We start from the raw sequence: 115,343 nt of genomic DNA on the forward strand, positions 1-115,343 counted from the left end.
GGACGGTGATTGTTTTCATAGGCGTCGGCAATGTCGTTGGCCGTTTGCAGGTCGGTATTGTAGCGGACGATGTCCGTATACTGCCAGGCCACATCCTGAAATACGCTCGTAAACTGGTTCACGTAGCCGAGCAGCGTGACCAGTCCACCCACGTAAAAAGCCTGTGACGGATCGCTGTTCTGATAAATGTAGCCTAACGTAATGACACCGTAAATTAGGCTGATCATCATTTCGGCCGTAAACCATTTCCATTCGTTGATGACTACGTTCTTCCGAAACGCCGGGAATAGCTTCGAAACCTTCTGCATCAGTCCGGTTTCCATACTATTTTCCAGCCGTAAGGTAATCACGGTAAGGATGTTGGAAAGGCTATCGAAAAGCGTGGCGGATACTTCGTGTTCGCCTTCGTTGACTTCATTCAGCGTCCGAACGAAAGGCTTATCGAACATAAAAATGATGCGTAGAGTCACGATACCAATGCCTACCCCGATCATGCCAAATAGCGGAGAAAAGTACAGCATGGCTCCCAATGACAAGGCAAACTTCATCAGGGCGTGCAAGTACGTAAAGCCATTCTGGAAAAAGAGACGCAGGGCTTCGTAGGCCTTCCGAATCCGGTTGATTGTAGCTCCCGAGTGGTGATCTTTATGCCATTTGACGGGCAAATGCAGGGCCTGGTGGTACCGTTCCTGCAAAAAGTTACGGCTCAGGTTAAAAGCTAGTTCCCGTTCCACCACGCGGGCCGGACCGTGAAATGCCCAGAAAACCAGCCGCAGACCGATATACCCCAGGATGTACCACAGGGAATACCGCAAGGCATGAACACCGTCTTTTTGAAGCTGATTGACCAGCCAGCCCAGCATCAGGGGCAAACTGGCATTGACTAAATTGGAAAGAATAAACAGCGTATACACGCCGACATACCGACCTCTTTCATGTCGGGCATACTGCCACGCGGTACGCAGCAGCGAAACATAAGGATTACGCATGGGGGAAAAAAGGATACCTTAAAAACTGAACTTCCGCGTATTAGCTCTGCACGCGAATCGTTCGGGAATCGTCGGGGTTAGGGATGATGGACACCAATAAAGCATCGGGGGGCCACAGGTTCGGAATCAACGAGGGCCATTCTACAAAACAGTACGCACCTGAATCAAAATACTCTTCTACGCCCAAATCCAAGGCTTCAATTTCTGACTTAATCCGATAGAAATCAAAGTGGTACACCGTTTCACCCGCTTGGGTGACATATTCATTTACTAAGGCGAAGGTCGGGCTCTGTACGGTCTGGCTTACGCCCAGTACCCCGCACAACGCTTTGATAAAGGTGGTTTTGCCCGCTCCCATCTCGCCCTCAAATAGCCACACGGTACGCTCCTTCCCATACGCCAGCACCTGACGGGCCGTTTCTGAAAGTTCTGAAAGCGAAGGACAATGAAATTCCTGGGTTTGCATGATGGGTAAAAGGGCCTCAGGCCGGTACTAGGTGCTGTAAACGATCAACGATGGTGGCTACGGCCGGACAAATCGTAGTATTTGCTAACGTCAGATCCAGAATCTGAACCATTCGCCGTCGGTCGGTATGGGGGTATTCCCGACAGGCTTTGGGGCGTACTTCGTAAATTGAACAGTAGTTATCGCTGCCTAGAAAGGTACAGGGCGAACTATTGAGTACGTAATGCCGATCTTCATCCAGGTGTAAATACCGGTCAATCAAATCCGATGGGCGGATCCGCAGGTGTTTGGCGATGCGTTCAATATCCGTATCCGTAAAAATGGGACTGGTCGTCTTGCAGCAATTGGCACAGGCCAGACAATCGACTTCCTCAAAAACTTCTTCGTGCAATTGCTCAAAAGCTTCGTCTAATTTTTTAGGTTTACGGGCCTTGAGCCGATTTAAATACCGCTTATGTTCCGCGTAACGCTCATTCATTGTACAAAAATAATAGATTAGTTTTCAGTTTATTGTTTTCGGTTTACAGTTATTCTTTGAAAATCAGTGGCTCCTTTTCCCCAGGCCCGGGGGTATGCTTTTACTAACTGAACACTGTAGACCGAAAACTGACCACTTACTGCCATGATTCGTACTGCTCTTGCTGGTTTCGGAGATTCTGCTCATTATCTCCATGCCCCCTTTATTCTGGCCAATCCCGCCTTTCAACTCACGCACGTCTTCGAACGTTCCAAAAACCGGGCAGCGGAGGTCTATCCTTTTTTGCAGACGGTACGTACGTTTGAAGCTCTGCTGGAAAATCCGGAGATCGATCTGATCATCATCAATACGCCCAACGATACTCACGCGGATTATACCCGAAAAGCGTTGCAGGCGGGCAAACACGTCGTCGTAGAAAAGCCCTTCACCCCTACGGTAGAAGAAGCCGAGGAACTGATTGAGCTGGCTCAGCAGCAAAACCGGGTCTTGAGCGTATACCATAACCGTCGCTGGGACAGTGATTTCCGTACGGTCCAACAAGTACTGGAATCCGGCGAACTGGGCGAAGTGCATACTTACGAGGCTCACTTCGACCGGTACAAGCCCGTTTTAAATCCAAAAGCCTGGAAAGAAACCGCTTCGGCTGGTAGTGGAACCTTGTATGACTTGGGCTCGCACATTCTCGATCAGGTTCTGCTACTGTTCGGTCGTCCGCAATCGGTATGGGCCAACATCTGGACCCAGCGGGAAGGCTCCCAAATTGATGATGCTTTTGATTTACACTTGAATTACGGTCGGTTACGGGTACGCTTACGTTCGAGTCTGCTCGTTCGCGAACCTGCCCCCCGCTATACCGTGCACGGCACCCTGGGTAGCTTTCTTAAACCCGGTATTGATATTCAGGAAGATCAATTGAAGGCGGGTGAAATCATGCCCGGCCATCCTAATTTTGGCGTAGAACCCGAATCGCTCTGGGGCGTGCTGCATACGGATGTGGATGGACAGAGTATTTCCCGTAAAATGGAAAGCTTACCCGGCGACTGGGGCATTTTCTACCAGAACGTAGCGGACGCCATTACCGATGATGCCGAATTATTTGTGAAACCCCAGCAAATGGTTACGCAGTTGAAAGTCATCGAAGCGGCTTTTCAAAGTACGCAAACGGGCCAGACGATACACTTATCCTAAATTTTATTCCCTTCCCGAAAGTGCTGACTTTCGGGAAGTTACTTTTCTTTAGCGTAATCTTTACGCAGATTCATACATCAATTAATGACTTTTTAAGGAATTCCCAGCACCATTTCGCACTGCGAATAGTTATACTTATATCGTGAAATGGAGTTATGGAAACAGTTCATACTGAGAATATTTCAATTCGTACCCACTCATTATCCAATCTTTGGCGTACGGCTGAGCGTGGCGGTTATCCGGCAGCCTTGTGGCGATTACCGCGAGCTTCAGAAAAACAGCTGATTATTGATTTATCGAGCGAAGACCGTCGTCTGAAAGCCGATCTGGAAGAATTGCCTGCTGGTTTTGCCATCAGTCCTTTTCTAAATCCGGAAGGCGAGCAGACGCGTTTTTTGCGGGCTGATCTTTACTTTTCGTTTGATGCGGAAGAAACCCTGATTGCCGAAGAAATCACTGCATCGGCGGATTTCTGGCGTATTCAGGCGTTTGAAGATGATGCCGACGATGATTCCGAAGACGTACCCGAGTATCACCTGAAACCCATTCCAATGGACGGAAATGCGGGTTCGGAACGGGAGAAATTTGAGGAAGCCGTTCGGCAGGCTGTTACGGAAATGAAGCTCGGAGCTTTTCAGAAGGTCGTCCTTTCCCGGCGTAAATGGGTGGAATTACCCGCCCGTTTTGATCACGTAGCTGCCTTTCATCGGCTTTGCGAAACCTATCCTAATGCGTTTATTTCGCTCGTTTCCTTACCGGAGTCGGGTTGCGTCTGGTTGGGAGCAACGCCCGAGGTACTCGTCAGTCAGGATCATCAAGGTATGTTTCGAACGATGTCGCTGGCGGGTACACAATCCGCAACGGATGCTCAGCAACAGCCTGTTTCCCTGGAACATGCCCGATGGTCGGACAAGGAGATTGAAGAACACGCGTTGGTGAGTCGGTATATCATCGAGTGTTTCAAGAAAATTCGCTTGCGGGAATACCAGGAAAGTGGCCCCAAAACGGTCAAAGCCGGAAACCTCCTGCACCTGCGTACGGATTTTCAGGTAGATACCCAGGCTGTTAATTTTCCGCAGCTGGGCACGGTCATGCTGGATCTGCTGCATCCCACTTCAGCGGTTTGTGGTACGCCGAAATCCTCGGCCCTTCGCTTCATCGAACATTACGAGAACTACGACCGAAGCTATTACAGTGGCTTCCTCGGTCCGATTAATATTCACAACGAATCCCATTTGTTCGTCAACTTACGAACCATGCAGATGGAAGGAGATCAGGCCGTTTTGTACGCCGGAGCCGGTATTACGGAAAACTCAATTCCGGAACAGGAATGGCACGAAACCGAAATGAAATGCCAGACCTTACTCGCCGCCCTGGCCTTGTAAGTACCTTACGATTTTAACGCAAAGCGGCCCGAACCAAAGTTCGGGCCGCTTTGCGTTTCAGGGCTTATAGGCTTCCGTCGTACGGGCGGGTTGCCGAGTAGTATCGGGTCGGGTCGTATCCGTTGGAGTAACGGCGGACGGTGTTACTTTTTTCTTCGGGAAGAAATAGTTGAAGCTTTTCGTATACAATACACTTCCCCCTACCGTCGGCGTATTCTGGTTGATGGTGCTTTGCAGGAATGTGTTTTGCGGGAAACGGCTAAAGGCTTTCAGTCGCCAGCGGGCGTCGGGCGTTACGGTCCATTCGGCGGCCCAGTCACCAATCAGGTTCGCATTTTGTGTACTGTACACCGATGAAAAGCCCCCGTCCCGACTAATCGTCAATCCATTCCCGAAATTATACGATACGCGAGCCCGAAGCTGATCGGCCAGGTTTTGATTCGAGCCAATCACGTTCACGGTATTGATATCCACTTCCACGCCATTAGCCACTTTGGAAAGGATGTCACTCAGCACGCTGGTACCCGTTTCCGCCAGCAAATTCAGTACATTAATATCGCGGAAGGCCTGCGAGTTTTGCGGGATCAGTCGCCCCGAAAACAGGATACTACTCACCTGATTGTTTAGCTCCTGCTCATCATTGGCAATGCGGGCTTCAAAAGCCTGTACTGAACCGGAGAACTGCGGTTCTAGGGGATACTCTTTAATTTTCAACCCAAAGCCTACATTTGGCTTCATGAGCCGATCTTTCAAACTAATCGTCACCTCCACCGGATATGCCCGCCGGGCCTGAGCCGAAGCGGTCTGATCATTGCTCAGGTTCATGATGGGCGTTAGTGAGGTGAGCTTCGTATACGAAGCTTTGACGTCCACGTATGCTTCATAGGGATCGCCGTACCAGCTAATGCGACTGTTGGGCTGAATGGCAAATTCCTTGGAAACCAAGGCTTCGTATTTGTAATAGTACTTGCCTTTTTCCAGCTCATACGTCCCCCGCATGGCGAATTCGCCTTTCGTATCCACTTCCAGATTCAGGTTACTGTGTCCGTAAGCCTCCAGCCGGTCCCCCGTTCTACGATCAAGTAGCAGAATACATTTGGCATCGGGTGTAATGTTGAAATTGAAGTCCATTCGAATGCCCGAACGCATCCGACGCTTCAGGCTCAGATCCTCTTCGACTTTTTTCTTGATGGCCAGATTCACAAACTGAATGTAATCCGTATTGCTCACCTCCGAAGCATTATCAATCGGAATCGTAATTTCGGTACCGGGCCGGGTGGTTGCGTTAGATTTAACAATCAAATTATCCAGTGAACCCACACTTTCCACGCTCACATCACCCGTTACGTAGGCTTTGCCGTAGAAGAGTTTATTATCCTTGCTGGTCGTATTGAGTACCTTGAAGTTTTTCAGGCTTGCTTTCAAATCCAGGGCATAACTACCATTACCACCCGAATACATGCCCAGCCGGATCTTACCCGTATTGCCTTCTTCATCGCTTACGCCCATCTGGGCCTGAATTTCACCCCCCCGGAAACGAATCGTATCGGAGAACGCCAGTCGTACACCCAGATAATCAAAGCGAAGTTGCCCGCGTTTTACGTCTACCAGGCCCCCTAGCTTCGGATCACGGGGCGTACCGCGAATCAGTAATTTACCGCTGGCCTGCCCTTTGATTTCTGAGAAAAGGTCTTCCGTAAACGGTTCAAAAATCTGTAAATCGGTCCGGTTCAACGTTGCAACAAGGTCAAGCGAATTTTCATCCTCTTCGGGAGCGTACGTTCCTTTTACGTTCAGAATCGGGTTATTCATCCGATCAACGCCCATGTTGATATTCACCCGCTGATTGGTACGGTCCCACTGCGACGAAGCCGTTACGTTGCCAATCAGAAAACCTTTGTAGACGAGTTCATCTACGTTCAGGTTACCGTCCAGATTAATGTTTTCGTAGGCATCCCGCATGGATAATTCTCCATTGAGCGTCCCTTTCACGTTTACCTGTAAAATCGGTTGGAGCGTAGCCAGGTTAAAGTCCTGGGCCTTGAGGGAAAGGGTTTGTAGTGGATCCTTGGAAACCAGGCCGTTAATGGCAATTGACTGCTCCACATTGCGGAAGGTCAGATCATTGACCTGAATAGTTGAACCCGTCAGCCGAATCCGGTTCTCTGTATTCACGTTCCAGTCCTGATCCAGAATCCGGACCCGGGAGCGGCGAAAATGCAGGTCGGTCCCTTCCGGACGGAAAAAAATATCCCCGTTCAGGTTAAGCCGGTTGGTACTTTGCTGCTGCCGAAGGCGGCTGGTGAAGGCAATGTGATCTTTTTCCCAGGAAGCTTCGACCTGTAAATCTTCCGTTGGAGCCGCCGAGTAGATTTGCTGCTGTTGGGACGTAATGACCGCCGAAGCCAGTACGTCGTTCTGAGTGGCGTATTTGGACGTGTTGAGGTCTACTTCGGAGTGGTAGAACTTATATCTCTCCACGAGTAAGGTATCAACTTTGGCATTGAATGAGAATACCGACGTCGCTCCCATCGTAAAGGCTCCTTCTACCCGCGTATTTGGCGAAAGATAGCCGCCGGGATACAGAAAAGCCATCAGCGGCCGAGCGTCTTTAAAGTCAACGGAGTAATCCAGACTGTAGCGGTCGATGATGGACGACTTTTTGGCTTTGCGGCGGTAATAGTCCTGCCGGGTGGAGTCCAGTTCTGTGAAGTAAATTTTGTACTCTTCGACTAGATTGGGTAAGTCTTTCAGGGCTTGCGACAGGGCAAAGGGGCCTTCGACGGTGGCATTCAGAATATCCGTTTGCAGGGAGATATACCGACTGCTTACGGGCTTGGGTACGAATAGATACAGCGTATCAATGAGCAGGTTGCGATCGCCTTCTTCGAGCATCCGAGTCAGATACGTATTTTTCAGGCGGGCGACGCCGTACATCTGATCCAGCTCAAGCCCCGTCCAGACCACGTGTACTTCCGATTGTAACCGCATATCTTCTTCGGATACCCCCAGCGGATGCAACATGGCCCGGCTGATGGTTCCGTCAATATCGAAGTAGTTGCGTTTCTGACGCAGGTCGGCTTTCCCTTCCAGATCGAATACTAGATTAGTATCCTTCATGGCTACTTTTCCCTCAAACAACCCAAGTTGCAAGGCTCCGTCCACGCGGATATTTCGGTAGTTATACCCTTGAAATCCGAACTGTTTTACGTCCGTATTAAGCTTGACCGTGGCCGTTTCTTTGTCGAATCCGGCCCCTTCAATCTGTCCCTTTAAATCAATTGTTTGTAGCAGTTTGGGATCTTTGATCAGATCTCCCAGAGCAAAATCAACGAGTTCGATATTTCCTTTGTACGTTGAATTTTCGATGGCATCGGCAATCTTCATACTCAGATCCGGCACGACCGTACCGAGCCCGGTTTTCAGGGTTCCCTTCGCCCGAAAATCATTGTAGCGGCCCGCAAAAAGTCCCTGATAATCCAGCGTACCAAACTCTCTAATGGTTTCTTCGGCGGTTTTCCCCGTATACTGGGCCAAATCCTGAGCGTTCGTTACAAACTGACTCAGGCGAAAATCCATATCTGACGTCTCAAAGTCGGGTAAGCCTTTAAAGGCAAACGTACCCGCCGCCCGACTTTGCTTGCCGTAACGCAGGTCAGTAGCGTTGAAAACAAAATCTCGAACGGTTCCATCGAAGTGTCCCGACGCCTGCCAACGGTCGTTAAACTGGTATAAGGAGGAGGCAAAGCGGGCCAGGTCATTGGCATAAACGACGCTTTGATTGAGATCGGCAATGATGCGTACCTTCTCGTTAAAGTCGCCTAAATCCCGGCTTCTTTTGTACCGGAATTCGATATGTTTACGCAGCGTCGAACGATTGACGTGTACGAGCAGATTTTCAAACCGCATCTGCTGAGCGGAGAAAAAGAACTTCGTATCAAACTGGTGAATCCGCAACTGAGCGACGCGGTCAATCCCCCGTAAGTGCGTAATGTCGGCAGCAATGGTATCCGCAAAAACCAGAAAGTTTTTAACGTTACCGTTGAGTTCATGAATGACAAAGTGATTGTAATCAAAGGTGCCTTTTCGTTTAAAAGGCTCTTTGCGAGGGTCATCGTAGTGAAACTCCCCTGCTTCCACCAAACCTTCCCCAATGGTGAACGGAATCACTTTGGGAGGGCCTTTCCGGGGCGTTTTAGGAGCCGTAAGCCGGTCAATGGCATTGATGAAGCCGTCGATATTCAAATCTCCGTTGGGTTGTACAACCAATCGTACGTCGGGGCCAACCAGTTTGACCTGATCGAGGTGGATGTTGGTGCTAGCCGAATCAATGAGTTTAAATAAGGCCAGATTCACTTCCAACCGCTTGACGTTAATCATGGGTTTACGAAGCGTATCTGGAATGGAAACCTGTTCCAGAATGAGATTATCGGGAAAACGATAATTCACGCGACCAATCCGAACCGGATAATGCGTTTGCTCGTAAAACCAATCGGTAACGTATCGCGTCAGCTTGGTTTGAATGACCGGAATGCGTAAAAACGCCATCAGGCTAATCGTAAACCCAAACATCAAGGTGATTAAAATGGTCGCGTTACGAACGATAAGCGGGGATTCCCGGGCGATATGAAACAAAACCCAGTCGCGTATCCGGGGAAAGAAGATCAGTACGAGTACCCCAATGACCAATAAGGGTAAGCCAAACAGGAGTAGTTTTTCTTCCAGACTTTCCTGCTGGGCATCCGTGAACGTCACCCAGGAAAATCGAACCGCTATCGCTAACCCGATGAAAGCTACCAACGCCAGGGTTAGCAGGGTTCGAAGGGTGAAACGTAGGAGCGATCGCATCATGAGAGAACGGTACAAAAAACTATGGTTATTCAGGGATCACGTGACAAAACCTGTCATTTGAACGTTTCTCCCGTACTTTTGTTGACTAAATACTCATTTAAAATTACAAACCAGCCCGCTCGTTTGGGTTGTTTCGCTAGCTATGGTCTTACTCGCCATTGAATCTTCCTGCGATGAAAGTTCAGCTGCCGTACTGATTGATGGTCAGATTCGTTCGAACGTCGTTGCTACGCAATTAATTCATCAGCAATACGGCGGTGTAGTACCGGAGTTGGCTTCACGGGCTCACCAGCAACACATTGTCTCAGTCGTAGCCGAAGCCCTAACGCGGGCCGAAGTTACAAAAAATGACCTGAACGTCATTGCTTTTACCCGTGGTCCGGGATTACTGGGTGCCCTTTTAGTAGGCACCTCCTTTGCCAAATCACTGGCTCTGGGGTTGAACATTCCGCTGGTCGACGTGCATCACATGCAGGCCCACGTACTGGCTCATTTCCTGCAGGACCCGCACCCTTCGTTCCCCTTTTTGTGTCTAACCGTATCAGGTGGACATACGCAGATTGTACTGGTTCGGGACTACCTGGACATGGAAGTCATCGGCGAAACTCAGGATGATGCCGTTGGTGAAGCCTTCGACAAAACGGCAAAATTGCTGAATCTGCCCTACCCCGGCGGCCCTTTGATTGACAAATACGCTCAAACGGGTAATCCTGACCGCTTTGCTTTACCCGACGTAGATACACCCGGCCTGAATTATTCTTTCTCGGGTATCAAAACGGCCATCCTGTATTTTCTTAGGAAAGAAACAGCTCAGAATCCGAACTTCATCGAAGAAAACCTGCCTGACATTTGTGCCTCCGTTCAAGCCACACTCATTCGAATCTTACTGACCAAACTGAAACGGGCCGCCCGCGAAACCGGCATTAAGGAAATTGCCATTGCCGGTGGCGTTTCGGCGAACTCGGGTTTACGCAGGGAATTGCAGCAAACGGGAGAGAAACTCGGCTGGAACGTGTACATTCCTAATTTCGAGTACTGCACCGATAATGCGGCCATGATTGGAATGGCTGGGCATTATAAGGCATTACGGGGCGAGTTCTGCCCGCAGACCGTCTCACCGCTTCCCCGGATGGAATGGTAAACTTACGGGAAGGTAGTTTCGTAAAGGTCCGATTTGAAACCTAAAGCAACGATTTTCCCTTCGGCTTCAATCAAGGGGCGACGAATCACGGATGGTTTTTCCAGCATCAGCGCAATCGCCGATTCCTGATCAGCTGGCTTTTCGGCGAGTTGTTTCCACGTGGTTCCGGCTTTATTGACCAGCTCCTCCCAGGACTTTTGCGTGAGCCAGCGTTCAATCGTTTCTCGCGTAATGCCCTGTTTCTTGTAATCGTGGAATTGATAGGCAATGGCATGATCGGCCAACCATACGCGGGCCTTTTTCACGGTATCACAATTGGGAATAGCGTATAAAGTATACATGGTATATTGAGTAGCAAGTTCGTGTTATACAGAAAAGAGCGGCTTTAGGGGCCGCTCTTTTTCTAAGGTTTGGTATTCCTATTTGCGAGGTTCCCGCTTCTCCAGGTATGCTCCAATGTAGAAAGACGTGGCCATCAACAATACAAAAAACGCGATGGGTACAAAAGTGGGCAGAGGAATATTCAGTAACATATGCGTATGTGTTATCTAGTGTTTCGAAAGCAATGATCACAAAAGTAAGCCACAAAGCTTAAACTCTAAAGTTTACAGGACGCCTTTTGTACTGGGCAGATTATTAAGCTCCCGGATTTCCCGCCGTACGGCCATCTTGATCGCTTTGGCCCAGGCCTTGAAAATAGCCTCAATTTTATGGTGCTCGTTGTCGCCTTCAACCTTGATATTCAGATTAGTAAGTGAAGTATCGGTAAAGGACTTGAAGAAGTGATGGAAGAGTTCCGTGGGCATATCGCCAATTTTCTCCCGTTTGAAAGTAGCATCCCATACCAGCCAAGGGCGACCCGAAAAATCAATCGCTACCTGAGCCAGTGCTTCGTCCATGGGTAACAGGAAACCGTAACGGGCAATGCCCCGTTTATCACCCAAGGCTTTGCGGAACGCTTCGCCCAGGGCCAGAGCCGTATCTTCGATGGTATGGTGTTCATCAATGTGCAGGTCGCCGTTGACTTTAATGGTCAGATCCAGACCGCCGTGTTTGGCCAGTTGATCGAGCATGTGATCAAAAAAGCCGAGTCCCGTCTGAATATTGGCCTTACCCGTACCATCCAGGTTGAGTTCAACAAAAATCTGGGTTTCTTTCGTATCCCGCTGTACCTGTCCGATGCGGTCGGCCAGCCGTACTTTGCGGTAAATTTCATCCCAGTCGGGCGTAATCAGAGCGACGTAGGGCTCCAATTCCGGCGTAAGCAAGCCGCGTTCCGATTCTTTGTTAGCGGGTTCTACCAAAATGGCTTTCGCGTTCAGGTTTTTCGCCAGCCGTACGTCCGTGAGTCGGTCGCCAATCACGAAACTATGGGCCAGATCGTAACTCCCGTCCAGGTACTGCGTAAGCAGGCCAGTACCCGGCTTACGCGTCGGCAGGTTTTGCTCCGGAAACGAGCGGTCAATGTGTACGGCGGAAAAGACGATCCCTTCGTTTTCGAGCGTTTGCAGCATCTTATTCTGCGTCGGCCAGAACGTATCTTCGGGAAAGGAATCCGTACCTAATCCGTCCTGGTTGGTTACCATGACCAGTTCGTAATCGGTTTCTTCGGCTATTTTACGTAACGCAGAGATGGCTTTGGGCAAAAACTCCAGCTTTTCGAGGGAATCAATCTGAAAATCGGTCTGGGGTTCTACGATCAACGTCCCGTCCCGATCAATGAATAAGGCTTTTTTCATGCACGCGATTTTGCCACAAATTTGTAGCCGAATCAGCTAATTACCCACACGTTCCCGCTAGTATTTCATTACTGGGCCTTGCAAGGCCTTTAGAATCCTCTGGGAGGAAGCCTAGATTTTGATCTAAATCATGGAAAAAGTAAAATGAATAGTATATTTCTTTGATTATACTGAACATTTCCCCTACATAGTACAATTTACTTGCAGACCTGAACTCTTTCTGCGTATTTTGCATTGTATTTCTAGCGGCAGGGAAACATCTGCTTGCTGAAAAGGCCTCCCGTCTGCCTTGCTCTGATTTGGTTCGCGTGCCGAACCCTCCTTTGTAGCTCACACTTTGGTCATCAGAAGCCCGACGGATGTGTAGGCATCGTTGTGGTTTATTTTACATCATTTAAAACCGACTGTACCGCAAACTTCTGTTTGTGAGGTCTTCGGAAACAGGCCCTGCCTGTGGATGACCGGAGCACAAGGAACTCTTGTGGTATCATTAATTCATGGAGAATCAAATTTTATTTGCTGACCTCGGTCTTTCTGACGAGGTGATGCAAGCCGTCACGGAAATGGGTTTCGTGGCACCCTCGCCTATTCAGGCCGAGTCTATTCCTCATCTGCTGGAAGGCCGTGACGTCATTGGCCAAGCTCAAACCGGTACCGGTAAAACAGCTGCTTTCGGTATTCCTTTAATCGACATTATTGATCCGAACGAGAAAGTCGTTCAATCCCTGATTCTGTGCCCTACGCGTGAATTAGCCGTACAAGTTTCTGAAGAACTTCGTCGCTTGGCTAAATTCAAAAGAGGCGTTTGGATTACTGCCATTTACGGTGGCGATAGCTACGAGCGTCAGAACCGCGATTTACGCAAAGGCTGCCAGATCGTAGTAGGTACGCCGGGTCGGGTAATGGACCACATCGAACGTGGTTCCCTGCGTCTGGATCATGTGAAATACATGGTACTGGATGAGGCTGACGAAATGCTGGACATGGGCTTCCGGGAAGACATTGAAAGTGTACTGGCCGACTGCCCCGAAGATCGCCAAACGGTATTCTTCTCGGCTACGATGCCGAAACCAATTATGGATCTGACCAAACGGTATCAGAAAAACCCACAATTGGTAAAAGTTACGAAAAACGAAGTTACCAATGCCAATATCGAACAAAGCTGGTACGCGGTGCGTCCCGATGCGAAGTTCGAAGCCATGTGCCGTCTGATCGACTTCCACCAGATCAAATTAATGCTGGTGTTTAGTAATCAGAAAGCTCGGGTCGATGAAATCGTTGAGCAATTCCAGATGCGTGGTTACGCAGCGGAAGGTCTGCACGGCGATATGCGTCAGGCCGCTCGTACGCAGGTAATGAGTAAATTCCGCGGAGGTACTACGCAAATTCTGGTTGCTACGGATGTAGCGGCTCGTGGTATCGACGTAGACGACGTAGAAGCCGTTTTCAACTACGATGTACCGATGGATTCGGAATACTACGTACACCGGATTGGTCGTACGGGTCGTGCTGGTAAATCAGGTAAAGCATTTACACTGGCTGCTGGAGCGGAAAAATACCGTATTCGTGACATTCAGAACTATACGAAAGTAGAAATTACCCGGGGTAAGCTACCTACGTTTGCGGATGTTTTCGCGATCAAGAAAACTCGCTTCATTGAACGCGTACAGCAAACCATCGAAGAAGGTACGTCTGAATTTTACGCTGATGTACTGAGCACGCTGGAAGAAGCTGGCTACGAACCAAATGCTATCGTTTCTGCCTTAGCTCAACTCAACCTGGGTGGTGTAAAAACAACCGAGGATAACTTGGAAGAACAACCCCGTAACAAATTCGAAGGCCGTGATGCTCGCGGTGGAGACCGGAATGGTCGCTTTGGAGATCGTCGCGGTAATGAACGTTTCGGAGATCGTAAAGGAAGCTTCGGCGAACGTAATGGAAACACCCGTGACCGTGTGGATCGTGAAGGCAAACCCTTCCGCCGTGGTGCTGATGCCGGAATGGTTCGTCTGTTCATTAACATTGGTAAGAATTTCAAAATTACGCCTAGCCACATTGTAGGAGCCATTACGGGCGAAACGGGTCTGCCGGGTAAAGTCATCGGTCAGATCGACTTGTTCGATAGCTACTCTTTTGTGGACGTTCCTAAAGAACACCAACAAACGATCCTGAGTGCACTCGATGGTAACACCATCAAAGGCAAGCGGGTGAATGTGGAAGTGGCAAAAGGATAAATTTAGTGGTCAGTTTCTAGTGTACTGTTTTCAGTTTTAACTTGACAACTTGAAATAAAAAAAGCCTCTGTGACGAATCGTTGCAGAGGCTTTTTTCATGTTTAAAAATTTCTTGCTTCTCGCTTAATTAGTCAATAAATATGATTTACAAAATATTAAAACACTGATTTTCAATACTATATAAGCTTAAAGGTTTATAAAAACTATAAATAGCAAACCGAAAGCTTTACACTCCCCTGTTAAAGAAAGTTAAGGCTTTAAACGTGCGTTAAGGTTTCTGTTCTTAGTCTTGAATTTGAACAAAAAACGAAAAAACGCCATGAAAACCTCCTTTTTCTCCAAAGCCCTTTTTGTCGCCGCTACGCTGATGATTGGTACTGCTGCCTGCACGCAGGCTCAGCCCTACGGACGGTACGATGATCGATATGATCGTCGGGATCGGTACGAAGATCGCCGCTATAACAACCGAGGCCGCTTTAATCCTGAATTTCGGCAACAGCAACAAAATAGAAGAATCGAACAGGGTATCCGATCGGGTCAGTTATCTCGTCGGGAAGTACGGGACCTGAAACGGTTACAATCGCAAACCGATCGGGCCATTTATGCAGCTCGCTCCAATGGTTATACTTCACCCCGCGAACGAGCCCTCATTAGTGACTTACAAGATCGAATCGACCGGGCCATTACCTGGGAAAGACGCGATGGACAGGGATACCCTAACCGCTGGTAAAGTACTGGAAGCCCTAGGTACGTGTGATGGGGAAGAGCAATAGGGCTTCCTTTTAAATCGAGTGATTGGTTTGACAGGTGAGCGGAGTGGTCGGTGAATTTTCGCCGACCACTTTTTTTGTAACCGATAGCCAAAATTCTGAGGTTATGCCTTGCCCCACCAGTGCTTCATTTGTTGATAAAACCCCAAACTGTAGATTTTCCTACCCGCCTTGTCAAAATCTACTAAGCCTACTAGGGGGCTTGGCACTTTTTTTTAGTAGTAGTAGCCGGATTAATTACCTAAACAACATTATCTCCATGAAAGCAATTCGTTTATATGCAAGTTTGGCTCTGGTAGCTGTACTGGCTTCCTTCAGCTTTAATTCATTCGCTCAAGTAGGTTTCACGTTACACGGTACGGCCGCAGCCCCCAATTTAGACAATGCTCAAGTTAAACCGGGTGTAGGTGCTGGCTTGAAAGTATTCTTAGGCCCCAACGTTGCTGTAGGTGCAGCCGCTAAATACATCGCTATTGCTTATGACTATAATCAGTCTGCCGGAGACAACCTGGAAAACAAAGGCTCGTTGGTTCCATTGACGGGTACCTTGGACATCTTCCTGACGAGTGGTGTCGTTCGTCCTTACATTGGAGCTGAAGCAGGGGTGTATCTGCGTACGACGAAAGTAAATCTGGCCGGTGCTGAAATTTACAAGTCTACGGATACGCGATTTGGAGCCGCTCCTAAAGTAGGTTTGGCTTTTGCTCTGGGTGGCGTAGGTCTGTTTGCTGAAGGTAGCTATAACTTCATTTTTGGCAACAAAGATGGCAGTACGACTGCGGGTAATGTAAACAACATTCGTTGGGAAAACCCCAGCAAACTATGGGCAGTTAACGTAGGTGTGACGTTCGGATTTCCCCGTACGAACAACTAAGGAAACCTCCTAAACCCTTTAAAAACGAAGGACAAAATGCTGGGTTGGTTGTTTCTTTCGAAAGAATACTAGACCCACAAAAAATAAGTCGATCGTAACGGTGACACTTGGATGAGCCTGGATTTCGGTCCAGGCTTTTTCCATTTCCTTGGACCAGTGAATATCATCGAAGACAAAAACGCTATCGGCATGAGCCTTACGCAGGCAGGTTTCAAAGTATCGAACGGTGGGCTCATACCGATGATTGGCGTCGAAGAAAGCAAAATCAATTTGGGAAACTTGTTCGACCTGAGCCTTCAGCGTTTCATCCAGATTACCCGTTACAATACTTACCTGCGGAGCAGAATGTAAATTACTAGCAGCTACCCGGGCGGTTTCTGGGCAACCCTCAAAACTATAAATCTTGCTTTTCGGGGCGGCTTTAGCCTCGTATAAAGTCGTAATGCCCAATGACGTTCCCAGATCAAAAATGATTTTGGGTTGAAAGTGAGCAATGAGGCGATACAGTAACTGAGAAAATTTGGGCGTTTTCTGAGCATTCTTGGCAATGGTCGAGATTTTACGCCTTGGAGCATTCGTGCGGCGGGAGCCAGCACCGTAGTCTACAATTTCAATTTCATCCGTACAAGCTTTCATGGCCGCACGAATGCGTTCAATCTCTTCAAAGACCGGCTGCTTTTCCCGGGAACGAATGACTTGGGTATATAAATCGAAAACGAACGGGGAATGTAATCCATGTTCGTTTCCGGCGGTAAACAGGTACCGAAGGTAAGAAGCAATCAAAATGGTTCTTGCTTATCGCATCCAGATTTCCCTTCGCTCAAAGCTTCAATTAAAAGTGGATATAATCGTAAAACGAACTATTCGTAAAGATTAGTTGAGCTTGTAGGGTACAATCAGCAAGAACTCTGGAATCTGAACCAGAAACTCGCGACCATCGTACATTCGTTCCATCAAGTAACTACCCGCCATTTTGCCCATGGTGGTTTGCAGGTTACTACCGGATACGTACTCGTGCACCTGGCCGGGTTCGAGTATAGGTTGCTGGCCAATAACGCCCTCCCCTTCTACTTCGCGGGTTACGCCATTGGAGTCGTAAATGAACCAATGGCGGCGACGCAACCGAATCGTATGATCCGACTGGTTTTCGATACGCACGCGATACGTAAATACAAAATGCTGCAGGGAAGCATTGGAATGATCGGAAATGAATTCCGTAATCACACTAACTTTGATGCCTTCCGTGATGGCCGTTACCATAATCGTGTCCTTGTTTGACGAAACTGCTAAAAGCTAATCAAATCGAAATTAACCGTCAGCAAGATACGGGGCAAATCCTGGAATTGATTTTTATATTTTTTAATCCCGGGGTATTCTTGCTCATGCGTGGAATATCCTGGCTTCGACTTCTCTAATTAACTGCCGTATGAACGTTCAAATTGCCGAATCGTGGAAACCGTATTTACAACCGGAATTCGAAAAACCGTATTTCGGTGACTTAGTATCCTTTATCAAAAATGAGTATGCCACCCAACGGGTTTATCCACCGGGCAAGCTGATGTTTAACGCGTTTAATCATTGTTCGTTCGAGGATACTAAAGTGGTCATTTTGGGTCAGGACCCTTACCACGGCCCTAATCAGGCGAATGGGATGGCGTTTTCCGTTAATGAAGGAATTCGGACTCCGCCTTCGCTAGTTAATATATTCAAGGAAATCAAAGACGATTTAGGCAAGCCCATACCCAAGTCCGGTGATCTCACCCGCTGGGCCGATCAGGGCGTATTGCTGCTCAACTCGACCCTCACCGTACGTGAAGGACAGGCAGGTTCGCACCAGGGCAAAGGCTGGGAAACTTTCACCGATGCGGTTATCCGGATTTTATCCGAAGAAAAAGAAAATCTGGTATTTCTACTTTGGGGAGCTTATGCTCAGAAAAAAGGAGCCGTTATTTCGCCCGATAAACATTTAATTCTGAAAGCGAAACACCCTTCGCCGATGTCGGCCAACTATGGAGGCTGGTTTGGCTGCAAACATTTCAGCCAAACCAATACCTACCTTCATAGTAAGGGATTACCGGAAATTGATTGGTAAGGTGGGGATTAATACGTTGCTTTCTTAGGCTTTTACTGGGCCCGCTGGTACGCTGGTACGAGCGGGCTTTATTCATGTGGGTATCCGCTTATCACGCCTATCAACCGATACGTTTTTTAGGCTGTATCAACGTTTGGTGTGAAGGGTTTGGATCGATTTAACGCTACCTATCTTTACTGTGCGGGACGCCGCTCCTTCTTTCGCAAAGCTTTTTATTCATAGCTCTTCTGTAGTAAATCCATCTGATCGCATAGCTTGATCATGAAGTAGCGACGGGCCATCCGATGTTCCTCCATAAAGTGCTCGATTTCCTGTTTGTCAAACACCAGCAAAATGGATTCGTCATTCACCTTTACGGAAGCCTGATGCTCCACATTCAGCAAAGCTTCGTGTAATCCTAAAAAACAGCGGCTCTGGAGGCGATGGTTTTCTTTCCCATTTTCGGGTAAAATTTCGACCGATCCGTCCTTGAGATAAAAAACAAACTCAGCAAGCTGTTCTTTCCGGTACAGATATTCGCCTTTGTGGGCGTACAACTCCGTACCCCGAGCCAGTAATAATTTCTCCGTATCTAGTAGCATGGTTCTTCGTCTGGCTTTTCCCAACCGGGAAGTTAAGCTCAATGGTAAGGCGAAGTTGCTGGAAATCAGCCTCGTTTGAAATGATAAAAATCAGTGGTTTCAGTGATGTGATTTAGTGGCTTTCGCACTCCTAATCGTACAACTGACTGATTTTCAACAGACGATCGGGCTTTAAAATCGTAATGGTACTACCGTGTGAACTTACGATTCCTTCCTCCTTGAATTCAGACAAAAAGCGGATCACCGTTTCCTTGGCCGTACCCACAATCGCCGCCAGATCCTCCCGGGAAATGGCAATACTGAATAGATCCGCTAGCTCGGTTTTATGATACGTCGCTTTGAGTAGTAAGAGTGCTTCGGCCAGACGTTCGCGTACGGGCTTCATCGCCATGTGAATCATCCGTTCCTGCGACTCCCCCAGGGCTTTCGCCAGCATTTTCATCAGATCATTGGCCACTTTCACATTCGAATCGATCAGAGAATTAAAGTCCGTAGCGGGCAAAAAACAGGCCTGCGTATCGTCCAGAGCTACCGCCGAGGCCGTGTACTTGGTGTTTTCGATCAATGAACGGTAGCCCAGTGTATCACCCGACTTGGCCAGGCGAATGATCTGCTCCTTACCCTCCGAATTCAGTCGGCTGATTTTTACTTTTCCGTCGAATACACAAAACAGACCGAACGGGCGATTGCCTTCGTGAAAAATAACCTGCCCTTTCTTATAGGTGTGAAAGCACTTATTCTCATTCATCTCCAGCAATTCGTCATGCTGACAATTTTTGAACAGCGAATGTTCACGAAAAGCACAACGTTGGCACTCAGGAGCAGCTTGCGATTTCATCAGGATCTTGTTTAAATGCCAAAACATATAGGGTATCACTACCGGTTGGCTTGACAAAGTTGCAAGGTCACATCAGTTAGAAAAATGATAAAAATCAGTTTCCGGACTTAATTCCAATCATGGAAAAAGGAAATGGAAAAGCGGACTTTTGGGGCTGCAACGAGCGTAACATCCGCCGTTGTCATCCGGCTTTCCCATGTCTTGCCTGATTTACTTGCCATGAACAGCTCCACTGCTTCCCTATCCATTGCGGCCCCTACGCATTGCTACCATTGTGGCAATGACTGTGCAGAAGACGCCCTCCACCTAGACGATAAAACGTTTTGCTGTGAAGGCTGCAAGACCGTTTACGAACTACTAGCCGATCATGAATTATGCGGATACTATTCGCTGGGAAAAAGTGGGATCGGCACCTCGCCCAGCCTGGCTCGATTCGAATTTCTGGATCACGCCGAAATCAGTGATTCCTTACTTGATTTCCAGAATGATACGCAGGCAAAAGTAACGTTTTACCTACCGGCCATTCACTGTTCTTCCTGCCTGTATCTACTCGAACACCTGCCACGTCTGCATCCGGCGGTACTAACCAGCCGGGTCGATTTTATGAAAAAACAGGTTAGCATTCTGTACCGAAAAACGGGCGAAAGTCCGATTTCACTGCGGGAGCTAGCCGAACTGCTGGCCTCGGTAGGTTACGAACCACTGATTAGTTTACAGGATGTTGTCAAAGAGCAGCAGAATCCTACGTATCGTAATCTGCTCACGCGTATTGGTGTTGCAGGATTTTGTGCGGGGAACATTATGCTCTTTAGTTTTCCGGAGTACCTAGGGCTGGAAGATGATTCATATAAAGTACTTTTTGGCTGGCTTAGCCTGATTCTGTCGTTACCAGTCGTCTTTTATTCCGGTGGTGGGTACTTTGAATCGGTCTACAAAAGTCTGCGGGCCGGGCGGCTCAACCTGGATTTCCCAATTCTGCTGGGTATTCTCGTCGCCTGGGGACGGAGTGTCTACGAAGTGCTTTTTCTGCAACAGAACGGCTACTTCGATTCGCTAACGGGCCTGACGTTCTTTTTATTGGCCGGACAATGGTTCCAACAGAAAAGTTACGCCTTCCTTTCCTTCGAACGGGATTACAAATCGTACTTCCCGTTGGCCGTTACGCGGATTAAAAATTTTCTGACGGCTGAGACGGAAAGCATTCCCGTTCAGCAACTTCGTCGGGGCGATCGCATCCGGATTCGGCACGGCGAGCTTATTCCTGCCGATAGTTTGCTGTACCGGGGAACGGGCCTGATTGATTACAGTTTTGTGACGGGAGAAGCCGCTCCCGAATCCAGAACGGTGGGGGAACTAATCTACGCGGGTGGACGACAACTGGGCGATTCCGTGGAGCTGGAAGTACTGAAAGACGTTTCCCAAAGTTATCTAACCCAGCTTTGGAATCACACGGCTTTTGCCAAAGGTCAGGAAAGTCGGCTGAAATCCTTTGCGGATCAGGTCGGTAAATACTTCACCATTAGCGTACTCACGCTGGCTACGCTGACGGCCCTGTACTGGTACGTGTACGATCCTTCCAAAATCCTCAACGCTTTTACGGCGGTACTCATCATTGCCTGTCCCTGTGCCCTGGCTCTTTCGTACCCCTTTGCGCTGGGTCACGGTATGCGGATGCTCGGCCAGAAAAAGCTGTATCTGAAAAACGCCGAAGTCATTGAGCACATCGCTCAGTGCGATACGCTGGTTTTTGACAAAACGGGTACGCTGAGTACGACCGAAGTCAGTCCGATCCAGTATCAGGGCGAACCGCTCACAGCAGCAGAACGCGTGGCTCTGGCTTCGCTGGTTGAGCATTCCACGCACCCGATTAGTGTAAAACTGCTGGAATATCTCCAGCAATCAACACGAAAACCCGTTACAGGATTCGAAGCCGTAACCGGAATGGGGCTTTCCGGCGTCGTCGATACGCACGTATTGAAATTTGGCTCCGCGGCCTGGGTAGGTGCTTTAGACCGGGAAGGTTCCGCTAGCTTTTTCAGTATTGATGGGCAGATGAAAGGGGCTTTCCAACTCGTGCACCAGTACCGCGATGGTCTTGATGAAACGCTAACGCAGCTGGCTCATTCCTACGAACTGTACGTTCTTTCCGGCGATTCTGATACGGAGAAGCGTACGCTCAGTCGCTGGTTTCCCAGTGATCACATGGCCTTCCGGATGAAACCCGAAGACAAACTAGCGTTCATCCAAACACTTCAGCAACAGGGTAAAAAGGTCATGATGTTGGGCGACGGGCTCAACGATGCCGGAGCTCTGAAACAGGCTGATGTGGGGATTGCCCTGACGGATAATACGCTGCATTTCAGTCCGGCCAGCGATGCCATTTTGGAGGCGTCTCAATTGAAAAACGTAGGACACTTCCTCAAATTCAGTCGTACGGGCCTGAAAGTCATCCAGTTCAGCTTCCTGATTTCACTGGTCTATAATTTCATCGGCTTAAGCTACGGACTCACGGGTAATCTGGCTCCAATTGTAGCAGCCATTCTCATGCCCGTCAGCTCAGCCTCCATGCTTTTCATTGCCATTACGGGCATGCACTGGGCAAGGCGGCGGGAATTAGCGAGGGTTTGAGATTGGATCGTGGTTTTGAAGTTGGATAAAGGTTTAACGTAGGTTGACTGTCTCTGGAAGCATTTGACAGGCTAAATCGATAAGGCTTAGGAGTTTCTACGTCTTCAAAGCTTCAGGAGATGGCTTTTCAAGGATTCTAACCCCAAACTAACTTAAACCTTAAACCCGCTCAAACTTAACACTCCTTCAAACCTCCTGAAACCCGCTCAAACCCAACCCTACCCCATTAAATACTTTCACACTACAACACCTTTCCATGTACATTCTGATTTTCTTTCTGGCTCACTGGTATCTTTCCCTGTTTTCACAAACGTTTTTCTTGCATCGTTACGCGGCTCACCAGATGTTTACGATGTCGAAGGGTTGGGAGCGATTTTTCTACTTTTTCACCTGGGTTACGCAGGGTTCGAGTTTCCTGAGTCCGTACGCGTACGGGGTCATGCACCGACTCCACCACGCTTTTGCCGATACCGAGAATGATCCGCATTCGCCCAGCTTTTCGGACAACGCCTTCGATATGATGTGGAAGACCAAGAATATCTACAACCGCATTTTGAAGCATAAAGAAAACGTAGATCCGAAGTACTTCAAGAACGTTCCGTACTGGGGCTTTATGGAGAAGATTGGCGATAACTGGCTCTCGCGTATCGGCTGGGGTACGGCGTATACGCTATTTTACATACATTACGCGACTAGCCCCTGGATGTATTTACTGTTACCAATCCACTATCTGATGGGACCGGTACACGGCGTAATTATCAACTGGTTTGCTCACAAATACGGGTATACAAATTTCAAAGTGAATGATACGGCGAAGAACCTATTGCCTTTTGACTTTCTGATGATGGGCGAATCGTACCACAACAATCACCACAAGCTGGGTGGACGGGCGAATTTTGGTGTACGCTGGTTTGAATTCGATCCGACGTATCCGTTTATTCTGCTGTTCAATAGCTTAGGAATTCTGAAGCTGAAGAAGAACAATGATTTGAATTATATGTAGACCCAGGATTTGACTTGCAGGCTGTTAAAAAACAAATCGAGTTTACGAATCTTTCTGACAAGATTCGTAAACTCGATTCTGGGTCGGAACTCATAGCAATTGATTCGATCCGATTAATACGGCTTCGACTCGTGACTTTCTTCTTGAGCCTGTTTGACAGCATCTTTTGAAGAAGTACTGCCAATCGGACCTTTCTGAATATTCATACTAGCGGCAGCTTTCAGACCGTCGGCTACGCGTTGACCGTACTCCGAATCGCATTGCGTGAACAGATCAATCATCCGGTCCTGGATTTCCTTCTTGGCCGGAGCCAGCGTATTAACCAGATTGGTGATCAGATCGTCGCGTTCCCAGTCCTCAAAGGTCCGGTAGCGTTCGCCCGCCTGAGCGAAGTTGTTCTGACGGTCAATTTTCTGCCGTACCAGTTTCGCAGCGTAATAAGGTTCGTAATCCTTACCGGCTTTAGGAGCTTCCTGTAGACCATTCATCACCGAAGGCTCATAGTTTACGTGCGGATTTCCACCTTCGGGTACGTCCACGTGATAGGCCATTTGTCCATCCCGCTGATTCGTAGCCACGTGTGTTTTAGGAGCATTGATGGGCAGTTGCAGGTAGTTGCTACCGATGCGGTACCGTTGCGTATCCGAGTACGAGAAGGTACGGCCTTGAAGCATCTTGTCATCGGAAAAGTCGAGGCCGTCTACCAGTACTCCGGTACCAAAGGCCGACTGTTCTACTTCGGCGAAGTAATTTTCCGGGTTACGGTTCAGCGTCATTTTACCGACGGGCAACCAGGGAAACTGATCCTGCGGCCAGATTTTAGTATCATCCAGCGGGTCGAAATCAAGTTCCGGATGATCATCGTCACTCATGATTTGCACGAGCAATTCCCATTCGGGATAATTCCCGTCCTCAATGGCGTCGAACAAATCCTGGGTCGCGTGATTAAAGTTTTTACCCTGAACTTCTTCCGCTTGAGTTTGCGTAAGGTTTTTAATTCCCTGCAGGGGTTCCCAGTGGTATTTGACGAGTACGGCTTCGCCTTCGGCATTCACCCACTTGTAGGTATTCACGCCCGACCCCTGCATTTGCCGGTAATTAGCCGGAATGCCGTAGGGCGAGAATAGGAATGTAATCATATGCATCGCCTCGGGCGTACCGCTGATGAAATCAAAAATGCGTTCGCCGTCCTGACGGTTTGTTACGGGATCGGGTTTGAAAGCATGTACGAGGTCGGGAAATTTCATGGCATCCCGAATGAAGAACACTTTCAGGTTATTTCCGACCAGGTCCCAGTTACCATCTTCGGTATAAAACTTGACGGCAAAACCGCGGGGATCCCGCAGCGTTTCAGGCGAATGACCACCGTGAATGACCGAAGAGAATCGGACGAATACGGGGGTTTGTTTTCCTTTTTGTTGAAATAGCTTCGCTCGGGTATACTTGGAAATGGGCTCGTCCCCTACTCTACCATACGCTTCGAATACGCCATGGGCTCCGGCTCCGCGCGCGTGCACCACGCGTTCGGGAATGCGTTCGCGGTCAAAGTGGGAGATTTTTTCCAGGAAGTGGTAGTTTTCCATCGTGGCCGGTCCACGATTTCCTACCGTACGGATACTCTGATTGTTGGTGACAGGATGACCCTGACGAGTCGTTAGCGTTTTGTCTGAATCAGTGCCATGACTATGGCCATTCTGATTCGTACCGTTTTCATTGCTCATAGGTAACTGATATTTGGTTATGAATTAGAGGATTTCTGGGCTTGTAAGGCAGCCACCAGGATTTCGTAGCTTTCAGCATTTTCCTGGACCATGGCATAATCAATCGGGTTTTTCCCGAAACGGTCTTTTCGTAAGGGATCGGCCCCGTGTTGTAACAGTAATTCGACTAATGGTTTATGATTGAATGTTGCCGCAAACGTCAGAGCCGTAGCTCCATTCCCATTAGTGGTATCTACCGCTGCTCCGTGCTCAAGCAGTAATTGGGCTATTTCAGTGTACCCTTTAAAACAAGCTCCCATCAAGGGCGTATTGCCCATGGCATCCTGAGCATCCGGATTCGCCTGCGCTTCGAGTAAGAGCCGGACCGCTTCCGGATGGTTGTAATACCCCGCAATAATCAATGGCGTACTGCCGCGGGCATCGACTACGTCAGGGTGCAACGTTTCCAGTTCTTGCTCCAGGGCTTCGAGGTTGTTTTGCCGGGCGGCTTCAAAAATGTCCATAGCTTACTCGTCGGGATCGGTTAAATAGAGGGTAATCTAATCGTTTAGATCCTGCCAAGATAGAAATTTGAGAACAAAAATGGCCCTGTAACCCGCAAAGCTTTAAGCTACAAGTATTGCCTAGGCAAACGACCTTTTATTCCTCTTTTCATTCTTGAAAGGAGTAGAGAGTAAATCAATAATCGTGCCATTCATAAAACTTGATCAGCTTTGTTTATCAGTTAATTAGTTAGGTTTATAATCTTCGTAAAATTGCTCATCAAAGGTATGACCGCTCGGAACGCCGTATTTTAAAATTCGGTACGCCATCCAGCCCACGACTACGGGAGACAGCAACCAGAGCGTGGCGACTACGGGCGTGGAAAGCCAACCCATGTTAGCCCCGACCGTATAAACCAGTAAGTACAGGGTTGCAAAAAATATTGGGAAACGAACGTTTTTCATGGCTAAGTTGATTTAACAGTGTTGATTTGATGCTCATCTCTTTTAAGCACCCTTCGATGGACTCCCCCACAAAAAAGATATTCCTTGATAGCCCCGAAGCCGTTCGGCATCTAGTGGATTCATTCTACGAGAAAGTACAGCAGGATTCTCTGCTAGCTCCTATTTTCACAGAGGTTGCCCAGGTAGACTGGTCGAAGCATATGCCGAAGATGTACGCGTTCTGGGAAAATTTGCTGCTGGGCAATAACACCTACCACGGCCATCCGTTCCGTCCACATTTGATTGTCAATCAGAAACATACGCTAACGATTGAGCACTTCGAACGCTGGTTACAACTGTTTACGCAAACACTTTCGGAAAACTTTGAAGGCCCCATGGCCGAGCAGGCCCGCGAGCGGGCGACGCAGATTGCTCTGGTCTGGAACTCCAAATTGGAGTACCTCAATAACGACTCGTATATGGAACGCTAAGCCCGGCGATTTCCCTTCCTCCTTCGAAAATCACCCCAAAGGGTGATTTTTGTCATTTCTATCCCTTCCCATTATTCAGACCTTTGGAACTGAAAATCAAAGGTTTATGAATATCATTTTCATTCTCATCGGCATTAGCCTCTTGCTAGCTCTGGGTTTTCTAGGAGCCTTCTTCTGGGCGATGAAGTCCGGACAAAATGATGACATGTACACGCCGGGCATGCGAGTGCTGCTCGACGACGAGAAATGAATTCCCCTAACATCCCTTATCACCCATGATTTCCCACGCTGCTTCCCCTGCCCCTCCGACGACGCTCGAACGCTTTGCGTACGACAACCGGGTGGTTAAGGCCTTTTCGATTGCGACTATTGTGTGGGGACTGATCGGTATGCTGGTAGGCGTAATTGCCGCCACGCAACTGTTTCATCCCGGCATGAACCTGGACAATCAGTACACTACCTTCGGACGAATCCGGCCCCTGCACACGAATGCCGTCATCTTCGCTTTTGTGGGTAATGCCATTTTTATGGGGGTATACTATTCGCTTCAGCGACTGCTCAAGGCCCGTATGTTTTCCGATACCCTGAGCTGGATTCACTTCTGGGGCTGGCAACTCATCATCGTATCCGCCGTACTGACCCTTCCCCTGGGTTTTACGACTTCCAAGGAATACGCCGAGCTGGAATGGCCCATCGATATTGCCATTACGCTTATTTGGGTGGTATTCGGTATCAACATGTTTGGTACGATCATCAAACGCCGCGAACGTCACCTCTACGTAGGGATCTGGTTTTACATCGCCACGTTCGTTACGGTAGCCGTTCTGCACATTATCAACTCGTTTGAAATGCCCGTTAGCTTTCTCAAAAGCTACTCCATGTACGCGGGGGTTCAGGATGCACTGGTACAATGGTGGTACGGACACAATGCCGTAGCATTCTTCCTAACGACGCCGTATCTGGGCATGATGTACTACTTTCTGCCGAAGATGGCGAATCGTCCGGTTTACAGTTATAAGCTTTCCATTCTTCACTTCTGGTCGCTGATTTTCATCTATATCTGGGCCGGCCCGCACCACTTGCTGTATACGAGTTTGCCTGACTGGGCTCAGTCGCTGGGTACGGCGTTCTCCATTATGCTGATTGCTCCGTCCTGGGGTGGGATGATCAACGGTTTGCTTACCCTACGTGGAGCCTGGGATCAGGTTCGGGAAGATGCCCGTCTGAAATTCATGGTGGTCGGTATTACGGCCTACGGGATGGCGACCTTCGAAGGTCCGCTGCTTTCACTCAAAAACGTAAACGCCATTGGTCACTTCACCGACTGGATCGTGGCTCACGTACACGTGGGGGCTCTGGGCTGGAACGGCTTCCTGACGTTTGCCATTCTGTACTACATTGTTCCTAAACTCTGGAAAACGGAATTGTATTCGAAACGCATGGTGAATATTCACTTCTGGCTGGGTACGCTCGGCATCCTGTTCTACGCCGTACCGATGTACATTTCCGGCTTTACGCAGGGCATGATGTGGAAAGAGTTTACACCCGAAGGCACGCTGAAATATCCCGCTTTCTTGGAAACGACGCTTCAACTGTTGCCTATGCACATGATGCGGGCCGCGGGTGGTGTGATTTACCTGGGCGGTGCCATCCTGATGGCGTTCAACCTCTTCAAAACGATGGCCCAAGGTAGCTTCCAGGCCAATGAAGCGGCTGAAGCTCCGGCTCTTACCCCTGAGTACGTAGCTACGGGTGGTGACACCTACTGGCACCGCGTCCTCGAACGTCGCCCCATGCAACTGCTGGCCGGCTCGCTGATCGTGATTCTGATTGGTACGGTACTGGAAATCATCCCAACATTTACGGTTGAATCGAACGTAGAAACCATTGCTGCGGTACAACCCTATACACCGCTGGAATTGCAGGGTCGGGATTTGTACATCCGTGAAGGCTGTAATAACTGCCACAGTCAGATGGTACGGCCCTTCCGCTCGGAAACGGAGCGATACGGAGAATACTCGAAAGCGGGTGAGTTCGTATATGACCACCCGTTCTTATGGGGATCGAAGCGTACGGGTCCGGATTTACACCGCGAAGGATTCAAGTATCCCGACTCCTGGCACTATCACCACATGAATGATCCGACGACTATGTCTCCCGGTTCCATCATGCCGCCGTACCCCTGGTTACTGACCCAGAAGCTGGATAACAGTCAGCTGGAAGCGAAGCTGAAAACGATGCAATCGCTGGGCGTTCCCTACGATGATTACGCCATCAGCGACGCTCAGGCGAATGCCCAACAACAGGCCGAAGCCATTACCACCCGCCTGAAAGCCGAGGGAATCAAGATTCAGTCCGACAAAGAAATTATTGCCCTGATTGCGTACCTGCAACGACTCGGTACGGATATTAAAAACGCTCAGGCCGCTAAATAGACCTTGGTTGGAGGTTGTTTGTTGCTGGTTCGTAGTTCAACACTTCATCAACAAACCATTACCGGGGACCGCCATCCCTACCAACAACGAACAACCTCCAACTAAAACTAACAATCAAACCAACCATGTTTCGCAACCTTGTTACCCAACTTCAGGGAGCCGATTTCTACATGATTTCCTCGCTTCTGATTTTCGTTGCCTTCTTTGTCACGGTGAGTTTGTTCGCGTTACTGACGGATAAAAATCACCTTCAGGAAATGAGCAAAATGCCTTTGGAGAAATAAGCTTCTCAGTTTACAGTTGTCGGTTTACCGTTTTCAGTTTCGTAAACCTAGGGCTGGTTTCGTCGTACCCGTTTGAACTAACCTCATCAACTGAAAACGGTGAACTGTAAACTGTCTTTTAATCCCTACTTTCATGAACTTTGAGATAAAAACCGGCGAGGATCTTTTCCTGATTGTGGTTCTCTGCTGCCTGATCTTAGGAGCGTTGGCTCTGATGGTCACGACGCTTCATTTGTATTTGACCGTTAAACAGGCTTTCCCTGATTCGTCTAAAAAAGAAGTCGACGAGCCCTATCAATACAGCAGTCTCTGGCACCGGATCATGGGGCTTCGTCCTACGGCCATGAATGACCAGCTAATGCTCGAACACGCTCCCGACGGCATTCAGGAATTGGATAACCCAACGCCGGGATGGTTTATGGCTCTGTTCTACGGTACCATCGTTTGTGCCATCGGCTACATGCTCTACTACCACGTGCTTGGCCCCGGTGATGTGATGAATCAGGAGTATACCGCCGAGATGGCCGTTGCCGAGAAAGCCCACGAAGAATACCTGAAAAAATTTGCCAATTCGGTTAACGAGTCGAACGTGACGATCCTACGCGATGAAAAAGCAATCGAAGCGGGTAAGAAAATCTTCGATCAGAATTGTACGGCCTGTCACGGAGCGGCGGGAGAAGGAAAGGTAGGTCCGAACCTGACGGATAACTACTGGTTGCACGGTGGTACGATCAACGCCGTATTCAAAACTATTGCCGAAGGTGTTCCCGACAAGGGTATGCTTTCCTGGAAAAAACAGTTGAACCCCATTCAGATTCAACAGGTATCCAGCTATATTTTTTCCTTACAGGGTACTAAACCGGCCGGAGCCAAAGAGCCTCAGGGAGAGGAAGTAAAGACGGCTCCTGACGTTGCCAAACGCTAAAGTTTATGTTTACCATACAAGAGGATAGGGAATTGCTTGCCCACGGGGCGGTCTCGGGTCAGCGAAAGTATCCCCGCTGGCCCGAAGGCGGCCGCCTGTTGCGGTGGCGGGAAATCGTAGCGGGCCTCCTGCTACTGATTCTTTTTGGCCTCCCCTGGCTGGAGATTGAGGGGCATCCGCTGTTTCTGTTCAATGTACTCGAACGTCAGTTTATCTTCTTTGGGGTCCCTTTCTGGCCGCAGGATTTTCACCTGGTAGCCCTGGGTCTACTGGCGTTCATTGTTTTCATTATCGTGTTTACGGTGGCCTTCGGACGCCTCTGGTGCGGCTGGGCCTGTCCGCAAACGATTTTTATGGAAATGGTTTTCCGGCGAATCGAACAGTGGATTGAAGGCGACTTTAAAGCTCAACAACGTTTAACGGCCGCTCCCTGGACCGCCGAAAAAATCCGGAAACGCGTACTCAAACACGGTCTATTTTTCCTTATCGCTTTTGCCATTTCGAATACTTTTCTGGCGTATGTTATTGGCAAGGATGAATTAATTCAGATTCAAACCGATAACCCGGCTAATCATTTAGGCGGACTGGCGGCTCTGCTGATCTTCACGCTGATTTTTTATTTCGTATTTGCCCGGTTACGGGAAATTGTTTGCGTGGTCATCTGCCCCTACGGACGGTTACAAGGCGTTTTACTCGATAAAAAATCCATCGTCGTCGCCTATGATTACGTACGGGGCGAGCCCCGTGGAAAACTGCGAAAGCAGTCTGCAGAAGTCAAAGGCGATTGCGTGGATTGCTCCCTCTGCGTACAGGTTTGTCCGACGGGCATTGACATTCGCAAGGGTACGCAACTGGAATGCATCAACTGTACCGCCTGTATTGACGCCTGCGACGGCGTGATGGATAAAATCAATAAGCCGCAGGGGCTGATTCGATACGCTTCGCAGGAAGGTATCGAGCAAGGAAAGAAATTCCAGTTTACGGGTCGACTTAAAGCCTATACGCTGGTTCTGATTCTTTTACTGGGCGGCTTGGGCTATCTGCTCCTGACCCGGAAAGCCATCGAAACAACGGTACTGCGAGCTTCGGGACTTACCTTTCAGAAGCAGGCTGACGGTCAGATTTCTAATCTGTATACGGTGGAAGTACTCAACAAAACATTCAAGCCGGTTGCGTTAGAATTTAAAGTCAAAAATCCGGGCTTCTCGTTACAGTACGTAGGCCAGCCCCTACAAACGGCACAGCCGGGTACGTTTACCAAAAGCTCTTTCTTTTTACTGACGCCCGCGAAAGGCATTCAGGAAAATAAAACACCGCTGACGATTGAGGTACGGGCGAACGGTCAGCTGATGCAGGAAGTAAAAACGAATTTCATGGGTCCGGTTTTGTAGTTTTTAGGAAAGAACATCCTTTTCCTGAAAACAGAAAACCACTAACCGCAGCGGCGTACCGCTGAACACTAAGTTATGAACTGGGGCAAATCCATTATTCTGGCCTTTATACTCTTCGGTAGTTTCATTGGTTTTCTGGTCTATCGAATGATGCGTACGCAGGTAGATCTGGTACGACCTGATTACTATCAAACGGAAATGGCCTACCAACAGCAAATAGACCGCGTAGCTCATACTAAGACTGCCAAAGAGCTAGTCACCATGCAGTACCGTCCGCAAAAGCAGCAGGTACAATTTTCCGTACCGAATACGGTACAGGAAGGCAAGATTCAGTTCTTCCGCCCTTCTGATGCGAAGCTGGACTTCACCGTAGCCGTGCGACCCGGTGCCGCTGCCCAGACCATTTCCACCGAAACCCTAAAAACGGGTTACTGGCGAGTAAAAGTCACCTGGTCGGACGGTAACCAGGAGTATTACACCGAAGAAGAAATCATTATTTGAGCGAATAGCTGATAACGTTTAGAGGATAACTGAAAATGTCTTTAGCCAGTCCTCTAGCATCGCTATTTTTTACCCATTCCCATGGTTCTTGCCTTTCTCACCGGACTTCTTTCCAGCATTCACTGCGTCGGCATGTGTGGCCCAATTGCGCTGGCCTTGCCCGTGGGTGGCTTGTCGGAAGGACGGATGCTACTGGCTCGACTGAGTTACAACCTGGCCCGAACGCTGAGTTACGGGTTATTGGGTTTACTGGTGGGATTTGTGGGCGAACGCGTATCCATTCTCGGCTGGCAACAATACCTTTCGCTGCTGGCGGGAGTACTGATGGCAGGCTTCGTCCTAGCTGATCGCTGGATTGGCTTTAGTCCCTTCGTTCGACTGAAATCAACCTTTAGTAAGCTACTACAGCAGAAAACTTGGGTGGCGTATGTGGGCGTTGGGTTTATCAACGGCTGGTTGCCCTGCGGGATGGTCTACGTAGCCTTAGCCGGAGCCTTGGCGACTGCTACTCCCGTTCAAGGTATGCTCTGGATGTTGGCGTATGGGGCAGGCACCATTCCGGCGATGCTGGCCGTGGGCTGGATTTGGCAGTGGGTGAGTTTACCCGTACGCCGAACCTTGAATCGCTGGGTCCCCGTACTGACGCTGGCGATTGCCTTGCTGTTTGTCTGGCGGGGGTTGGGACTGAATTTGCCGTCTCGTCCGGGATTGCCTTCGGCGGCGGGGGTTCCGGTTTGTCATGAAAAGTAGGCACAACCTACTAATTTGAACATCCGTAGCGGATGCTGCGGATAACGGGGTTTGCTAAGCCTCGCTTCAACCAACAAAAATTAAATTACCTGCATCAGAATCCGGTAGTGGCCGGGTGGGTCGATACCCCTGAACATTTCCTCTACAGCAGTGCCCGGGATTATACCGGATTTGGAAAAGGATTACTGGACATTCTATTTCTTTTCTGATCACTTCGCTAAATGAGCCTAGGCCATCCTGAAGGCTCACGATTAAGCAGAGCAGAACCGTTCTTTCAGTACTCCCTTCAAAGTATTGAAAACAGCGGATAACTTTGTCCTGATGCTTCCGCCTATTAGCTCTCATTGCCATGCCTGACTCCCTACTCAGCCGTCCGTTACCAGCCCTGACGTATCCTACGACTATCCTCCTTGAAAAGCTACGCAAGCTTGATCAACTTTTGCTGGACCTCCTGGAATCACTCACTCCTCAGGAATGGCAGGCCCAGACCGTAGCCAGACGCTGGAAAGTAAAAGATGTCGCCGCTCACTTACTGGATGGTAACATTCGCATCCTGTCTTCGTTGCGGGATGAGTATCAGGGCGAAAGTCCTGATATTCGCTCCTACCAGGATTTGCTGAATTTTCTGAATGGACTCAATGCGGATTGGGTAAAGGCTATGAAACGGGTTAGTCCGCAGGTACTGATCCTGCTCCACCGGATCACGGGACCAATGTACTGCGACTATTACGCCTCCCTCGATCCGCAGGCAAAAGCCACTTTTTCCGTAGCCTGGGCCGGTGAAGAAGAAAGTCAGAACTGGATGCACATCGCTCGGGAATACACCGAAAAATGGCTGCATCAACAGCAAATACGAGCCGCCCTACAGAAACCGGGCTTACTGACGCAGGAATTTTTTCACCCTTTTATCGATGTCTTTATGTATGGCCTGCCCCATACGTACCGAAATGTACAAGCATCCGAAGCAACAACCCTTAAAGTCACCATCACGACCGAGATCGGCGGTAGCTGGTATCTGATTCGGCGGAAGGACTACTGGCAACTCGAACGTAACCCGCAACCGCACTGGGATACCGAAGTGACCCTAACCCCGGAAGTAGCCTGGCCTCTGTTTTCAAAAAGTATACGCCCACCTGAGCTCAGTAGTGGCGTGACCATTACTGGCGATGCGACTTTGGGAAAGGTGGCTCTGGAGATGGTTTCGGTGATGGCGTAAACGCCTCGTTTACTTTCGCTTAAAGGTGCGAGCAATGCGTTTAAAGATGACCAAGTTCGCTTCCGGTTGTTCAGTGGTCATGCCGACCAGGATATAATACCCGCCCTCCTCTGGAAAAAGCATCGCTTGGTACACCAATTGTGGTTTGCCTTCGTGGCTTTTGCCACTGGCTCGTATTTCATAGCCATCCAATCCATCAATCTGAATGGGCTGCACCTCTTTTACTTGGCTAGCCTGACCGCCGGGTAAACTTTTCAGCCGTTGAATGGCGTACGCTTTTCGGTCCGCTATTGGTTCTACCCTATTCATCGCCGTTCCAACCATCAGCATTGGTTTGACTGAAGGAAGTTTCCCATCCGTTGTATAAACGAGACTTCCTACCATGTACTTCGCTATTTTGAATTCACTTTTGCTTACGTCTACCGTAAAGGGAGCCGCAGCCAGAGGATCGTCCTCTTGATTAACATTATAGGTAGTCGTGAGTAGAGCCTGACGGATGTCTTTCTCAATGTTTTTATGAGCCTCCGGATAAATTCCATTGACTAATACGGTAACCTCCGAATTGCCGAAAATTAGCATCTGCTTCAGGTATTGGGTGGTGCCTAAGGACTGACTCACGGTGATGTAAGCAGCAGGTGCCTGCTGGAACGTCATTTCTTTTTTTTCCAGTAAGGTCATTCCGCGGGTGCGTAACGCATCTGCCGTAAACCCATCGATGAGGGTCTGAGCCGCGGTGCTTAGCTCCGTAACCATAATGGAAGCCTGTATCTCTGCCTTTTGAAAGCCACTAAAATTTGTAGCGACGTCAAATCCGGCGGGTGGAATCATACTGCATTTGGTTCCCGGAATAGCTTGTCGTTCGGGATTTTGCCCTGAAACAACACGGATAACTGTAAAAAAAGTAAGCAGAAAAAAATAAAACGCCCTTCTTTTCATTAGACCTAATTGGATTAATACAGATAACCGTAAATCACGTATGCCTTTCAGCTAAACACACGGGCTACTTCATTTTTCCAGTACATTCTGAAACGAAACCTCTCCCATCCCATTTTTTTCGTATTTCGCCAAGGGCTGGAACGTATCATCAAAAGGCGTTTCTCCCGGTTGTAATACTGTGGGTACAGCACTTCCGGTTTTGAAGAAATAAACCGTCGTCATACCGTATTTGGTATGCGGCATAAAATCGCCGTATTGCTTCATTTCGCTCCACAACGTATCGTCTACCGTTACGGCATACATGCGTTTGATGGGACCCGTGTTATTCTCATTCCGGTACAACGCGACTTCCTTAAAATTTCCTTTCAAATCCTGTACGCCGGGTTGCGAGATGGCGTTATACACCATGTAAGCCATCAAGATAAGAATGGCTCCTATGAACAGATATTTTAGTTGCTTACTCATCTGATTTTCAATTAGTCAATTCCTTAGGCTTTCGGCTCCACCATCACCACTTCTTCTTTTTCTACGATCACTTGGCCTTCCTGTAAATCGCGGGTTTTCCGGACGAATTTCTTCGGCGTTACAATCACCGGACACAGCGTATCGTTGCGTCGTTTGGAGTAGTACGCCGCCAGTTGAGCCGCCCGCTCAATCACCGGATTTGGAAAGCGTTTACCCGCCTGATGCCGAATGATAACGTGCGAACCCGTTACATCACGGGCGTGCAGCCACAGGTCCTCTTTGCGGGTATATCGCTGGGTAAGCAGGTCGTTGTTCTTCGCGTTTTTACCCACGAAAATTTCGAATCCCTGGTATTCGTAGCGTTTAAAGAGCGTCGCCGCTGAGACATCGGGCTTTTCGATTTTGTCGAGGCCACTCGTTTTCAGATATTTCCGCAGCTCCTTCAGCGTTTCGATGGATTCCACTTTTGCGATCTGAGCGTCATATTCGGCCATTTCCCGCTCCCGCACGTCCAGGGCTTCCATGAGGTGTTCGACTTCGATCTTCTCGTTTTTCGACTTTCGATAGTACGATTCCGCGTTTCTTTGCGGCGACAAATCGGGCTTGAGTCGAATCGTTACGGGCTGATCGCGGTAGAAATCGTGCAGCTCTATGGACTCGGCCCGCTCGGGAATCTGGTGCAGATTCGCCATCAGGATGTGGCCGACTTCCTCGTGCTTGATGGCCTTTTCCATCTCGTCGAGCTTTTCGTACACCGAGTCTACGTACTGCTGCGTTTTCTGTTTCCGCTTCTGTAAAGCCCGGACAATCTGCCCCTTTTCCCGGTCAAATACATTGATTCGCGAATAGGCATAGTAAAAGCCATTGGCCGCCTCAATGGGATCGGTAAAGGATTTCTCGGCGTCGTCGGGTAGCAGCGTCAGTACGGGCTGGTACTCCACCGTTTTGATGTAATACGTCGGATTTTCCAGATAGCCGCGTACCTGCTCCACCAGAGCCCATTTCTCATCAATGGTTTTTGAACGGTACCCCTGCCGGTCCAGCCAGGCGGTGACATCTTTGCCAAACGTGGGAAAGAGCTTTCGCCAGTCACCATTGGCCTGATCAAAGGCTTCGCGGCTCTGATCCAGCGGTCGATCCAGCGTGGTGATGTCCAGCTTTTCGTCCGTTACGAGCTTGTTGTGGAAGAGATCCACCACCGACGTTCCTTGGACCAATACCAGATTGGAGCGATTGCCAAAGAGCTTGAAGACTAAATGAAAATCATCCGCAAAATCAATGGAAAAGGCCCGCTCGTTCAGGTATTGCCGAACGCCCAGAATGGGTTTGTCGAGTAATTCAGAGAATAAATCAACCGTATTTTTTCCCGCCCGTCGAAAGTCCTCGGGAAAGTTTAAGGCCACAAAATCAGGCCGGATGGTGGCTCGTATGTAAAAATCCCGTCGCTTTCGCCACTGCTTCTCCGCCGGACAAAACCCCAGCACCAATTCATCTTTTTCCTGCGAAAAACACTCCGCCAGAACCAAGCCTTCGAGCTGGGCTTCGATCTCCCGGGAGAGCTGACGAAGAAAGTAGTAGTTGCTTTGCATACCCCAAAAGTACGAACGGCCCGCCCGGAATACTGAAAGGTTTGGCAAGGGATTCGCAAAAGCTTTCTTTTGCAGGTATGCTACAGGTCAAAAATTATCGGAAAGCGTACCACGGAAGGACGATTCTGCAAGTGCCCGACTGGCAGTTATTGCCGGGTATCCACTGGATTCGGGGTTCGAACGGCTCCGGGAAAAGTACATTTTTCCGGTCCATTGCGGGTATGCTTCCCTGCCAGGGAGAAATCTGGCTGAACAATCAGTATGAAGTCAGTCGGCATTCGGTCCCGTATCGCATGCGGGTGAACTACGCCGAAGCGGAGCCGCTGTATCCGGAATATCTTTCGGCCTTTGATTTGATTTCTTTCGTGGGAAAAGCCAAGCAGTCGCCCGCCGGGCAGGTGGATTCGTTGATTGACACGCTGGAAATCCGGGAGTTCTGGAAACAGCCCGTTGGTACCTATTCCTCGGGTATGCTCAAGAAAACGTCGCTGGTGCTGGGCTTTTTGGGGCAACCCGAACTCATCATGCTGGATGAACCCCTCATTACCATCGACGACCGGGCCGTGGCCAACGTCTGTAGCCTCATTGCGACGTACCACCAGCGGGGCGTGAGTTTTCTACTGTCTTCGCACCAGGATTTTCGCCTGACCGAATTAGCCCTGGATTCTTCGTATCGGATCCAGAACCATACGCTGGTGGAAACGCCTGCCTAATCTTACTCGCCACCGCTCTTGAACGCTGTCTTTTTTCGTACGCTGGTTACCGAATTTTACCGACAAAATTCGGGCTTCTTCCTACTGATCTTACTGATCGGTTTTAGTATCATCCGCAGCGATGACCACGTAGCCCTGTTTCGGTACGCGATGGCGTCGCCTTCTACGCTGGTGTATTACTTTATCCCCTGGATACTGTACGGATTAAAAACGCTAAGTTTCGTTCGTAGTCAGTTCCGGCATCCGGCGTATGGGTTTTTGGACCTTTGGCGGCTGGTTCCGTTTGGCACGCGTCTGAGCGGCTGGGTTACCATGCAGGCCGGACTGTTACTGCCCGTTTTTCTGTACGCGGGCTGGATGAGCGTGTACGCTTTTCCCGGTCGCCAGTGGTCGGCTTTGGTTCTTATAGGTCTGGTTCTGCTGGGGCTCGTCATTCTACCGCTTCCACTACTGGAGCGAATGCTCCACCATACGAGTCGGGAAGTCCGCGTGCGTACGTTCATTCGGCACTGGCCCTTACCCTACCCGCTGTATTTCATTCAGCATTTGTTCCGGCGGCAACCGCTGCTGTTACTACTAACCAAAATTTTCTCTGGATTACTGATCATGGGGGTTTGTTTGCTGTACCCCACCGACGATTACGATGAACGGCTGTTGACCATCGGTATGCTCATCGGTGGATTGACGCAACTGGGACTGGCTCAGGAACAGTATATCTTCGAGCATGAGTATCTGCTTTTGCTGCGAAACCTGCCCCTTTCGTTCGGCAAACGGATGGGCTATCTGTTCGTACAGGGTTTGCTGCTGTTTATTCCAGAAGCCCTACTCCTGTTCCGCTACCTGCCCGCAACGGTATCGTGGCTGTACGTCGGCAAAGCCCTCTTTTTTGGAATTGGCCTTTGGTTGGCGGGTTTACACCGCCTCTACCAGAATGATAAAAGTCTGGAGAACCTTGGATCGTATGGGTTGTGGGGCTTCCCGATGGGTCTGTTGCTGATTATGTTTCAGGTGGATACGGCTCTACTGGGGCTGCTGCTGTGGGTGTACGCGGCCTGGATCAATGCCTACCGCTACTACCGATCGGAATTTCATTTACCGCAGTAGTTGCTTTCCTTTTGGCTGGCCAATCGTAACTTGGGGTTTGTAAGCTCTTCCCAATTTCTATGAAAAACGTAATTCTACTGCTCTTGATGAGTACTTCTCTCCTTCACGCCCAAACCCGCTTTCGCGAGCATACGCAGCAAACCATTGGCATTCTGAAAACGGGTACGCACAACGCCATCACCGATGTAGCCGGATTGAAAGTAGGACACGTTACCCTGATTGAAGGTCAGCAGATCCGGACGGGCGTAACGGCCATTATTCCTACGGAAGGGAATCTGTTTCAGCAAAAAATCCCGGCGGCCGTCTTTGTCGCGAATGGGTTCGGGAAAATGGCGGGAATCAGTCAGATCAATGAATTAGGCAATCTCGAAACGCCCGTCGTGCTGACCAATACGCTTTCGGTAGCAGCGGGGATGCAGGGGCTTATTTCGTATACGCTGGCCCAGCCGGGTAATGCCTCCGTTCGTTCGGTCAATGCGGTCGTGGGTGAAACCAATGACAGTTTCCTCAACGACATTACGGGCTTTCACGTCAAACCCGAACACGTTACCGAGGCCCTTGAGAAAGCCCAAAGTGGTCCGGTTGCCGAAGGAAACGTCGGAGCTGGAACGGGTACCATCTGCTTTGGATGGAAGGGCGGGATTGGCACCAGTTCGCGGGTACTACCGAAAAAGTCTGGTGCGTATACGGTGGGCGTGCTCGTACAAACCAACTTCGGGGGCGTACTCGAAATCAAAGGAAAACCCATTGGTAAAACACTGGGCAAGTACTTTCTAAGTGATCAGTTGAATGATCCGGCGGATGGTTCCTGTATGATCATCGTTGCGACGGATGCTCCGCTCACCCACCGCAACCTCGAACGGCTGGCGAAACGGGCCTGGTCGGCTCTGGCGAAAGTGGGCGGTATTGCCTCGAACGGCTCGGGGGAATACGTATTAGCTTTTTCTACCAGTGAAAAAGTCCGTATTCCACACACCAGCAAAAAGTTGACGCAAATCGTTGAGGAAGTGGATAATGAAGCAATGTCACCTCTGTTTCTGGCTGCCATCGAAGCGACGGAAGAAGCCATCCTGAATTCTCTGTGGGCGGCTCGTACCATGCAGGGCAAGAACGGTACCATTAACGAATTACCGAGGGATCAGGTAAGGACTTTGCTTAAGTGAGGATAGGGTTTGAGCTTCGATGAGGTTGAAGGTTTGATTGTGTTTGACAACATTACTCATCAATCCTAAAAGGGTTCCATGAACTGAAGCCAGGGGTAAAATCCCTGGCTTCAGTTCATGGCTTACTAGTCTCACCGCCTTTTCTACTTCAAAAAGTTAGTCTTGATAGTTTCCACCACGTCGCTCAGATCGCCCCGCAAGGTTTCTTTCATCATGTACATGCTAAAGCCCCAGGCCTGCTGAAACTGAATTTTCGGCGGCATGGACAATTCCGTTGGATTCACTACCACATCCACGAGTACGGGCCCAGCGTGACGTAGAGCTTCATCAATGGCTTCCGGTACATCAGCCGGGTTTTCCACCCGAATGCCGCGAATGCCCATAGCTTCAGCCATACGGGCAAAGTTGGGATTCTTCATATCCGTACCGAAGGGTGGTATGCCCGCTACCTTCATTTCCATTGCCACAAACCCTAAGGAATAGTTATTGTAAATCACCAGTTTAACGGGAAGATTGTACTGATAAATGGTGAGCAGATCGCCCATGAGCATCGAAAATCCACCGTCGCCCGCTAGTGCAATCACCTGCCGATCCGGGAATGCCAACTGGGCACCAATGGCCTGCGGCATGGCACTCGCCATCGAACCGTGCGTAAACGAGCCAATTAATCGCCGTTGCCGCGTCATTTTTAAATAACGGGCCGCCCAAACCGTTGGGGTTCCGACATCGCAGGTAAAAATGGCGTCCGGGTGGGCCTGTTCACTCAGGACGGCCGTGAGGTATTCCGGCCGAATAACGCCGTCGTTTTCGTCGCCTTTGGCGTGAGAGTCCAGCTCTTTTCTCGACTCCTGATACGCTTCCAGCGAACGTTCGAGGTGACTACGATCCGTTTTGGGTAACAACATGGGGAGTAAGGCCTGAATCGTTGGCCCAACGCTACCGACCACGCCCATATCCAGCCGCGTACGGCGACCCAGATGTTCCGGTCGAATATCTACCTGAATGATTTTGGCGTGTGCAGGGTACCAGTCTTTGTAGGGGAAATCGGTACCTAACATTAAGAGTACCTCCGCCCGGCTGATGGCTTTCGCTCCCGAGGAAAACCCGATCAAGCCCGTCAAACCAACCCCATACGGATTATCGTACTCCAGATATTCTTTGCCGCGTAGGGCGTAAACCACTGGAGCTTTCACATGCTCGCATAACTGCAACACTTCGGCATGGGCTCCCGCACAGCCACTGCCACCCAACACCGTAATACGATCGGCCTGATTAATGAGTTGAGCGATTTGCTGTAACTCCTCGTCAGCGGGACGAATGACGGGCTTCGGCAGAAACAAGGGATGAATTAAATGCGTTTCGTCCACCGTTTCCGAAGAGACATCGCCCGACAGCGTAATGACCGCTACGCCCTGCTTGCCCAGGGCATTTTGCAGGGCGATCTGAAATACCCGGGGCATTTGTTTAGCCGAGGAGATCGTTTCGCAGTAATGACTACATTGTTGAAACAGGTACTCCGGCTTGGTTTCCTGAAAATAGCCCGTACCAATTTCCATACTTGGAATCTGGGCTGCAATAGCCAGTACGGGAGCCATACTTCGGTGGCAATCGTATAGCCCATTGATGAGGTGCAGGTTTCCCGGCCCGCAGCTGCCCGCACAAACGGCCAGTTGACCTGTCGCCTGAGCTTCGGCCCCGGCAGCAAAAGCAGCCGATTCTTCGTGTCGGTAATGAATCCATTCTATTTTTCCGGAACGGCGAATTTCATCGACCAGTCCATTGAGCGAATCCCCTACAACACCGTGAATGCGACGCACCCCGGCCTGTACCAGCATTTCGACCATTACGGCCGCAATTGTCTTAGCCATATTCTAAAGATAGGTTTTGTATCAGACTTCCTACGCCACAAAAGCCTTGCCAGATAGGGCTAATTGCGAAGCCGTTAATGATCTTTTAATACCCAAATGGGTTCAGATGAAAGCGGTACTCTTGGGCGGAAGCGGTAGGTTAGGCGGAGTCTAACAAGTAGGAGTGGATAGTACGGACAACTAGCAGCCCGGAGGGGGGGGGGGCCAGCCTACTCTAAGTCAGTAAGGACAACGCATAGACCACTATTAAAACTTTAAATCCCTTAAACTTCAAACCATTCCCACTTGAAACTTCCCATCAAAAAAGCAGCCCAAACGTACGAACACGTCCAGGCTGCTTTTGAAATCTCAAACCATAATCAAACCTTACTGACCTTAGAACGAGTAGCCTACCATCAGCATAAACCGTCGTCCGCTGCCTCGGGTGTAGTTTTCATTACTACCATAGAACTGGGCAATATTGGTGTAATAACTCGTGTTGAGCAGGTTTTCAACCCCCAGATTGAGTCGTACCTGCGTGCTTACCTTGTACCCAACATTCAGATTCCAGAGGTTGTATGACCGAATCCGTCCTTCGTAAATCGCATACGTCCCGTTGGCCCGGGGCATGAAGCGATTCCGGTCGCCCAATCGCCACCAGTTGAGGTCAACACTCAGGTTTTTAATACCCGTATAACGAGCATAAAGGGTGGTTTTATCGGGTGAGATACGGCTGGCGTTCAGGTAGGTATCATAGTCTCCATCCGAATTTTTATCCACTTTCCCTTCCGTAAAGGCATAGTTTCCTCCGACAGAAAACGTCGATACCGGAGACCAGTCGAGCTGTACTTCGTAGCCCCATACACGTTCGGGAGCCCGCTCGGTCGTGTACACGCCTTCGCCCAAATCCACGAAATTAGCCCCCAGTTTGGACGTACTAATGTATGTAGACGCCGCTAAGGAAAAGGTTCCGATCTGACTACTGAACCCAGCTTCGTAGTTATTAACAATGATGGGTTGCGTTTGTAGTTTTTCGATGGTATTCTCCTGAGCCGAACGCAGAATCCGACCTAAATCATAAATCGAAAAGGCTTGTGAATAACTGACGAAAGGATTAAATTCTTTATTTTTAGAGTAACGGAGTCCGGCATTGAATACCAGGGCTTCGTAATCCAGATTTCCGCCTTTTACGAAAATACTGCCCTGCCCGTTAGGGCCGGTCGCGAGCGTATTGAAGTCAGCGATTTTAGTCTTGATATTTTCTGCCCGGACGCCCGCCTTCAGGGTTAACCCTTCCACTAAACCAGCACTCAACTGAGCGTAGGGAGCCAAATTCCGCATGTTGATGTTGGGCACCCAGGTCCGACCGTCTACTAACGACTGAGAAGTCTGGTCGTTGAGCAAGTCAAAGCCGTAGGTAACGTCCCCGCGAATCCGACTGGCAATTACAAAAGGGCTGTTCAGATTGACCCGAAGTCCTTTTTTCTGGGAAGGAATCTGCGATTGGCCGGCACCGTAAAACGAAGCCGAGTTGGAATACACCGTTAGGAAATCCTGAAAGTATACACTAGCGTTGATACTCGTTCCACCGATAATGTTCCGACCAATATACTGAAGGTTGGCGTTGTGGTTATGCCGGGTTCCTTCATCCACGCCTACGCGTTTGCCAATTACGCCGATCGCAGGACTGACGCCGTACTTACCCGGCTTGAGTACGTAATTGGAATGCTGATTAGAACCGTAGAAGTTGTACATCCCTTCAATCCGATGCTTGCTGGATATATCATACCCAACTTTTACGAATGCGTTGTAGATACGCGTTTCGCCCAGACCGTATTCGGGTGAGATGACCTGACCTTCGCCATCCCGAAACACGCCCGTTTTCTCGTGCATACCACTCACTACGTAGTCTACTTTTCCGGTACGTCCGAAAAATTGCTGGGAAAAGCGGTAGCCGAAGGTGCTGTCCCCCTGCGTATTACCCGTCATGGCTAATTGCGTAGAACCGCCTGTATGATCTTCTGGACGTACTTTCTTGGTAATATAGTTGATCAACCCGCCGTCGGCTCCGTTACCGTAAATGGAGGTGGCTCCTTTGATGACTTCAATGCGTTCAATCACGGAAGGGTCAATGGTACGAATATCGCGACCACCGGCCCGCAGGGGCGTTGATTGCGGAATGCCATCGATCAGTACCAGCACGTTTCGGCCCCGTAAGGTTTGGCCGCTATTGCCGGTTTGGTTGGTGGAAGGAGCCAGTCCGGGTACCGTGTTCGAGAGAATATTAGCTACGTTGGGACTGATGCCCGCCTGCGTTTCCAGTTCCTTCCCGGCAATTACCGTAACGGAAGAAGGCGTTTCTGCCAGTGTCTCCACCCGACGTCCCGCCGAAACGATCACTTCGGAAAGCTGTTTATTGGCCTCTGTTGTTTGCAGCATCACTTCATTTTTCTCACCCGCTATCAGGGTAATGGCTTGGCGTACGGTTTCGTAGCCTACCCCGCTGGCAATAATCGTATAAGAGCCGGCGGTGGCTTTCATCGAGAAATTCCCGGCTTCATCGGCGGTTGTGATGGCCCGAACGCGTCCTTCCTGCTCCAGCGAAATATTGATGAAGGCAGCGATTCCTTTTTCGGTACGGACCGTTCCCTGAAGGGTGATACGATCGGATTGAGCTTGGGCAGTAGTGAAGAAAAAGAAAGTTAAAAGAAACAGATAGGGAAGTTTTAAATGGGGGTACATGAGAATCAGGTCATAGTTACGCCCCCAAATTTATTTATATTTAGATTTATTCCAGATAATAATTTTCAAATTCATAGCTCCTATTCGGATTAGTCCTACTTTTTGATCTATACGTTTAACGGGTTGGTCCTTAGGACAAACGAAGTTTCTTACTCCCACAACGAAGTTTGTGCAATGGCTCCTTCCAGTCGTAACAGACGGTTTTTATGTATTAATCCACCCGCAAAACCTACGAGTTTACCCGATGCCCCCACGACCCGGTGACAGGGGGCCACAATCGAAATCGGATTACGGTTAGCTGCACCACCCACCGCTCGTACCGCCTGCGGATTTCCCAGTTGTTGGGCAATCTCGCCATACGTCCGGGTCTGACCGTAAGGAATGGTTAGCAAGGCCTGCCAGACTTGTTTCTGAAAATCGGTTCCGATGAAGTCCAGGGGCAAGGTGAAGGTCTTTCGTTTTCCAGCAAAATATTCCTTTAACTGTTGTTGCGTTTCCAGCAAGACGGGATGTTGCTCGTCCGGCGAACCTAGGACGATTGAAACGCGTTCGGGGCGATCATTTTGCCAGAGGATCGCAGCCAGCCCCTTTTGACTGGCCACCAGTGTTAGCAAGCCGACGGGCGAGGGTATCGTTTTGTAAGAAGTAGTCATCGTGTGTTAGACAGGCTCTGAAAAATCAGGAACCAAGGTTTTCCAGTACGTAGGCCCTGACGCCATCGTAATCTTCCGCATCGAACCATTGAAAATGATCCTGATGGCGGAACCAGGTGAGCTGGCGTTTGGCGTAGCGGCGACTATTCTGCTGGATTTTCTCAATCATTGTTTCGTAAGAATACGTACCGTCGAAATAGTCAAATACTTCCTGATAACCCACCGTTTTCAAGGCATAATGGTTTCGGTACTCGGCCACGCTCCGCACTTCCTCGACGAGCCCCTGCTGGATCATGAGTTCCACTCGCTGATTGATCCGGTCATAGAGAATGGCCCGGTCGCGGGTCAGGCATATTTTCAGTATTCGGAAGGGCCGCTCGACTTTGTGTCCAGTACGGAAACTGGAATACGGCTTACCCGTCGCCAGACAAACTTCCAGAGCCCGTACAATGCGTTGGGTATTGTTGCGATCCACGTAGTCGAAATAGGCGGGATCGAGCTGGCGGAGTTCATCGACCAGCGGGGTGATTCCCTCCTGCTCAAATCGTTCCATCAATTTTTTCCGAATGTCCAGATTCACTTCGGGCATTTCGTCCATTCCGTCGGTAATTACCTTGAGAAACAGGCCGGATCCACCCGTCAGGATGGCTACGTCGGTACGGGTAAATATTTCCTGAATGGTTTGCAGGGCTTCGCCTTCAAAATCGCCTACGCTGAAATACTCGGCAATGGAATGCGAATCGACGAAATGGTGCCGTATGCCCTGCCGCTCGGCTAGGCTGGGTTTGGCCGTACCGATACTGAGTTCGCGGTAAAACTGCCGGGAATCCGCCGAAACGATTTCCGTACCGAGTTCCTGGGCCAGTCGTACGCACAATTCCGTTTTTCCAACGGCCGTCGGACCGGCGATTATTACTAAAGTAGGAAGACGCATAGCGAAATAAACGCGGCCCGAAACTGAGTCCAGACCGCGTTTTTGGGTATTAATTACTGTTTTTCTGTTGATTTTTCCACCGCCACATGGCCCGGCTGGCCGTGGTTCGGTAGGGTCGCCAGTTTTCGGCGATTTCGATCATCCGTTTGCGAAGGTTCCGGTCTTTTTCCAGCCCATACACCAGCATCATACCCTGCTGTACCCCCAGATCATCCACGGGAAATACATCCGGACGCTGTAACGTGAAGATCAGAATCATTTCCACGGTCCAGCGACCCACGCCTTTAATCTGGCTGAGGTAATCGACGAGGGCGTCGTCATCGTATTCGTCCCAGTTCTTATTTTCCAGGTTTTCCTTCAGCCAGAATTCCGCTACATTCTGCATGTAATGGGCTTTCGACTTGGACAAGCCCACCGAACGCAACGTCTCAATATCCAGAGCCAAAAGTTGCTGCGGATGCGGGTACTCGCCGGGAAACAGGGTTAGAAATCGCTGAAAAATAACGGCAGCGGCTTTCGTCGACAACTGTTGGGAGACGATAGAATCAAGTAAGTCGTAGTATAAATCGCCCGTCGGCTCCGGGGCGGGTAAGGTTACCGCCGCCAGAACTTGAGCCAGTTTGGCGTCGCGATGAACCAGATGAACGAGTACTTCCTGCATACATTTAATCCTGAGTTGGGGAATTAGTGGTGCGGTCTAACCTGCTTAGTAGCAGACCCAGCCCTACCACAGCCACGCAGCCAATGACGTTGAGCCAGAGAAAAGCCGTCAGATTCAGTACCCAGAACACGACTACCAAAATCTCGGCTCCAACCGCTGCCCAGAACGTAGCCTGGGCTCCAATTGACTTAAAGTAAAAGGCAACAACAAATACGCCCAGAACCGTTCCGTAAAACAACGATCCGAGAATATTAACGGCTTCGATCAGACTACCGACGCGGCTGGCGTACATGGCAACCGCAATACTAAGCATGCCCCAAACCGCGGTACTGATTTTCGATACGCGGATGTAGTGGGCTTCCGTACCGTTTTTGACCCACATGCGTCGGTAAATATCGACCACGAAGCTTGACGTCAGCGAACTGATGGCCGAAGCGATAGACCCCATCGAAGCAATAAAAATAATGGCAATCAGCAGGCCCACCACGCCCGGCGGCAGGTATTTCACCACGAACGACAAAAATACGTAGTTGGTATCGTTGGCGTCGCCCCCTTCGGCCTGTACCAGTGTTTTGGTTTGATTGCGAAGCTCGGTAGTTTGGTGGTCGAGGGTTTGGACGCGTTGTTGCAGAGAAGCAATCCCGCCTTCGTCTCCACGTTCCAGAGCCGATTGCAATTGCGTTACGACCTGCTTTTTTTCCTCGAATCGTTGCGTATGCTCCCGCTGAAGCGTCTGGTAGGCGGCGGTATGTTCGACTTTCTTTAAAGCCGTTTCATTAAAGAGCAAGGGGGGCTGATGAAATTGGTAGAAGACAAACACCAATGCTCCCACCAGCAGAATCAAAAACTGCATGGGAATTTTGACAATACCGTTCATAAGCAGGCCCAGTCGACTTTGTCCGATGGTTTCGCCCCCGAGGTACCGTCCGACCTGCGACTGGTCGGTACCGAAATAACTTAGCTGTAGGAAAAATCCGCCAATCAGTCCGGACCAGATGTTGTAGCGATCATTCCAGTCGAATTGCCAGTTGATGGTTTGTAGCTTCCCCATTTTCCCGGCCACTTCCAATGTATCGACCAAACCCATGTTTTCGGGCAGGAGCCGTACGACCAGATAACCCGCCAGAAACATTCCACCGAGGACGATAAACATCTGCTGCACGTGCGTATAACTCACCGCCCGGCTCCCGCCCAGCACGGTGTAGATCAGCAGAATCCCACCCATGGCCAGATTCGTCCAGACAATATCCCAACCGAAAATGGTGGAAAGAATAATACTCGGAGCGTAGATACTAATACCCGTGGAAAGCCAGCGGGGCAGCAAAAACAGCAGGGCTGTGAGGGTACGAGTTTTCAGATCGAACCGCGTTTCGAGAAATTCATACGCGGTATAGACGTTTAGTCGGTGAAAAATCGGAATGAAGGTAATGGAAATGACGACCATGGCCAGGGGTAGTCCGAAGTAGAACTGCACGAATCGCATGCCGTCGGTATAAGCCTGTCCCGGTCCCGACAGAAAGGTAACCGCCGAGGCCTGGGTAGCCATCACGCTCAAGCAGACGTGCCACCAGGTCAGCGTATGGCCGCCCGTCAGGTAGGTTTCCAGGTTTTGTTGCTGTCGACTGCGGTAGATGCCGTAACCTACAATGAAGGTTAGGGTAACGCTCAGTACGATCCAATCGAGTAAAGACATATACTCAAGGGTAAAGAGGTGTTTTTAGGTTAGTTTTGAATGATTCGATAGGTTATTACTGGGGTTGGGTACATATAGACCGGGTTTGGTCCCGTTACCACGGCTGGCTAGTAGCCCATGAGCCTTCCAGGCTGGACCCCTCCAGGTCTAACCATTCTATGGGGGCCCCCATGGAATGGTTTCATCCGCAATGCGGTGGCCTAGTGCAGGATGAAAAGAGCGGCGGGCGTGCCCGCATGGGATGCCCCGCATGGGATGCCCCGCATGGAATGCATACGGACTAAAAAACCAGCCGTGCCTGCGGGACGAAAAACGCAGCCACTCATCCACTTAAAAACCCGTTAGGAAAACGCTTCTGTAAACCACCAGAACAAACCAATCATTAGGATAAGATTAGCGATGACTAAGGCATAGAGCTGCTGCCAGGACCGGATAAAGGGTGGCAGGCTTTCACGATCTTCATTCTTTATCATATTCGTATGCAATCAATCCATAAAGGATGCAAACTGCCCAATTTTGAGCACTTGACCAACTTTTACCCGTAATCCCTTCCGTAAAGGGAACGAAGAAGCTGGGCAGTTTTTGTCCCTCCCGCCGATAACTTTTACGCCCGACTATCGACTCTCTACTCTTTCGTCTATTTTTGCGGCTATGGTACAGATCGCCCCAATTACCGAAAGCCTGCCCGCTTTCCTTGCCTCGCACTCCTTTTCTCAGGTAGCCGTTCTGGTGGACGAGCAAACCCTTCAGCACTGCTATCCTCGCATTCAGGCCTTACTGCCCCCGCATACGCTGATTCAGATTCGTTCGGGTGAAAGTGAAAAGCACTTGGAAACGGCCACACAAATCTGGGAAGGGCTTACGAAAGCGGCTTTCGACCGCCACGGCCTGCTGATCAATCTCGGCGGTGGCGTTATTGGTGATATGGGCGGCTTCTGTGCGGCGACCTACAAACGGGGTATTGCCTTCATTCAAATCCCCTCGACCTTACTTTCGCAGGTTGATGCCAGCGTAGGCGGCAAACTGGGCATTGATTTCCAAGGCTTAAAAAATCATATTGGCGTTTTCCAGATTCCCGACGCCGTTCTGATTGATGCCGATTTTCTGGCTACGCTCCCGCCCCGCGAGCTTCGGTCAGGTTTTGCCGAGGTTATCAAACATTGCCTTATCGCCGATGCGGCTAAATGGGAGGAGCTCCGTCAACAAAGCTGGGAAACGCAGAACTGGACGGACCTGATCGCTCATTCCGTCGCCATTAAAGAACGGGTGACGCAGGCCGATCCTACGGAAAAAGGATTACGAAAGATTCTCAATTTCGGTCATACGCTCGGTCACGCCATCGAAACGTATTTTCTGGAAGAGCCCGAAAAGCGGCTGCTGCACGGGGAAGCCATTGCGGCGGGCATGCTGACAGAGGCGTTTCTGAGTCGGCAACGGGGCTGGCTGACGGAAGAACAATTCGCCACGATTCAATCGTACCTGCTTCAAACCTACGGCAAAGCCCAGATTCCTACCGATGCCTTCGAGGCAATCGTCGAATTAACGGCTCAGGACAAGAAAAACCGGGGTAAGGAAGTTCGGTTCTCCCTACTCGAGGGCATTGGTAGCTGTCGCTTCGACATTCCCGTATCCAACTCCGAAATGCAGGAAGCTCTGACGTACTACGCGGGCCTGTAAGGGCGTCGTTTCAAATCGGTTCCCTATGCATATTATTACCTTCCTTCAACAGCACTTACCCTTATCTGCGGAAGTCGTCGAAGAGCTTCAGAAAATTATTGTTCGGGAACACCTTCCGAAAAACCACGTGCTGGTCCGGCCGGGCCAGCACTGTCGACGGCTCTTTTTCATTGAAGAAGGTCTCATTCGGGAACATTATCAAAGCCTCTCGGGGAAAGAAACGACGTACCGCTTTCATACGGAAGACAATTTCGTAACGGCAGACGAAAGTTTCATTGACGGTCAACCCAGTCAGTATTACCTGGAAACCCTGGAGGAGACAACGCTGTGTTCCATCTCGCACGAAGACTTTGAGCAGTTGCTCAAACGGCATCCCCTTTTCGAACAATTGCACGTTCTGGTCATGCACCAGGTCATGCGGGAAATGAAGGAACGCATCACGGCCCTGCAATTTCAAACGGCCACCGAACGCTACGAGTCGTTACTCCAAAATCAACCCTCTATTTTTCAGCGGGTCAGCCTGGGCCATATTGCTTCGTACCTCGGCATCTCGCAGGAGACGTTGAGTCGAATTCGGAGTAAAAAGTAGGCATAGCCTAGAAATTTGAAGATCCGTAGCGGATGCGACGGATAACGAAGACTACCGTTCTTAATACCAGTCTTCCAAAGAAATATACTTTAGAAGCAGCAACAGAATCTACTCCTCTATAAAAATCACTTGATCTCCCCTTTCCAAGGAGCGAGTTGCCCGTAGCATCCGCTACGGACACCCAAATTAGTAGGTTCCGCCTACCCCCTTCGCTTTTTGACTTTTATCAAAGAGCCTGGCGTAATTCTTTCCGAGCTTTGCATGCACAACCCGAAAGCAGCGTTATGAATGCCCTGAATTTCACGCAGCAAAGCAGCCCTATACTGGATCGACACTGGATCTTTTTATCATCGTCGTACTCCCTGCATTCGCTGATTGATCTGATAAAAACTCTACTGAATCGTCACCAGCCGTGTACCGTCATTCATGGCCTGACTCAGTTGAATTCTCCGTTTTTTCCCGACGAGCTTACCCGTCTTGAATCGGCGTTTAGTGGCCTTTTGAAAACGTATTACGTATTCGGCAGTCCTACACCCGCTTATCCGGCGTTAGACCTGCTCGAATCCCTCACCAATACATTCCCGATATCGAAACTAAGTTTTCTTCTGACGGATACCGAAGAATGGGTGGATGCTGTCATTGAACACTTACTGTTTTTAGAAATCCCCAAATCACAAATTCACCTACTGGAAACGATTAATTAATGAAGTTATGAAACCCAAGCCTTATTTTTCCATCAGTGTAGCAGCCTTCGTACTCGCCAGCTGCCAGAGCAAACCCGCTCCTGAAACCGCCACCGCCGATCCGGCCGTACCGGTCATTACGCAAACGGTTAGTCGTTCTTCTTCAGAAAACCAGATTTCGATCAGCGGAAACGTCGAAGGCAACCGGACCGTCAAACTCGGTTTTCTCGTGGCGGGAAAAATCAACTATATCGCCGCTACGGAAGGCCAGCCCGTAGCCGCCGGAAAAGTACTCGCCAGTCTGGACCCTACCAGTTACCGGCTCGGCGTGGACGCGGCTACCGCCAGCGTCAATCAGGTGCAGGATGAGTATAACCGGCTCAAGCTTATGCACGATCGTAACAGCCTGAGCGATGCCGATTTCGCCAAAGTCTCCAACGGACTCAAACAGGCTCAAGCCCAGGCCGGACTCCAGAAAAAGAATCTTTCGGATACGAAGCTCTACGCTCCTTTCTCGGGTGTATTGCTCAAAAAGAATACGGAGATTGGTGAAATCGTAGGTTCGGGAATGCCCCTATTTATCGTCTCGGATATCCAGAAAGTAAAAGTCAACGCGGCTATTCCGGAATCGGAATTACAGCGGGTGAAAATCGGTCAGTCAGCTCAGGTGTACATCTCAGCCCTCGACAGCACCTTTACCGGAAAAGTGACCGAAGTAGGTTCCGCCGCCGATGCGACGACGCGTTCGTTTTCGGTGAAAATCGAATTACGCAATCCCAAGCTCCTGATTCGTCCCGGTATGGTGGCCGAAGTGAAGCTGCCTTCGACGCAGAAAACGGAATCACTGACCTTACCCGCCGAAGCCGTCTTGCACGATACTGATAATTCTTCCTACGTTTTTGTAGCTGACTCGCAGAAAAAGCAGGCCTTTAAACGTCGCGTATCCATCGGTCGCCTGCTGGATTCTACCATTGAAATTACTTCGGGTTTACAGCCGGGCGAGCTGGTCATTACGGGTGGACAGCAAAAAATCCACGACGGTTCTGCCGTTCAGCTTACCAATACGCAACTTTAACGTATACAAAAAGACGTTCAATTTTATTTAACGGACGTATACGCTTACTACTCTACAGGCCTTATCCAGTGTAGATCATGAATTTTGTCAAATCATCCCTAAAATATTCGCAGGTTACGCTGACGGTACTGCTGATGGTTTTTGCCGTTGGTGTACATTCCCTGCTGACCATGCCCCGCCGGGAAGACCCCAAGATTACCATTCGTACGGGTCTGGTACTGGCGTATTTCCCCGGAGCGAATTCCGCTCAGGTGGAAGATCAGGTTACCAAAAAGCTGGAACAATACCTGTTTCAGTTTGAAGAAGTGAAGAAATCAAAAACCTTCTCCACAACCCGCGACGGAGCTGTCGTGATTAATGTGGAGCTGGAGGATAAGGTGAAAGATCCGGACGTGTTCTGGAGTAAACTGCGGCACGAATTACTCGTCGCCAAAACGCTGGCTCTGCCCGAAGGTGTACGTGGCCCGATCGTCAACTCCGATTTCGGTGATACGGAAGCTTTGGTTATCGGGATCGAATCCGATCAGGCTTCGTACAACGAGTTGAAAGATTATCTGCAAAAAGTAGAAGATCAGCTCCGAACGTTGCCCGCCGTGTCGAAAATCAAACGCATTGGCGAGCAGAAAGAACAGATCGTCATTACGAGCAATTCCGAAAAACTGGCTCAGTACGGCATCAAGTTCACGCAGGTGATGAACGTACTGAAATCCCAGAATGCCATTAGTCCGACGGGAAATGTGAAAACCGGAACGGCGGAGGTACCGCTCTACGCCAACGGTGGTTACAGCACCGAAAGCCAGATTGCCAGTCAGATCATCGGTACTTCCAAAACCGGAGACGTGATTCGACTCGGCGACGTAGCCCGCATCACCCGTCAGTACCAGGACCCCACGAGTACGACAACCGTAAACGGACACCGGGCCCTGATGCTAGCCGTGGAAATGCACGAAGGAAACAACATTGTGTCATTCGGCAAGGACGTTGATGCTCAGCTGGAAGCCGTGCAGAAATTATTACCGAGTACGGTGAAACTGACTACGATTGTCAATCAGCCGCATCTGGTGGATGAGAACGTTGGTCACTTCATCCGGGAATTTTTCCTGGCCATTGTTTCAGTGGTGATTGTCGTGATTTTGCTCCTGCCCTTCCGCATTGCGGCGGTGGCAGCCATGGCGATTCCGATGACGGTTGCCGTCACTTTTGCCCTGCTGCACGCCTTCGGTATCGAGCTGCATCAGGTGTCGCTGGCGGCCTTGATTGTGGTACTGGGCATGGTAGTCGATGATGCCATTGTCATTGCCGATAACTACGTGGAACTGCTCGATGAAGGACTGGACCGCTGGACGGCCGCCTGGCGGAGTGCCAGTGACCTGGTGGTTCCCGTACTCGCGGCAACGATTACGATCATTGCTTCCTTTATGCCGATGGTTATTCTGTCGGGCTCGGTGGGTGAATTCATTTTTGCTCTGCCTATTACAGTAGCCATTGCCTTGTCGGCTTCGTTCATCGTAGCCATGATTTTGACGCCACTGCTGTGTTACACCTTCATCAAAAAAGGCTTACACGATCCTTCCGAAGCCAACAAGAAGAAACGTACGTCCCTGCTGGACCGGATGCAGAATGGCTACAACGCGGCCATCGACTGGTGCATGCGTCATTCCGGCGTAACGATTCTGGGCAGTTTGCTGACGGTTGCCCTGGCGGGTTTACTCTTCACCACGATTCGTCAGAAGTTTTTCCCAGCGGCGGAGCGAAATCAGTTCGTCGTGGAATTGTGGATGCCAACGGGTACGAAACTTGATAAAACCCGGGCGGCCATCAGTAAAATTGAAAACGTTGTCAAGAAAGATCAGCGGGTAACGAGTTACGCCACCTTTGCCGGAACAAGTGCTCCCCGATTCTATTACAACTTTTCGCCCGAAGTACCCGTCACCAACTACGCCCAGATTCTGATCAATACCACGGACATTGCCAGTACACAGGCGATGGCGGAAGAACTGACGCGTCAGGTCGATGCTCTGGTGCCCGAAGGACGTCCGCAGGTCAAACTCATGCAACAGGGTACGGTTACCAAAGCTCCGGTGGAAGTACGCATCGTGGGCGACGATCTGCCGACGCTCAAGCAAATCGGCGTACAGGTAGATAGTGTTCTGCGAAATACCCCCGGCAGTGCCATGGTGCGTACCGATTTTATGGAAGATTATTACGGGGTGAATATCAACCTCAAGGGTGAAGCCAACCGACTGGGTTTTACCACCTCCAGTATAGGGCAAACGATTTACGCCGGTTTCAACGGGGCTCCTGTGACCACCTTGTACGAAGGCACAACACCCGTGGATCTGGTGGTACGGCTGGACGAAACCAACCGCCGCAACTTCGATGATTTGCTCAACACGTACCTCTCCTCGCCCGTCACAGGAGCTTCGGTACCCTTGCGGCAAATCGCTGACCTGCAACCCGCCTGGCAAACGGGCCGCATCATGCACCGCAACGGCGTTCGCACCCTAACAGTACAAAGCGAAACGCAGGCCAATCTGCTACCCTCGGAACTGCTCAAGGCGGTTCAACCCAAAATTGAGTCGCTGAAATTGCCCGCTGGTTACCGCATTGAATACGGGGGCGAGTACGAAGGACAGAAAGAGACGTTCAGTCAGATGGTTGTGGTTATGGTGATCAGTATCGTCCTGATATTCCTGATTCTGTTGTTCCAGTTCCGGAATATCAAGGAAGCTTTTCTGGTAATGCTGACGATTCCGCTGAGTTTATTCGGGGCGTTTCTGGGACTGATTCTCACGCATAACAACTTTGGCTTTACAGCTTTCGTCGGACTGATTAGTCTGTCCGGGATTGTGGTACGAAATGCGATCATCCTCGTCGATCATACCAACGAACTGCTCAAACACGGCATGGACATTCCTACCGCCGCCGCCGAATCGGGGAAACGACGCTTACGTCCGATTTTCCTGACGGCCATGGCCGCTGCCATTGGCGTGCTACCCATGATTCTCTCGGGATCGCCCATGTGGAGTCCGTTGGCGAGTGTGATTGCCGTGGGCGTGGTCTGGTCGATGATTATGGCCCTGCTGACAGTACCCGTGCTGTACGTGAAAATGATTAAACCGAAAGACAAAGCGTATCTGATGAGCGTTGGCCGCGATACGCAACCCGTCTAAGTCTTTTCAACCCATTCCATTAAAACCCATGAAAAAGGTTTTGTTATACAGCTTTCTGCTCGGCTCGGCGTGGTCCGTCCAAGCCCAGGAAGTACTCTCGCTGGAAGAAGCCAAAAGTCAGGCTTTACAGCATAATCGCTTGCTGAGTATTCAGAAAGAGAAAGTCCGCGAAAGCGAATACAAAGTCACCGAAGCCAAGACGAAGAATAAACCACAATTTCTGGCTTCGGGCATGTACGTCTTCAACGGGATTACGAAAGATCTGGCGATTCCCGCCGGAGCCTTTGGTCAGGTGGGAGGCACGTATCTGCCGCAACAACCCGTTCCCTTATTTCAGAGTAAACATAACCTCTTTCTCGGCTCGGTTGGAGCGTACCAGCCCATTAGTCAGCTTGGAAAAATCAGGGTGGGTGTGAAAGCCGCCGAAGCCGACGTACGCATCGCCCAAACGCAGGTAACTAAAGCCGAGCTGGAGGTATTACAGGGCGTGGAGAAGCTGTATTACGGCGTGCTGATCGCTCAGAAGCAACTCGACGAAGCCAACGCCAATGTGCAGCTTACCCAGGCCAAGCTCTACGACGTAGAAAGTGCCCTGCTCGCGGGAAAAACCGACGAAGTATACAAAGTAGGTTTACAAGCCGATCTGGCCAACCAGCAGCAAAAAGTGGTGCAGATTCTGAACCAGATGGAAGATTATGAGGCGGATCTGAAAGTCGTACTCGGGGTGCCAGATACGGATTCCTTACGGCTCACTGACGTTAGCGTGGCTGGACTGGCCGTGCAGCCGTTGAATACCTATTTGGAAGAAGCCCGGCAATCCAATCCGGACGTAAAACTGGCGACGCAAACCATCGAAAAAGTGGAGTACGGCATTGAAGCCGCCCGCAAGGACAAGTTGCCTAACGTCGGCGTACTGGCTGGCTACAATTACCAGAACGTCATTTCGGATTTACCAGCGAATAATTATTTCCTGGGACTGAACGTAAGCTGGAATATCTATGATTTCGGCAAACGCCGTTCAGAAGAAAACCAGCGGCTTTCGCAAAAGAAACAGGCCGAAGCCTATCAGGCTCATACGCAGGAAGATGTAGCCGCTAAAATCAGTAAAGCGTACCGAAAAGTGACACAGTCGCAACGCCTCATTACGGTGGCCCAGCAGGCGGTTACCCTACGTCGCGAGGAAGTACGGATGAAAACCAATGCGAAAGAAGCGGGACTGAAACTGGAAAAAGATTTGCTGGAATCGAAGGCGAGTCTGGCGAAGGCGGAGCAGGATCTGTACGGGGCTCAACTGGCCTATCGGCTGGCCATTGCGGAATTGAATACGCTGGCGGGCATTCGCTAAAAAAACTTACAGGAAAGAAAACGGCGGGCGGAAGTTTGCCGTTTTTTTATAAATACATAGGAGCAACGGGCGGCAAGGGATTCGTTGCATCAGATCGTACTTATTTCAGCACGTAGGCATGGGCGGGCTCTCCCTTCTCGAGTTTGATACGCACGCCATCGATTTCTTCGGGTACACGCCGCTCCCAGTGTTTAGTCAGACTTTTCACCCGCACCAGGATATACTCTTTTTCGTTTTCCCGCCGGATTGCCAGTCCCAGGAACCCCTGCTCATCGCGGAGTTGCCGGGACAATTCTTTTTTGATTTCGCCTACCGTACTCATCATCTTCATTCATTTACTAAGGGTGACATTCAACGCCCGTAACACATTGGCAATGGGATTGGCAAAAGTCAGATTGCCGTCACCGGCAAACAACAAGCCGACGACTAATCCCGTTCCCGCTTCCACGATAATTGATCCCGAGTCGCCGGGCTGAGAAAATGCGTTTCCATCTTCCCCTTCAATTTCGATCTGATCCACGAAATAGGCCTGCTTGCGACCAAACGTGACGGGTAAATCCGTGGAAAGCGAAACAACCGTGCCCGTGGTATACCCCGTGGTGCGACCGTATTTTTCCACTTTCATGCCGTACGTGGGCGTGGTAATGCCCGTCAGCGTAGCCAGCGGCGGATTCGACGGAGGAAAGTTAGTGGAAACCAGCGAATTATCCAAAGGTTCTGCCAGAGCGGCATCGACTTCGTTGGTTCCGCTAAAATCGATGGGGACAAACCGGGCCAGCGTTCCTACCCGGCTCGCATTCGATCCGCCATCGCGGACGCCGGGTTGCCAGATGGGATCGCCAGTTTTCGCTTCGTTGCCATTGGCAAAAACGTGATTATTGCTGAGCCAGTACGTCTTTCCCTGATCGTATACGGTACAACCCAGTGTACCCGCCGATACAAGTTCATGCCCGATGGACACGCCATACCACAGGGGTCGCTGCGAGCGGCGGATGGGTTCATTGAAGGCAATGACCTGGTTGGCGTGAATCATGCGTAAATCCGGCTCGTCGACTTCCAGTACGGTAGCCAGAGCCGTAATTTCCTGCGGAGAAAGGGGATTTTGAACGAGCACGCGAATGTGATAATCCTCCGCCCCCTCCCGTCCAATACCGATTCCGGCAATGGCGGGCTGAATGAGACGCGTACTGCTTTCGAGCACCGTATCCAGTCCGAAGGCCCGCACGATTTTATGTTGAGTAGCCAGCAACTGGCCCGACAATACACTTTTGGCCTGTACGGCTTTTTGGTAATTCATACTATGCTTAGCAACAGGTTCCGCAGGAACGGCTGGTTTTTAATTCGTATGTAATCGAAGCTTAGTCATAAAAAACAATGACCAAGTAGTATTTCTAAGATCACTATTTCGTCCCGCTGAGACGGCTGGTCATTAGTCCATATACATTCTATGTCGGCACGCCCGCCGCTCACCTCCTCTGGCTCAAAGCCACCGCATTGCCGAGAAGCTAGGCGGCTTGAGTGGAATTCCGGCATGGGATGCCCCGCATGGGATGCCCCGCATGGAATGCGGTAGGACGGGGTGCGGGTTTAGCTCGTCCATGGGGATACTCGATTGTCTTGAACCTCTGACTAACCACCGTCAACAAACAACTTTCAAAAGATATCAGAGGATGAAAACCTCTCCCGCCCGTGAGCCATTCCATGGGGACCATCCCATGGTGGGAACAATGCGGTAGCCTGGAGCTAAGCTAGGCAGTTACGGGGAGGTCCAGCCTGGAAGGCTCACTGACTATTAGTCAACCCTGCCTGCGGTAGCAAATTCCGTCTAGGTGAATAACGAAGCTCTATAAAGGGGCTCACTGGTTACAGTAAGAAAGGCCAAACCCAGTCTTTATAAAACCTACTCTACAATTTCCTTAATTAACGAAACGCCCCATAACTACTCAGCTTATCCGCACGCAGCACCTGACCCGTGGCCTGAAACAGCATGTAGTTTACTTCTACCGAAGCATGATACTCGATCACCGCATTTCGCCAGAGGCGTTTGGTAATCTGATAGGATCCCTGCGAGGAAACCTGCAATCGTAGGTGGTACGCGGCAGGTTCCTGCAATAATTGATGAAGCTGTTCGATCTGTCGCAACGAGGCTAGCGTGGATACCGGACTTTCGGTAACCTGCAAGTCGGTCCAGATTTTTGTCCCCGTTTGCTGATACGATGCGAGGGCCGTTTTCAATGCATCAACGGTTTGGGTTCGTTGCCGGGCCTGAAACATTTTCTCCGCTTCGTTACCTGCCCAGGTAGCCAGATGTTCGCGAAAGGCTTCCAGATCCAGATTCATCTCCGTCATGCGTTCCAGTAGCTGGGCAAGTTCCGACAAGGTTCGTAACACTACGGATTCTGCCCCGACCCGAACAGGATATAGCCGTGGATAAAACAAAGTCACGGCAGCCTGACTGCTTTGCAGCTCCTTTTGCAAGAGAGCTACGGCGTCTTCTTCACTAAGCGTTACCGACTGACTCTTGATTTCCACTTCCTTCCGAAACAACTGCACCAGTTCAGCCAGTGATTGGACTACGCCCGTGGCCAAAGCCGGAGCCGCCAGCCATCCCATGCCCAAATTCTGACTTTGAGCCAGCGGTTTATTTTCCAGCCAGGCCCTACCCTGCTCCAGCACTTCGCTGGCTTGATCCAAGGTCGTTTGAATCGATCTATTCAGCGATTGAAGTTGCTGGAGTACTAATTGATACTTACTCAACGCCTGCACATCCGATTCCTGGTAGATCATCAGCCGGGCTCCCGCAGTCAGAATCGTCTGATTATCGGTGTACACCTGCCTCATCAGTACGCGTAATTGCTGATGAGCGGATTCGATGATTTGCGGGAATTGTACCCCTTCACCTACCAAAATACTTCCATTAGGTACGGGCAGGGGGTTTGCAGGCCGCTCGCCCGTAAGGGTTCTAATTTCGGCTACCCGGGTTTCGGCGATACGTTTTTCGGCTTCTACGCGTTCAGCCCGGGCTTTTGCCAGCGTGGCGGCCTGACGGGCCTGCTTCAATTCGGCATCTTCGGCGGGCGTAGTTCCTTCCATAGTAAGTAGTCAGAGGTTAAAGAACCGGGCAGGTATTGCCACCAAACGATTCATTTCTCAAAAGAGCTGATTACGGTTTAGAGATACAAGTTTTTAGGAAGAAATAAGGCAGGCGAAAACGATTTTGCCAATACCCGACATATCCGGAGTTATAGCCTGCCAAGCTCAATAAAATCCGTTGGAGTGATGCAAAAACAGCAAACGTTTCAAACTTTCTACGCTTTACTAAACCTTTTTCCACTCATCCCGGCAAAGTAACCACTCATCCCTGAAATCTTAAAAAAACAGCCCTGACTGCAACGTAGCCCTGATTGTCTGCATCCTTGGTGTGTAAATAAGGTTAGCCGTTTTGGAAAGCAAACCCCATCAATCACCGCTCATCCAGCAACCAAGCCTTACATACTACTTTGCATTGCATAGTACCTGTTTTCAACCCAACTTTGAATCATCAATCAGGCCAGTCGCCTTTGATGAATGTACCCAAGCCATGAATTTCTAACACAACTGATCATCTTTTTTTTGCCTGTCAATCTCAATCGATAAAAGCCATGAAAACTTCCATTCAATCTCTGTTCGCTCTTGCTTTCGCCTTCGTTACCCTGACTAGCTTTGCCGCTCCCACGGAAGATCCGAAGGAAACCGCTAAAACCTCCTACGCCGTCAATGTCTTCAAAGGCAAACAAGGCAAAGTCAACTTCCTCTTGGAAAAAGCAACGGGCAAGAAACTCACCGTATCGCTGCGAAATGCCAAGGGTGACATTCTTTTCAGTGAAAACATCAGTAAAAATGCTACCGGCTACGCCCGTCGTTTTGATATGAACGAACTAGCCGATGGTCAGTATCACATTGAAGTAACCGATGGTGAAACCATCGTCAAAAAAGACATCAGTCTTAATACTAATAAGCCCGCTCGCGTGGTGTTTGTGAATTAATTAATTTCCCTATATTCCTTCAATCGTGTCTGAATGCGCTCAGGCCTTTGTCCACCCGGCAAAGGCCTGAAACTTTTTTATAGGGGTTAATACAAATCGGGAACCCTCTTTTACAAAAGAATCTTTTGTAAAAACCCGACTCTTAAAAAAAGTCTATCGGTTACCTTTGCACCCCCGAAGCAATAAAACGTACTATGACTACAGCAACGGCTCGATTAATTACGAAGCCTTCTGTCCCGACCGAAGCTCTCCGTGACCTCGCTGCCCGCCTTGAAGGCGAATTCTATTACGACGAAACCATGCGTACGCTTTACGCAACGGATGCCTCGGCGTATCGCGAGTTTCCTACGGCTGTAGCCTTGCCCAAGACGCAGGAAGACCTTAAAACGCTCATCGCCTTTGCCCGGCAGCACCACACCTCGCTTATTCCGCGTACCGCCGGTACGTCTCTGGCGGGTCAGGTAGTGGGGGCCGGTATTGTGGTTGACGTTTCCAAATATTTTAATAAAATCCTGGAAATCAATCCCGAAGAGGGGTGGGTACGGGTACAGCCCGGCGTCGTACGCGACGAACTGAACCTGTTCCTGAAACCCTACGGATTTCTGTTTGGCCCCGAAACGTCCACGGCTAACCGGGCCATGATTGGGGGTATGGTGGGCAATAACTCCTGCGGTTCCAACTCCGTCGTTTACGGCTCCACGCGGGAACACGTTCTGGAAGTGAAAACCCTACTGGCGGATGGCTCGGAGGCAACGTTTGGTTCCCTTTCGGCAGCTCAGCCCCTGGTGCAATCTTTGCTCAAAGGTGATGCCTCCTTGCCAGGTATTTCCAATCCTTTCGAAGCGGACATTTATCGCAAGACCTTTGAAATTTTAAAGGATACTGCAAATCAGGAAGAAATCCGTAAGAACTTCCCAAAACCCAGCATCGAACGCCGGAATACGGGATATGCCCTGGATATGCTGCTCTACTGCGAGCCGTTTACGCCCGGAGGTATGGATTTCAACTTCTGCCAGCTCCTGGCCGGATCGGAAGGTACGCTTTGCTTTCTGACGGAAATCAAATTGCACATCAATCCTCTACCACCCAAGGAAGCGGGTTTGATTTGCGTACACTTCCATTCGGTCGATGAGGCCTTACGGGCCAATATCATCGCCATGCAGTATAAGCCATCGGCGAGTGAGTTGATCGACCATTATATTCTGGAGTGTACGAAAGAAAACATCGAACAGAGTAAAAACCGCTTTTTCGTGCAGGGCGACCCCGGAGCCATTCTGGTGGTTGAATTCCGTCGGGAAACGCGGGAGGAAATTCTGGAAGTTGCCGCCCGCATGGAAGCCGAAATGAAAGCGGCTCACCTGGGCTACCACTTCCCCATCCTGTTCGGAGCCGATACGGGTAAAATCTGGGCCCTGCGTAAAGCAGGATTAGGCCTGCTTTCCAACCTGCCCGGCGACGAAAAAGCCGTGGCGGTGATTGAGGATACGACGGTCGATATCCATGACCTGCCCGATTACATTCGGGATTTCAACGAAATTCTGGCTAAAAACGGCATGAGTGCCGTGCATTACGCCCACGCGGGTTCGGGCGAGATTCACCTGCGTCCGATCATCAACCTGAAGACCCGCGAGGGGAATCAGCAATTCCGGTTGATTGCCGAAGAAATTGCCAAACTGGTAAAGAAATACGACGGTTCGCTTTCGGGTGAACACGGCGATGGGCGTCTGCGAGGCGAGTTCATTTCCTGGATGGTGGGTGAGAAAAACTACGCCCTCATGAAGGAAGTGAAGCGGATGTGGGATCCGGAAAATATTTTCAATCCCGGAAAAGTGGTCGATACGCCGCCCATGCATACCTTTCTGCGGTACGAACCGGGTCAGCAAACGCCGCATTTCCAGACCTTTTTCCGGTATCAGAATCAGGACGTGCTGCAACACGCCGAGCAGTGTAACGGTTCGGGCGACTGCCGCAAGACGGAGTTGAGCGGCGGTACGATGTGCCCCAGTTTCATGGCGACGCGAAACGAGAAGGAAACGACGCGGGCCCGGGCCAACATCCTGCGGGAGTTCCTGACCAATTCCACGCAAACCAACCGTTTTGCCCACGACGAAATCAAGGAAGTACTCGACCTCTGCCTGCTCTGCAAGGGTTGCAAGGCCGAATGCCCTTCGAACGTGGATATGGCGAAACTCAAAATGGAGTTTTTGCAGCATTACTACGAAGCCAAAGGCGTACCGCTGCGTTCGAGGCTGGTGGCTAATTTCACTTCGCTGAATAAACTGGCTAGCCTGGCTCCCTGGGCGTATAACGGCATTTTTGATACCCCGGCCTTGCGACGCGTGGCGAATAAAATGGTCGGCTTCCACCCGGATCGTACCATGCCTTTGCTGGCGAAACAAACCTTTATCAACTGGTGGAATAAGGAAGCCAAAACGAAAAAACCGTTAGCTCCGAGTTTCTACCTATTTGCCGATGAATTCACCAATTACAATGACGTGGAAATTGGCAAGAAAGTGGTACAACTCTTTGAGCGACTGGGTTACAATGTGCTATTACCCGGCGAAAACATGCAATCAGGCCGGCCTCAGTTGTCGAAAGGTTTACTGAAAATGGCGAAAGAAGTAGCCAACCGTAACGTTCGGCTGCTGCGTACGCTTATCACGAAAGATACGCCGCTGGTGGGTGTAGAGCCTTCGGCCATTCTCACTTTCCGCGATGAGTATCCTGATTTAGTGGATGAGGAATTGGTTGACGATGCTAAGGCTATTGCCTCGCATACCTATACGTTCGAGGAATATCTGGCCCAGGAACTCGACGCCAAACGCATCAAAGCGGACCAGTTTACGACCGAAAAACGGCTGATTAAACTGCACGGGCACTGTCAGCAAAAGGCCATGAGTTCGCTCGTACCGAGCAAGAAAATTCTGTCGCTACCCGCTAACTACGAGGTACAACTGATTCCCTCGGGCTGCTGCGGTATGGCCGGAAGTTTTGGGTACGAAGCCGAGCATTACGACGTTTCCATGAAAATTGGGGAACTGGTTCTTTTCCCAACGATTCGTAAACAACCCGAAGACGTGATCATCGCCGCAGCGGGTACGAGCTGCCGCCACCAGATTCACGATGGTACGGGTCGGGAAGCTCTGCACCCGGCGGAGATTTTGTGGAATGCGTTGGCTAAATAGCCCGTTTACTACAACCATCCCTTAGCATTTCCTAGACGAAAAGCCTCGCTGTTGCTCCGTTGTTGGGGCACCGGCGAGGCTTTAAGCTGCTACCTTCTGGAGTTTTGGACAACCCGCAGGTTTCTGCTACTGGACGAGACGAAAGTGAACCAAAACCCCAGAAATTTATTTATATGTATATACACACATTGACCTATGGCACTTCGCACCATTCATAAACTCATTCATCCGCAGCCTCGCCCAATGGGGCCGCTAACGATGCACCAACCCCTACCCACTGCCGGAATTGATCAAATTGATCCGTTCCTGTTACTGCACCACCACGGTCCACAAAACTTTCCTGGTCGCAACAGCGGCTTACCCTTTGGCCCCCACCCCCACCGGGGTTTTGAAACCGTTACCTTCATTTACGAAGGTGATGTGCAGCACCGGGATAGCAGCGGTTTTGCCAGTACGATTGAAAGAGGGGGCGTTCAGTGGATGACGGCAGGGAGTGGGTTGATTCACTCGGAAGGCTCATCGCCTGAATTTCGGCAAAAAGGGGGTCCTGTTGAACTCATTCAGCTATGGACTAATTTGCCCGCTCAATTCAAAATGGTGGCTCCTCACTACACGGGGTTACAGCAAAAAGACATCCCGACCGTAGCCCTTGACAAAGGTATTGCAGCGGTGGTTTCGGGAACCTGGGAACATACGCAGGGGCCCATTCAACCAATTTATGAGGTTGCACTAGCAAACATTACCCTGGAGGCGGATGGAAGTTTCACCCGTACCATCGAAGCGAACCAGAATATTCTGTTCTATTTACTCAATGGAAGTATTACCGTCAACGGAACGGTCATTAGTGGTCGAACGCTGGTCGTTTTTGCGAACGAGGGGGAAGAAATTCAGGTACAAGCCTCGGCCTATTCACGGATTCTTCTGGGTTCGGCCCTGCCCATCCAGGAACCCGTCGTCACGCACGGGCCGTTTGTGATGAATACCCGGGAAGAAATTCAGGATGCTCTGTACGATTACCAAATGGGTAAAATGGGAACACTGTAAGTTTTCAGGGGTCCGCCGCGGCGGTTTAGGGTTTTCAGTTTTCAATGCTTGTCACAGAAAACTGAAAACCCCAAACCGAAAACGCTAAACTAAATCTTATACGCCTGCCTGCCCAGTAGTAGCCACTTCCCTTTTTCCTTCACCCACGTCAGCAGTACGCCCAGTTTGACTTGTCCCGCCTGCCCTTTATTGGCCGTTTCTCCCGCGAGCGTATGCCGTACCAGAGCGGTACTGCCCACTACCGTAATGGTTTGATCACTTAGGTTAATGGATTTAAAGACGGAGTTTCCATTCGTCAGATTTTCGACAAACAGAGCCTTATCTTCAATCAAACCGCTTGAATGCCCGTAATTAAGCCGATCATGGGTAATGGCCATCAGATCAGCTTTATCTCCTTTAATCATGGCCGCTTTGAGTTGTTCAACGGCCTGCGTTACGGCGGTTTCCTCTTTCGACTGAGCCATAGCCGTCAGGGTTAGTAGTGCCATACTCACTACCAGTACTAGCGTTTTTTTCATAACGATCCGGTTGTTTGGATTTACTCGTCCAGAGGTTTACTCAGAGAAGACGGATAAAAACGCTTCCTCCCTCATTACTTTCTACATCAATCGGGTGCCGTTGGGTACCGGACGTTCGGGTTGGGTTAGTACAATCGCTCCGTCAGCATCAGGAAAGCCCGTTACCAGTACTTCTGAAAAAAAGTTAGCAATCTGGCGGGGCGGGAAGTTAGTCACAGCGATCACCTGTTTTCCAACCAGTTCTTCCTTGGTATAATGCACTGTAATCTGGGCCGAAGAACGTTTTTCACCCAGTTCAGGGCCGAAATCAATCCAAAGCTGGTAGGCTGGTTTTTTAGCTTTAGGAAAATCTTCTACGCGAAGAATCGTACCGATCCGTAATTCTACGGCTTCAAAATCATTCCAGGAAATCATAGACAATAAACGAGCTAGAGAAAGGCACAAAAAAAGCCTTTTCGTTAGAAAGGCCAGCACAGAAAGGGCTAAAAAAATAAGTCTCCGATCCGAGAAACCCGAATCGGAGAGCGGCGTCTATCCAACCCACGTTATACCCGATCTGCAGACGCAGCGAGATCGAGTGAGATCTTTATGAATTTCCCCGAAGGGAGTCAAGGCATCAGTAGATATACGAAAAACGTATTCTGTAAAAATACCGATTTTCAACTACTAGGCTGATTACGGCTGTTTTACTCTGCAACGTTACAAGATTTTTCTCACATTTATGCGTATTATTCCTAAATTTTTTTCAAATTAATGTATCAACATGCGTCACACATCCTAAATAAGCTTTTTTACTCAAAAGTAAATTACAGTTATAATTTCTCATTCCTTATCAAGGTACCTGTTTCTTTTAAAATTAGGTTTTTATAACAATATATTACCCAAAGTACATTTCTAAATTGATCATATATTCCCTTAGAAGTTTTTTAGTAGGCTAAAAATCATTTTAGTGGGCTTATTTTTGTTCCATGCTTATTCTTTCTATAGATACATCTACGCGGGTTTGCTCCGTAGCATTGCATCAGCAAGGTGAATTATTGGGCTGTTATGAACTGTTGACAGAAAAGACCCATTCTTCCCTACTAACCACGCTTATTGAAAATGTAGTAACACAGGCGGGCTTTTCACTCGCTCAACTTGATGCCGTGGCCGTAGCCAAAGGGCCAGGTTCGTATACGGGATTACGCATTGGAGTATCCACGGCGAAGGGCCTTTGTTATGCACTGGATAAACCGCTCATTGCCATTCATACGCTGGAGGCCATGGCGGCTCAGTTACAGCCTTTTTATCCGGCTACCCACGTGCTCTGTCCCATGATTGATGCCCGCCGAATGGAAGTATACTGTGCCGAATACGAAGGAAGTACCCGGCAAGTTCTACGTACTACGGAAGCCCGTATCATTGACGAGCACAGCTTTGCGGAACTTTTACAGGAGCGTCCCGTTGTATTCTTCGGCGATGGAGCCGCTAAATGTCAGCCCCTGCTGGCGTCCTATCCCCAAGCCATTTTTCCATCAGTGAGCATTCATCCCTCGGCTACGACGGTAGGTTATCTGGCAAAAGAAGCATTTAGTAAGCAGGCTTTCGAAGATTTAATTACGTTCGAACCCTACTATTTGAAAGAGTTTATGGGCACCTTGCCCAAAGCTAAATTATAGTTGACATGGAAACACCGGAAATTATCAACCGGGTCGCAACATCGGGCCTGGTTACGTTGGATTTGGAAACCTATTATCATTCGGGCGAACGAGTCATTTATGACCTCAAGGATAACCTCTTTATGGAGGCCATTCTGCGGGAAAAGGATTTCCGGGAGTTTCTTAAATCCCACGACTGGAGCCAGTATACCGGAAAAAATGTGGCGGTTCTCTGTTCGGTAGATGCTATCGTACCGACCTGGGCCTATATGCTTTTGGCTATTCACCTGGAGCCTTTTGCCCATACCGTTGTTTTTGGCGATGCCCAGGCCCTGGAGGATAAACTCTTTTACGAAGCACTCGAGCAGATTAATCCGGAAGATTACCGCGGAGCCCGCGTAGTAGTGAAAGGTTGCAGTACCTATCCCGTACCCGTAGCGGCTTACGTCGAGGTTGCCCGAAAACTTCGTCCGGTCGTGCAGACGCTCATGTTTGGCGAACCTTGTAGTACGGTTCCTCTGTACAAGAAAGCGAAAGCTTAGCAGACAGCGGCCCCTTGCTAGACAGGGGACTTCTTTGCTTTTTAACAAAAGAAGCACCTAAACCCATCGGTTTTCATTTCTTAAGAAATATGGGCTTTCTGGGGCTTTACCCAAGCAGGGTGTGACTTGCTGCTTTCTTTTCGGTACTTTTGCCGAAAGTTTGTACGCATGAACGCTACCCTAGCTAATACTATTTTCCGCCAGAGCATTGACGTGTATCACCAGGCGGACCATGTTGATACCCCCATTCAGAATCCTTACCCGGCACAAAGTATGGAGGCCCTGCTGTACCAGAAAAACTGGATTGATACGGTACAGTGGCACCTGGAAGATCTGATTCGCAGTCCAGAAATCGCACCGGAAGAACTGGTTGGATTAAAACGTCGGATCGATCAATCCAACCAGGATCGGACGGATACGGTTGAACAAATGGACGACTGGTTTATCGCTCTATTGGGCGATGCTCCCCGCAAACCAACGGCCCGTTTGAACTCCGAAACCCCCGCCTGGCTACTCGACCGAATGTCGATACTTCAGTTAAAAATCTACCATTTCCGTGAACAGGCTCAACGTACGGAGGCCTCCGATGAACACCGGCAGAAAGCCCAGCAGAAACTACAACTGCTGCTCGAACAGGAAACGGATCTGGCTCAATGCTTCGATGAATTGCTCGAAGATATTCGCAACGGTGATCGTTTTATGAAGGTATATCGGCAGATGAAGATGTACAACGATCCTACCCTAAATCCCGTTTTGTACCAGCAGAAGTAAGCAGCGAGCCTACGCGGAGTGATGAAGCAATTACTTATTTTCCGGTTTTCGGCCATGGGCGACGTGGCTCTGTTGACGCCCGTCGTACGGGCCATTGCCGAAGCCTACCCCGACCGGCAGCTTACCGTCGTCACGCGGCAAAAATTCGCCGTCTTTTTCGAAGGTCTTCCGGGGGTACGGGTGTTCGGAGCTGACCTGGACGGTCGACACAAAGGCATGGCCGGCCTGTACCGCTTGCACCTTGATTTAAAGCAAGCCGGTCCTGTTGAGTACATCATTGATACGCACCAGAATTTACGGACGGCGATACTAAAAACGTTCTTCCGGTTTTCGGGAATTCCCAGCGTTACGCTTGATAAGGGGCGGCAGGAGAAGAAGGCGTTGACCCGACAGGAAAATAAAATTCGTCGTCCCCTGCCTCACAGTATAGAGCGGTACTTGGATACGTTCACCCGGGCGGGCTACACCGCTACGCTCGGAGTAGCCCCGTACTTTGCAACTTCCGCAGAAACTGAGGTACAGGCTTTTCTGAAAAACATTTCCGCTAAAAAAAGCAATGAAGTATGGCTGGGCGTTGCTCCTTTCGCTCAGCACGAGCCTAAAATGTGGCCCTTCGAACGTATCCAACCAACCTTGGAGCTTATTCGTCAGCAACGACCGGTGCGGATTTTTCTCTTTGGCGGCGGATCAGCCGAAGTTGCTCAGTTACAAACGCTGGAGAACGCCTTTCCCGAAGCCATTCTAGTAGCCGGAAAACTTTCCTTCCGGGCCGAACTCACGCTGATTCGTCAGCTTGATCTGATGCTTTGCATGGATTCCGGGAATATGCACCTGGCCGCGTTGAGTGGCATACCCGTACTTTCGATCTGGGGAGCCACACATCCCTACGCGGGTTTTGGCCCCTGGGCTCAATCCGAGGCGAATATAGTCCAGATTTCACCCGATGAATTGTCCTGCCGTCCCTGTTCCGTATTTGGGAATAAACCTTGCTTTCGGGGCGATTTAGCCTGTATGCATTGGATTACGCCCGAACAGGTAGCCCAGCGGGCTCTACAATTACTCGACAGCCATTAAAAGCAATCGGGTCCCGTTGGTAGACAGGACCCGATCATACGCCTTTACGTTACTAAAAGTAGCTCCCGTTGGCGGACAGGTTCCACTGGGCACTTATCTGATTTACTTATTCGTTCGTCGTTACGGCTAACGTTACCTCCACGTTGTTGCGAGTAGCGTTTGAGTACGGGCATACCTGATGAGCTTTCGCTACTAAAGCTTCGGCCGTAGCCTGATCCACCCCGGGTACGTTTGCGTTCAAGGTAACGGCCAGTCCAAATCCACCGGCATCGTTTTTACCAATGCTTACTTCCGCCGTAATCGTTGTCATGCCTGCTTTTACTTTTTCAGTACGGATAATCAGACTTAACGCACTGTCAAAACAAGCCGCGTAACCTGCGGCAAACAATTGTTCGGGATTGGTATACGCTCCACCGGAACCGCCCATTTCTTTCGGAACTCGCGTTTCCAGATTCAATACGCCATCACTTGATTTTACTTGACCGTTGCGTCCACCCGTGGCAGTTGCTTGGGCCGTATACAATTTTTCCATGGTTGTTGATTTTACAATACTTGCGTATGCTGTACTAAAAAATGTTGCAATTGCTCCCGTAGTTGCATAGCCTGTTCAGGCTCCAAATGCAGGCAGCTAAGTAATTGATTGGGAATAGCCGCAGCCTGAGCTTGCAGGTCTTTTCCGGCTTCCGTTAACGTGATGTTTACCACTCGTTCATCGTCGCTGCTGCGAGTACGGGTTACCAGATTTTTTTCCTGCATTCTTTTCAGCAAAGGCGTCAACGTACCACTGTCCAGCCAGAGTTGCTCCCCTAATTCCTTTACCGTCACCGACTCTTTTTCCCACAATACCAGTAATACCAGATACTGCGGATACGTCAGCGAAAGTTCCTCCAGCAAGGGACGATACAACCCCGTAACGAGCCGGGACGCCGCGTACAGCGGAAAACAAAGTTGCTGATCAAGCTTGAGCTGTTCCATATTCATTTACAACTGCAAATATATTGTACACAATTTAATTTTAAACAACTAATCCATATTATTTTTAAACAATCCATAAATCGATTGTTTACGATTACCTATAGTATTGGTTGTCAACACACTAAAAAAAAGAAGCCTGTCGATCTCTCGGCAGGCCCACACGCTTGTTTTCAGGCTCTGTTAGGCATTCAATACCTGCAAAACGCAGGACAACTCTTCCAACGCTTCGTCTACGTGCGATTCAGTAGTTCGGAAATTAACGAAAGCGGCCCGCAGGCAAAACGTGCCTTCCAGTAGCGTTGGTGTTATAAATACCTTCCCTCGCTGATTCAGCAAGGCTAAGAATTCAGCGGCCCGTTCGGGCATTTGGCGAAGCGTAAAACAAACGACGTTGAGCCGCACCGGAGCTACCAGCCGGAAATCTGTACTGGTTTCGAGGGCCTCGCCCAGTCGCTGGGCACAGCGTACGCTCTGCTCGACCCTATCCGCAAAACCCGCTTTTCCATAGGCCATGAGACTAAACCAGGCGGGTAAAGCCCGGAGTCGACGGGAGTTGTCAGGTAGAAAATTTAGATACGAAAAATCCTCGTCCGGATCACCCAGGTACGGAGCATTGGAATTCTGGAAGGTTTGTACCTGCAAATGCTGATGTTTCCGCTGCGTGAAAATGACGGCACTATCGTACGGAACATTCATCCACTTGTGGCAATCGACGGTGATACTGTCGGCATTTTCCCAGCCCCGCAAGCGGTCGGCGTATTGGGGTGAGCAGGCCGCAAACCCGCCAAAAGCCGCGTCTACGTGCCACCAGAATGGGTACTGCTGCCGGAGTCGCTGTACGCCGAGGAAATCATCAAAATCGACGGTATTTACCGTTCCGGCACTTGTACTGACAATGATGGGCTGGCCCTGATACTGGCGGAGTTTTTCTTCCAAGTCTTCCAGATCAACGGCTTCACGATCCGGGAGTGTCCGCAGTTTGATCAGGCGATTACTACCCATTCCCAACATCGCCATGGCTTTGCGTACGGCCGAGTGCGGGGTAGCCGCCAGAACGATGGGTTGCACGGACAGGCCTTTCCGAGCAATATCCTGACCCATTTGTACGCCTGCCCACTGCCGGGCTACGGCTAGACCCGTGAAAATGGACATCGTCGCTCCCGATACAAACCCACCCGTGAAGGTATCCGGTAAGCCCAGCAGCTGCCGCATGCTTCGAATCGTTTCGACTTCCAACTGGGCAGAGCGATCACCCGTTCCCTGAAGGCTCTGCGGATTCGCGTCAAATACGGACGTGAGCCAGTCACCCGCCATAGCCGCTGGCGTGGTACCACCCACCACATAACCCCAGTACCGGGGGCCAGCACTAGCTACCATCCAGGGCTGGTAATGCTGGCGGAAAAAGGCCAACGCCTGAGCGGTTCCCCAACCCGCTGCGGGCAATTCAGCCGAGACGAAATCCTGCAGCTGCGGGCTGGTTGGTACGGATTCAATATTCTGAAGATAGGCCGTAGCCTGGGACCGGACTTCTGCCAACAGGTCATCCCACTGCTCAATGTCCGTTTGCAAAAATGAATTCATGGCTTTTACTACAGGAACGTTTGAAGCTGAACCGGCGATGGTAATTCATTTGTCCGGTATGATAGGCCAGATGCATAAGCAGATGCGTTAGGGCTACGGCAATGCTTTGCCCGGGGGAAATCGACAGCACCTCCGCTGGGTACGGAGCTTCGAGGTCGTCCACCTGCTCGATGGACTGCCGAATCAGGGCGGGCAAAGCATTTACTTCCGTTAGTAAGGCGGTACGTGAAAAAACTTGCTGCGTAAACTCGGCTTCGCGGTTGCGTTGGTACGGCACCTTACCCAGCGTCAGGCCAATATAGGTTTTCAGATTACCGATCAGGTGTTGCCCCAGATGTCCGGCGGAATTAATGGTTCCGGGTACTACCGCCCAAAGCGTTTCTTCATTCGGATAGGCCTGCAGTTCACTGGAAAGTTTGGCCAGTTCACGATCATAAAATCGGATATAGTCGGCTTTGGTCATGATTGGAGGAATGATAGAAGGACTGACGATCTTTTTGTTTTATTTAACCGGCATGGGTTGAATAGACTTTCCTACCCATGCTGTTTTCATTCAATGAAAAGGACTTACGCCTCCGCTGCTTCGACAAGCAAAGCTCTCTTTTTCTCCTGCTGTCGTCGGTACCCCTGATTGACCAGATACACGCCCACCATGGTAATAGCAAAGGCCAGTCCCGTAATCCAGGTGACGTGTTCGTGCAAAATCAAATAACCTAAAACAATGGCCACCAGCGGATTAATGTAGGCATACACCGAAACTAAACCCGCGGGCAACTGGGACATTGCGTACAGATACGACACAAACGCAACGATCGATCCGAAGATAATTAGGTACAGCAAAGCCAGCCCCGAAGTCAGGCTCAGCGAGGGCAGGTGCTGCCAATCTTCCGCCAGAGCACTGAGTACCAAAAGGCCCGTGCCTCCGACCAACATTTGAATAGCCGCGTTGAAGAAGGCATGGGACTGAGCCCGGTGCGTTTGCGTATACAGCCCCCCACTCGCAAAAGACAGGCATGAGAAAAGCGTTACGCCAATGCCCATCAGCGACTTCCGATCGGCCATGAAGTTCATGTGATCGCGAAAGACCAGTAGTACACCCAGAAAACCCATGAGCATCCCCAGAACGATCCGGCCATTGAGCTTATCCTGCGGTCGGATGACGAGTTGAATGAGGATGGTAAACAAAGGAATCAGCGAGCAAATGAGAGCCGCCAGCCCACTCGGAATAAAGCGTACGGCCCAGCCCACGATACCCGTTCCGAAGGTAATCATACACAAGCCAGGAATGATTTGCAGTTTAATATCGGACCATCCGCCGGGCACGGCCCGGTATCGGATCACGACAAACGTGAGTAACAACAACCCGGCTGCCGTATTTCGAAGAGCCATAAATAACAGAGCCGGAAAGCCCGCCACCCCAATACGGGCGGCCAGGTAGGTCGTGCCCCAGAGGAAACAAATGGTAGCCAGAGCTACATACGCTTTTTGAGTGTTTCGCATCGCCGTAGTCAGGAAAGTACGCCGCAAAACTCGGGTTTCTTTCCAAGCGAAAACAGATGCAGATTTTTAAAATATAAGCAGAACAGATTTACTTCCATTATACCAGAAATCTTCGGTATGATTCTCAGTATGAAACCCATACTTTCAGCTTCCGGCTTTTACCTTTGTACTCCGAACAGATTACCATCGCTGTCTTTTATTTCGTTATGGCGAACGCATCCCTTACCGAAGAGTTTCTATACGTTCAGGTAGCCGAACGGCTGGAAAAGCAAATGGAGAGCCAGGTTCTCAAGACGGGCGATAAACTTTTATCTCTGCGGGCTCTGAGTCTGGAACAAGGCATCAGTCTGAGTACTGCCTACAAAGCGTACGTCGAACTGGAAAATAAGGGCCTGATCGAAGCCCGGCCCAAGTCCGGGTATTTCGTCCGGTATACGTCCAGGCGGGTACCGCAGCTCCTGCCCGCCCCGGCCGTGAATCGTTCGCCGGAAAAGGTCAGCGTCGACGCCATGATTCGCCGCGTGTACGACAACCTTTCGCAAACCGATGTAGTCAAGTTGTCGGTAGCCACCCCGGCTCTGGAACTCTTACCCGAAGCCAAGCTCAACAAAGCCATGCTGGAAGCCCTCCGGCAAAACCCCAGCAGCTGTACGGCCTACGAAGAACTACGCGGCAACCTGACCTTACGGAAACAGATTGCCAAACACGCCTTCAACTGGAATGGCACCCTTACGGAACACGAGGTAGTAACCACGCAGGGTTGTATGGAGGCTCTGGTCTTCTGTCTGAAAGCCGTTACCAAACCCGGCGATACGGTAGCCATTGAAAGTCCGACCTACTTTGGCATTTTCAATGTCATGAAAAGTCTGGGGCTGCGGGTACTCGAAATTCCTACCGATCCTACCGAGGGTATTCGAATCGATTTGCTGGAACAGGCTTTGGAAACAACGTCCATTGCGGCCTGCCTGTTCGTTCCTAATTTTTGTAATCCGGTGGGAGCTTTGATGCCCGATCACCGCAAGAAGCAGTTGGTCAAACTGTTGGCTTCGCGGGAAATCCCGCTGATTGAAGACGACATTTACGGAGAAATGTACTTCGGTAAAACCCGGCCCCGTACCTGCAAGAGTTTCGATACGCAGGGACTGGTCATGCTCTGTTCATCGGTATCCAAAACGCTGGCTCCGGGGTACCGGGTGGGCTGGTGCATTCCGGGCCGTTTTCTCGAACAGGTCCTGAGTGTTAAACTCATGCATACGGTGTCTTCGGCTACGCCTACGCAGGCGGCCATTGCCATTTTTTTTGAAACGGGTCGGTACGATTTACACATGCGAAACCTGCGAAAAGCCCTCCACACGCAATGTTTGCGGTATTTACAGGCTATTGCCGACTATTTCCCCAGAAGTACGAAAGTCAGTCGTCCGCAGGGTGGGTACGTTTTGTGGATTGAGCTGGAAGCAGGCATCGACGCGTTTGAAGTATACGAAAAAGCCTGGCTCGAAAAGATTAGCATTGCTCCGGGGCATATCTTCAGTACGGATGCCCGGTTTACGAATTACCTGCGAATCACATTTGGGGCTCCGTATACGCCAGAAATCGATAAAAGTCTGAAGAAACTGGGACGCCTGATTGAGTCCCTGCGGAAATGAACCATTCCTATAAACTCAAACGTCCCGCCTGAAGCAGGCGGGACGTTTGAGTTTATTTCTCCGTCTTTTCGGATTTAGCTTTGGTTTCCTTCGTACGAACCGTTGGGTACTTGATTCCTAGTTGTTCGAGGTACGATTTGTATTTGGTTGGATCGTAGTAGTATTTTTTCATTTCCTCCCGAAACTCCGCCATGATTTCGGTATTGAGGTGGATGGCGGGTTTGTCCGTTTCCCGTACCAGGGGTTCGTATTTGACGTCCTTGGTTTGCACATCGGAGTAATAGTTCCAGGCGTTTTTGACCAGATCCGGACTGACGAGCAAATCCAGAATCGTCATGGCTTCTACCTTGGCTCCGGCAGTAATCCCCTTGTGAGCAATCGGCGTGGCCATCGAGATCGCATTAGCCCAATGGTGACCGGGCAGCCCAGGAATATTGGAAGGGTACCGCAGGACAATCGTCGGCATGGACCAGGAAATATCCGCAATATCGTCAGAACCCCCTCCCATCGATACCACGGGTGGCTCGATGGTACTGTCGAGTTTAACGGCCAGGCCGCTTTTCTCGGGTGACATCAATTCTTCCTGAATGGCTTTTGCCAGCGTCTGATCTTCCGAAGACCAGGTCGGCAGCCCTACCTTTTTAATATTTTTGAAGGTCGCCTCGGCAATGGGCTTACTGAAATGTCCCGGCCAGGCCGAACCCAGTATTTCGTAAGTGTACTTGGTATCAGTCATGATGGAGGCACCTTCCGCCATTTTCACGCCGTACTCAAATAACTGTTTGATTTTATCGTAACTCCGTTCCCGGAAGTAATACCATACCGAAGCTTTGGAAGGCACCACGTTGGGCTGATCGCCCCCGTCCACGATCACGTAATGCGAGCGTTGTGTGGGCAACAGGTGCTCCCGCTTAAAATTCCAGCCAATGTTCATCAGCTCTACCGCGTCCAGGGCACTGCGGCCTCGCCAGGGAGCACCGGCGGCGTGAGCGGCGGCTCCTTCAAAATTGAACTTGACCGAAACCAGTCCGTTGTTACCGACATCTCCGTAGACAACCCCCAGATTATTTCCGACATGGGTGAAGATACAGGCGTCTACATCCTTGAAATAACCGTCCCGAATGTAATACGCCTTGGTCCCTACCTGTTCTTCGGCCACACCCGGCCAAAGCATGAGCGTACCCGAAATCTTTTCCCGTTCCATGATTTTCTTCAGAGCCAGGGCCGCGGTAATATTCAGCGGATTGCCTGAATTATGGCCTTCCCCGTGGCCAGGGGCTCCGTCGATGATGGGATCGTGGTAGGCGACGCCGGGCTTTTGCGAGGCTTTCGGAATACAGTCAATGTCCGAGCCAACGGCAATTTTAGGTTTTCCGCTACCCCAGGTTGCTGTCCAGGCCGTTGGAATACCACCGATGCCGCGCTGAATGGTAAAGCCGTTTTTCTCCAGAACGCCCGTCAGGTACTTGGACGTCTCGTGCTCCTGAAAGCCCAGTTCGCCGAAGCTGAAGACCATGTCATTCATTTCGGCGGAGAAGTCTTTCATTTTATCAATTTCTGCCGCTAACTCCTGCTTGAGAGCCTCCAGCTTTTTAGCCGGGATGAGCAGATTTGCCGTCGCTTCGGGAGCTTTCTTTTTGCGCTGGGCCGAGGCTATTCCGCAACCCATCGTTACCAGCAATACCAGCAGAGCCGGGATTGAAATAGAAGATTTCATGGATGGTTTTGGTTTAGGATGATGGATCGTTGATTGAATCCGCACGTTCCAAATTTTTAGTTTTAGAACGTGCGGATGACTTTTTGAATAGAAGGTTTTAAGCGTTCGAAGGGAACGCCTCTGGAATTCGTAGGCCGTGTACGGTACCCTGTATGGGCACTTGTATCGGTTTGGAAGGTAGCTATCAACGGCTAGTACAAGTGGTACAGCTTTGGAAACCAGCACCACTTGTACGGGTCTCCTTTCTTCCATCCAACCCCAACCCGAAGGAGTTTAATCTGCATAGCCCCGTATACCATGTGGGGATTCAAATAGCCCTGATAGGCAGCCCCTACCATTCACAGCTATACGCATCGAAGCTACCGATGGGGGCTCCGTCGGGTTCTTTTGAGGGAGGCGTAATCACCACCGTTTCCGGGCTACTTTCAAACTGCTGAATCTGGGCCAGAGCAAATTGATACTGAGCTTTTTGATTGCCGTCACTCGTAGTTGCTTTTCCCAACCACGCCTTCAATTCCTGCAGTTTCAGCGTAGCTACAGCCCGTACTTGGTTAGCTGCATCTTTATTAGCTGCCAGTTGAATAAGCTGATCGAGTACGGCACCGTTCACCACGCGTTGTACTTCACCCGCGTAGCCTGCCTGGGGGGCCGACTTCCAGGTGGTTTCTACTACTTTATCTACTACTTCGCTGAAATCGGGCAAGCTGCTATCAATGGCATGATTTCCAATCAAACGGGCGGCCCGTTCGTGTTGCAGGACGAATCGCAGCGTCATTCCTGCCGCAGCTTCAGCGGGAGCCAAGGGATCGAAGGTCAGACCCGTACGGTCTTTGAAAACCTCCCGGTAATTTTCGTTGAAGCCATACGGACGTGGCGGAATCAGTTTGATGATGTTAGCGGGCAGTACGAGTTCTTCCGGTTTCAGGGTCGCCATCAAGGCATCCAGGGCCTGCCGCTGCTCGGCTCCACTCACGTACTCCATCACCTTCTGCTTATCGCCACGAACGGCGTAGGTGTAAAATACGCCGCCTACTACCTTACTGGCCGCTTCCACCTGATAGCGATGAAACAGGTACAGAGGGACGAGGGCTTCTTCCAACGTAGCCATTGGAGCACCAACAGGAATTTTCTTCTCGCTGAAATTCGACAAAGCAATCCGGCGTACCTGCATCACCCGATTCAACTCTTCTACCGAATTTTTACCATTGTCCCATAAGTGCGTAATGGGATGAGCCGATCCTTCGGGCCGTCCATCCTGATCACTCAGGAACAGAAAGCCTTTGTCGATGTAATCATCAATGATCTTCTTGAGTCCCTTCTTTTCTTCCTCTTTGTTTTTGAATTCCCGGTAGGCGTAGTTAATGGCAATCTTATCCCAATCACCAATCTGCTTGGTATATGCATCGGACAGACTTAGCTTATTTTGCCCCATGATACGCACCAGCGGGTGCGGATAATCCATGACGGAAGCCCGGTCGTTTTGGTTGGAAGCGTAGTTGTGGGGTAAGCCGAGGGTATGACCCGTCTCATGGGCCCCGAGTTGCCGCAGACGGGCCAGAGCCATTTCTTCGGCTTCTTTACTGGGTTTGTCGCCTTCGTATTCGCCCACCAGTCCATTGGCAATCAGGTAGTCCTGACGTACCCGTAGGGAACCCAGCGTCACTTTTCCTTTGATGATTTCACCCGTCCGTGGATCGGCGACGCTGAAGCCATACGACCAGCCCCGCGTCGAACGGTGTACCCATTGCACGAGGTTGTAGCGAATATCCATCGGATCGGCGGTATCGGGCAGTACTTTCACCTGAAAGGCATTCTTAAAACCCGCAGCTTCGTAGGCCTGATTCCACCAGGAAATGCCGTCCATCAAAGCCGAGCGAATGGGCTCGGGAGCACCGGGGTCCATGTAGTAAACAATCGGCTTGATGGGTTCAGAGACCGCCGCATTGGGGTTTTTCTTTTGCAAGCGATGCCGACGAATGTAGCGTTTGGCAATGGGCGTACTAAAGGGTGAGGAGTAGTCAAAAAACTCAATGGAATTGATGCCCGCCCGGGGATCAAACTCGCGGGGCTGATACCCGGCATCGGGCAATTTAATGAACGAGTAATGTTCCCGAATCGTGATGGCGTTTGGCGTCGGTACGACTTCCCGCAGAAACGGACCGGCCTGTTCGCCCGTTAGCGTCAGGGTTACTTCTACTTCCGTATTTTCCGGGAAATTCTTCGTGTAGGGCAGGTAGAACGCACAACGGCTGGGGTCCAGACGAAACACACCCTGCTTGGCTCGGGCAATCGCCGAAGCGGCTTCGTACCCATCACGTAGGTAAAAGTTAGTGGCATCAACTAGTACGGACTTCCCTTCTTCGGCCATGACATCAAAACCCCAGAGTACGGATTGAGCGAACGACTGCTCGACGGCCCGCATTTCCATTTTATCGCCCGAGGTCGCACGGTACCCGTAATTCTGTTCGACCATCAGTACTTTCGGGCCCGACCGTTGAAACTTGATGATTTTTCCGGCACTGATTTTTCCACGATCCAGGCCGATGTCGTTGGAACCGATACCGGCGGGCAAGGCCGTATGAAAAAGAATTTCCGTATCCAGTTTGTCGATCTCCAGATACATTTTCCCTTTTTTGGCGTCCCAGTACAGATTCAGATAACCCGGCATTTTTTGCAGGCCCGTCGTAGCTCCGGAGATGCCCTGAGCCCAGAGATTGAACGAAAAGGCCAGGGATACGCCCAGTAAGAAAAGTTTACGCATACGAATAATTTTAAGAGGAAATCAAAATGGAAAGATGGGTACTCTTACAAATAAACTATGGCTGATTACTACATCTACAAAACAAAATTTAGATTAATCAGCTTTTCACCGTCAATAATACAAAGGATCGGGTTTCAAATTTTCAGAATTGCGATTAATCCTGAAATTAATCCGTCCATTCTCTAAAGTTTGTGCTTCTTTCGCGAAGAAATTGAAGAATCTTACGCCTATGAACATTCTGGAGCTCGACCATGTGGCCCTGTACGTGGCTGATGCCGAACAAAGCATACAGTTTTACCGGGACGTGCTGGAGTTAGAACCCCTACCCCGCCCCGCTTTCGACTTCCCAGGAGCCTGGTTTAGTTTAGGTGGCAACAAACAGTTACACCTGTTGGGCAATCGGGCGGAACCGCTGGAAGAAACCGTACTGGGTTCCCGAAAAAATCATTTTGCCGTAAAAGTGGCCGATATAGAAGAAACCGAAGCGTTTCTTCGCAGCAAGGGACTGACCTTCAGAGGCCCCAAGGCCCGACCCGACGGTATTCGCCAGATTTTCCTGCAGGATCCGGATGGATACTGGCTGGAATTAAATGAATAGTTTTTGCGGCTTCCAACGCTTTGGGTCTTTTTAGCGTCTAATGGAAAGCAACAGTTTTGAAGTACCTCTCTTGTACATAGAGAGGTATCGACTTATTAGCAAAAAAGCTCCGTTTCCACGGAGCTTTTTTCTTATTCTTACGTAAGGGAATGTTAGATCAAACCTGCTTTCGCTTCCCGTAAATAGAGCTGAATCGTATTCTCTAATCCATAATACAGCGCATCGCAGATGAGGGCGTGACCGATGGACACTTCCAGCAAGCCCGGAATATTCTGCTGAAAATACCGCAGGTTGTCCAGACTCAAATCATGACCGGCATTGATTCCAAGTCCTAAGGCATTGGCCCGTTCCGCCGCTTTGATAAAGGAATTCAGTGCCAGCGACTGATCAATGGAGTATTGGTGAGCGTAAGGTTCCGTATACAATTCAATGCGGTCCGCACCCGTTTCCGCCGCTCCTTCCACCATGCGTTCGTCGGCATCGACGAAAATAGACGTACGAATACCCGCTTCCTTGAACATACCTACCAGATCAATCAATCGGCTGCGGTGCTCAATCGTATCCCAACCCGCGTTGGAGGTTACTGCTCCCAATGCATCGGGTACCAGCGTTACCTGAGCGGGCTTTACCTGCAGTACCAGGTCCACAAATTTCTTTTCGGTTGGGTTGCCCTCAATGTTGAATTCCGTCGTCAGTACCTGACTCAAATCCAGCACATCCTGGTAGCGAATGTGCCGTTCGTCGGGCCGGGGGTGTACCGTAATCCCCTCCGCTCCAAAGCGTTCGCAATCCAGTGCTACTTTAACAACATTGGGATTATTTCCACCGCGGGAATTACGCAGGGTGGCTACTTTATTAATGTTTACCGAAAGACGCGTAGGCATAGACTGGATGATAAGCAGGGGATCACTGCGAAAAAACCCCTTCTGCGGTTGAGATTTTGTAACTTTGCAGCGTGGAGAACCATTCTTTGCGAAGAACAGTTCTAAATAACGCCCCAAATATTGCGGTAAATCTCTTGTAATTTCTATAGACCACCCCTGAATTTTTAGGTCATGTCACTCAAATCAACCATTGAAGCTCAAATCAAGTCAGCGATGCTGGCTAAAAATCAAGCCCGTTTATTAGCCTTGCGGGCCATTAAATCGGCTATTTTACTGGAAGAAACGGCCGGAACGGCCCACGAATTAACGCCGGAGCAGGAAACAAAAATTCTAATGAAGGCCGTCAAGCAACGGAAAGATTCCGCGGAAACCTACGTAAGCAATGGTCGTCAGGAATTGGCCGATAAAGAGTACAGCGAAATCGCCGTTATCGAGGAGTTCCTACCCAAAATGCTGACGGAAGAGGAGCTGAAAGCCCGTTTACAGGAAATCATCACTCGCCTAGGAGCCAGTGGCCCCAGCGATTTAGGTAAAGTGATGGGCGTAGCCACCAAGGAACTGGCGGGCCTGGCGGAAGGAAAAACGATCTCGGCTACGGTGAAACAGTTGCTGAGCTAGTATTGAAGTTTGATCGTTTCAGATTTGAAGTTTGATTGGTTTAAAGTCGTTTGAAGAAAAATTTGGGACTTGGTTCGTTTGTATGGGTTTGAAAAGTGGTAGGGTATGACGGGCCGTGAACAGGCGAAAACGGGCTGGATTACAGGCAGGAATCGAAGGGATGCTTCTTTCTGATTCTCAGAAGTAGAAAGTCCCAGGGCCTTCCGACCCCCACTCAAACGTTAAACCAATCAAACCTCAAATTCAAAACTCATTCAAACCCTACCCGCACGTACCCACTGTATGAATTTTAATTTTCTTGACCTGCTTCTACTCGTGCCGCTCGCTTATGGAGCGTACACGGGCTTTCGACGGGGCGTACTGGTCGAGATTATTGCGGTTATTGCTTTTGTCGTTTCGCTTATATTGGGTTTTAAACTTTTGAACGAAGCGATTGCCTTTGTATCCCCTTACGTGGGTGAAACCGTAGGCCGTAAATTTCTCCCGTACATCGGATTTTCGAGCATTTTCGTGCTGGTCATTTTTACCATCAATCGCTTTGGATGGCTGCTGCGGAGAAGCCTCCGCTACACGATTTTCGGCAGTTTCGACAGTATGGCTGGAGCCGTAGTGGGTCTGTTCACGTATGCCTTTGGTATCAGCGTTTTTTTGTGGCTGTTACAGGCACTGGGCATGGGCTTTCCCAACCGCGAACAGATGACGGGCAGTTATGTCTATCCGGTAATCCGGCCTTTCGCACCGAAAGTGTTGGATAAAGTATCCGACGCCATTCCCAAGCGGGATCGACTCATTGAAAAAGTCGAAGAGTTGCGAAAAGAATAACCGCACTGGAACCCAATACCTTAGAAAGCAGTTGCACCAACGTATTACCAAAAACGAGCAATGGACACCATCGTTAAACAAGATATTCGTAAGCTCTCGGCAGAGGGGTTGAAGGCCTTTTTGGTCGAACAGGGAGAACAGGGATTCCGGGCGAAGCAGATTCTGGAATGGCTGTGGAAAAAGTCCGCCCGTAGTTTTGAGGAAATGACCAATCTTTCCAAGAAAACGCGGGAATTGCTCGAGACTCACTTTGAAATTCGTCCCCTAAGCGTTGCGAAAGAGCAAATTTCAAGCGATAAAACCATTAAATCGGCTTTCCGGCTCTACGACGGGAAACTGATTGAAGGCGTACTAATCCCCGCCGACGACCGAATGACGGCCTGCGTATCCAGTCAGGTAGGCTGCTCACTGACGTGTAAGTTTTGTGCGACGGGTTACATGGATCGCGAACGCAACCTGGACCCGGCTGAAATCTACGATCAGGTGGTCACGATCAAGAACCAGGCCGAACAAAAATACGGTCAACCCCTAACCAACATCGTGTACATGGGCATGGGCGAACCTCTGCTCAACTACGCGAACGTGCTGAAGTCGGTGGATCATATCACTTCGCCGGAAGGGCTGAACATGTCACCCAAACGCATTACCGTCAGTACGGCGGGTATCGCCAAGATGATTCAGAAGCTGGGTGATGACGGGGTGAAATTCAATCTGGCCCTTTCGCTGCACGCTGCTAACGACAGCAAGCGGAATCAGATTATGCCCATCAACGAAAGCAATACGTTGGTAGCTTTGAAAGATGCCCTGAAGTATTTCTATAATAAAACGGGGAATAAGATTACGCTGGAGTATATTCTCTTTTATAACTTCAACGATTCGGTGGAGGATGCGAAGGAACTTTGGAATTTTGCCAAACACATTCCGAATGCCCACATCAACATCATCGAGTACAATCCCATCGAAAACGCTCAGTATAAGAATACTGACCCGCAGACGCTGGCCAAATTTGCCCGCTTCATCGAGCAGAAGAATATCCCGATTACGGTTCGTCGTAGCCGTGGAAAAGACATCGATGCCGCCTGCGGTCAGCTGGCGACGAAAACAGCGCCGGTAACGGTTGAATAATTTCTAAATTTGTTTCTTTTCGTAAAAATTCTGTATTTCCGGCACCATTCCGAAGGATACGCTGGAGAAACCGCCCAACTCTCAGCGAACGATTGGCGAAAGTCCTATTTCCCCAATCGTTACGCGAGCATACGTTTCGGGTTAGAGGTCCCCTATCCATAGAGTCTTAACAATTCCTTAACATTAGGCCCGATCCCTTTCCGTAGCTTCGCGTCAAAATAGCCCCCTAACTCCTTATGTTCGGCTTAGAGACTGGAATTTTCTTTCTTCTGTGTATCTGCCTTTTTTGTGCGTGTGCCTTTGAATTCGTGAACGGTTTTCACGATACGGCCAATGCCGTAGCCACCGTAATCTACACTAACTCCCTGAAACCCAATATTGCAGTAATTTGGTCAGGATTCTGTAACTTCCTTGGCGTGTTCTTCGGTGGTATTACCGTTGCCATGGGCATTGTAAACTTGCTACCGGTTGAACTGCTCATCGACCAAAATGTTTATCACGCAGTAGCGATGGTCCTATCCCTACTGCTGAGTGCCATCATCTGGAACCTGGGCACCTGGTACTTTGGTCTGCCCTCCTCTTCTTCCCACACACTGATTGGCTCAATCCTGGGCGTAGGTCTGGCCTACTCCCTGTTGCCTGAAAACGTATCGGGCGTGAGTTCTGTCAACTGGGACAAAGCGAAAGAAACGGGTTTTGCTCTACTTCTATCGCCGCTGGTAGGTTTCAGTCTGGTGATTATTCTGATGTTTATTCTGAAGCGTACCGTGAAGAATGACATCATTTTCAAAGAACCCAAGAAAAATCAGACGCCTCCAACCTGGATTCGCGGTATTCTGATTATGACCTGTACGGGTGTTAGTTTCTTTCACGGCTCCAATGATGGACAGAAAGGCGTAGGTTTGATCATGCTGATTTTGATCGGTATCACGCCCGCTTATTTTGCTCTGGATGCCAGCAAGGATACCTCGCACCTTCAAACCAATCTGGTACAGATTCAGCAACTCGTCAACCGGATTGAAGAGCCGCGTCTGGCGACGTTAGATCAGGAACGTCTGCGGGTGGTTAAGGCCAGCATTAATGATCTGGATAGCGTCATGAAGGCCACGAACGGTCATATTCCTCCCCAGCTTCGTCTGGAATCCAGAAAAGATATTCTTCTGATTTCAAGAGATTTGACGAAAATTCAGAAAGACGGTGCCCTCACGCTCAACCGCGACGAAGCCGCTACACTGAGCAGTTCACTGTCGGCAATGAAATCTTACACGGAGTACGCCCCAACCTGGGTTATCTTGATGATTTCCCTTTCCTTAGGTCTGGGTACCATGGTGGGTTGGAAACGTATTGTAGTAACCGTCGGAGAGAAAATTGGTAAACAACACCTGACCTACGCTCAGGGTGCCAGTGCCGAATTAGTCGCCGCTAGTACCATCGGTCTGTCGTCAGGATTGGGTTTACCCGTTTCTACTACGCACGTTCTTTCCTCAGGAATTGCCGGAAGTATGGTGGCCAACAAGGGTATTAAAAACTTGCAGGCCGGTACCATTCGTAACATTGTTCTGGCCTGGGTACTGACCCTGCCCGTATCGATGTTCCTGGCCGGTACGCTGTTTATCTTCTTCCGGGCCGTCTTGTAATTTTAGTTGTTTGTATTGTCAGATAATGAAAAAGGAAATCCCCCGAGAAGTCTCTCGGGGGATTTCCTTTGTATAGGGTATTATTCCGATACGGGCACACCATGGGTTTCACCCATGGCTATTGCAATTGAATCCCTGCGGGGTTTGACTCTTCCAACCTCAGCGTAATGCAGGAGTAGTTAGAAACCAACTTTTTCAAAAAGCTTTTGATCTACCTCCACTCCTCACCCAACGACGATCAACCCAAATCCAGCAACTAATTTTCCAGCTCCTGAATGGCTAGCCAGCTCATCAGCCCCGCTCCAATTTCCAAGGCCTTTTCGTCAATATCGAACGTAGGCGTATGTACACCTGAGATGATGCCGCGATCTTCATTTCGTGTACCCAGGCGATAGAAGCAAGAATCGACTACCTGTGAGTAAAACGCGAAGTCTTCGCCCGCCATCCAGATGTCTAGATCGATAATATTCTCCTCCCCTACATAGGCTCCTGCTTCCGCCCGCAAGCGACGGGTCAGCTCGGGATGGTTTTCCAGGTACGGATAGCCCCGGACAATGTCTACCACACAGGTAGCTCCCATGCTTTCAGCTAACCCTTCGGCCAGCTTCTGGATACGCTGGAGACCCTCTTCCCGCCAGACCTCATCCATACAACGGAAGGTACCTTCAATGTGTACTTCGTTAGGAATAACGTTCGTCGCTCCATCGGCGATTACCCGTCCAAAGGAAAGAACCGAAGGAGATTTAGGCGGACGATTCCGCGAAATAACCTGCTGTAAGGCTACGATGAGATGCGAAGCAATGAGTACCGGATCGATTAAGGAATCGGGAGCCGCTCCGTGCCCACCCTTTCCTTTCACGGTTAGGTAAATTTCGTCGGTAGAAGCCATGTACATCCCTTCCCGAAACCCAATTTTACCCACGGGAATCTGCGGAGCTACGTGCTGACCAATCATGCCCGCCGGAGCCGGATTTTGCAGTACACCTTCCCGGATCATCATGGAAGCTCCCCCGGGGGCCTTCTCTTCACCGGGTTGAAACACCAGTTTTACGGTCCCCTCAAATGCATCCTTTAGCTCCGTTAAGATACGGGCTACGCCCAGCAGCGAAGCCGTATGTACGTCATGGCCACAAGCGTGCATGACACCCGGATTCTGACTTTTGTAGACGACATCATTGGCTTCCAGAATGGGTAGCGCATCCATATCGGCTCGCAGTCCTACGACCTTTTTCCCCGGATTTTTTCCTTCGATAACAGCCACCAATCCCGTATTAGCCAAGGGCGTCGCTTGTATGCCCAGACTTTGGAGCTGAGCAGCCACAAATTTCTGCGTTTCGTATTCTTGAAAAGATAGCTCGGGATGACTATGCAAATGCCGGCGGTTCGCTACAAAATCCATTGCGTAAGCGGCGGCCAGTGCTTTGATTTTCTCTTTCATTCGTGATGTAACCATTGCTGTACCTCTTTTTTCAGGGACGGCAAATGAGTTTTTAGTAAAGTCCAAATACGGTCCCACGAGTCCTCCTGGGAATGGCAAAATTGAAGAATCGATTGCGTCGCCGTAAATGTAATAACCGAATTTATTTCTACTAAGCGACCCAGTGCTCGGCCAATAAGCCTGATTTCCCGCTCCAGGGTCTCTTGCAAAAGTACATTGGTATCCTCTTCCTCGAATACAAAGCCGGTTCCTAATGAAGACTCAATTTCATGAATGGACAACTCAATTTCAAAGAGACATTTTTCTTCATACGTCTTCATACAGGCTCTAACAGAAATTGGCGGAATTAATTAATCAATCCAAAACGTTACTTTCGTACACTTTTACGTATCACCGTGAAGGCTGATCCAATGAAATACTCGTTTTGGATTGCACAAAAATAGAACTCATTGGGGCGTTCTAGCCTTATAGTAAAAATTTTAAGAAAGTTCCAACCTTTTTTTCAACAAGCGTGTCCTCCAACCGGAGGAGCAATACATGGCTTGATCTTTACGAATGGTTTTTGATGAACATGAGCTGGTAATGGGCTGCCGCCGAAAGGATCGCGTCTCGCAGCGTCGTCTATACGACGCCTTTGCGGGCCGTATGCTGGTGGTATGTCTCCGCTACGTCAAAAGCCGCGACGAGGCCGAGGACATTTTGCAGGAATCTTTCATCAAGGTTTTTGACAAAATTGACACCTTCCGCTTCGAGTGCCCCTTAGTGGCCTGGATCAAACGCATTGTAGTCAATACCACGCTGAATTACCTGCGGGACAATCGCCGGTATCGTTTTACTGAAGAACTCGACCATGTAGCGGAGGAAGTGGCTACCACGTTTTCAGAAGAACTTCACTGGAAAGACCTGCTCCAACTTGTTCAAGAACTACCTCCCGGCTGTCGGGCGGTATTCAACCTCTATGCGATCGAAGGGTATCAGCACCAGGAAATTGCAAGTATGCTGGGTATTTCGGAAGGAACTTCCAAATCGCAGTATAGCCGGGCGAAGAGCCTCTTGCAACGCATGTTGACGAACCACCGTATGACTGAAAATGGACATTAAAGAATACTGGGCATGAGCCAGATAGAACCAAACGATTTCGAAGAACAATGGCGTAAAGCTTTTGATGAAGCTTCCGAGCCCCCAAGTGAAGGGCTTTGGAGTCGCATTGAGCAGGAGCTTCCGCCTGAGCAGCCGATTGGCCTGCCCTTTTTCTGGGTAGGTGTGGTGCTCTTGTTTCTGGTAAGTCTGGGTAGTCTGGGATGGTGGTACAGCCATCGGAATGACACCACAAAAGATTCGGTTGCATCCACGCCCGCGGTAACCCTTCAAAACGCTGGTCGCTCTTCGGGAAAAAGTCCGGTGACCCGCCCGGAAACTAACGTTTCGGGACAGATTGCTGCTGCACCGCTTCCGGCAACGGGAAAACCGGATGCCTCAGGAGTCATAGCCTCGTCACAGAACTCCAATCGAAAAAAATTGATTACGCCTGGTTCTGTTTCACGCTCTAATTCAACAGCCCGCTGGACATTGGATCGGAATACGTTCATTAAGAAGCCAACACGCGTCATTACTGATCTAAACGTCAATACAACCACACCCGCAGCAGGGATTATTCAACCCCTTACCCCGTCTTCGTTGTCGCTTGTTCCCACGGATAGCAACGCGGCAACGCGAGTAGCGTTACTGCTCCAGCAGGCCGCTACCAAACCCTGGTCTTTATACGCGATCAAGGCCCAGCCGAAGCAACCCACAGTAGCCATGCCTGTTTTACCGGGTAAAAGCCTACCGCTGGCTAAATTTTGGATGAGTCTGAACGCTGGCATTATACGGTTTAATCCTTCCGTAAGTTCCGTGACTTCTTTTCCTGCGTATGACAGTTTCTCGTATAGCCAGTCTCCACTATCCCAGCGAGTTACCCCTACATCAGAACCCAACTATACGAAAAAAGGCACGCATATTTCGTATCAGCTGGAATGGCTAGCGGGTGCTCGGCTCTCGCGGCACTGGTACCTGGAAAGTGGCGTTCAATTTTTACGCGGCCATTCGACCCTGAACAATAATCTGGTACTGATTCAGGGTTCTGGCATCAGCAATGCGTTTGCCTATCAGCTCAACTATAATAAATCGGATCAGGTGCCGAATAGCCCGGCTCCACCGGGCTCGACTCAGCAGGCGACCAATGGACTATACACCCCGAACTCCTTCCGGTACACGTTTGAATACCTCTCCGTTCCGGTAAGTGTGGGGTATGAATTCCGTCCCGGCAAGCGTTTGAATTACTTCGTCTCGGGCGGGTTATCAGCGGATTTTTTCCTGAGAAACGTGCTCGTGGATGATTCGTACATCGGTATTCCTCCGGCGGAATACGGTCCGAAAGATGGCATTTACCGGAATATATCCCTCAGTACCACGGCGAATGCAGGAGCTAATTATCGGTTGAATCGGAAGACTTCCCTGAATGTAAAAACCTTCGTTCGTAAAAGCGTCATGAATGGCTTACAAGGTGATTACCTCAAAATACATCCCGTCACGTTAGGCGTGGGTATGGGCATTCGCCGGGATTTCTAATCCGAAGAAAATACTTCTTACAAAAAGGTTCGGGACCAGGTGTTTCGAACCTTTTTGTTTGGTGTGAAAAGCAGAAGGAGTACGCTTGTTTTCTTTCCTACCAAATCACCTTTAACCCATCTACCACGTACTTTTTGATTTGATCATCGTTACTGATGAGCGTGTACCGATTTTGAATGGCCTGCCAGATTAACATCCGGTCGAAGGGATCTTTGTGGTACGTGGAGGCTAACTGATGATAGCTGGCGGCGTCCTCCGCCGAAAACTCCGTAATGGAAAACCGCATTTCCCGGCAAGCTTTGGGAAAATCCTGCGGGGTAAATACATCTAAATCTAATTTATCCAGAGCGTACTTAATGGAAATTTCCCAAAAACTAATCGTACTGATGACAATTTCGTTGGTGGGATCTTCCAGCACCCGTCTAACCTTTTCGGATAGTTTTTCGGGTTCGGTTACGGCCCAGATCATGGCATGCGTATCTAACAAATAGGTCATACTTCGAGAAACTCTTCTTCAGTCATTTGATAATTATCCTTGAAAACCACCTTTCCTTTTCCGCGTAAAATCCCCAGCGTTCTGGGTTGCAATTCTTCTTCTTTGGGAATCAGGAAGGCTTTGATTTCTTTCTTCTTGCCAAAGGTGATGGCAATTCGCTCTCCGGCTTCCACCTCTTTCAGGACTTCCGAGAAATGGGTTTTTACTTCACCGACTGTCATTGTTTTCATAATTTCCAAATAGTTATCATCCAAAGTAAAGATTTTCTTGTCAAGTTGTCAAGTAATACTTTAACTGGATTTTAGTCGTAGCCTATTAAATCCCTTTCAGTTACGTCGAATACTGACTGAACTAGCCTTTGAGCCTGTGCTTTTTTGCGGGAATAGTTGCTTCATGGAGTGGCCATCGTTGGCCCCAGTCATTAACGAAAGAAACCGTTTAGCCTGGTAAAACAGTACCAAACTAAACGGTTCAAAAGAGGCTTTCGACTTACCTTATTCCGTATAATCAGCCGAACGACTGATGTCTTCCCAGGCCTTGCTATGCTTGAGTTCGTTTTCCAGTTTTTGCTGGTAACGCTCTACGGCCCAGGCACCCAGTTGTAGGCGTAGCGGAGGCTCCTCACGATCTGCCAGTCCAATCAGAATTTCAGCGGCTTTTACGGGATCGCCCACCTGTTTGCCATTCGTTTTTTCGAAATAATCCCGAATCTTTCCGGCCGTTTCGGCGTACTCCGGCAGGGGTTCGGCCATTTTGATGGATGAACCGGCAAATTCCGTACGGAATGGTCCGGGTTCAATAATCGTCACCTTGATTCCAAAGGGTCTGATTTCCTGAGCTACACTTTCGAAAATTCCTTCCAGAGCGTATTTGGAGCCGTTGTACATCGAAAGTCCCGGCGTAGAGACGAGTCCCGCAATCGACGAAAGCACCTGGATGTATCCTTTTTTCTGCTCCCGCATGAGGGGCAGCACGGCTTTGGTGACATTGATGGTACCAAATACATTCGTGTCAAACTGCGTTCGTAACTCTTCCTGACTTACTTCCTCCAGCCCCCCGCCCAAGCCATAGCCGGCGTTGTTGATCAGTACGTCGATCCGACCGAAGCGTTCATGAGCCGAGGATACGGCTGAATTGATTGCCTCCAGATCGGTAATATCAAGCGGCAGGGTAAGTAGATTTTCGGATTCCCCTAATTCCTGTAACGTTTCAACGCGGCGGGCTGTCGCAACGACCTGCTCGCCTTTTTGCAAGAGTTGACGGGCGATTTGCTGACCAAACCCCGATGAACAACCCGTAATGAACCAAACCATGATCTCTGTATTTAAGAGTGAATGTTGGAGGCGTTTGAGGTGGCTTGACGTTTGAGAAAGGTATCAAGTTTAAGAGGGTTTAAGGTTTGAATGAACTTCTCCAAACTTCAAAACGGCTCGAACCGTCATTGCTATTTTTCCACCCCTAAACCTTTCAAACCTCAAACTTTATTAAACCGTAAACCTCACCAAACCTAAAGTCCTACGACTTACTCAAAATTGATACCAGGGCTGGTTTGAGTTCGGGATACAGGTATTGAAAATCGGTTTCCAGCCGAATTCGCTGGTTTAAGACATAATTGCCTCCTAGTACCACAACGGCCATTTCCCCAAATAGTGGCTTCAGTACCCAGTCCGGAACCTTGGGCGCCCAGTAGGGTTTATGCAGCACTTCAGCCGTGGTACGTACCAGTTCTTCATTGGTGACGGGATGCGGGGCTACGGCGTTGTAGGCTCCCGTCCAGCTCGGGTTTTCCAGAGCTTCGATGTACATTCGGCAGAGGTCGTCGGTATGAATCCAGCTGATGTACTGTTTTCCCGAGCCGAGTGGCGAACCAATCCCCAGTTTCACGGGAATCAGAAAACTTTTCAAGGCTCCCCCCTTGGTGTCCAGCACAATACCCGTACGGAGTTTGGAAGTTCGAATCCCCAGAGCAGCCAATTCATCAGCCGCCGCTTCCCATTGCACCACCACATCGGCCAAATAATCGATACCAGGGGTATATTGTTCGGAGAGCCATTCGGCACCCGTATCGGCTCCGTAATAGCTAATGCCCGAAGCGGAAACGAAGGATTCAAAACGATGGCCAGTTTCGCGGAGTTTGCGGGCGATCAGTCCAATGGTTTTCGTACGGCTGTCGATAATTTCCTGTTTGCGTTCGTCCGTCCAGCGACCTTCTGCGATGCCCGCTCCGGCCAGATGGATCAGGTACTGACTTTCGGCGAGGGCTTTTTCATCGAGTTCATTTTTACTGACGTCCCAGCGATACTGCTTGACTTTCGGATCAATGCTGGCTTCGCTTTTACTGCCCCGGGTGAGGTAGGCTACGGCATAGCCGCGTTCAAGTAGTAATTCGGTGAGTCGTGTACCAATCAGACCGGTACCCCCCGTGAGCAGAACTTGTTTCATTGCCGTCTTGACTTTTTCTAAAAACTAGGCAAAAGCGGTAAAGTTCTAAGCCATTTACCCGAATGACTAAAAACTTAACAGCTACCATAGATTCCAGTGAAAAAGAATACCGATTTTTGCCCGAAATCTCCGCTCATTCCATGCGTTATCTGCTTTCTTTCGTACTTTTTTTGATACTACCTCCCCAAGCCTTTCATAAGGTTTGCCGCCAGAAAAATGAACCCCTTTCGCAGTTTTTTCACTGGGAACCGGGTAAGAAGATCATCATGGCTCACCGAACGACGCCCCTGCCGGGTTATTCGGAAAATACGTTGGCGGCCATGACACACGCCTATCGGATCGCCCCTTGTGCCACGCAGGAAATCGATGTACGCATGAGCAAAGACAGCGTACTAGTACTGCTGCACGATGCGACGCTGGAACGGACGACTACGGGTACGGGCAAGCTCAGCGATTTTACGTATCAGGAACTACGTAAGCTGGAATTACGGGATGAAACGGGAAAGGTACTACTCGGTCAACGCATCCCGCGACTGGAAGAACTGCTGACTTTTGCCCGGGGGAAAGTGGTGCTCTTTCTCGACAAAAAACCGGATACGGATCCGATTCGGATGATGAAAGCAGTCGAGAAAGCTCGTATGCTTGGTGACGTTATCGTCATCTGCTACTCGGTCGCTGAAGCTCAATTCCTTCACCAGCGGTATCCTTCCCTGATGCTGGCCTTGGGTTTCAATGACACTAAAGCCATTGAAACGATTGAGAAATCCGGATTACCCTATAAGAATCTCGTCGCTTTGACACCGGGTCACTTACAACCACAGGCCTTTTACGACCGGATTCATGCGATGGGCATCATGACTTCCGTAGGCACAAATGGGAACGTGGATACGCTGCCTTTCACTCAGGCCAAACCTCTGTACGAACAAGTATTACAGCGGGGTGATATTATCTGTACGGATAGCCTTCAACGCGTACAAACGTTCTTTCAACCTTAATCGACAATCAAAGGCTGGACCGTCACCGGCGTTGGTACGGCTTCTCCAATGGTTTCCCGAACGCTGGCTTCAATAATCTGACACATGGCGTTTAGCGGCAGGTCATTAGGTTCGGTACCAAACGGCTCTTCAATTTCATTGCCAATCGCATCCACCGCAATAAAGGTATACCCGATGAATACCACGATAAAGGGTGTGGTCCAGCCTAAGGTATCCACTAAACCAAAGGGCAGGAATAATCCGTATAAGTACACCGTTCGATGTAAAAGTACATTATACGTATACGGAATGGGCGTATTGGCAATGCGTTCACAACCCGCTAAGACGCCCGAAAGATGATTGATGGTCGTGTCCATCGTGACCAACGTAATCGAGTCGAGCTGACCGCGTTGGCGTTGCTGCTGCAGCCAGTACCCCATTTCCCGCAGAATCAGTACGGGTTTAAATCGAGCCTGCATCAGACGATCGGTAAGCTCCGGGGATAACAGCCGTCGCAAGTCCGCTTCCGGACTCGTTTTCCGCAGCTGATGTTTCAGGGCGTAAGTAAAGGCAATCAGTAAGTGGGAAAAGTGCTGTATTTCAACAGAATCCATCGCCAGGCCGCTTAAGGTCGTGACCTGTCGCATCAGTGAACGACTTTCCAGGACCAGAGACCCCCACAGTTTTCTTCCTTCCCAGTACCGATCATAGCTCGCACTATTGCGAAAGCCCAGAAAGATGGCTACGGCGACGCCAATCAGCGTAAAAGGTGTAGGATTCAGGGCAATTTTTACCTGGAAGATTTCTCCCCGTAAGTAGACGACCGCACAGCAGAAGAGGAACAGAATGATCAGCCGCGGGTAAATTTTTTCAATGATGGAGCCTTTCCAGACGAAGAGCAGACGAAACCAATTGTGATGCGGAGGAACAACCATACGAACAACAAACCAGATGCGACCGCAAAGGTAGGCATTAGCGGCCCCGGACCGAACGGCTTTTCTATTTAATCCTGCGATTGGGTAGGGTACGGCCTAGGAACGGAGTTTTTGCGAATAAAGTCTTTTGCTTTCTTAGGGAGTACCGCGTATGAAAAGTCTAGCTAAACTTAATCCTCTTGATCTGTTTTAACCCTTCATCAACCCACTGATTGCCTGTAGTCTACCTATGGCTCCTGGCCTCAATCCCCGAGCAACCTGATAGGTCAGCGACGCTTCGACGTTTAGGGTATTAGGTTCATGCCCTCCGTTAACCCACCGTATACCTGTGGGGTTTTGTCTACATCCAGCGGATGTGCCAGCGAACGCACCGTTCTGCTGAACCATCCGGAGCATTTTCCTTTTCGATTATTTTTTATTCTGCTCACTACATGATCCACTTAAACCTTTTTTTCAGACGTGGTTTGGTATTAACACTCGGTCTGGGTGTATTATCCGCCCATGCTCAACCGCTCGTCCGTCAGCAGGGTACGATGGCCCTGAACATGGTGCCTACCCGAGCCGTCATTCGTATCACCGGACGGGTAACGGATGAAGCCCAACAGGGCCTGCCCGGCGTCAACGTTTACCTGAAAGAGAACACCAATGTTGGGGCGACTACCGACGCCAATGGAGCATACAGCTTCAACGTCCCCGACGACCAGGCCAACGGCACTTTGGTTTTCAGTTATATTGGTTATAAAAGTCAGGAAATAGCCCTTAACAACCGGACGGAAGTCAACGTACAACTTGAACCCGATAATCAGTCACTCAATGAAGTGGTCGTCATTGGGTATCAGAGTGTTCGGAAGAAAGATCTGACCGGAGCTACGGGTCTGGTAGAAATTGAGAATACGAGTAAAATCGTGACCCGTTCGGCCGTGGAGTCCCTGCAGGGGCAGCTTTCGGGCGTAACAATTCGGAACGGTGGTGCTCCTGGTCAGGAAGCCGTCATTCAGATTCGTGGATTAAGTACCCTGAACGGAAACTCCAATCCGCTTTACATCATCGACGGCATGTACGCCGACGCCAATACAACCGTCAACCCCGACGATATTGCTTCCATGCAGGTCTTGAAAGATGCCTCCGCAGCAGCCATTTACGGGTCTCGGGCAGCGAATGGTGTAGTAATCATTACCACCAAGAAAGGCAAGGAAGGGCCGATGAAAGTAAGCGTATCGGGACGGTATACGCTTTCCTCGATTCCCCGCCGCTGGGACATGATGAACGCCCAGGAATACGTCGATTTCAACCGTCGGGCTTATCAGGCCGCCGGGTACGCTTTGCAACCCTCGGTTGCGAACTTCGACCCCGCCACCAGCCCCAATACTAACTGGCAGGATGAATTAATTCGAACGGGTTCGGTACAGGATTACAACCTGACGCTTTCGGGCGGCGGAGCCAATTCGAGCTACCTGATCTCCGGCAGTTATTTTAAAGACGAAGGAACGCTGATTCGTAACAATTTTGAACGGATGTCCCTGCGGATCAACACGGAAGCCAAACGGGGTCGGTTTACGTTTGGCGAAAACCTGATGATTTCCAACTCCGTACGTAACAGTCCGTTCAGTGGCGGTTTTGCGGAGGGCAACCCCTGGTACGATCTGGCCAATAACCTGCCCATTATCCCCGTTCGGGATCCCAGTCTGATCAGTACAAGCAATCCGGGTGGCTATGGTTTCGGCTCGATCGACACCCGTACCTTCGCCCGAAATCAGGTAGCCGTAGCCGAACTTACCCGGAATCACACTACCTTTTTTAAAGTACTGGGAAATGCCTACGTGGACGTTAAACTCTTTGACTGGCTGCAATACCGTTTCAATGCCGGTCTGGAAACCAGCTTTGATAACGCGGGTGGCGTTCGCCGCGAAGGACTCTGGTACTGGAATCAGTCGCCGGAATTCAGTAGCACGGGTGAAAACCGTTCGCAATTCCTAAGTACCCTTTTTGAACATACGTTGAACTTCAACCGGACCTTCGGTAAGCACAGCATCAACGGCGTCGTTGGTCTGGTAAATCAGACCATTCGCAATAACAACGCGTTTGCCAGTCGCCAGCAACTCACCATTGCCAACGGTCAGTACTTTACCACCATCAGTTCGGCTACGGGCGGTATGACGGCTTCGGGCGGTAACAACCAGACGCTTATCGGCTCGTACCTGGGTCGGTTGAACTATACCTTCGATGATCGTTACCTGGTAACGCTGACCTTCCGGTCGGATAAAGATTCCCGCTTCTCCCCCAATTACCGCCGGGGTAACTTCCCCTCCGTGGCTTTAGGCTGGCGGTTGAGCGAAGAAGAGTTTTTCAAAGTTAGCTGGATCAACGATTTGAAAATTCGCGGTTCGTATGGGGTACTGGGTCAGGCCAATTTGGGCAATTATCAGTATACTGGTTTCATTACGCAGGGTCCACGGGCCGTATTTGGTTCTGATCAAACGGCTTTTCAGGGTGCTACGCAGGCCCGGATTGTCAACCAGAATCTACGCTGGGAACAAAAAACGACGACCAACTTCGGCGTGGATCTGAGTATGTTCAACAATCGCCTCGGCGTTACGCTGGACGCATTCCGTTCCGTCGCCCGCGATGTACTGGTGCAATCACCCATTCCGGCGTATACCGGTAACCTCGGCGGCAATCCGCTTACCAACATCGGCTCTATCCAGAACCAAGGCGTGGAGCTGGACCTGACGTACCGCAACAACGACAAGGATTTCAAATGGTCGATTTCGGGTAACCTTTCCGTCATCCGTAACAAAGTGCTGGAATTGGGTAACCTGGGCATCGATCCCGAAACCGGACAATCCCGTAATTACATTGCCACGACGCTCACCCGCTCGCAGGTGGGTCGTTCGATTGGCGAGTGGTTCCTGCTCAAGACGGATGGTATCTTTCAGAATCAGGGTGAAATCGATGCTCACCGGGCTCAGGCGGCTTACGCCAAACCGGGCGATATTCGTTACGTGAATGCCGTAGACAACGGTACCAACGACGACATCAACTCCCTGGATCGGCTATTCGTGGGTTCGCCCTGGCCGAAACTGCAAGCCGGTCTGCAATTCAATAGCTCTTACAAGAATTTCTCGCTGGCCGTACAATTCTATGGTTCATTCGGTCAGAAAGTCTACAATGATGTACGCCGCGATTTGGATGCGCTGGGTTACTCCAACTACCGCCGCGGCATTCAGCCCTGGACGGCCGAGAATCCCAATACGGATTTCCCCCGGATTGGCGTTTCGTACGGAACGGGGATCGCCGGTGATCCGGCGGTGGATCGGGGTATCGTTTCCAACGCCCGTAACGACAGCGATCGCTGGCTGGAAACTGGTTCGTACTTACGAATCCGGAACGTGGAATTCGGGTATTCCATTCCTAAACCCTTCCTGACCCGCTTTGGCCTGAGCGATGCCCGCGTCTACGTAAGCGGTCAGAACCTGTATACGTTTACCGGCTACACGGGTCTCGATCCGGACATTGTAGGGGGCAACGTGATTCTGGAGCCGGGTCTGGATGCGGGCAACTATCCGTCTTCCCGTATGGTCTCTTTTGGCTTAAATCTCAACTTCTAAACCGCTGATTTCCTGAATAGTTAGGAAATCGTCGTACTGACTTTGCTACGTATGAAAAAGATAAAATTTATTCTCTACGGCTTGCTGCCCCTACTGATAGGGTGCAACCGGGATTTTGATGCTCCCAACCCCAACTCGCTTACCGTTGAGCAATTCTGGCAGTCGCAAAACGATGCCGTTCGGGGCGTCAATGCCATTTACAGCGGACTGCACCGTACGCCGCTGTACGGTCGCTGGATGTTTTACCATACCAGCCTTCGTTCGGACGAAGGGTTCGGCTCGGGGGGTGATATTGGTTTGAATAACCTGATGAGCTTTGTACAAACCGATTACAATCAGAACCTGACGGCAGGTACCTGGGCGGATAGTTACGTGGTCATCTGGCGGGCAAATCAGGTACTCGAAAACGTACCCGGCATCTCCATGGATGAGACCGTGAAGCGTCGCCTGCTGGCGGAAGCCAAGGTACTACGGGCCCTGATGTACTTCAACTTGGTGAGTTTGTTTAATCGGCCGCCGCTGATTCTTCGTTCGGTGCTTACCTCGGACACGCCCAGCAACGCGACTCCCGAACAAGTCTGGGCCCAGATTCAAACCGACCTTACCGAAGCCGCTCCCGACCTACCCCTGCGGTACTCGGGCGACGATCTGGGTCGCGTAACCCGGGGTTCAGCGTATGGTTTGCTGGGCAAAGCTTTGATGCAGCAACGTAAATTCCAGGAAGCCCAAACCGCTCTGGCCTGGTTCATCACGGGCGAAGGACGCGACGTGTACCGGCTCATGCCGAATTACCGCGACAACTTCATCATCACCCAGGAAAACAATACCGAATCGGTATTCGAAGTTCAGTTTGCCCAGAATAACAACGAAACCACCGACGACGATACGCAGGAAGGTGCCGTGATCAACGTCGGAGCGTCGCTGCCGCAGTTTCTGGCTCCCCGGGGCGTGGGCTTCTCGGACGGTGCTGCCCGCCGCTGGATGATCGGGGAAATGCAGAAGGAACGTACGACGACGGGTGCCCGTGATCCCCGCGTGGAGGCTTCGTTTTTGTACGACTCGACGGATGTACGCGGTCCCAGTCAAACGCTCATTTACGGTCAAACCTTTGCCAGTCGCTACGGTACGGGTCCGGATCGGAATTCGGTCTGGTTCCGTAAGCCACTCAACGATCACTGGAAAAATGAAGAAGGCTTCCGCTCGCCCAACAATTACCGTCTGATTCGCTACGCTGACATTCTGCTGCTCTACGCGGAATGCCTGAATGAACTGGGTCGCACGACGGAAGCCTATACGTATGTCGATCAGGTACGCCAGCGGGTAGGACTAGCTCGCTTAACGACGGCCCAGCCGGGTCTGTCCCAAGCCCAGTTCCGGACTCAGATCAAACACGAGCGGGTTACTGAACTTTCGGGCGAAGGCCAACGCTGGTTCGACCTGCAACGCTGGGGCGAATTGACGGAAGCCAATCTCCCCGCCCTGCGGGCACGCGATCCGGAGTTTGGTTCGTTTACACTCAATAAGTCGGCATACTATCCCATTCCGCAATCGGACCTTGACTTGAATCCCAGTCTGTCGCAAAACCAGGGTTATTAAGACTACGGGTGGTTCCGGCAACGGTTCCGGAACCACCCCTTTTATAGATCGTTGTATGAATCTTCGCTATTTAGTATTGGTACTCTGGATTGGGTTTTCCTGCGGGAAAGACAACTCCACGCCCGTTACGCCACCGCCCGCCCCCTCGGAGGCTACCTTCCGAAATCCGATTCAAAACGGAGCCGATCCGTTTGTATACCGCAAAGACGGGCAGTACTACTACATGCAAACCGTAGGGAATCGCGTGGATCTCTGGCGTACAGAAAAAATGAGTGAGCTGAACTCCGCCCGCCGCACGACCATCTTTACACCACCCGCCACAGGAGCCAATTCGCGGAATCTCTGGGCCCCTGAAATCTATTTTCTGAACGGTAAATGGTACGTCTATTACACCGCCGGATCGGATACGGAAGAATATTCCCAGCGTACCTGGGTATTGGAAAACGCCAGTGCCGATCCTACCCAGGGTACCTGGACCCAGAAAGGGCGGCTGTTCAATGCCGAAAACGATAATTACGCCTTGGATGGAAATATTCTTGAACACAACGGCAGTCTATACTTTCTCTGGAGCGGCTGGCCGAAAGGTGTCAATAAAGTCGAACGTCAGGAGATTTACATTTCCAAAATGGAAAATCCCTGGACCTTGACGGGCAAGACGACGCTGCTCACCACACCCGAACTCAACTGGGAGCGTAACGGCTTTGGCGTGAACGAAGGTCCGCAGGTACTAAAAAATCCGCAGGGTCGCGTCTTCATGGTTTACTCGGCCAGTTATTGCGGCACGGATGATTACGCTTTGGGTATGCTTAGTTTGCGGGAAGGCGGCGATCCGCTCAACGCTGCCGACTGGACCAAAACGCAACAGCCCGTGTTCACAAAGTCTCCCTCAGCCAATGCCTTCGGACCGGGCCATAATTGCTTTTTCCAGTCGCCCACTGGCTCGGAAAACTGGCTTTTGTACCATGCCAACACCAATACCGGAGAAGGTTGCGGCGAAAGACGTAACATTCGGATGCAACCCTTTACCTTTACCAGCTCGGGCCTGCCCCAGTTTGGCGAACCCGTCGCTACGGGTCGCTCGATTGCCGTTCCGGCGGGCGAATGATTTTACTTTTACACTATGAAATCAATTTTTCTAACCTCTCTCCTAGCCCTTGCAACGGCTACGTACGCTCAGCAACAAGCCGTTATTCCTGGCGATCACGCCGACCCTTCGGTTACTAAAATTGGGGATACGTACTGGGCTTCGGCTACCTCGTCCAACTGGGCACCGGAGTATCCGTTACTGAAATCCAAAGATTTGATTCATTGGCAAAGCGCCGGTTATATCTTCCCAAAGCTGCCCGACTGGGCCGATTATTACTTCTGGGCACCGGAAATCTCCTACGAAAAAGGAAGAGTATATGCCTATTACACCGCTCACAAGAAAGGCGGAAATCTTTGCGTCGCTGTCGCCAGTGCCGATAAGCCCGAAGGCCCCTGGAAAGATCACGGCCCGCTGATGTGCGAGTCCGACGGCTCCATCGATGCCTTCCCCATGCGGGACGAAAACGGCAAACTGCACCTGATCTGGAAAGAAGACGGCAACAGCATTCGTCAGCCGACGCCCATCTGGATTCAGGAAATGAACGAAGAACGGACCGCTCTACTGGGTGAGAAAAAAGAACTCTTCCGGAACGATCAGCCCTGGGAGGCAAATCTGGTGGAAGGCGTTTCGATGATGCGGCACGGTGGCTATTTCTACGCTTTCTACGCGGCGGCGGGTTGTTGCGGCGAAGGCTGTACGTACGTGTCGGGCGTGGCTCGGGCTAAAAATCTGCTGGGTCCCTGGGAGAAATTTTCGGGCAATCCAATTCTAACGTCGGACGAAACCTGGAAATGCCCCGGTCACGGTACGCCCATCGAAAAAGATGGAAAATACTACTTCCTCTACCACGCATATAGCACGAAGAGTACCGCTTACTCCGGTCGCCAGGGCCTGCTTCGGGAGTTTGAATTTACGCCCGATGGCTGGATTGCCTTCAAAGCTCCCGTAGCGACGGCCAATCAGGTACCAGCGGTCGTGAAAGATGATTTTTCGAAGGCTTCAAACCTGTGGAACTGGTCGGTTTTCCACTGGCCGGAGTATCAGACTAAAGGCGGCAAACTTCACCTAAAAGCCATTCCTGAACAGGCAGGCGTGTACCTGGCCCGTAAAACCTATACCGGCAACTACACCGCTCAGGTACAGGTAGAAGTTCCCAAAACCACGGAATTAAAAAGCGGTTTGAGTTTAATTGGGGATGATGACAATGCTCTCGGTCTTTCGGTTCAGCAGGGTGAACTACTCGTCTGGAAGCGGGAAAAAGGAAAGGATAAAGTTCTGCAAACACTTCCGCTGACGAATGCCAAAACGGTAGTCTTACAGGCTCAGGTGAAAAATGGCAAAGAGGTTACGTTTAAATACCTGATCAACGGTAAAAACACGCAGGTTTTCGATTCCGTGAATGGTGCCTTTTTACCGCCCTGGGATCGGGCCGTTCGGGTTGGAGTGATTGCCAAGGGGGAAGGTACGGGGGTATTTGATAACTTCCTCTTGCGGTCCGAGAAGGAATAGGCTTTCGTTTCATTAACTAATGAAGGCTCGCTGGTATGGCGGGCCTTTGTTGTTTTATAACCCTGTTCATTTTCAATGTGGATCAATGAAAGCGCATGACGTTGGGGAGACTCGAACTCCCATGCCGAAATCGGTATTACCCCTTGCAAGTAGCGTGTCTACCTATTCTACTACAACCGCTCAACCCGAAAAATTAACTCTCCTTTAGTAACTTTATCTGTGCCTCTCTTTCTTTTCTCACCTCTTCCAGATCACCGGGAAACAGTTTATTGATCATCGTCACCGCAAAATCAGTGGCCCATAAGCCATGATATTTCGTATGCGGGCTAGCCGCTATCTGGGCCTGTGTTCTTAAAAATTTTACTTTAGCCGGGTCTTTTTCAAGTTTAGCGATTCGGCTAATTTGCAGACTCAAATTCCTGGCTTCGTGATAATTGGTCTTTCCATCGAGCCATCTTTGCATAGCTTCGAATGCTGCCCTTATTTCGTGGCAGGGTTCGAAGCCCGTTTTCGCGATCAGATGTTGCCCAAATGCCAAACAAAACTGCACCATTTCGTGGTGGCTTTTGGTATCGTATAGAGTTATAATCTCCTTCTTCAACGCAGGAATATCTTCTATTTTGCCGACTAACCGCTGGTATTCGTAAATATTCATACGCTCTTTTACCTTAGAAACGCTTAACTTTTTCTTCAAACTCATCCCAGCCTTGCTACGGGGCTTTAACCATTGGTAAGGGACGAGCATGATTTATCGGTGTCCTAGGAACATTTTCTAATATCTTGAACCTAATCAGCCAAAATGACAAAAATACCCCTCACTTATTAAATAGCTCAAATACTCGTATTTTCGTTCGTATTCAAAATCTTATATTGATCATAAGATGATCTACGAAACACCTGAGCTATCCATTGAGGTGAAAAGTTCCCTTTATTGCGGCAATTACCGGGATCGTCCTATCCTGGAAAACTATCCATCTTTTCAAAGCTGTTTTGTTTGCCTCCATCCTTTCCTAAAGATTAAAGCGGATTGCTTGGATAAAATTAAATTTGAAACTGGAAATTGGCCAAATAAAGCTGCCATTGAAGAATATTGCGACCCTCTCACATGGACAGAACTAATGCGTCTGACTGGAATAAGAGGTATCAAAAGCCTTGACCGAGCCCTAGCATTCTATCATCGCGCCTACCGTTTTGCAGAGCCATCCGAATATACCAAATTGATAAGACTCATTGAGCAGGGACGAGCGGATTTTATCATGCCTCAAGTAGATGAATTGCCAGAGATCTTAGAAAACAAGCTACTTCAAAAGCTTTTGTCGCTGGGATACACTTCGGTCTTTATTTACTCAGATACGGATCCCAAAAGGCACTCGCACACCATCGAAAGTTTACTACTAAAACTTACTGGTTTACCAAGTCATGTAAGAATTGAAACCCCAGATTCCCAAATTTTGATAGCACAGGATTTTGATCAACGGTTTTCCTACATTTTGGGAAACCAGTCCATTTTAACCGATATGGCTGAATCCCTGGATTTAGACGGTTTCTTTTGCAACCAGTACACGCCTGAATCCTGGAGCTATTACGAGATTCCCGAAATTGAAAGAATGGATTGGAATGAAGATATGGGTTACAAAGTCTCCCATGACTAAGATAAACGCCCCGTCTGAAAGAGTGATTAATCTTTTCGCAAGCGTTGTTGATAAAACCCTAACCACAGTGGAGTAACTTGCCTGTCCCATGATCACATATACTCTTCACTAACAATATCAATAAAATACGCTAACCAAATGAACCAAGTAAACGATTTGCCTTCACAAACCTTCTACCACGGCACCAAAGCTGACCTAAAACCAGGTGATCTCATCCGCCCGGGTTTTCAATCCAACTACGGTCAGCGAAATCAAGCAAAATACATCTACTTAACCGCCACCCTGGATGCCGCCATCTGGGGTGCCGAGCTGGCTGTGGGTGAAGGGCCTGAACGAATCTATAAGGTAGAACCTACCGGCCCTATTGAGGACGACCCTAACCTGACCGATAAGAAATTTCCGGGGAACCCCACCCGCTCCTATCGTTCCTCGCAGCCGCTCAAGGTCGTTGGTGAAATTACGGAATGGCAGGGACATACGCCCGAGCAACTAAAAGCCATGAAGGACAACTTGGAGCGATTAAAACAACTGGGAATTCAAGCCATCGAAGATTAAAATGTAACTCGTTGTGCCTATAAGATAGACAGAAGTTGTATTTACTCGTGATCAGGAGTAACCTAAGAGGAATGAGTGGGCCCGGGTTTGACGGACCGTTGAGTTGCTTAACTTAGCTGTACCATGACTAAGAAGCACAACTTGGTAAAACCACGCCGAAACGGGCTACTCAAGCGGTGCGATTGCTGCGTCGGACCGATACAATCGGAAACGGCGGCATTCGTCGCTGGGCAACATCAACCCTGAGCAATTTGCGCGGTCCTCCGCAGCGACAGAACTATTATCTAATGTTAAATCAAAACTTACATACTTGACTGCCCGGCTAAACAGAACCACCCCAATGATCTTTCAATTGCGCTACGAGTTGCATCATTTGCTGGTATTAAGTTTAGTATTTTATCAATCATTGTACATTTAACTACTATTTTTCCGATCCTGCATTCATTAGTAATCTATTATTTCAGTTACTTATTCTCTGAAGTCTTTCAAGAAGGATTTGTTTATACTGATCTTTGAAATCTTCGCTTAAAAAGCTAATCTCAATTTGATGCAGCCATTTAGGAAGTGCTCTTTCCATTTTCCTGAAGACATTCAGTTGCTGTCTTTCCTCAATCTTTAAGGTATGCATTGCTGTAATGAAATCCTGTCTTTTGATTTTCTTCTTTTTGCCGTTCAAAGTTAGAGCCAACTCTTCCTGATCGGCAGGGTTTACTAAAGCAGTATTCAGCAGGTCATAAGCGGGCGAGAGTACCATTCCCAATCCCGATTGTTCCAATAAAGAGAAGTTCTTCAAGTGCATATCCGCATTTCCCGTCAGAAAAGAAAACAGCACTAATTCAAAGAAATTTACTAAATCAAGCCCTGGAGTAGCGGAATATTTCTGGATCGTTTTTGCAATTTGCTCATAACTCCCCTGGTATTTATCTTCAGTCAATCGCTCAGTTAACTGGCACATATCCTCCATGGCTAACTTTGCTTTCAACGCTCGATCGATGCGTTTGGTGACGTAGGCCAAATGACCGGAGCTTAGTCTAATCAAGCTATGTGGAGCCGTTTTAATTTTCGCTAACTCAGCTAAATGCATCGTTAGATCTTCCACTTCAGGTAACTGAGGATAATAGCGGGTAGGAGGCTTCAAAATGTATCCGCCCCATAAGCCAACTATGGTAAATCGTTGAGAACCCGTGCTATTTTCACTGATGTGAATCGATAGTTTAGCCTGAACACCCGTCACGGCCGTTTGACTTAGGATCACCTCTTTTGCTAAAGGCTCTAAATCAGCTTCTGAGTACAATAGCTGCGGAGCCGTAGATCGACCGAATATCTTTTTAGAGCAGGCTCCATGAAAATCTCCCGGCTCATTTTCTAAGGGTTGGTAACAAAATAAACATCTTCTCATCCTTCTTCCTCCTTTACTTCTTCTACACTGACTGCCCCAATGCAATCTTTACAGCAGGTTAACAACAAACCCATTCGATCTCTGGGATTAAGCTTCCAGTTTTTTTCTACAATCTCCAGGAGCCAGCCTTCCGGAATCAAACCGTCAAAAAACGGAAACAAAACGTTCGAAGTAAAAGCTGCTTCCTGCAAGGGTAAGGTTAGACTGATGGGTCTTGCTTGCTGACTGGTTAGATAGGATGCATCATAGCGGAAATGATACCCATACTCATCCTGAGTAAGCCAACCGGCCAGTTGTGTATTTAATTTTATAAGGGCTTTTCTCATGACTCCTGCTCTCGATTCATAAGCACTGGCCCTGCTTCATATCCAAATAATTGAAGTACCTGATTAACCTTGTCCAATCGCAACGTCTGTTTGCCCTGTTCTAGCTCCCGAATGAAGCGTAATCCTACACCCGCTTTTTCAGCCAATTCAGGTTGGGTTAAATGTACAGATTTACGTTTGCGTTTTATAAATGATGCTAAGTCCATAGTATACCCTTTCAGGTACAAAATAAAGAAGTTTTATTGAACATATAACCGATCGGGTATAACAATGCGACATATATACTATAGTATACCCGATCGGTTATAATATATTGATCCTAGGAGCTCATAGGGTGATTCATGAAAACCTAGGCGCTTAGTTAAAGCATTTACCTATAGGTGGAATTACCCGTTGTGCGGATTAAAGCCCTAAACCTTGTTTCAAAAGATTTAGAGGGCTATTGTTGTTTTTTCAGTAGCGTGTACAATTTTTTTCCCTAGTTGACTCTTTCCTTTTTTACTTCCAATCCACACAACGGGTTAAAATGTAAGTCCCGGAATGACGCCGGAGAGTACCTTTTACTATGCCACTGTTACAATTGATCGGTACCAAGGGCCATTCATCCGAAAAAACACGCATGATCGGTATCCTTGGTTTTTCTTTACGAGTGGAACAGCTCACACGCTTTGCGAAGGCTTCTATTTACTATAACCAAGACCCAGTAATCATTCGATGGAAGAAATCAAACCCTACACCAGCCTTGAGGAAGCGATGCGGGAGCTAGACAATGGTGGTCGATTTTACAACCTTTTCACCGAGGCTCAAGATGAGGTCATTACCCCGGCCGAATTGTCTAAAGTATCGGGTGTATTTCTTACGAAACAGAAAATGATTCTCTTTCTAGAAATGGCCCTTTCCCGATTGGACGAAAAAGCAAAAGCAGAGGTATTATCAAAACTGGACGATCGACTGCAACGACATTATCAGAACTATAAACCGCTGCAGCTAACCGTTTCGGAAGCAATTAAAGAGCATTCTTCTTCCAGTATTATTGTTACGGGAACACCTAAACCCAATACCTTGAAATCAGCTCTGGAAGGCTTTGTATTGATTCCCATTGGAAAAACTTTTATGCTGGTTCCCATCCTTGATGTATACGACATTTACGAAATTACCGACGAGCATACGACCGATAAAATCCGGATTGCTCACAGTAAACGTTCAGTAAAACTGCCCCAACAAAAGCTGATGGTGGGCGGCATCTGGAAACAATTTCCTACTTCGTCGGATAAAGATCAGGTATTAACTACGGATGTCCTGGAACGATCAACGCCGAAACAAAGCGGTAAACGCTATTTGGAAATTCATTACTTCGTTAAATAAATGGCTTTGACTCAGTCCCTAGCACTGGTATGGTCAGATCCATTACACATGCATTAAATAGGGTTTAACCCCTCTTACCCTATGCGTATAGAACCCTTCGGAACATTCCATTACCATCCGCGTGAACAGTTATGGATGGCTGTCGTCGACCATATTTCACCCACCCATCAAGTCGAGCTAAGCATCGGTACGGATCACGCTCAAGCGGACTTATCTGCCCAGATTAAGCTCCTAGAAGCTTTCGTTCTTGACTACGCTTCTATTATGGATAGACTTTATCAGCTCATCCATCAGTCTTATATGAATACTTCAGAGGAAAAGACTTTGGAGGAAATAAAGACCATGTATTTTCTAGCAGCTGTAACTTTACAAAAGGACAACCGAACTTGGTGGTTAGTTTTAGAACCTAATTTTGATGTTCCAACCATCTATAATCATTTCCAAAGATTTACTATGATTGAGCGTCAGATTGTTCCTTTATTTTAGTTAATTCCGTGTCAAATACGTTTGAAATGAATAAAAAGCAGGCGTTAATGATTAGAAAACTATAAAATGAGAATAGAAAATTTAAAACCATTTTACGGGCAACATTGTGAAACAACGGCAACGGGGACTTTATTGTATCAACTTGATATTGAGCTTTCTGAACCCATGCTATTTGGGATAGGGCAAGGACTTGGTTTCATTTTTTGGAATATGAAAACCATGGACTTCCCTTTCATGGGAGGACGAATTAAAACTGATTTACTGACCCAAAATATTGCCAAAAACTTAAATCTTGAATTAATAAGTAAAGAAACGTCTTCCACTCAAAAGGCTTGGACTAACGTAAAACAACTGATCGACAGCGGAAAAGTGGTTGGGCTAAAACTGGATTGTTATCATTTAGAATATTTCTCGAATCCATTTCATTTCGCAGGGCACTATGTTGCAATATATGATTACGATCCTGAAACAGCATTTTTGATAGATACCCAACAACAAGGTATACAAGTAAAAACAAGTTTGGAAAGTTTAGCTCTAGCAAGAAACGAAAAAGGACCCATGTCTTCGAAAAACTTGTATTACACGCTAAACAAGACCAGCGAAAGCTATGATCTAAAAAATACCATTCTTACCGCTATTCGTGCTAATGCGACTGATTATGTAAATCCACCCATCAATAATATCGCTTACAAAGGAATTTTAAAAGCAAGCAAAGGAATACAAGAATGGTATGATACAAGTGATGCTATTGAAAAAGAATTTAAGGCCTGTGCTATACTTATGGAGAAAGCAGGAACAGGGGGAGCTTTATTCAGAAATTTGTACAGAGACTTTTTACGAGAAAGTTACGACCTCTTGAAACTTGACATCCTCAAACAGGCACACGAAGAATTCATTGACATTGCTACCACTTGGACGGAAATTTCAAATTTGTTTTTACAAGTCAGTAAAACCCAAGATCGAACGTATGTTGAACAAGCAACTAGCCTTTTAGTACAACTCTCAACGAAAGAAAGGACTGTGATGCAAAAATTGTCAGAAATTTAGTCTAACATCCTGTTCGCTTGTGACTGTGTCATGGGCCTTAGCGGAGGTGTTTATAGCATTGCTTTTACGTGATACGTAATTAGATTATTTACGTTTAAGCCAAACGACCTAAATCGATCCTACTAAGTCATAATTGATTTAGGTCGCTTGGCTTATTAATCCTTTCTGTAATCGTTTTTTAAAACTCATTTAGACGTATTCGTAACGCCTTCGCTAGTCATCACGACTCGTTTCAAGGTCCCGTTTTTGTTATACTGTAGTTTATCAATGCATATCGAGCGGCTAAAGCTACTGCCATCGGTTTGAATACCGCCGTTGTGATAGATGAAGTACCATTGCCCTTTATGCTGAACAATCGCCTGGTGGTTGGTATTACTATTGCCGGCAATTTCATTGAGAATGCCTTTGTATTCGTAAGGACCTTCGATTGCATCGGCCACGGCATACGCAATTTTCTCCGGGAAACCCGTCGCGTAACTCAGGTAGTATTTGCCTTTATGTGTGTGAATCCAGGGAGCTTCTGTAAAATCGAAACCGGGGAACTGAACTCGTTTAATTTCTCCTTCGATTTCAATCATATTTTTCTTGAGCCGGGCATAATAGCATTCGCGATTGCCCCAGAAAAGCCAGGCCTGATCCTTGGCATCGATATACACCGTAGGGTCAATACAGGCCCAGGAATGGGAAGAGGCGAAACAATCCTTGTTGGTAAGCAAGGGTTTGCCCAAGGCATCTTTGTAAGGGCCCTCCGGTCGATCGGCTACTGCTACGCCAATACCCGACCAATTCGTGCTGATGTACCAATAATATTTCCCGTTTCTTTCAATGACCTGACCCGCGTACGCATCTCCACTCTTCGCCCAGGGGAAATCCGTTATTTGTAAGGACACGGGATACTGGGTCCACGTTTGTAGATCCGTAGTTGAATACACCAGCCAGTCTTTCATTTTATACCCACTTTGTCCACCCGCGAAATCATGGCCCGCAAATAACCACAGGGTATCCCCTTTCACCAGAGCCGCCGGATCAGCCGTATACGCATGCGTGATGATGGGGTTTCCTTTGGAGGTGAAGGTGTAGCGGTCGGAAGCCTCGACGGGTTGTAGTAAGTCGTTGGGAACCCCGCCCCATTTCGCCTGCAGGCGGCGGGCTTCTTCGCGGGTAATGCCGATGACACTGCCGTGCCGGGGATTAAAGTTTTTGGTAAAGGACTCGGGTTTATCCGTAAACTGGTACAAATCGGTGCTCCGCTGAAACTCATACCGCAGGTTGGTGTACAGGTCATACATCAGGATATACTCATCCGAATCATTGCGTTTGAAGACACTGGACCCTTCTACTACAATCTTTTTATCCGAATACGCATCCAAGTACTTAAAATCCTCCACCCAGGGTCCGCTCAGCGACTTCGACGTGGCCTGTTGAATGCCATTTTTAATTTCTTTCCCGTTCTCATCTTTGGTATTCCCCTTGAAGAAGAGATGGTAGGTACCGTCTTTGTATACAATATCGCCGTCAATAGCCCCGTACTTGGCCCGGAACATCAGTTTGGGCTCTGCTTCAAAGCCCGTGAAATCCGTATTAGCGTAGGCGGAATAAAAATCAAGCTTGGCATCGTCTTTGAAACGTACGGTGAAGTAAATCAGATACTTTTTGGCCTGTGGATCATAAATGGTTTGCGGAGCCCATACCCATTGTACCTTCCCAAACGTCTGCGGATAGGTTTTGGCTAAATCGATACTTTGGTGCGTCCAATCCACCAGATTAGTGGATCGCAACAGGACAATCCCCGGATTGCTGCCCCAACCATTTTTTCCGACGAACATATCGGTCGCCGTCAGGTAAAAGGTATGTCCATCCTCCCCCCGTAACAAATGCGGATCCCGAATTCCACCCGTTTGCGAGATGTCACTGGAGGCAAGTATAGGCTGATTATTGTTTAAAGCATACCAGTGAATAGCATCCCTGCTGATGCCCAGGCGTAATTGCTCCTGCTTAAGCGGGTCACCCGACCCCTCGAAGTAAGCAAATAGGTACCCTTCAAAAGGCGATGAATGCTTCTTGGTTTGAGTAAAAGCGGATACACTGCCTAGCAGGACGAAGAGGACAGTCAGTACTCGGTTACGTAAAATCATTTGAGAAGCTAAGTATGATACGAAAGAAAGAGGTTTACCGGGTTTTTATTCAGGCAAAGATGTAAGCTTCTGTGAAAGATTTCCTTGTCCGAGAAGTTGTCATCATTCATCTGGGCTCATGGAGTGCGGGCCTCACTTTTGCTGGAGCTTGGGGCGGTGATGCTAGGTATCCGTTGCTTTACGACGAATCTGCATTTCTGGAGAATCCTCTACTCGTATGTTGAAACGAGTGATTCATACTCATTGCGGAGCTATCAATCGTAAGAATTTCGCTGTTAGTATTTAGTATAACGTCACCCCTGCCGTTGTTGGTGACGCTACGCTAAACACCAACAACGGCGACAGAGCCCAGCATCTTGAACAGTTGTGATACAAGCCTTGAACCTTACAACCATTTAGCCACACCTCCGTGGTGTGAACAAGTACCCCTTCTACTTCGGCTAAAACTGTAGGTTCCATCCCTACATAAAGCAGTTGCTCCTATGGGCAATGAATGATAATATGTCGGAGATTGAACTCTTTCTCCTGAAGAATTAGTGTAGTATTTCTTATTTGAACTTACTTTTCCTCTGACTTTTGAAGTAGTTGGGGCTTGCTTATTGACTAATGGCTGATTCGTAAGGTATTTAAGGCTAACAAATCCTATATTACCTTGATAGTGAACTTTGATCCAACTGCAATCACAATTCTCAGCCATTTCTACACTAGTACCTGCTGGGATTATGGCAAGTACTGGATAAAAACTATCAGGTCCACTTCTAAGATTTAAGTTAGCCGAAGCGTATTTATAACTTTGCCCAAAAGTTGTTAGTGAACAAACGAAAAGTATAAGGTGCAATAGATATTTTTTCATAATTTATTTGCATAAAAATCTTCGTAATCTTGAATTACGTTCACCGTTTTCACCGTTTAGTGACGCTACGCTAAACACCAACAACGGTGAAAACGGTGAAACGGCAGAAATTAATTAATATACAACGTTACTTCTGTATAGCCAACCGATATACAGGTTGAAATTAGAATCTCTATATTCTACCTTAACCCAATCGCTTAAAAATTTCGTTATAACTATACTAGCATTTTTGGGAAGTATCCCTAGTACCTCAGAATCTGTTGAAGGAGCTGAGCGTAGATTGCTTCTTCTTACAACGGTTGATTGTTCATATGTAAAATCTGAGGAATTATAACTAGAGCTACCCGAACTGTAAGGGTAATCATAATTTGTAGAAGGATAATAATCTGACTTTCTTTTTTCCTCTTCAATATAATCAGATAAAGATTTTGGATATGTGGTATTATTAGATCGGTTTGGTATGTCTGTACTACGGGATTCATTTTCATAGCCCCATTTGACACCACAATGCGGGCATCTTTGGCCTACTCTTGAATTTGCAGATACTGGCTTATGACAACTGCCACATCTTTTTGAGACATGTGTCTGTGCATTAGTAGTCAAAAAAAAGAACGATAAATAAAAAACAAGAGAAAATGCTTTCATAAAAATGTTAAGGTAAAAGTGAGGGTTTTGTACAAAAGTCCTTATAAGATTATATTCTTAAGAATTCAGTTCATTTATAGAGTATAGATATCAACAACATAAGGTTATCAAAAACCAAAATTTATTTTTTTCCTCTTTTTGAGGATCCCTTGCTTTATAGGCGTTTAGGTTAAGCAACACAATGAACAGCAATCAAAAAGTAGCTTAAACAAAAAGACCCACCAACCAAAGCCAGTGGGTCTTTCCTTTATACTAAAAACACTTAATTCAACCGAAAACTGTTCTTTCCCACCAACTGCTCCAACCCCTTAATCAAATCATTCGAAACGTTGATTTTATTAAAGCGACTTTGCAGCGTTACTTCTACCGGACTTTCCGAGTCTTTGAGTTTCACGAATAAGTTACAGGTGCCCGGATTCTGCTTGAACAACTCGCTCAGACTGGCTACCAATTCGCCGCTGACTTCCTGTAAGTTAATCTCCAGACTCAACTGCTTACACATCTTCTCCCGTACTTCGGGCAGAAGCTGAATCTGGGTCGCCTTGAACTCGTACTGGCCCTGGTTCCGCCAGCTGGGTTGTAGTTTTCCCCGAATGTACAGGAAACGATCCTGGGCTACATACTGACCCATTTTGACGTAATCGTCGCCAAACAGGGCCAGTTCCATGCTTCCGGCGTAATCTTCAATCGTAAACAGACAGAAGGGATTACCATTCTTGGCGTATCGTTCCTGATACTTGGTCACGATTCCGGCAATGCGGACGTCGCGGTTGTACCAGTTTTTTTCCTCTTCCGAATCGCGGAAACGGTCGAGCGTAATATCGCAGAAGTTATCCAGCTCAATCCGGAACTCATCCAGCGGGTGACCGGAAATGTATACGCCAATCACATCGCGTTCCTGGTTGAGTTCGATCATCCGGGCCCAGGGCTCCGTCGACGGTACGCGGGGAGCCATCATGTTGGCTCCGCCGCCCCCACTCATCGCTCCGAAAAGGGACACCTGAGCGGCGGCTTTTTCTTCGTGGTGTTTGTTGGCGTATCGAATCAGTGTTTCAATAAACGTACCCGTTCCCGTATCGGCAAAAAACGCCGCCCGGTTAATGCCAAAGCTGTCGAAGGCACCGGCGTAGGCCAGCGATTCCAGCGTTTTCTTGTTCACCGTACGCAGGTTGATCCGCGTAACGAAATCAAAAATATCCTGGTACGGACCATTGGCATTTCGTTCCTGAATGATGCTATCCACGGCCGCATCGCCCGTACCCTTGATTCCACCCAGGCCAAACCGAATCTGCTTCTTCTTATTAACGTTGAATTCCTTGATGGATTCGTTCACGTCAGGGCCTAATACGTCGAGACCCATCCGGCGGGTTTCCTCCATGAAGAGCGTAATCTTTTTGATGTCGCCCAGCTCGTTGGTTAAGTTGGCCGCCATGTACTCTTCCGGATAGTGGGCCTTCAGGTAGGCTGTTTGGTAGGCTACGAACGCGTAACAGGTCGAATGCGACTTGTTGAAGGCGTACTGAGCGAAGGCTTCCCAGTCGGTCCAGACCTTTTCGAGTTTTTTGGCATCCAGGCCTTTGGCTACGGCTCCTTCCATGAATTTGCCCTTCATCTTATCCAGCGTCGCCCGGTCTTTCTTACCCATGGCCTTCCGCAGTACGTCGGCGTCCCCTTTGGAGAAGCCCGCCAGTTTCTGCGACAGCAACATTACCTGCTCCTGGTACACCGTGATTCCGTAGGTATCGGCCAGGTATTCTTCCATTTCGGGAAGGTCATACACAACGGGTTTACGTCCGTGTTTCCGATCAATAAATTCAGGAATGTACTGAATTGGGCCGGGTCGGTACAGGGCGTTCATGGCAATAAGGTCCTCAAACCGCGTGGGTTTTAGTTCCTTCATGTACTTCTGCATCCCCGGACTTTCGTACTGGAAGATCGCGTAGGTTTCACCGCGTTGGAATAGCTCGTAGGTCTTGGCGTCATCCAGCGGTAAGGTATCCAGATCAATCTCAACGCCGTGGTTTTGCTTAATCAGAGCCAGAGCGTTTTTCAGGATCGTCAGCGTGGACAATCCCAAAAAGTCCATCTTGATTACCCCGGCATCCTCAATTACTTTCCCTTCAAACTGGGTAATAAACCAGTCCGAATCTTTCGAGGTACACACGGGAATAATCTCCGTCAAATCCATCGGAGCAATGATGATCCCCGCCGCGTGGATACCCGTACCCCGAACGGAACCTTCCAGTTTCAGGGCTTCGGTTAGCACCTTTCCGGCGACGGTATTGGATTTCATCGTATCCCGCAACTTCTGGATATTCTGAATCTCCTCGCCGCCCCAGCCTTCTTTATCCTTCACGCCGCCGGGTCCGTCGATGGGAGCCAGCAGGACGCGTTGCAGGTTCAGATCCAGGGGTTTTTCCGGAATCAGTTTAGTCAGGATATTCGTCTCATCCAGCGGTAAATCCAGTACCCTGCCTACGTCTTTAATGGCCGATTTGGCTTTCATCCCCGTGTAACTCACAATCTGGGCTACCTGATTACGACCGTATTTTTCGACGACGTAATCAATGACTTTCTGACGACCGG

General features: G+C 49.4%; 103 protein-coding genes (2 of these 103 running past the window's edge). 53 read left to right on the forward strand and 50 right to left on the reverse strand.

The features are described 5' to 3' along the window. The 3 genes in view from C5O19_RS14770 to C5O19_RS14780 are tightly spaced (at most 40 nt apart) and all read right to left on the reverse strand, a layout consistent with a single transcriptional unit that may run on beyond the window. A protein-coding gene (locus tag C5O19_RS14770; protein WP_104713501.1) for an ABC transporter ATP-binding protein crosses the window boundary here: on the reverse strand, window positions 1-989 show its 5' portion. 778 nt of this gene lie to the left of the window's left edge; only the first 989 of its 1,767 coding nucleotides appear in the window; its start codon is at window positions 987-989; its stop codon lies beyond the left edge, outside the window. A gap of 40 nt (window positions 990-1,029) precedes the next feature. Beyond that, complete coding sequence (gene tsaE, locus C5O19_RS14775) at window positions 1,030-1,455, reverse strand: tRNA (adenosine(37)-N6)-threonylcarbamoyltransferase complex ATPase subunit type 1 TsaE (protein WP_104713503.1); 426 nt, start codon at window positions 1,453-1,455, stop codon at window positions 1,030-1,032. 16 nt (window positions 1,456-1,471) lie between these two features. Then, window positions 1,472-1,933 carry a YkgJ family cysteine cluster protein gene (locus C5O19_RS14780; RefSeq protein ID WP_104713505.1) on the reverse strand — a complete coding sequence of 154 codons (462 nt, stop codon included), beginning with the start codon at window positions 1,931-1,933 and terminating at the stop codon, window positions 1,472-1,474. 144 nt (window positions 1,934-2,077) lie between these two features. On the opposite strand from C5O19_RS14780, the gene C5O19_RS14785 reads away from it, so the two are divergent. Together C5O19_RS14785 and C5O19_RS14790 are read left to right on the forward strand one after the other, a co-directional pair. Continuing rightward, entirely contained in the window at window positions 2,078-3,121 is a 1,044-nt protein-coding gene (locus tag C5O19_RS14785) for a Gfo/Idh/MocA family oxidoreductase (protein WP_104713507.1), read from the forward strand. 155 nt (window positions 3,122-3,276) lie between these two features. Continuing rightward, window positions 3,277-4,506, forward strand: a complete 1,230-nt coding sequence (locus tag C5O19_RS14790; RefSeq protein ID WP_104713510.1) for a chorismate-binding protein — start codon at window positions 3,277-3,279, stop codon at window positions 4,504-4,506. Between the two features lie 57 nt (window positions 4,507-4,563). Here C5O19_RS14790 and C5O19_RS14795 read toward each other — a convergent pair whose 3' ends face one another. Continuing rightward, a complete protein-coding gene (locus tag C5O19_RS14795) occupies window positions 4,564-9,357 on the reverse strand; it encodes a translocation/assembly module TamB domain-containing protein (protein ID WP_104713512.1) in 4,794 nt (1,597 codons plus the stop codon). 142 nt (window positions 9,358-9,499) lie between these two features. On the opposite strand from C5O19_RS14795, the gene tsaD reads away from it, so the two are divergent. After that, the gene (gene tsaD / locus C5O19_RS14800; RefSeq protein ID WP_104713514.1) at window positions 9,500-10,498 is read left to right on the forward strand and encodes a tRNA (adenosine(37)-N6)-threonylcarbamoyltransferase complex transferase subunit TsaD; all 999 of its coding nucleotides are present in this window, start codon (window positions 9,500-9,502) and stop codon (window positions 10,496-10,498) included. 2 nt (window positions 10,499-10,500) lie between these two features. On the opposite strand, the gene C5O19_RS14805 is transcribed toward tsaD, so the two are convergent. Beyond that, complete coding sequence (locus C5O19_RS14805) at window positions 10,501-10,839, reverse strand: ArsC family reductase (protein WP_104713516.1); 339 nt, start codon at window positions 10,837-10,839, stop codon at window positions 10,501-10,503. Window positions 10,840-11,103: 264 nt separating this feature from the next. Continuing rightward, window positions 11,104-12,237: a bifunctional histidinol-phosphatase/imidazoleglycerol-phosphate dehydratase HisB gene (hisB, locus tag C5O19_RS14810; RefSeq protein ID WP_104713518.1), complete on the reverse strand. Its 1,134-nt coding sequence runs from the start codon at window positions 12,235-12,237 to the stop codon at window positions 11,104-11,106. A 497-nt stretch (window positions 12,238-12,734) separates the two neighbouring features. Between hisB and C5O19_RS14820 the strand changes: the two genes are divergently transcribed. From C5O19_RS14820 to C5O19_RS14830, 3 genes are all read left to right on the forward strand, one after another. Further along, window positions 12,735-14,471: a DEAD/DEAH box helicase gene (locus C5O19_RS14820; RefSeq protein ID WP_104713522.1), complete on the forward strand. Its 1,737-nt coding sequence runs from the start codon at window positions 12,735-12,737 to the stop codon at window positions 14,469-14,471. Between the two features lie 319 nt (window positions 14,472-14,790). Further along, window positions 14,791-15,201: a hypothetical protein gene (locus C5O19_RS14825; RefSeq protein ID WP_133163373.1), complete on the forward strand. Its 411-nt coding sequence runs from the start codon at window positions 14,791-14,793 to the stop codon at window positions 15,199-15,201. 299 nt (window positions 15,202-15,500) lie between these two features. Next, a complete protein-coding gene (locus C5O19_RS14830) occupies window positions 15,501-16,115 on the forward strand; it encodes an outer membrane beta-barrel protein (RefSeq protein WP_165796028.1) in 615 nt (204 codons plus the stop codon). Window positions 16,116-16,133: 18 nt separating this feature from the next. Here the strand turns inward: C5O19_RS14830 and C5O19_RS14835 are convergent, their stop codons facing one another. Next, window positions 16,134-16,898, reverse strand: a complete 765-nt coding sequence (locus C5O19_RS14835) for an O-methyltransferase (protein ID WP_104713530.1) — start codon at window positions 16,896-16,898, stop codon at window positions 16,134-16,136. 90 nt (window positions 16,899-16,988) lie between these two features. Next, entirely contained in the window at window positions 16,989-17,375 is a 387-nt protein-coding gene (apaG, locus tag C5O19_RS14840; RefSeq protein ID WP_104713533.1) for a Co2+/Mg2+ efflux protein ApaG, read from the reverse strand. Between the two features lie 166 nt (window positions 17,376-17,541). Here apaG and ung point away from each other — a divergent pair, with 166 nt between their 5' ends. Beyond that, window positions 17,542-18,207, forward strand: a complete 666-nt coding sequence (ung, locus tag C5O19_RS14845; protein ID WP_104713536.1) for a uracil-DNA glycosylase — start codon at window positions 17,542-17,544, stop codon at window positions 18,205-18,207. 212 nt (window positions 18,208-18,419) lie between these two features. Here ung and C5O19_RS14850 read toward each other — a convergent pair whose 3' ends face one another. Together C5O19_RS14850 and C5O19_RS14855 are read right to left on the reverse strand one after the other, a co-directional pair. After that, window positions 18,420-18,788: a cyclic nucleotide-binding domain-containing protein gene (locus tag C5O19_RS14850; RefSeq protein WP_104713538.1), complete on the reverse strand. Its 369-nt coding sequence runs from the start codon at window positions 18,786-18,788 to the stop codon at window positions 18,420-18,422. 130 nt (window positions 18,789-18,918) lie between these two features. Then, window positions 18,919-19,626, reverse strand: a complete 708-nt coding sequence (locus tag C5O19_RS14855; protein ID WP_165796029.1) for a Crp/Fnr family transcriptional regulator — start codon at window positions 19,624-19,626, stop codon at window positions 18,919-18,921. 132 nt (window positions 19,627-19,758) lie between these two features. Here C5O19_RS14855 and C5O19_RS14860 point away from each other — a divergent pair, with 132 nt between their 5' ends. Together C5O19_RS14860 and C5O19_RS14865 are read left to right on the forward strand one after the other, a co-directional pair. Beyond that, window positions 19,759-22,254: a heavy metal translocating P-type ATPase gene (locus tag C5O19_RS14860; protein WP_243406387.1), complete on the forward strand. Its 2,496-nt coding sequence runs from the start codon at window positions 19,759-19,761 to the stop codon at window positions 22,252-22,254. Between the two features lie 256 nt (window positions 22,255-22,510). Next, on the forward strand, window positions 22,511-23,257 hold the full coding sequence (locus tag C5O19_RS14865) for an acyl-CoA desaturase (protein ID WP_104713543.1): 747 nt from the start codon (window positions 22,511-22,513) through the stop codon (window positions 23,255-23,257). A 113-nt stretch (window positions 23,258-23,370) separates the two neighbouring features. Here C5O19_RS14865 and C5O19_RS14870 read toward each other — a convergent pair whose 3' ends face one another. From C5O19_RS14870 to C5O19_RS14880, 3 genes are all read right to left on the reverse strand, one after another. Continuing rightward, on the reverse strand, window positions 23,371-24,978 hold the full coding sequence (locus C5O19_RS14870) for a catalase (protein ID WP_104713545.1): 1,608 nt from the start codon (window positions 24,976-24,978) through the stop codon (window positions 23,371-23,373). 17 nt (window positions 24,979-24,995) lie between these two features. Continuing rightward, window positions 24,996-25,481, reverse strand: a complete 486-nt coding sequence (locus C5O19_RS14875; protein ID WP_104713547.1) for an ankyrin repeat domain-containing protein — start codon at window positions 25,479-25,481, stop codon at window positions 24,996-24,998. 225 nt (window positions 25,482-25,706) lie between these two features. Next, the gene (locus tag C5O19_RS14880; protein ID WP_104713549.1) at window positions 25,707-25,925 is read right to left on the reverse strand and encodes a hypothetical protein; all 219 of its coding nucleotides are present in this window, start codon (window positions 25,923-25,925) and stop codon (window positions 25,707-25,709) included. Window positions 25,926-25,981: 56 nt separating this feature from the next. Between C5O19_RS14880 and C5O19_RS14885 the strand changes: the two genes are divergently transcribed. From C5O19_RS14885 to C5O19_RS14920, 10 genes are all read left to right on the forward strand, one after another. Next, the gene (locus C5O19_RS14885) at window positions 25,982-26,395 is read left to right on the forward strand and encodes a group III truncated hemoglobin (protein ID WP_094816730.1); all 414 of its coding nucleotides are present in this window, start codon (window positions 25,982-25,984) and stop codon (window positions 26,393-26,395) included. 106 nt (window positions 26,396-26,501) lie between these two features. Next, the gene (ccoS, locus tag C5O19_RS14890) at window positions 26,502-26,645 is read left to right on the forward strand and encodes a cbb3-type cytochrome oxidase assembly protein CcoS (protein WP_094816634.1); all 144 of its coding nucleotides are present in this window, start codon (window positions 26,502-26,504) and stop codon (window positions 26,643-26,645) included. Window positions 26,646-26,670: 25 nt separating this feature from the next. Beyond that, window positions 26,671-28,830: a cytochrome-c oxidase, cbb3-type subunit I gene (ccoN, locus tag C5O19_RS14895; protein ID WP_104713551.1), complete on the forward strand. Its 2,160-nt coding sequence runs from the start codon at window positions 26,671-26,673 to the stop codon at window positions 28,828-28,830. Window positions 28,831-28,955: 125 nt separating this feature from the next. Further along, the gene (locus tag C5O19_RS26045) at window positions 28,956-29,114 is read left to right on the forward strand and encodes a hypothetical protein (protein ID WP_165796030.1); all 159 of its coding nucleotides are present in this window, start codon (window positions 28,956-28,958) and stop codon (window positions 29,112-29,114) included. A 133-nt stretch (window positions 29,115-29,247) separates the two neighbouring features. Next, a complete protein-coding gene (locus tag C5O19_RS14900; RefSeq protein WP_104713554.1) occupies window positions 29,248-30,039 on the forward strand; it encodes a cbb3-type cytochrome c oxidase N-terminal domain-containing protein in 792 nt (263 codons plus the stop codon). A 5-nt stretch (window positions 30,040-30,044) separates the two neighbouring features. Next, window positions 30,045-31,430, forward strand: coding sequence for a cytochrome c oxidase accessory protein CcoG (gene ccoG, locus C5O19_RS14905; RefSeq protein WP_104713556.1), 1,386 nt, complete (start codon window positions 30,045-30,047; stop codon window positions 31,428-31,430). Between the two features lie 75 nt (window positions 31,431-31,505). Then, complete coding sequence (locus tag C5O19_RS14910; RefSeq protein WP_104713558.1) at window positions 31,506-31,931, forward strand: FixH family protein; 426 nt, start codon at window positions 31,506-31,508, stop codon at window positions 31,929-31,931. Between the two features lie 81 nt (window positions 31,932-32,012). Then, window positions 32,013-32,681: a sulfite exporter TauE/SafE family protein gene (locus C5O19_RS14915; protein ID WP_104713561.1), complete on the forward strand. Its 669-nt coding sequence runs from the start codon at window positions 32,013-32,015 to the stop codon at window positions 32,679-32,681. A gap of 32 nt (window positions 32,682-32,713) precedes the next feature. Beyond that, window positions 32,714-32,890 carry a hypothetical protein gene (locus C5O19_RS26050; protein ID WP_165796031.1) on the forward strand — a complete coding sequence of 59 codons (177 nt, stop codon included), beginning with the start codon at window positions 32,714-32,716 and terminating at the stop codon, window positions 32,888-32,890. 140 nt (window positions 32,891-33,030) lie between these two features. Continuing rightward, entirely contained in the window at window positions 33,031-33,897 is an 867-nt protein-coding gene (locus C5O19_RS14920) for a maleylpyruvate isomerase N-terminal domain-containing protein (protein ID WP_104713563.1), read from the forward strand. A 9-nt stretch (window positions 33,898-33,906) separates the two neighbouring features. On the opposite strand, the gene C5O19_RS14925 is transcribed toward C5O19_RS14920, so the two are convergent. From C5O19_RS14925 to C5O19_RS14935, 3 genes are all read right to left on the reverse strand, one after another. Next, complete coding sequence (locus C5O19_RS14925; RefSeq protein ID WP_104713565.1) at window positions 33,907-34,725, reverse strand: hypothetical protein; 819 nt, start codon at window positions 34,723-34,725, stop codon at window positions 33,907-33,909. A gap of 177 nt (window positions 34,726-34,902) precedes the next feature. Next, entirely contained in the window at window positions 34,903-35,298 is a 396-nt protein-coding gene (locus C5O19_RS14930; protein WP_104713567.1) for a hypothetical protein, read from the reverse strand. Window positions 35,299-35,321: 23 nt separating this feature from the next. After that, the gene (locus C5O19_RS14935; RefSeq protein ID WP_317046493.1) at window positions 35,322-36,935 is read right to left on the reverse strand and encodes an NFACT RNA binding domain-containing protein; all 1,614 of its coding nucleotides are present in this window, start codon (window positions 36,933-36,935) and stop codon (window positions 35,322-35,324) included. Window positions 36,936-36,964: 29 nt separating this feature from the next. Here C5O19_RS14935 and C5O19_RS14940 point away from each other — a divergent pair, with 29 nt between their 5' ends. The 3 genes from C5O19_RS14940 to C5O19_RS14950 are packed head-to-tail and all read left to right on the forward strand — an operon-like array spanning window position 36,965 to window position 39,867. Then, window positions 36,965-37,600 carry an ABC transporter ATP-binding protein gene (locus C5O19_RS14940; protein WP_104713569.1) on the forward strand — a complete coding sequence of 212 codons (636 nt, stop codon included), beginning with the start codon at window positions 36,965-36,967 and terminating at the stop codon, window positions 37,598-37,600. Window positions 37,601-37,618: 18 nt separating this feature from the next. Next, window positions 37,619-38,704, forward strand: a complete 1,086-nt coding sequence (locus tag C5O19_RS14945) for a hypothetical protein (protein ID WP_104713571.1) — start codon at window positions 37,619-37,621, stop codon at window positions 38,702-38,704. A 59-nt stretch (window positions 38,705-38,763) separates the two neighbouring features. Then, a complete protein-coding gene (locus C5O19_RS14950; protein WP_104713573.1) occupies window positions 38,764-39,867 on the forward strand; it encodes a DmpA family aminopeptidase in 1,104 nt (367 codons plus the stop codon). Between the two features lie 143 nt (window positions 39,868-40,010). Here the strand turns inward: C5O19_RS14950 and poxB are convergent, their stop codons facing one another. The 6 genes from poxB to C5O19_RS14980 all read right to left on the reverse strand — a co-directional run bounded on the left by poxB (window position 40,011) and on the right by C5O19_RS14980 (window position 48,397). Further along, a complete protein-coding gene (gene poxB / locus C5O19_RS14955) occupies window positions 40,011-41,735 on the reverse strand; it encodes a ubiquinone-dependent pyruvate dehydrogenase (protein ID WP_104713575.1) in 1,725 nt (574 codons plus the stop codon). A 375-nt stretch (window positions 41,736-42,110) separates the two neighbouring features. Beyond that, window positions 42,111-44,456, reverse strand: coding sequence for a TonB-dependent receptor (locus tag C5O19_RS26370; protein ID WP_104713577.1), 2,346 nt, complete (start codon window positions 44,454-44,456; stop codon window positions 42,111-42,113). Window positions 44,457-44,605: 149 nt separating this feature from the next. Then, window positions 44,606-45,109 (reverse strand): methylated-DNA--[protein]-cysteine S-methyltransferase, encoded by a 504-nt coding sequence (locus C5O19_RS14965; protein ID WP_104713579.1) that lies wholly within the window; start codon window positions 45,107-45,109, stop codon window positions 44,606-44,608. Between the two features lie 25 nt (window positions 45,110-45,134). Beyond that, complete coding sequence (gene miaA / locus C5O19_RS14970) at window positions 45,135-46,043, reverse strand: tRNA (adenosine(37)-N6)-dimethylallyltransferase MiaA (protein WP_104713582.1); 909 nt, start codon at window positions 46,041-46,043, stop codon at window positions 45,135-45,137. Window positions 46,044-46,092: 49 nt separating this feature from the next. After that, window positions 46,093-46,704 (reverse strand): DNA-3-methyladenine glycosylase family protein, encoded by a 612-nt coding sequence (locus C5O19_RS14975; protein WP_104713584.1) that lies wholly within the window; start codon window positions 46,702-46,704, stop codon window positions 46,093-46,095. 4 nt (window positions 46,705-46,708) lie between these two features. Continuing rightward, on the reverse strand, window positions 46,709-48,397 hold the full coding sequence (locus C5O19_RS14980; protein ID WP_104713586.1) for a sodium:solute symporter: 1,689 nt from the start codon (window positions 48,395-48,397) through the stop codon (window positions 46,709-46,711). A gap of 651 nt (window positions 48,398-49,048) precedes the next feature. Between C5O19_RS14980 and aroB the strand changes: the two genes are divergently transcribed. The 6 genes from aroB to C5O19_RS15010 all read left to right on the forward strand — a co-directional run bounded on the left by aroB (window position 49,049) and on the right by C5O19_RS15010 (window position 56,939). Continuing rightward, window positions 49,049-50,074, forward strand: a complete 1,026-nt coding sequence (gene aroB / locus C5O19_RS14985; protein ID WP_104713588.1) for a 3-dehydroquinate synthase — start codon at window positions 49,049-49,051, stop codon at window positions 50,072-50,074. A 25-nt stretch (window positions 50,075-50,099) separates the two neighbouring features. Beyond that, window positions 50,100-50,663 (forward strand): Crp/Fnr family transcriptional regulator, encoded by a 564-nt coding sequence (locus tag C5O19_RS14990; RefSeq protein ID WP_094813010.1) that lies wholly within the window; start codon window positions 50,100-50,102, stop codon window positions 50,661-50,663. 284 nt (window positions 50,664-50,947) lie between these two features. Then, complete coding sequence (locus C5O19_RS14995) at window positions 50,948-51,367, forward strand: hypothetical protein (protein WP_104713591.1); 420 nt, start codon at window positions 50,948-50,950, stop codon at window positions 51,365-51,367. Window positions 51,368-51,374: 7 nt separating this feature from the next. Then, entirely contained in the window at window positions 51,375-52,421 is a 1,047-nt protein-coding gene (locus C5O19_RS15000; RefSeq protein ID WP_104713592.1) for an efflux RND transporter periplasmic adaptor subunit, read from the forward strand. Window positions 52,422-52,498: 77 nt separating this feature from the next. After that, window positions 52,499-55,594: an efflux RND transporter permease subunit gene (locus C5O19_RS15005; protein WP_104713594.1), complete on the forward strand. Its 3,096-nt coding sequence runs from the start codon at window positions 52,499-52,501 to the stop codon at window positions 55,592-55,594. A gap of 28 nt (window positions 55,595-55,622) precedes the next feature. Next, on the forward strand, window positions 55,623-56,939 hold the full coding sequence (locus C5O19_RS15010; protein WP_094813001.1) for a TolC family protein: 1,317 nt from the start codon (window positions 55,623-55,625) through the stop codon (window positions 56,937-56,939). 100 nt (window positions 56,940-57,039) lie between these two features. On the opposite strand, the gene C5O19_RS15015 is transcribed toward C5O19_RS15010, so the two are convergent. The 3 genes from C5O19_RS15015 to C5O19_RS15025 all read right to left on the reverse strand — a co-directional run bounded on the left by C5O19_RS15015 (window position 57,040) and on the right by C5O19_RS15025 (window position 60,032). Beyond that, window positions 57,040-57,270 carry a hypothetical protein gene (locus C5O19_RS15015; protein WP_104713597.1) on the reverse strand — a complete coding sequence of 77 codons (231 nt, stop codon included), beginning with the start codon at window positions 57,268-57,270 and terminating at the stop codon, window positions 57,040-57,042. Next, a complete protein-coding gene (locus C5O19_RS15020) occupies window positions 57,271-58,236 on the reverse strand; it encodes a hypothetical protein (RefSeq protein ID WP_104713599.1) in 966 nt (321 codons plus the stop codon). It abuts the gene before it with no gap. A gap of 623 nt (window positions 58,237-58,859) precedes the next feature. Continuing rightward, window positions 58,860-60,032: a hypothetical protein gene (locus tag C5O19_RS15025; protein ID WP_104713602.1), complete on the reverse strand. Its 1,173-nt coding sequence runs from the start codon at window positions 60,030-60,032 to the stop codon at window positions 58,860-58,862. A gap of 548 nt (window positions 60,033-60,580) precedes the next feature. On the opposite strand from C5O19_RS15025, the gene C5O19_RS15030 reads away from it, so the two are divergent. The 3 genes from C5O19_RS15030 (at window position 60,581) to C5O19_RS15040 (ending at window position 65,193) form a co-directional block, all read left to right on the forward strand. Continuing rightward, the gene (locus tag C5O19_RS15030) at window positions 60,581-60,964 is read left to right on the forward strand and encodes a hypothetical protein (RefSeq protein WP_104713604.1); all 384 of its coding nucleotides are present in this window, start codon (window positions 60,581-60,583) and stop codon (window positions 60,962-60,964) included. A 194-nt stretch (window positions 60,965-61,158) separates the two neighbouring features. Beyond that, window positions 61,159-64,149: an FAD-binding and (Fe-S)-binding domain-containing protein gene (locus C5O19_RS15035; protein ID WP_104713606.1), complete on the forward strand. Its 2,991-nt coding sequence runs from the start codon at window positions 61,159-61,161 to the stop codon at window positions 64,147-64,149. A gap of 195 nt (window positions 64,150-64,344) precedes the next feature. Further along, a complete protein-coding gene (locus tag C5O19_RS15040; RefSeq protein WP_207766412.1) occupies window positions 64,345-65,193 on the forward strand; it encodes a pirin family protein in 849 nt (282 codons plus the stop codon). 89 nt (window positions 65,194-65,282) lie between these two features. Here the strand turns inward: C5O19_RS15040 and C5O19_RS15045 are convergent, their stop codons facing one another. Both C5O19_RS15045 and C5O19_RS15050 read right to left on the reverse strand, forming a co-directional pair. Next, complete coding sequence (locus C5O19_RS15045; protein ID WP_104713610.1) at window positions 65,283-65,711, reverse strand: nuclear transport factor 2 family protein; 429 nt, start codon at window positions 65,709-65,711, stop codon at window positions 65,283-65,285. Window positions 65,712-65,792: 81 nt separating this feature from the next. Next, a complete protein-coding gene (locus C5O19_RS15050) occupies window positions 65,793-66,125 on the reverse strand; it encodes a tRNA-binding protein (RefSeq protein ID WP_207766413.1) in 333 nt (110 codons plus the stop codon). A 554-nt stretch (window positions 66,126-66,679) separates the two neighbouring features. On the opposite strand from C5O19_RS15050, the gene tsaB reads away from it, so the two are divergent. The 4 genes from tsaB to C5O19_RS15070 all read left to right on the forward strand — a co-directional run bounded on the left by tsaB (window position 66,680) and on the right by C5O19_RS15070 (window position 69,735). Beyond that, on the forward strand, window positions 66,680-67,369 hold the full coding sequence (gene tsaB, locus C5O19_RS15055) for a tRNA (adenosine(37)-N6)-threonylcarbamoyltransferase complex dimerization subunit type 1 TsaB (protein WP_104713615.1): 690 nt from the start codon (window positions 66,680-66,682) through the stop codon (window positions 67,367-67,369). 5 nt (window positions 67,370-67,374) lie between these two features. Beyond that, window positions 67,375-67,890, forward strand: a complete 516-nt coding sequence (locus C5O19_RS15060) for a DUF2480 family protein (RefSeq protein WP_104713617.1) — start codon at window positions 67,375-67,377, stop codon at window positions 67,888-67,890. A gap of 168 nt (window positions 67,891-68,058) precedes the next feature. Continuing rightward, the gene (locus C5O19_RS15065; RefSeq protein ID WP_104713620.1) at window positions 68,059-68,661 is read left to right on the forward strand and encodes a DUF4254 domain-containing protein; all 603 of its coding nucleotides are present in this window, start codon (window positions 68,059-68,061) and stop codon (window positions 68,659-68,661) included. Between the two features lie 21 nt (window positions 68,662-68,682). Continuing rightward, window positions 68,683-69,735, forward strand: a complete 1,053-nt coding sequence (locus C5O19_RS15070) for a glycosyltransferase family 9 protein (protein ID WP_104713622.1) — start codon at window positions 68,683-68,685, stop codon at window positions 69,733-69,735. Window positions 69,736-69,841: 106 nt separating this feature from the next. Here the strand turns inward: C5O19_RS15070 and C5O19_RS15075 are convergent, their stop codons facing one another. The 5 genes from C5O19_RS15075 to C5O19_RS15095 all read right to left on the reverse strand — a co-directional run bounded on the left by C5O19_RS15075 (window position 69,842) and on the right by C5O19_RS15095 (window position 73,818). Next, on the reverse strand, window positions 69,842-70,267 hold the full coding sequence (locus C5O19_RS15075; RefSeq protein WP_104713624.1) for an organic hydroperoxide resistance protein: 426 nt from the start codon (window positions 70,265-70,267) through the stop codon (window positions 69,842-69,844). A gap of 11 nt (window positions 70,268-70,278) precedes the next feature. Next, window positions 70,279-70,710, reverse strand: a complete 432-nt coding sequence (locus C5O19_RS15080; RefSeq protein WP_207766414.1) for a MarR family winged helix-turn-helix transcriptional regulator — start codon at window positions 70,708-70,710, stop codon at window positions 70,279-70,281. A 180-nt stretch (window positions 70,711-70,890) separates the two neighbouring features. Next, window positions 70,891-72,291, reverse strand: a complete 1,401-nt coding sequence (locus tag C5O19_RS15085; RefSeq protein ID WP_104713629.1) for a pyridoxal phosphate-dependent decarboxylase family protein — start codon at window positions 72,289-72,291, stop codon at window positions 70,891-70,893. After that, window positions 72,263-72,754, reverse strand: coding sequence for a DUF1572 family protein (locus C5O19_RS15090; RefSeq protein WP_104713632.1), 492 nt, complete (start codon window positions 72,752-72,754; stop codon window positions 72,263-72,265). Before C5O19_RS15090 ends, C5O19_RS15085 begins: the two co-directional genes overlap by 29 nt. 104 nt (window positions 72,755-72,858) lie before the next feature. Continuing rightward, the gene (locus C5O19_RS15095; RefSeq protein WP_243406389.1) at window positions 72,859-73,818 is read right to left on the reverse strand and encodes a DMT family transporter; all 960 of its coding nucleotides are present in this window, start codon (window positions 73,816-73,818) and stop codon (window positions 72,859-72,861) included. 179 nt (window positions 73,819-73,997) lie between these two features. Here C5O19_RS15095 and C5O19_RS15100 point away from each other — a divergent pair, with 179 nt between their 5' ends. Then, window positions 73,998-75,437 carry an aminotransferase-like domain-containing protein gene (locus C5O19_RS15100; protein WP_104714132.1) on the forward strand — a complete coding sequence of 480 codons (1,440 nt, stop codon included), beginning with the start codon at window positions 73,998-74,000 and terminating at the stop codon, window positions 75,435-75,437. A 52-nt stretch (window positions 75,438-75,489) separates the two neighbouring features. Here C5O19_RS15100 and C5O19_RS15105 read toward each other — a convergent pair whose 3' ends face one another. Together C5O19_RS15105 and C5O19_RS15110 are read right to left on the reverse strand one after the other, a co-directional pair. Beyond that, window positions 75,490-77,154 (reverse strand): amidohydrolase, encoded by a 1,665-nt coding sequence (locus C5O19_RS15105; RefSeq protein WP_104713637.1) that lies wholly within the window; start codon window positions 77,152-77,154, stop codon window positions 75,490-75,492. A gap of 331 nt (window positions 77,155-77,485) precedes the next feature. Then, on the reverse strand, window positions 77,486-79,915 hold the full coding sequence (locus C5O19_RS15110) for a zinc-dependent metalloprotease (RefSeq protein WP_104713639.1): 2,430 nt from the start codon (window positions 79,913-79,915) through the stop codon (window positions 77,486-77,488). Between the two features lie 229 nt (window positions 79,916-80,144). Between C5O19_RS15110 and C5O19_RS15115 the strand changes: the two genes are divergently transcribed. Beyond that, window positions 80,145-80,513 carry a VOC family protein gene (locus C5O19_RS15115; RefSeq protein ID WP_104713642.1) on the forward strand — a complete coding sequence of 123 codons (369 nt, stop codon included), beginning with the start codon at window positions 80,145-80,147 and terminating at the stop codon, window positions 80,511-80,513. 152 nt (window positions 80,514-80,665) lie between these two features. Here C5O19_RS15115 and C5O19_RS15120 read toward each other — a convergent pair whose 3' ends face one another. After that, window positions 80,666-81,397 (reverse strand): pyridoxine 5'-phosphate synthase, encoded by a 732-nt coding sequence (locus tag C5O19_RS15120; protein WP_104713645.1) that lies wholly within the window; start codon window positions 81,395-81,397, stop codon window positions 80,666-80,668. A gap of 171 nt (window positions 81,398-81,568) precedes the next feature. On the opposite strand from C5O19_RS15120, the gene C5O19_RS15125 reads away from it, so the two are divergent. From C5O19_RS15125 to C5O19_RS15140, 4 genes are all read left to right on the forward strand, one after another. Then, on the forward strand, window positions 81,569-82,015 hold the full coding sequence (locus C5O19_RS15125) for a GatB/YqeY domain-containing protein (protein ID WP_104713647.1): 447 nt from the start codon (window positions 81,569-81,571) through the stop codon (window positions 82,013-82,015). Between the two features lie 282 nt (window positions 82,016-82,297). Further along, complete coding sequence (locus C5O19_RS15130) at window positions 82,298-82,837, forward strand: CvpA family protein (protein ID WP_104713649.1); 540 nt, start codon at window positions 82,298-82,300, stop codon at window positions 82,835-82,837. Window positions 82,838-82,897: 60 nt separating this feature from the next. Further along, window positions 82,898-83,962 carry a 23S rRNA (adenine(2503)-C(2))-methyltransferase RlmN gene (gene rlmN / locus C5O19_RS15135; RefSeq protein ID WP_104713651.1) on the forward strand — a complete coding sequence of 355 codons (1,065 nt, stop codon included), beginning with the start codon at window positions 82,898-82,900 and terminating at the stop codon, window positions 83,960-83,962. A gap of 236 nt (window positions 83,963-84,198) precedes the next feature. Then, complete coding sequence (locus C5O19_RS15140) at window positions 84,199-85,599, forward strand: inorganic phosphate transporter (RefSeq protein WP_104713653.1); 1,401 nt, start codon at window positions 84,199-84,201, stop codon at window positions 85,597-85,599. A gap of 256 nt (window positions 85,600-85,855) precedes the next feature. Here the strand turns inward: C5O19_RS15140 and C5O19_RS15145 are convergent, their stop codons facing one another. Both C5O19_RS15145 and C5O19_RS15150 read right to left on the reverse strand, forming a co-directional pair. Beyond that, a complete protein-coding gene (locus C5O19_RS15145; RefSeq protein ID WP_104713655.1) occupies window positions 85,856-87,037 on the reverse strand; it encodes a M20 metallopeptidase family protein in 1,182 nt (393 codons plus the stop codon). Then, the gene (locus tag C5O19_RS15150) at window positions 87,034-87,357 is read right to left on the reverse strand and encodes a hypothetical protein (protein WP_104713658.1); all 324 of its coding nucleotides are present in this window, start codon (window positions 87,355-87,357) and stop codon (window positions 87,034-87,036) included. Before C5O19_RS15150 ends, C5O19_RS15145 begins: the two co-directional genes overlap by 4 nt. A gap of 235 nt (window positions 87,358-87,592) precedes the next feature. Between C5O19_RS15150 and C5O19_RS15155 the strand changes: the two genes are divergently transcribed. Then, a complete protein-coding gene (locus C5O19_RS15155) occupies window positions 87,593-88,138 on the forward strand; it encodes an RNA polymerase sigma factor (protein ID WP_104713660.1) in 546 nt (181 codons plus the stop codon). A 12-nt stretch (window positions 88,139-88,150) separates the two neighbouring features. Next, complete coding sequence (locus C5O19_RS15160) at window positions 88,151-89,647, forward strand: outer membrane beta-barrel protein (protein ID WP_104713662.1); 1,497 nt, start codon at window positions 88,151-88,153, stop codon at window positions 89,645-89,647. Window positions 89,648-89,744: 97 nt separating this feature from the next. Here C5O19_RS15160 and C5O19_RS15165 read toward each other — a convergent pair whose 3' ends face one another. The 4 genes from C5O19_RS15165 to C5O19_RS15180 form a co-directional block, all read right to left on the reverse strand. Then, window positions 89,745-90,143: a type II toxin-antitoxin system VapC family toxin gene (locus tag C5O19_RS15165; protein ID WP_104713664.1), complete on the reverse strand. Its 399-nt coding sequence runs from the start codon at window positions 90,141-90,143 to the stop codon at window positions 89,745-89,747. After that, window positions 90,140-90,373, reverse strand: coding sequence for a type II toxin-antitoxin system Phd/YefM family antitoxin (locus C5O19_RS15170; protein ID WP_094816900.1), 234 nt, complete (start codon window positions 90,371-90,373; stop codon window positions 90,140-90,142). The genes C5O19_RS15165 and C5O19_RS15170 overlap by 4 nt, the downstream gene beginning before the upstream one ends. Window positions 90,374-90,637: 264 nt before the next feature. Further along, window positions 90,638-91,456: an oxidoreductase gene (locus tag C5O19_RS15175; RefSeq protein ID WP_104713667.1), complete on the reverse strand. Its 819-nt coding sequence runs from the start codon at window positions 91,454-91,456 to the stop codon at window positions 90,638-90,640. Between the two features lie 202 nt (window positions 91,457-91,658). Beyond that, entirely contained in the window at window positions 91,659-92,585 is a 927-nt protein-coding gene (locus tag C5O19_RS15180) for a TIGR01777 family oxidoreductase (RefSeq protein ID WP_104713670.1), read from the reverse strand. A 62-nt stretch (window positions 92,586-92,647) separates the two neighbouring features. Between C5O19_RS15180 and C5O19_RS15185 the strand changes: the two genes are divergently transcribed. Next, complete coding sequence (locus C5O19_RS15185; RefSeq protein WP_104713672.1) at window positions 92,648-93,580, forward strand: glycerophosphodiester phosphodiesterase family protein; 933 nt, start codon at window positions 92,648-92,650, stop codon at window positions 93,578-93,580. On the opposite strand, the gene C5O19_RS15190 is transcribed toward C5O19_RS15185, so the two are convergent. After that, window positions 93,577-94,494, reverse strand: coding sequence for a bestrophin family protein (locus C5O19_RS15190; RefSeq protein ID WP_104713674.1), 918 nt, complete (start codon window positions 94,492-94,494; stop codon window positions 93,577-93,579). The genes C5O19_RS15185 and C5O19_RS15190 overlap by 4 nt on opposite strands. Before the next feature lie 431 nt (window positions 94,495-94,925). On the opposite strand from C5O19_RS15190, the gene C5O19_RS15200 reads away from it, so the two are divergent. The 4 genes from C5O19_RS15200 to C5O19_RS15215 are packed head-to-tail and all read left to right on the forward strand — an operon-like array spanning window position 94,926 to window position 102,294. Beyond that, window positions 94,926-98,102, forward strand: a complete 3,177-nt coding sequence (locus tag C5O19_RS15200; RefSeq protein WP_243406390.1) for a SusC/RagA family TonB-linked outer membrane protein — start codon at window positions 94,926-94,928, stop codon at window positions 98,100-98,102. 51 nt (window positions 98,103-98,153) lie between these two features. Further along, window positions 98,154-99,698, forward strand: a complete 1,545-nt coding sequence (locus C5O19_RS15205) for a RagB/SusD family nutrient uptake outer membrane protein (protein WP_104713680.1) — start codon at window positions 98,154-98,156, stop codon at window positions 99,696-99,698. 55 nt (window positions 99,699-99,753) lie between these two features. Further along, window positions 99,754-100,803, forward strand: coding sequence for a glycoside hydrolase family 43 protein (locus C5O19_RS15210; RefSeq protein WP_104713682.1), 1,050 nt, complete (start codon window positions 99,754-99,756; stop codon window positions 100,801-100,803). 15 nt (window positions 100,804-100,818) lie between these two features. Then, window positions 100,819-102,294 carry a glycoside hydrolase family 43 protein gene (locus tag C5O19_RS15215; RefSeq protein ID WP_104713684.1) on the forward strand — a complete coding sequence of 492 codons (1,476 nt, stop codon included), beginning with the start codon at window positions 100,819-100,821 and terminating at the stop codon, window positions 102,292-102,294. Between the two features lie 193 nt (window positions 102,295-102,487). On the opposite strand, the gene C5O19_RS15220 is transcribed toward C5O19_RS15215, so the two are convergent. Further along, on the reverse strand, window positions 102,488-103,039 hold the full coding sequence (locus tag C5O19_RS15220; protein WP_207766415.1) for a putative immunity protein: 552 nt from the start codon (window positions 103,037-103,039) through the stop codon (window positions 102,488-102,490). 136 nt (window positions 103,040-103,175) lie between these two features. On the opposite strand from C5O19_RS15220, the gene C5O19_RS15225 reads away from it, so the two are divergent. Both C5O19_RS15225 and arr read left to right on the forward strand, forming a co-directional pair. Further along, the gene (locus C5O19_RS15225) at window positions 103,176-103,946 is read left to right on the forward strand and encodes a DUF2711 family protein (RefSeq protein ID WP_104713686.1); all 771 of its coding nucleotides are present in this window, start codon (window positions 103,176-103,178) and stop codon (window positions 103,944-103,946) included. 138 nt (window positions 103,947-104,084) lie between these two features. Then, on the forward strand, window positions 104,085-104,501 hold the full coding sequence (arr, locus tag C5O19_RS15230; protein WP_104713688.1) for an NAD(+)--rifampin ADP-ribosyltransferase: 417 nt from the start codon (window positions 104,085-104,087) through the stop codon (window positions 104,499-104,501). Window positions 104,502-104,961: 460 nt separating this feature from the next. On the opposite strand, the gene C5O19_RS15235 is transcribed toward arr, so the two are convergent. The 3 genes from C5O19_RS15235 to C5O19_RS15245 are packed head-to-tail and all read right to left on the reverse strand — an operon-like array spanning window position 104,962 to window position 106,432. Then, entirely contained in the window at window positions 104,962-105,900 is a 939-nt protein-coding gene (locus C5O19_RS15235; protein WP_104713691.1) for a HipA domain-containing protein, read from the reverse strand. Then, the gene (locus tag C5O19_RS15240; RefSeq protein WP_104713694.1) at window positions 105,897-106,226 is read right to left on the reverse strand and encodes a HipA N-terminal domain-containing protein; all 330 of its coding nucleotides are present in this window, start codon (window positions 106,224-106,226) and stop codon (window positions 105,897-105,899) included. Before C5O19_RS15240 ends, C5O19_RS15235 begins: the two co-directional genes overlap by 4 nt. Beyond that, window positions 106,223-106,432, reverse strand: coding sequence for a helix-turn-helix transcriptional regulator (locus C5O19_RS15245; protein ID WP_104713696.1), 210 nt, complete (start codon window positions 106,430-106,432; stop codon window positions 106,223-106,225). The genes C5O19_RS15240 and C5O19_RS15245 overlap by 4 nt, the downstream gene beginning before the upstream one ends. Window positions 106,433-106,940: 508 nt before the next feature. Between C5O19_RS15245 and C5O19_RS26165 the strand changes: the two genes are divergently transcribed. The 3 genes from C5O19_RS26165 (at window position 106,941) to C5O19_RS15260 (ending at window position 109,124) form a co-directional block, all read left to right on the forward strand. Then, window positions 106,941-107,591, forward strand: a complete 651-nt coding sequence (locus C5O19_RS26165) for a hypothetical protein (protein ID WP_207766416.1) — start codon at window positions 106,941-106,943, stop codon at window positions 107,589-107,591. An 81-nt stretch (window positions 107,592-107,672) separates the two neighbouring features. Continuing rightward, on the forward strand, window positions 107,673-108,077 hold the full coding sequence (locus C5O19_RS15255; RefSeq protein WP_104713698.1) for a hypothetical protein: 405 nt from the start codon (window positions 107,673-107,675) through the stop codon (window positions 108,075-108,077). A gap of 66 nt (window positions 108,078-108,143) precedes the next feature. Further along, window positions 108,144-109,124, forward strand: a complete 981-nt coding sequence (locus C5O19_RS15260; RefSeq protein ID WP_104713701.1) for a BtrH N-terminal domain-containing protein — start codon at window positions 108,144-108,146, stop codon at window positions 109,122-109,124. A 185-nt stretch (window positions 109,125-109,309) separates the two neighbouring features. Here the strand turns inward: C5O19_RS15260 and C5O19_RS26290 are convergent, their stop codons facing one another. The 4 genes from C5O19_RS26290 to dnaE form a co-directional block, all read right to left on the reverse strand. Then, the gene (locus C5O19_RS26290) at window positions 109,310-111,259 is read right to left on the reverse strand and encodes a family 43 glycosylhydrolase (RefSeq protein WP_165796032.1); all 1,950 of its coding nucleotides are present in this window, start codon (window positions 111,257-111,259) and stop codon (window positions 109,310-109,312) included. 385 nt (window positions 111,260-111,644) lie between these two features. Next, window positions 111,645-112,112: a DUF3761 domain-containing protein gene (locus C5O19_RS15270; protein ID WP_104713704.1), complete on the reverse strand. Its 468-nt coding sequence runs from the start codon at window positions 112,110-112,112 to the stop codon at window positions 111,645-111,647. A gap of 114 nt (window positions 112,113-112,226) precedes the next feature. Further along, entirely contained in the window at window positions 112,227-112,757 is a 531-nt protein-coding gene (locus C5O19_RS15275) for an SH3 domain-containing protein (protein ID WP_104713707.1), read from the reverse strand. Between the two features lie 262 nt (window positions 112,758-113,019). Next, window positions 113,020-115,343 carry the 3' portion of a DNA polymerase III subunit alpha gene (gene dnaE, locus C5O19_RS15280; protein ID WP_104713709.1) on the reverse strand. 1,279 nt of this gene lie beyond the right edge of the window, so 2,324 of the gene's 3,603 nt are visible here — the last part of the coding sequence; the start codon falls outside the window, past its right edge — the gene reads right to left on this strand; it ends in the stop codon at window positions 113,020-113,022.

This window comes from Siphonobacter curvatus, from assembly GCF_002943425.1.
Lineage (GTDB): Bacteria > Bacteroidota > Bacteroidia > Cytophagales > Spirosomataceae > Siphonobacter > Siphonobacter curvatus.

What these genes read in the sequence shown, in the direction of transcription:
- C5O19_RS14995 (WP_104713591.1), top strand. Translation starts at nt 50,948, where the DNA reads ATGAATGCCCTGAATTTCACGCAGCAAAGCAGCCCTATACTGGATCGA.
- C5O19_RS15210 (WP_104713682.1), top strand. Translation starts at nt 99,754, where the DNA reads ATGAATCTTCGCTATTTAGTATTGGTACTCTGGATTGGGTTTTCCTGC.
- C5O19_RS15080 (WP_207766414.1), bottom strand. Translation starts at nt 70,710, where the DNA reads ATGGAACAGCTCAAGCTTGATCAGCAACTTTGTTTTCCGCTGTACGCG.
- C5O19_RS14825 (WP_133163373.1), top strand. Translation starts at nt 14,791, where the DNA reads ATGAAAACCTCCTTTTTCTCCAAAGCCCTTTTTGTCGCCGCTACGCTG.
- C5O19_RS14795 (WP_104713512.1), bottom strand. Translation starts at nt 9,357, where the DNA reads ATGATGCGATCGCTCCTACGTTTCACCCTTCGAACCCTGCTAACCCTG.
- C5O19_RS15090 (WP_104713632.1), bottom strand. Translation starts at nt 72,754, where the DNA reads ATGACCAAAGCCGACTATATCCGATTTTATGATCGTGAACTGGCCAAA.
- C5O19_RS15255 (WP_104713698.1), top strand. Translation starts at nt 107,673, where the DNA reads ATGCGTATAGAACCCTTCGGAACATTCCATTACCATCCGCGTGAACAG.
- miaA (WP_104713582.1), bottom strand. Translation starts at nt 46,043, where the DNA reads ATGCGTCTTCCTACTTTAGTAATAATCGCCGGTCCGACGGCCGTTGGA.
- C5O19_RS15045 (WP_104713610.1), bottom strand. Translation starts at nt 65,711, where the DNA reads ATGAAAAAAACGCTAGTACTGGTAGTGAGTATGGCACTACTAACCCTG.
- C5O19_RS14850 (WP_104713538.1), bottom strand. Translation starts at nt 18,788, where the DNA reads ATGCTACTAGATACGGAGAAATTATTACTGGCTCGGGGTACGGAGTTG.
- ung (WP_104713536.1), top strand. Translation starts at nt 17,542, where the DNA reads ATGAACGTTCAAATTGCCGAATCGTGGAAACCGTATTTACAACCGGAA.
- C5O19_RS15165 (WP_104713664.1), bottom strand. Translation starts at nt 90,143, where the DNA reads ATGACCTATTTGTTAGATACGCATGCCATGATCTGGGCCGTAACCGAA.
- C5O19_RS15035 (WP_104713606.1), top strand. Translation starts at nt 61,159, where the DNA reads ATGACTACAGCAACGGCTCGATTAATTACGAAGCCTTCTGTCCCGACC.
- C5O19_RS15075 (WP_104713624.1), bottom strand. Translation starts at nt 70,267, where the DNA reads ATGGAAAAATTGTATACGGCCCAAGCAACTGCCACGGGTGGACGCAAC.
- C5O19_RS14910 (WP_104713558.1), top strand. Translation starts at nt 31,506, where the DNA reads ATGAACTGGGGCAAATCCATTATTCTGGCCTTTATACTCTTCGGTAGT.
- C5O19_RS26370 (WP_104713577.1), bottom strand. Translation starts at nt 44,456, where the DNA reads ATGTACCCCCATTTAAAACTTCCCTATCTGTTTCTTTTAACTTTCTTT.
- C5O19_RS14805 (WP_104713516.1), bottom strand. Translation starts at nt 10,839, where the DNA reads ATGTATACTTTATACGCTATTCCCAATTGTGATACCGTGAAAAAGGCC.
- C5O19_RS15150 (WP_104713658.1), bottom strand. Translation starts at nt 87,357, where the DNA reads ATGAAGACGTATGAAGAAAAATGTCTCTTTGAAATTGAGTTGTCCATT.
- C5O19_RS15115 (WP_104713642.1), top strand. Translation starts at nt 80,145, where the DNA reads ATGAACATTCTGGAGCTCGACCATGTGGCCCTGTACGTGGCTGATGCC.
- C5O19_RS15145 (WP_104713655.1), bottom strand. Translation starts at nt 87,037, where the DNA reads ATGAAAGAGAAAATCAAAGCACTGGCCGCCGCTTACGCAATGGATTTT.
- tsaD (WP_104713514.1), top strand. Translation starts at nt 9,500, where the DNA reads ATGGTCTTACTCGCCATTGAATCTTCCTGCGATGAAAGTTCAGCTGCC.
- C5O19_RS15065 (WP_104713620.1), top strand. Translation starts at nt 68,059, where the DNA reads ATGAACGCTACCCTAGCTAATACTATTTTCCGCCAGAGCATTGACGTG.
- C5O19_RS14925 (WP_104713565.1), bottom strand. Translation starts at nt 34,725, where the DNA reads ATGATTCCACCCGCCGGATTTGACGTCGCTACAAATTTTAGTGGCTTT.
- C5O19_RS15180 (WP_104713670.1), bottom strand. Translation starts at nt 92,585, where the DNA reads ATGAAACAAGTTCTGCTCACGGGGGGTACCGGTCTGATTGGTACACGA.
- C5O19_RS15130 (WP_104713649.1), top strand. Translation starts at nt 82,298, where the DNA reads ATGAATTTTAATTTTCTTGACCTGCTTCTACTCGTGCCGCTCGCTTAT.
- C5O19_RS15005 (WP_104713594.1), top strand. Translation starts at nt 52,499, where the DNA reads ATGAATTTTGTCAAATCATCCCTAAAATATTCGCAGGTTACGCTGACG.
- C5O19_RS14785 (WP_104713507.1), top strand. Translation starts at nt 2,078, where the DNA reads ATGATTCGTACTGCTCTTGCTGGTTTCGGAGATTCTGCTCATTATCTC.
- ccoN (WP_104713551.1), top strand. Translation starts at nt 26,671, where the DNA reads ATGATTTCCCACGCTGCTTCCCCTGCCCCTCCGACGACGCTCGAACGC.
- C5O19_RS15050 (WP_207766413.1), bottom strand. Translation starts at nt 66,125, where the DNA reads ATGATTTCCTGGAATGATTTTGAAGCCGTAGAATTACGGATCGGTACG.
- poxB (WP_104713575.1), bottom strand. Translation starts at nt 41,735, where the DNA reads ATGGCTAAGACAATTGCGGCCGTAATGGTCGAAATGCTGGTACAGGCC.
- C5O19_RS14990 (WP_094813010.1), top strand. Translation starts at nt 50,100, where the DNA reads ATGCATATTATTACCTTCCTTCAACAGCACTTACCCTTATCTGCGGAA.
- C5O19_RS14790 (WP_104713510.1), top strand. Translation starts at nt 3,277, where the DNA reads ATGGAAACAGTTCATACTGAGAATATTTCAATTCGTACCCACTCATTA.
- C5O19_RS15240 (WP_104713694.1), bottom strand. Translation starts at nt 106,226, where the DNA reads ATGAGAAAAGCCCTTATAAAATTAAATACACAACTGGCCGGTTGGCTT.
- C5O19_RS15030 (WP_104713604.1), top strand. Translation starts at nt 60,581, where the DNA reads ATGAAAACTTCCATTCAATCTCTGTTCGCTCTTGCTTTCGCCTTCGTT.
- C5O19_RS14865 (WP_104713543.1), top strand. Translation starts at nt 22,511, where the DNA reads ATGTACATTCTGATTTTCTTTCTGGCTCACTGGTATCTTTCCCTGTTT.
- C5O19_RS14820 (WP_104713522.1), top strand. Translation starts at nt 12,735, where the DNA reads ATGGAGAATCAAATTTTATTTGCTGACCTCGGTCTTTCTGACGAGGTG.
- aroB (WP_104713588.1), top strand. Translation starts at nt 49,049, where the DNA reads ATGGTACAGATCGCCCCAATTACCGAAAGCCTGCCCGCTTTCCTTGCC.
- C5O19_RS15245 (WP_104713696.1), bottom strand. Translation starts at nt 106,432, where the DNA reads ATGGACTTAGCATCATTTATAAAACGCAAACGTAAATCTGTACATTTA.
- C5O19_RS14900 (WP_104713554.1), top strand. Translation starts at nt 29,248, where the DNA reads ATGAACTTTGAGATAAAAACCGGCGAGGATCTTTTCCTGATTGTGGTT.
- C5O19_RS14855 (WP_165796029.1), bottom strand. Translation starts at nt 19,626, where the DNA reads ATGAAATCGCAAGCTGCTCCTGAGTGCCAACGTTGTGCTTTTCGTGAA.
- C5O19_RS14870 (WP_104713545.1), bottom strand. Translation starts at nt 24,978, where the DNA reads ATGAGCAATGAAAACGGTACGAATCAGAATGGCCATAGTCATGGCACT.
- hisB (WP_104713518.1), bottom strand. Translation starts at nt 12,237, where the DNA reads ATGAAAAAAGCCTTATTCATTGATCGGGACGGGACGTTGATCGTAGAA.
- C5O19_RS15100 (WP_104714132.1), top strand. Translation starts at nt 73,998, where the DNA reads ATGGCGAACGCATCCCTTACCGAAGAGTTTCTATACGTTCAGGTAGCC.
- C5O19_RS15120 (WP_104713645.1), bottom strand. Translation starts at nt 81,397, where the DNA reads ATGCCTACGCGTCTTTCGGTAAACATTAATAAAGTAGCCACCCTGCGT.
- C5O19_RS15015 (WP_104713597.1), bottom strand. Translation starts at nt 57,270, where the DNA reads ATGAAGATGATGAGTACGGTAGGCGAAATCAAAAAAGAATTGTCCCGG.
- C5O19_RS14885 (WP_094816730.1), top strand. Translation starts at nt 25,982, where the DNA reads ATGGACTCCCCCACAAAAAAGATATTCCTTGATAGCCCCGAAGCCGTT.
- C5O19_RS14965 (WP_104713579.1), bottom strand. Translation starts at nt 45,109, where the DNA reads ATGACTACTTCTTACAAAACGATACCCTCGCCCGTCGGCTTGCTAACA.
- C5O19_RS15170 (WP_094816900.1), bottom strand. Translation starts at nt 90,373, where the DNA reads ATGAAAACAATGACAGTCGGTGAAGTAAAAACCCATTTCTCGGAAGTC.
- C5O19_RS14975 (WP_104713584.1), bottom strand. Translation starts at nt 46,704, where the DNA reads ATGCAGGAAGTACTCGTTCATCTGGTTCATCGCGACGCCAAACTGGCT.
- C5O19_RS14860 (WP_243406387.1), top strand. Translation starts at nt 19,759, where the DNA reads ATGGAAAAGCGGACTTTTGGGGCTGCAACGAGCGTAACATCCGCCGTT.
- C5O19_RS15160 (WP_104713662.1), top strand. Translation starts at nt 88,151, where the DNA reads ATGAGCCAGATAGAACCAAACGATTTCGAAGAACAATGGCGTAAAGCT.
- C5O19_RS14950 (WP_104713573.1), top strand. Translation starts at nt 38,764, where the DNA reads ATGAAAAACGTAATTCTACTGCTCTTGATGAGTACTTCTCTCCTTCAC.
- C5O19_RS26165 (WP_207766416.1), top strand. Translation starts at nt 106,941, where the DNA reads ATGGAAGAAATCAAACCCTACACCAGCCTTGAGGAAGCGATGCGGGAG.
- C5O19_RS15040 (WP_207766412.1), top strand. Translation starts at nt 64,345, where the DNA reads ATGGCACTTCGCACCATTCATAAACTCATTCATCCGCAGCCTCGCCCA.
- C5O19_RS15175 (WP_104713667.1), bottom strand. Translation starts at nt 91,456, where the DNA reads ATGGTTTGGTTCATTACGGGTTGTTCATCGGGGTTTGGTCAGCAAATC.
- C5O19_RS15010 (WP_094813001.1), top strand. Translation starts at nt 55,623, where the DNA reads ATGAAAAAGGTTTTGTTATACAGCTTTCTGCTCGGCTCGGCGTGGTCC.
- C5O19_RS15155 (WP_104713660.1), top strand. Translation starts at nt 87,593, where the DNA reads ATGGTTTTTGATGAACATGAGCTGGTAATGGGCTGCCGCCGAAAGGAT.
- ccoG (WP_104713556.1), top strand. Translation starts at nt 30,045, where the DNA reads ATGTTTACCATACAAGAGGATAGGGAATTGCTTGCCCACGGGGCGGTC.
- C5O19_RS26050 (WP_165796031.1), top strand. Translation starts at nt 32,714, where the DNA reads ATGCTGCGGATAACGGGGTTTGCTAAGCCTCGCTTCAACCAACAAAAA.
- C5O19_RS15020 (WP_104713599.1), bottom strand. Translation starts at nt 58,236, where the DNA reads ATGAATTACCAAAAAGCCGTACAGGCCAAAAGTGTATTGTCGGGCCAG.
- C5O19_RS14980 (WP_104713586.1), bottom strand. Translation starts at nt 48,397, where the DNA reads ATGTCTTTACTCGATTGGATCGTACTGAGCGTTACCCTAACCTTCATT.
- C5O19_RS15140 (WP_104713653.1), top strand. Translation starts at nt 84,199, where the DNA reads ATGTTCGGCTTAGAGACTGGAATTTTCTTTCTTCTGTGTATCTGCCTT.
- tsaE (WP_104713503.1), bottom strand. Translation starts at nt 1,455, where the DNA reads ATGCAAACCCAGGAATTTCATTGTCCTTCGCTTTCAGAACTTTCAGAA.
- C5O19_RS15000 (WP_104713592.1), top strand. Translation starts at nt 51,375, where the DNA reads ATGAAACCCAAGCCTTATTTTTCCATCAGTGTAGCAGCCTTCGTACTC.
- C5O19_RS15025 (WP_104713602.1), bottom strand. Translation starts at nt 60,032, where the DNA reads ATGGAAGGAACTACGCCCGCCGAAGATGCCGAATTGAAGCAGGCCCGT.
- C5O19_RS14930 (WP_104713567.1), bottom strand. Translation starts at nt 35,298, where the DNA reads ATGAGTAAGCAACTAAAATATCTGTTCATAGGAGCCATTCTTATCTTG.
- C5O19_RS15270 (WP_104713704.1), bottom strand. Translation starts at nt 112,112, where the DNA reads ATGAAAAAATATCTATTGCACCTTATACTTTTCGTTTGTTCACTAACA.
- C5O19_RS15215 (WP_104713684.1), top strand. Translation starts at nt 100,819, where the DNA reads ATGAAATCAATTTTTCTAACCTCTCTCCTAGCCCTTGCAACGGCTACG.
- C5O19_RS15085 (WP_104713629.1), bottom strand. Translation starts at nt 72,291, where the DNA reads ATGAATTCATTTTTGCAAACGGACATTGAGCAGTGGGATGACCTGTTG.
- C5O19_RS14780 (WP_104713505.1), bottom strand. Translation starts at nt 1,933, where the DNA reads ATGAATGAGCGTTACGCGGAACATAAGCGGTATTTAAATCGGCTCAAG.
- C5O19_RS14940 (WP_104713569.1), top strand. Translation starts at nt 36,965, where the DNA reads ATGCTACAGGTCAAAAATTATCGGAAAGCGTACCACGGAAGGACGATT.
- C5O19_RS15110 (WP_104713639.1), bottom strand. Translation starts at nt 79,915, where the DNA reads ATGCGTAAACTTTTCTTACTGGGCGTATCCCTGGCCTTTTCGTTCAAT.
- C5O19_RS15220 (WP_207766415.1), bottom strand. Translation starts at nt 103,039, where the DNA reads ATGCTCGTCCCTTACCAATGGTTAAAGCCCCGTAGCAAGGCTGGGATG.
- apaG (WP_104713533.1), bottom strand. Translation starts at nt 17,375, where the DNA reads ATGGTAACGGCCATCACGGAAGGCATCAAAGTTAGTGTGATTACGGAA.
- rlmN (WP_104713651.1), top strand. Translation starts at nt 82,898, where the DNA reads ATGGACACCATCGTTAAACAAGATATTCGTAAGCTCTCGGCAGAGGGG.
- C5O19_RS14875 (WP_104713547.1), bottom strand. Translation starts at nt 25,481, where the DNA reads ATGGACATTTTTGAAGCCGCCCGGCAAAACAACCTCGAAGCCCTGGAG.
- C5O19_RS15205 (WP_104713680.1), top strand. Translation starts at nt 98,154, where the DNA reads ATGAAAAAGATAAAATTTATTCTCTACGGCTTGCTGCCCCTACTGATA.
- C5O19_RS26290 (WP_165796032.1), bottom strand. Translation starts at nt 111,259, where the DNA reads ATGATTTTACGTAACCGAGTACTGACTGTCCTCTTCGTCCTGCTAGGC.
- C5O19_RS15200 (WP_243406390.1), top strand. Translation starts at nt 94,926, where the DNA reads ATGATCCACTTAAACCTTTTTTTCAGACGTGGTTTGGTATTAACACTC.
- C5O19_RS14915 (WP_104713561.1), top strand. Translation starts at nt 32,013, where the DNA reads ATGGTTCTTGCCTTTCTCACCGGACTTCTTTCCAGCATTCACTGCGTC.
- C5O19_RS15235 (WP_104713691.1), bottom strand. Translation starts at nt 105,900, where the DNA reads ATGAGAAGATGTTTATTTTGTTACCAACCCTTAGAAAATGAGCCGGGA.
- C5O19_RS14920 (WP_104713563.1), top strand. Translation starts at nt 33,031, where the DNA reads ATGCCTGACTCCCTACTCAGCCGTCCGTTACCAGCCCTGACGTATCCT.
- C5O19_RS15260 (WP_104713701.1), top strand. Translation starts at nt 108,144, where the DNA reads ATGAGAATAGAAAATTTAAAACCATTTTACGGGCAACATTGTGAAACA.
- C5O19_RS15060 (WP_104713617.1), top strand. Translation starts at nt 67,375, where the DNA reads ATGGAAACACCGGAAATTATCAACCGGGTCGCAACATCGGGCCTGGTT.
- C5O19_RS15225 (WP_104713686.1), top strand. Translation starts at nt 103,176, where the DNA reads ATGATCTACGAAACACCTGAGCTATCCATTGAGGTGAAAAGTTCCCTT.
- C5O19_RS15275 (WP_104713707.1), bottom strand. Translation starts at nt 112,757, where the DNA reads ATGAAAGCATTTTCTCTTGTTTTTTATTTATCGTTCTTTTTTTTGACT.
- C5O19_RS14880 (WP_104713549.1), bottom strand. Translation starts at nt 25,925, where the DNA reads ATGAAAAACGTTCGTTTCCCAATATTTTTTGCAACCCTGTACTTACTG.
- ccoS (WP_094816634.1), top strand. Translation starts at nt 26,502, where the DNA reads ATGAATATCATTTTCATTCTCATCGGCATTAGCCTCTTGCTAGCTCTG.
- C5O19_RS26045 (WP_165796030.1), top strand. Translation starts at nt 28,956, where the DNA reads ATGTTTCGCAACCTTGTTACCCAACTTCAGGGAGCCGATTTCTACATG.
- C5O19_RS15185 (WP_104713672.1), top strand. Translation starts at nt 92,648, where the DNA reads ATGACTAAAAACTTAACAGCTACCATAGATTCCAGTGAAAAAGAATAC.
- C5O19_RS15070 (WP_104713622.1), top strand. Translation starts at nt 68,683, where the DNA reads ATGAAGCAATTACTTATTTTCCGGTTTTCGGCCATGGGCGACGTGGCT.
- C5O19_RS14830 (WP_165796028.1), top strand. Translation starts at nt 15,501, where the DNA reads ATGAAAGCAATTCGTTTATATGCAAGTTTGGCTCTGGTAGCTGTACTG.
- C5O19_RS15105 (WP_104713637.1), bottom strand. Translation starts at nt 77,154, where the DNA reads ATGAAATCTTCTATTTCAATCCCGGCTCTGCTGGTATTGCTGGTAACG.
- C5O19_RS15190 (WP_104713674.1), bottom strand. Translation starts at nt 94,494, where the DNA reads ATGGTTGTTCCTCCGCATCACAATTGGTTTCGTCTGCTCTTCGTCTGG.
- tsaB (WP_104713615.1), top strand. Translation starts at nt 66,680, where the DNA reads ATGCTTATTCTTTCTATAGATACATCTACGCGGGTTTGCTCCGTAGCA.
- C5O19_RS15125 (WP_104713647.1), top strand. Translation starts at nt 81,569, where the DNA reads ATGTCACTCAAATCAACCATTGAAGCTCAAATCAAGTCAGCGATGCTG.
- arr (WP_104713688.1), top strand. Translation starts at nt 104,085, where the DNA reads ATGAACCAAGTAAACGATTTGCCTTCACAAACCTTCTACCACGGCACC.